Raw genomic sequence first — 91,034 nt, 5'->3', positions numbered from 1 at the left:
GTGCGTAAGAAAAATCTGGGTGTTTGCCAGCGAGACTTCAATGCGTTTGCACCAGGTTAAAGCCTGCACTGGAGGCAGAGCGACAGGTATGGCTTTTTACAATACACGATTGATTGCGCCCTTCGATGCATAGTAGGTTTCTTCGGAACTAATCGCGTTCAGGCAGGCAACGGCACAGCTGGCATCTATTTCACCTGCCCACACCAATACCGCCGATCAACCCACCCTTATTAACAGTAAGCGGGGGACCCCTCATGTTTTTACGTACTGTTTTGTAGAAACTGTTGCATTGTTGTTAGCAGCCTTTCCATTCATCACGGTAAGTAAAGCCATGAGTGAAACGCAATTGCATAATGCGGCTAAACAAAATGATACCTCCCTTGCCATTCGGCTCTTGGCGGAGGGCGCGGAAATAGACGCGCGTGATAGCAGTGGTGCGACAGCGTTGTTAATAGCCTCCCGCGCCAACGCAGTCGAAGCGGCTAGGGTCCTCACCGAGTCTGGGGCTGATGTCAATGCGAAGGACAGCATCCTTGACAGCCCCTATCTCTATGCAGGCGCGCGCGGTCATTTGGAGATACTCAGGATGACGCTGACGCATGGAGCTGACCTGAAAAGCACTAACCGTTACGGTAGGACGGCGCTTATCCCAGCCGCGGAGCGCGGGCATGTTGAGACGGTACGAACTTTGATTGAGGCAGGAGTCGACGTAGATCACGTTAACAATCTTCACTGGACCGCGTTGCTGGAGGCAATCATCTTGGGCGACGGGCACGCCCGCCATCGGCAAATCGTAGAGTTGTTAGTTGAGACAGGCGCTAATGTTAGCCTGGCGGATGGGAACGGCGTGACGCCACTGCAGCATGCAAGCGGTGCTAACTATCAAGATATCGAAACAATCCTTATCGCTTCTGGCGCCCACTAATATATAGCCTAACCGCCACTTTGGACAGCTAGGCATGCAAATGGTCAACGAGCTTGAAAAATAAAGCGACTCAAGGCCTGCTTAAGATCATGGCTAAGAATTATTCATTGCTTTAAGGCTTACAGATAGCAAGCTCTTAAGCTCAGATCCTTCCAGGTTATGATTAGCGTTAAGGCCTGGCAACAAGGGTAAGAAGAGGGCTAGCGCTATGCGGTGCTACTGAGTTTCTGGAATTTCACCTGGTACGCGGTATCTGACGCTTTCTGCTTGCTGCTCTTCATAGCGTTTATTTTCATCGTCCGGCACAACGCCAAGTACGGTTTCTTTTGAGCCATCTGGCCAGGTATACGTCGTGCATCCCGCTAGCGACGCCATTGCTATTAACGCCAGAAAAGCCACTATCCCGGTGGTGAGACGATATTGCAGCATAAAATTATTCCCTGTATTACGTTGGATTAATGAAAAGGATACGGAGTTGTAGCAGTGACTATAGGGCTCATGTCAGCGGGTTGTAAATCGTCTTTTGTGTTGTGCGTACGAATAACCGTTTAAAAATAAATGTCTACACTGATATAGAGCGATAATACTGTATGGGGTGTGGGGGTATTTCGTTGGTTGACGATAGGCTTGGAGGAAAAGCCGGGGGGGCTCTTGAGACAAGTTAGCCCTTATCTAGCTGCTAATATAAGGTAACCATGGATAGATTGGCTTGTATCGAAGAGGTCTTTAATAGCCGATAGGGATACTGCCGACGAAAATGTAAGGATACATGATGCACTCATCGACAGAGCGCCGCTTGGTATGGCTTTCACGCTTAACGTTATTGGGAACGCTGCTGACTATTGTCGTTATCTTGGTCGGTGCCTGGACGCGTTTAGTGGACGCGGGGTTAGGTTGCCCGGATTGGCCCGGCTGCTATGGTCGCTTGCTCGTCCCTGATGGTGAGCATGCTGCTCTACGCCATCCCGATGCACCCCTGGATGTTGCAAAAGCCTGGGTGGAAATGGTGCATCGTTATATAGCGGCTCTTCTCGGAATATTGGTTCTAAGCGTTTTAGTGCTTGGCTGGCCACTTCGCAATACTCGCCATTACCCTTGGTGCATTAGCGTGCTTCTACTTGCCGCTATCATTATACAAGGGGGCTTTGGTGCATTTACCGTGACCCTGAAACTTTGGCCTCAAGTGGTTACTTTGCACTTGCTGGGCGGGCTAAGCGTATTGCTGCTCTTTTTCTGGCTGCATCTTAGGCTAACCAGTGTTTCTGAGAAAAAGGTCGTGGGAGCAAACTGCTTTAATGTTTTTTGGGGCTTAGCCGCCGGGCTATTGATTTTGCAGCTTGGCTTGGGTGGCTGGGTAACAAGTAACTATTCAGGTATGGCTTGCCAAGGGTTCCCCGCTTGTAATGGCCAGTGGTGGCCAACCATGGATCTTAGTGAAGGTTTCCATCTGACTCAAACGGTTGGCCCCAATTACCTGCATGGACAGCTGCATGCAGAAGCTCGGGTCGCGATTCACTATATGCATCGGCTAGGGGCGCTGTTGTTGGGTGTATCACTCTTGGTGCTTTGGTATCGATATCGCCACAACCCAATTGTCGCTCGGGCGCTTGTATTTGTTATTGGGGTCTATGCGCTGCAGGTTGTACTTGGCATAGCCAACGTGTTGATGTGGTTGCCTTTGTGGTTGGCACTTGCGCATACTGCAGGGGCCGTTTTACTCGTGATTGGCATGGTGCGGGCTTGGTGGTGCGTGTGCTTGGGCGAGCGATAGAAAATAAGAGTTCAAATTTAAAATGATGTATAATTCCTGTTTAGTTTTTGATGTACGACGGAGAGCATTATGAATTCGGTCAGCGCACTGATGGCGCTTACATTAGCGCTTGCTGTCATTGCGGCTTTATCCATGTACGCGCTTAAACTGCGCAAAGAGGTAAAACGCCGTGAAGCATTCCGCTTGGATGAAGATTTAAGGGCCCAGCAAAATAGCCTTGAAAATTTGGATTATGTAACAAGTGCATTGGTCCAAGGGCAGGTAGACATTACCGAAGGTTCATGGCGCTGTAAGGTGCTGCTTGAAATTGTTGATGCCAATCTTGCAGAGCATCCTGATTTTCAAGCCTTTTCTGAGGTTTATAACCGGACGCAGCATCTTAAAACGCACTCTGCGCGTGCCAATTTAACGCCCCGTGAGCGCATGAGCGAAGATAAGCAGCGTTTGGAAGTTGAGCGTGATATGAAGCCCGCGGTTCTGGCTGCTGCAGAAGCCGTTATAAAATGGCGTGCACAAGGCGGACCTGAGCTGTATAAAGGCGAAAATAAGAAGTAAGTTTGGTTTATTTTAGTGCGGCAATATGTTTTTTTGGTGCCGGATGTGGCAGTTTTGCTATGCTTGATATGTCGATGTTGGCAAGAAGTTGATATGTCGGCATTGTTGCCTTCAATGGTTAAAGCGTAATAATAGGCAGATTGTTCAATTCAGGCAGGGGAACGCCCGCGTGGTTAAAATTGAACAAGCGAAAAATGGATGCTCTCGCAATAAGAAGCATTGGATAGATTTGGCTATACGGCTAAGTCAGCATTGGATCAAGAAGGAGTCTTGTATGAAAAAGTCAACGACTGGGTTGCTAATCGGTTCCGCCTTGGTAGTGGGCCTTTCAGGCTGTGCCACTTCCGCTAATCAATCTTCTGGCCAAGCTGGTGCTAGCAGCAGTGACCGTAGCTGGTATCAGCACCCTGCTGTTTGCGGTCTGGCGGGAAGTTTGATTGGCGGTAGCATCGGCTATGCCACTAGCAGCTCTTCTGATGAAGATAGCGGTGCGGCAACGGGTGCTGTCGCTGGCGCTGCAATCGGTGGCCTGCTGTGTGCTGATCGTACGCCTGAGCCGGTAGCTCCGCAGTGCCCGACATACGGTGAAGTGCCTGCTGGTGTTGCCGTTGATGCGCAAGGTTGTCCGCTGGACTCCGATAATGACGGCGTGCCGGACTATCGTGACCAGTGTCCGGGTACCCCCGCTGGTGTAGAAGTAGACGCAGTAGGTTGCCCGCTAGACTCCGACGGTGATGGCGTGCCGGATTACCGTGACCAGTGCCCCAATACGCCAGCTGGTACCGAAGTAAACGCACTGGGTTGCCCAGATAGCGTTGTTCTTCAAGACGTTAACTTCGAGTTTGATTCTGCTCAGTTGACCGATAATGCCCGTAACATCCTGAACGGTGTTGCTGAGCGTCTGGTTAATAACCCCGATGTGCGTGTAAGCATCGATGGTTATACCGATTCACGTGGTACAGCTGCTTATAACAAAGGCTTATCTCAGCGTCGTGCTGAATCTGTGACTGCTTATCTTGCTCAGCGTGGCGTAGAAGCTAACCGCATGCGTGCTGTTGGTTACGGTGAAGAGAATCCGATCGCTACGAACGAGACTGATGAAGGTCGCGCACTGAACCGCCGTGTTGAAATTGACGAGTGGAACTAATACGCAGACTGCTTGGGCGCTAAACGTGTAGCGCTTTTGCTGGATGTGCCGCACATTTACTGTGCGTATCGACGGGAGGCGTATGCCTCCCGTTTTTATTTTCTGCGGCGCTCAAGTCTGTTAGGCTACGCGCTTGTATAACGTTGTATCACTTATTAAACGCCACGATCATTGATAGCGAAATGTGATCCTTGGTATGGATCACCACTGCGCTCAAGGAATACTGAATGCCCATTGTGACACTACCTGACGGTAGCCAAAGAACATTTGAAGCACCACTTTCCATTATGCAGCTTGCAGAATCCATTGGCCCTGGTTTGGCTAAGGCCTGCGTTGCAGGGCGGATAGATGGCGTTTTAGTCGATGCCGCAGATGTTATCGAGCACGATGCAAACGTAGCGATTATTACTGCGCGTGACCCTGACGGCGTGGAGATCATTCGTCACTCCTGCGCGCATTTGATTGGTCATGCGGTAAAGCAGCTTTACCCGGACGCTAAAATGGCGATTGGGCCGGTCATTGATAACGGCTTTTATTATGATGTCGACTTTGGTCGTTCAATTACGCCAGAAGATTTAGAGGCGATTGAAAAACGTATGCAAGCGCTAATAGAGCGCGAGTACGATGTTGTCCGTGAATATGTTGATCGCGATAAGGCAATGTCGACGTTTTCTCAGCGTGATGAAACGTATAAACAGGAAATTATTCGCGATATTCCTGACGGTGCGGATATCCGGCTTTATCATCATGAAGAGTACACGGATATGTGCCGTGGCCCTCATGTGCCTAATACCCGCCATCTAAAAGCGTTTAAGTTGACGAAACTTGCCGGCGCCTATTGGCGCGGGGATGCTTCAAACCCCATGCTGACGCGTATTTATGGCACTGCCTGGGGCGATAAAAAGCAGCTGAAAGCGTACTTGAAGCGGCTTGAAGAGGCTGAAAAGCGCGATCACCGTAAGCTTGCACGCCGTCTTGATCTCTTCCATATGCAGGAAGAGGCGCCAGGGATGGTGTTTTGGCATCCGAACGGTTGGGCGTTATGGCAGCAGATCGAACAGTATATGCGAGGCGTTTATAAAGACGGCGGTTACCAGGAAATTCGCTGTCCGCAAATAATGGACGTATCGTTGTGGAAAAAATCAGGGCATTGGGATAATTACGCGGACGGTATGTTCTTTACCGAATCCGAGAAGCGGGAGTATGCTCTCAAGCCCATGAATTGCCCTGGCCATGTGCAGGTGTTTAATTCCGGGTTGCGCAGCTACCGTGAGCTTCCGGTTCGCTTTGGTGAGTTTGGCGGTTGTCATCGTAACGAGCCCTCAGGCGCTTTGCATGGCATTATGCGTGTTCGTGCGTTTACTCAAGATGATGGCCATGTGTTTTGCACCGAAGCCCAGGTTGAGCCCGAGGTCACCAGCTTTCATCGCCAAGCGCTTAAGGTCTATACTGATTTTGGGTTTGAAGATATTGCCATTAAAATTGCGCTTCGCCCTGAGAAAAGAATTGGTAGTGATGATGTTTGGGATGAGGCAGAAGATGCGTTGCGTCGCGCGTTAAAAGCGTGTGATGTCGAATGGCAGGAGCTCCCTGGTGAAGGTGCGTTCTATGGCCCCAAGATTGAATACCATATGAAAGATTGCCTGGGGCGCGAGTGGCAGGTGGGCACCATGCAGGTTGATTTCATGATGCCCGAGCGTTTAGGTGCTCAATATGTGACCGAAGAGGGCGAACGTAAGCCGCCGGTCATGTTGCACCGTGCTATAGTAGGCTCAATGGAGCGCTTCATTGGTATCTTGATTGAACATTATGCGGGCGCTATGCCATTATGGTTGGCACCTCAGCAGGCGGTAGTGATGACAATTACCGATGCGCAGCGTGATTACGCTCTTGAATTAGAGCAACGTCTGCAAAAAAGTGGCTTACGAGCTAAAGCGGACTTGAGGAACGAGAAGATCGGCTTTAAAATCCGTGAGCATACGTTACAGAAAATTCCCTATCTCCTTGTGGTGGGAGATAAGGAAGTCGAAGCTGACTCAGTGGCCGTGCGAACTCGCAGCGGCGAAAACCTCGGCACAATGACAGTCGATGCACTTATCGAGCGTCTTGGTGCGGAGCGAGCAGCCCTGGCGACATCGTCAATTGCCTAAGGAGACGGAACGATCAAGCGAAGCAATCAGCGCGGGCGTCCAGCAGACAAACGCCCACCAATGAACGAGCGAATTACCGAAGAAGAAGTGCGTTTAATCGATGCTGAAGGTGAGCAGTTGGGCGTTGTGCCTACCACCGAAGCGATTGAGCGTGCAGAAGCTGCCGGTTTAGACCTCGTGCAAATTTCGAATGCCGATCCCATTGTCTGTAAGATTATGGATTACGGTAAATTCGTTTTTGAGACGAAGAAGCAGAAAGCGGCTCAAAAGAAAAAGCAAAAGCAAATCCAGGTTAAGGAAGTTAAATTCCGTCCTGGCACCGACGAAGGCGATTATCAGGTAAAATTGAAAAACCTGATGCGCTTTTTGGAAGGTGGTGACAAGGGTAAGGTCACTTTGCGCTTCCGTGGTCGTGAAATGGCGCACCAGGACATCGGCCGCAAGCTGATGGAAAGGATCGCGGCAGACCTGGAAGAGATCGGAACGGTGGAGTCCTTCCCGAAAATGGAAGGCCGCCAGATGATCATGATTCTTGCCCCGAAAAAGAAGTGATCCAACGGCGAAACCAACGGGCTATCGCGTAGGCGATGGTCGGCCCTGGATTTTCTAAAAAATATCGAGCGGAGTTTTCTCATGCCGAAAATCAAAAGCAACAGCGGCGCTGCGAAGCGCTTTAAAAAGACCGCTAATGGCTTCAAGCACAAGCAGTCTCACCGTAGCCACATCCTGACCAAAAAATCGACTAAGCGTAAGCGTCAGCTGCGTGGAATGAAGCAGGTTCACGCTGCTGATAAAGCGCTGATCCAACGCATGCTGCCAAACCTATAAGTCGTTTTTTTTGTCTGAGTGCTTAAAGCCTCAGCTATAAAGTCAGGAGTGTGTTATGACTCGTGTTAAGCGTGGTGTAGTTGCCCGTCGTCGCCATAAAAAAGTATTGAAGCAGGCTAAAGGTTACTACGGTGCCCGTTCGCGTGTTTTCCGTGTAGCTAAACAGGCCGTTATCAAAGCAGGTCAGTATGCTTATCGTGACCGCCGCAACCGTAAGCGTCAGTTCCGTGCGCTGTGGATTCAGCGTATTAACGCTGCTGCACGCATCAACGGTATGTCTTACAGCCGCTTTGTTGGCGGTTTGAAGAAAGCCGGCATCGAAATTGACCGTAAAGTATTGGCTGATCTGGCTGTACACGAAAAAGCCGCATTTGCTGCTATCGTGGAAAAAGCCAAGGCTGCCCAATAACGTCATAGCTGTGCAAATGCCAGCGTGAATTGACGAAGGTCATTTCAGTGTGACCCGCAGGGGAAGAGCAGCCGCTCTTCCCCTGTTTTTTTGTCACCTTCAATGTGCGACACCCTCATAAAAGGGAACCGCTTAATTCGGAGTGAAACGGATGGACCACCTTCCTACTCTGGTGTCTGAAGCACGTGATGCCATTCAGGCTTCGCAAGATGTTGCTTCGCTGGATGAGTTGCGAGTTCGCTATTTAGGCAAAAAAGGCGAAGTAACGGCTTTGCTGAAAGGGTTAGGCAAGCTAACAGCCGAAGAGCGCCCGGCTGCTGGCGAACGCATTAACCAGGCAAAGCAAACATTGGCCAATGAAATTGACGCTAAGCGTCAGCAGCTTGAAAACGTAGCATTGAATGCGCGGTTGGCCGCTGAGCGCATCGATGTTACGTTGCCGGGCCGTGGGCAGGCCAGTGGTGGCTTGCACCCGGTTACGCGTACGCTTGAGCGTATCGAAAGCTTATTTACGCGTATCGGTTATGACGTCGCGGTAGGACCAGAAATTGAAGATGACTATCACAATTTCGAAGCGCTCAATATTCCTGCGCATCACCCGGCACGCGGCATGGCGGATACGTTCTATTTTGATGCAACGCGTCTGCTGAGAACGCACACTTCCCCCGTTCAAGTGCGCACAATGAAAGAGAGCGAGCCGCCCATTCGGATTGTGTGCCCCGGACGCGTTTATCGTAGCGATTCCGACCTGACGCATACGCCTATGTTTCACCAAGTGGAAGGACTGCTGGTGGACGAAGGGGTTAGCTTTGCTGATCTAAAGGGCACGATTGAAGACTTTCTGCAGGCGTTTTTTGAGCGGGACGACCTTTCTGTTCGCTTCCGCCCTTCGTATTTTCCATTTACCGAGCCTTCTGCTGAAGTCGATATCCAATGCGTTATGTGCAGCGGTTCAGGCTGCCGTGTTTGCTCGCATAGTGGTTGGCTGGAAGTAATGGGTTGCGGCATGGTGCATCCTGCAGTTTTCCGCCACTCGGGAATTGATACTGAACGCTATACCGGCTTTGCCTTTGGTATGGGGGCTGAGCGCTTAGCGATGCTGCGTTACGGTGTAAACGACTTGCGCCTGTTCTTTGAAAATGACCTGCGCTTCTTGCGCCAATTCGCTTAAGACCGCTGCCGAACACAGGAACGATCATGAAATTTTCAGAACAGTGGCTGCGCGAATGGGTATCACCGCAGCTGGACACGCAGGCGATTGCTGATCAGATCACAATGGCCGGCTTGGAAGTCGATGCAGTTGAAGCCGTAGCCGCTGCGTTTAGCGGCGTTGTCGTTGCTGAGGTGCTTACCAAAGAGAAGCACCCGGATGCCGACAAATTAAACGTATGTACCGTTAATGATGGCTCGGGTGAACCGGTGCAGGTGGTGTGCGGTGCAGCAAACGTTGATATCGGCCAGAAGATTCCTTTTGCTCAGGTAGGGGGCGTGCTGCCGGGCGATTTCAAAATCAAGAAGGCCAAGCTGCGCGGTGTAGAGTCACGCGGCATGATTTGTTCAGCATCGGAACTTGGGCTTGAGGAAGAAACCTCGCCCGGTATTCTGGTATTGGCTAATTCTGCGCCTATTGGCATCGATTTTCGCGAATATATGCACCTCAACGATATGACCATTGAGGTGGATCTTACGCCTAACCGCGGAGATTGCTTAAGTGTTAAGGGGCTTGCCCGTGAGGTGGGTGTGCTTAACCGGTTAGCCGTAACGCCGCCGGTCATCGAATCTATCCCGGCCGTAATAGATGACACCTTTGCTGTCAGCGTTGAAGCACCTGAGCAGTGTCCTCGCTATGTGGGTCGCCTCATCAAGGGCATTAATGTAAAAGCGGAAACACCGCTTTGGATGGTAGAGCGTCTGCGTCGTAGCGGTATCCGTTCCATTGATCCTGTGGTGGACGTTACTAATTACGTCATGCTGGAGCTTGGCCAGCCGATGCACGCGTTTGATCGCGATAATTTGAACGGTCGCATCGTTGTGCGCATGGCGAAAGAGGGGGAGCGGCTAACCTTGCTGGATGGGCAAGCCGTTGCCCTGCGCCCCGGAACATTAATGATTACCGATGAGGCGGGTCCGCTTGCCATGGCGGGAGTCATGGGCGGAGAGAATTCTGGGGTTAACGAAACTACCCAGACGATTTTCCTGGAGTCGGCATTTTTTACACCACTGGCGATTGCGGGTAAGGCGCGCTCTTACGGTTTGCACACAGATGCGTCACACCGGTTTGAGCGTGGCGTGGACCCTGAGCTTGCTAGAGCGGCCATTGAGCGTGCGACACGCTTACTGTTGGATATTTGTGGCGGCCAGCCTGGCCCTGTCACTGAATGCGTCAGTGAAGAGCATGTGCCTGCTTCTCGCACTATTTTGCTGCGTGAAGCGCGTTTGGAAAGTGCGCTTTCCAAGAAATTGGCCAATGAAGATGTCACCGACATTCTGACGCGTTTGGGTCTTGAGGTGAGTCAGCAGGCTGAAGGCTGGTCGGCTGTTGCGCCTAGCTGGCGTTTCGATGTCGCGATTGAAGAAGACCTGATCGAAGAGATCGCCCGAATTCATGGCTACAATAATCTGCCTGTTCGCCGCCCGGCTGCACGGTTAGCGCTGCGCTCTGCAGATGAAGCAACACTCACCCAAGCGCAGTTGCGTCGCCAAATGGTCGCTCGTGGTTTCCAGGAGGCGATTACTTATAGCTTTGTGGCTCCCGAGCTTCAGGCCGCTATATTGCCTGATGCCGTCTCTCCGGTGCTTGCTAACCCCATTTCAGCGGATCTCTCAGTGATGCGGGCCAGTCTTTTCCCGGGGCTGGTGCGGGCCATGGAGCATAACTTAAACCGTCAGCAACCCCGCGTTCGCCTGTTCGAAACGGGGCTGGTATTTAATGGCGAGCTGGATCGACTGTCCCAAGTTCCCATGATGGGGGCGTTAGTCTGTGGTAGTCGGGAAACGGAAGGCTGGGCAGGTTCTAAAGAGCGTATCGACTTTTACGATCTCAAAGGGGATCTTGAAAGCCTTTTAGCCTTGGGTGGCAATCTTGATGCGTGGCGCTTTGAGCCAGCCGAGCATCCAGCGCTTCACCCCGGCCAGAGTGCTGAAATACAGTACAACGGCGAGCATGCTGGCTGGATTGGAACTTTGCACCCGCAAGTGCGCGCCAAGCTGGGCCTTAAAGTGGATGCGGTACTCTTTGAAGTACGCCTGGATACGTTAAGCCAAGGGCAGATCCCGGCCTTTGAAGCGTTATCACGTTATCCTGAAGTGCGACGCGATCTGGCGTTTATCGTAAAGCAAGCGGTGCCCGTTCAGGCTCTACTGGATTGCGCTAAAGAAAAAGCCGGTGATTACTTAAAAGACATTACGCTATTTGATGTCTATGCTGGTAAAGGCGTGGCGGACGACCATAAGAGTATTGCGTTAGGCTTGACCTGGCAGCATCCTTCACGCACGCTAAACGATGAAGAAATCAACCAGTTGGTAGATTCCATCGTGACACAAGTGCGTGTCCAGTTGGAGGCTGAGCTACGCGGCTGACAATAATATGCCACGACACGGCGCTTATCACGTTCTTGGCAATGCGTTTGCTACAAGGAGGGTCCTATGGGTGCGTTGACCAAAGCAGAGCTGGCAGAGCATTTACATACTGAGCTGGCACTGTCTAAACGAGAAGCAAAAACCATGGTCGAAGCTTTTTTCGAAGAGATTCGAGCCTGCTTACGAGAAAATGAACAGGTTAAGCTGTCTGGGTTTGGTAACTTTGATTTGCGTGATAAGCGTGAACGGCCGGGCCGTAACCCAAAAACCGGTGAAGAAATACCTATTTCTGCCCGCCGTGTTGTGACCTTTCGACCAGGTCAAAAATTAAAGCAGCAAGTCGAGCACTATGTGAAAACCAAGTAGTCCTTGATGTTAATGACCTACCCGTAGCGTCGTTTTCGCTATATAACGGAGTGCCTTTGGGCGCTCCGTTTTTTTATGCGCCACGGTGCATACAGCCTTGTCTGTTCATTTGCGAAATGTGCCGTATAAATGAAGTATGTTAATATTCCTGCAAATTCAACGGCTATTTATCAACGCCGTGACACTTAATAGGGGATAGCAACAATGCCTCAACTGAACATATTGGTTGGCACGATGTATGGCGGTGCGTTAGATGTGGCTGAGCAGGTAAAGCCATTATTCGAGCAAGCGGGCTTTGCCGTTAATATTGTTGAGCAGCCGACGCTTGATGATCTAACGAGCAATGAAGATCTCTCATTATTCGTGCTCTCTACCACTGGCAGTGGTGACTTTCCCGGTAATTTTGTGCCCTTTGTGCGCAGCTTAAAAGATACAAGCCCAGCCCTTACGGCATTACGCTACGGCATGATTGCGTTAGGCGACAGCTCCTACGGTGATACATACTGTGGTGCGGGCAGAGCGCTTGATGCGTTACTTGAAGACCATGGGGCACGCCGTTTGGGTGACCGGTTGGAAATTGATGCCATGGAAACATTTATGGCAGATGATGCCGCAGTACCGTGGGTCGAGACGTGGATTGAAGAGCAGCAGCTAAAGGTAGCCTAAGCAATGCAGCCGATGCCTTTTTCAGCAGAGCGCATTAGTGTTGCGCTCGGTTTATGTGTGGTAATGCTGGCATCTTTGCCGCGTTTTATGGCAGGCGGGCACAGTACCCGTCAAACGCTTATTGTGATGGGTGTCGTACTGGTTGCCGGCGCGGCGGTAGCGCAATGGCGTTTATTATCCCGTGACGCGCGCAAGCAATTGCCTCGTCTTTGCCTACGGTTGGTGCTCATGCTGTTAGCGGGTGCTTTAGTCATGGGGGCTTGGCACGCGCTTTTTACCACATGGATTAGCTGGGAGGTTTTTATCTCTCACGCCGCTACCTGTGGTCTTTTAATGCATGCGGTAAGTTTATGGTGGCGACCTAAACGCCATAAATAACCCGTTTAGGTCCAAAACCCTTGGATAAAATCGATAGCATACTCACCCAGCAGGTCCCATTGCTGCTCCGTTTCAACGCCTTCGGCGACCGCCTTTATACCTGGCTCACGAGTAAGGCTTGCAATCGCCGCAACGATAGCGCGGCTGTTGTGCTCCTGCGGATGCAAGGTCTCAATAAAACGGCGATCTATTTTTAGGCTTTGGGCCGTAATATGATGCAGGTAGCTCAGTGATGAGAAGGGCCTCGCTAAGCAACATTTGATGCGGCGCGGTATGCACGGGTGATGTCATAAATTCCGCGATCGGCCGCATTAGAACCGAGGGCGTGCTGAAATTGATCATCAAGGCGTCATGCTCTGTCCAGATACCTAATGCCTGATGGCTCTCCATAATGACAATAGAGCTGCAGTGGCGCTTCGCCATACGCTTTGCCGCTTGGCAAGGCGTATGGCGGGTGTGCAGTGCATAATGCGTGAAATAGGTAAGTCTTGATGAGTAGTCATGAGTATCGTTACGATAGCCAGTAAAGGTTGCTAAGTGGCAGGTAGCCTATCGTAATGAGCACGTAATTCTGTGTCCGAGGTCTAAAAGTAATAAATTAGTCACTTATTCCCTTGTAATTAACCGCAGCGCCCCCATCTTGCGAGCATGGCGCTTGCCACCGTGCGCTAGGGTTCTTAAAATTGCCCCTTGGAATTTATTTAAACACTGTTAATACAACGCCCAGCCGCTAGAGGACAATTCATGCAAGTTTCCGTCGAGACGACCTCCCAGATCGAACGCCGTATTTCTATCCAAGTACCGGCTGCCGAAATCGACGAGGCTGTCAGTGCTCGCCTGATAGACACCGCGAAAAACGTGCGGCTGAATGGTTTTCGCCAAGGCCGGGTGCCAATGTCTGTTGTCCGCCAACGCTATAGCGACAGCGTTCGCAGTGAAGTAGTGGGCGAGGTAATGCGTGAGCGTTACGTACGTGCCATCACTGAAGAAGGCCTTAACCCGGCTGGCTACCCTCAGATTGAGCCGCAAATTAATGAAGCCGGTAAAGATCTTGAATTCGTAGCGATCATGGAAATTTATCCGCAGATCAAGTTGACCTCTATCGAAGGCACTGACGTTGAGCGCCCGGTGGTTAGCGTAAGCGATGCTGACGTTGATGAAATGATCGAGACGCTGCGTAAACAAAATGCCGATTGGCAAGATGCGGATACACCGGCAGCAGATGGCGATCAGGTAACGATTGATTTTAAAGGTTTCCTGGGCGATGAGCCGTTTGAAGGCGGTAGTGCTGAAGGTCACGCGCTAGTGATTGGCTCCAACAGCTTTATCCCAGGCTTTGAAGAGCAGTTAATCGGTGCCAAGGCTGGCGAAGAGAAAACCATCAAGGTTACTTTCCCGGAAGATTACCAGGCCGAGCATCTGGCAGGTAAGGAAGCCACCTTCAATGTAACGGTGCATAAAGTCAGCACGCAGAAGCTGCCTGAAATTGACGCTGCTTTCATTGAGCGCTTTGGCGTAGACGATGGCGACCAGGATAAATTCCGCGCTGAAATCAAAAAGAACATGACGCGTGAGGCGACTCAGGCCGTTGATAATCGTGTTAAGCAGCAGGTGCTGGACGCGCTTAAAGAAGCCAACGACATTCTGGTGCCAAGCTCGTTAGTTCAGCAAGAAACGGATGCAATGAAGCGTCAGGCTGCTCAACAGTTTGGCCTTGGCGAAGACTTTGATGTTAGCCAGCTGCCCAATGAGCTTTTTGAAGAGCAGGCCAAGGGCCGCGTTCAAGTAGGTCTTTTGCTGGCTGAAGTGATCAAGGTCAATGAGCTTGACGCTGACGATGCTGCGATTAAAGCAAAAGTTGAAGAGCTGGCCGAGCAGTACCAGGACCCTTCTGAGGTTGTTGAGTACTACATGAGCAACGACCAGCTGAAAACGCAGGTTAAGTCTGCCATTCTCGAAGAGAAAGCGGTCGATAAACTGCTTGAGCAAACGAACGTTAAAGACGTTGAAATGTCTTATCAGCAAGCATTAGCTGCCGCTCAGCAGCAGGCTGCACAAGACGAGGGTGCTGAAGAAGGCGAGAAAGCAGACGCCTAAGCAATCCCATCAGCGCGGCGCACTGTTCTCGGTGCGCCTTTCCCTTATCGGACGCAAGGAATCACCCAAATGAGTGGATTTGATATTCAAAACGCCGGCGGTTTAGTGCCCATGGTGGTTGAGCAGAGCGCCAAAGGGGAAAGAGCCTACGATATTTACTCGCGTCTGCTAAAAGAGCGTGTCATTTTCCTGGTAGGCCCTGTTGAAGACTACATGGCTAACCTTGTGGTCGCTCAGATGTTGTTCCTTGAGTCGGAAAACCCCGACAAGGATATCCATCTTTATATCAACTCGCCGGGTGGCTCGGTAACGGCAGGCATGTCGATTTATGACACCATGCAGTTTATCAAGCCCGATGTATCAACCGTATGTATTGGTCAAGCGGCCAGTATGGGCGCGCTGCTTTTAACAGCAGGCGCAGCCGGTAAGCGTTACTGCTTGCCTAATTCACGGGTCATGATTCATCAGCCGCTGGGAGGGTATCAAGGTCAGGCATCTGACATTGAAATCCATACCCGTGAGATTCTGGGAATCCGCGAAAAGTTGAATCAGATTCTTGCGTATCATACCGGTCAGGATCTGGAAGCGGTTGCCCGTGATACCGACCGTGACAACTTCATGAGCGCCAATAAAGCTCAAGAGTATGGCTTGATTGACGCAGTGCTGGATAAGCGGCCTACATCCTGATAGCGTGATGAGGTTTTGCTTTTCTAACGAGCTTTTATGGCGGTGCAAGCCGCCGCAGTGACAGAGGTACGCTAATGGCCGACGGCAAAGGCAAGGATGAAGGTGGTAAATTACTTTACTGCTCGTTCTGTGGAAAAAACCAGAACGAAGTACGTAAACTGATTGCTGGCCCGTCCGTATATATCTGCGATGAGTGTGTCGACTTGTGTAATGACATCATTCGCGAGGAAGTTCTCGAAGCCGATGCCGAGAGCGATGAGGAGCGTTTACCTACGCCTCGCGAAATACGTCATACCCTGGACGATTACGTCATTGGACAAGACCGCGCCAAAATGGTGCTGTCCGTAGCGGTTTATAACCACTACAAGCGTCTGAGACCGGACGTACGTGAAGGCGATGTTGAATTAGGTAAATCCAATATTCTGCTCATCGGCCCCACTGGTAGTGGTAAAACATTGCTAGCGGAGACCATGGCACGTTTATTAAACGTACCTTTCACCATTGCGGATGCAACAACGCTGACCGAAGCGGGTTATGTGGGTGAAGATGTTGAAAACATCATCCAGAAGCTGCTTCAAAAGTGTGACTACGATGTAGAGAAGGCCGAGCGCGGCATTGTATATATCGATGAAATTGACAAAATTTCTCGTAAGTCCGACAACCCGTCTATCACGCGTGATGTATCGGGTGAAGGTGTACAGCAGGCGTTGCTCAAACTAATCGAAGGCACGACGGCTTCTGTGCCGCCTCAGGGTGGCCGCAAGCATCCGCAGCAAGAGTTTGTTCAGGTAAATACCGGTAACATACTGTTTATTGTAGGCGGCGCTTTCGCGGGTCTGGACAAGGTTATACGTGACCGGGCTGAAAAGGGCGGAATCGGTTTTAACGCCAGCGTTAAGAGCAAAGAGTCAGCACGTGGTGTCGGTGAGCTGCTTGCAGACGTTGAGCCGGAAGACCTGGTGAAGTTCGGTTTGATTCCAGAGTTTGTTGGACGTCTACCGGTCATTGCTACGTTAACGGAGCTTACCGAAGACGCGCTGATCCAGATTTTGACAGAGCCCAAAAACTCGCTCATCAAGCAGTATGGAAAGCTCTTCGAAATGGAAGGCGTGACGCTTGAGTTTAGAGACGAAGCGTTACGAGCGGTTGCTGCGAAGGCGATGGAGCGGAAGACAGGTGCACGCGGCCTGCGCTCTATCCTTGAGTCGGTATTGCTTGACACCATGTATGAAATTCCATCACTGGAAAATGTCAGCAAGGTGGTTATCGATGCATCGGTAATCGCAGGTGAAAGCGAGCCGCTCTTGATGTATTCAAAGCAGGAAGATGCTCGCGTTGATGGCACGGATGGCTAGTAATAGGCCAACGGCGTGACTTCAGCCGCTTGCGCTAAACCAAGGGGTCGCCTAGGCGGCCCCTTGTTGTTCATGGGTGTCACTGCGTAGTTTGCTCTACACTGCGTAGTACTTTTCATACAGTGATGTACTTGTCTTGGTGTTCCATCAAGTACTCTTCCGATTTGTTGAGGAACGTCTGCGATGCAGCAGAACGCCGAACAGACTCAATGTCTACCTTTATTGCCGTTGCGGGACGTCGTCGTGTATCCGCAAATGGTTATCCCTCTGTTTGTAGGGCGTGAAAAGTCGATTCAGGCGCTTGAAGCTGCGATGGAAGCTGATAAGCGCGTATTGCTAGTGGCTCAGCGAGAAGCTGCCCAGGATGAGCCGGACAATGCCGACCTCTACGCCATGGGCACTGTGGCGGACATTATGCAGCTGCTCAAGCTTCCCGATGGCACTGTAAAAGTGTTGATTGAAGGCAGCTTTCGCGCGGATGTACTGGACATCGAAGAGAACGAAGCGGGCTATACGCAAGCCCATCTTTCTCCTCGAGAGAGCGAGCCCTTAACCAGCCGCGAGCAGGAAGCGCTGGTACGCGTGCTGCTTAATCAATTCGAGCAGTACGTTAAACTGTCGAAAAAAGTGCCCAATGAGGTGCTTAACTCGCTTTCCGGGATTGAAGATCCAAGCCGGCTAGTGGACACCATCTGTGCTCATTTATCGCTAAAAATTGGCGATAAACAGGAGCTTTTAGAGATGGATCGGGTGCGCGATCGTATTGAGCACCTGATGGCCTTAATCGAATCTGAAATTGATCTGCTTCAAGTAGAAAAGCGCATCCGCTCACGTGTTAAAGAGCAGATGGAAAAGACCCAGCGTGAGTACTACTTAAACGAGCAGATGAAAGCCATTCAGAAAGAGATGGGCGAGCTCGACAACGTACCAAATGAAGCCGAAAAGTACGAGAAAGCGATCAAAGAGTCGGGCATGCCACAAGAGGCTGCCGATAAAGCGACTCAAGAGCTGAACAAGCTGAAAATGATGGCTGCTAACTCTGCAGAATCGACCGTCGTGCGCTCCTACCTGGATTGGCTGATAGCGGTCCCTTGGAAAAAGCGTACGCGCGTGAAGCATGATCTTGTGAAAGCGCAAGAAGTGCTTGATGAGGACCATTACGGCCTCGAAGAGGTAAAAGCACGTATCCTTGAGTACTTGGCTGTACAAAAGCGCGTACGCAAGATGAAAGGCCCTGTGCTGTGCCTGGTAGGCCCACCTGGGGTGGGTAAGACCTCGCTGGGCCAATCTATCGCGCGGGCGACCAATCGCAAGTATGTACGCTTGGCATTGGGCGGAGTGCGGGATGAGTCGGAGATTCGTGGCCATCGACGCACTTATATTGGTTCATTGCCCGGTAAGCTAATGCAGCGCATGAGCCGTGCAGGTGTCAAGAATCCACTGTTCCTGCTGGATGAAGTGGATAAGCTCGGCATGGATCATCGTGGCGACCCAGCCTCAGCACTTTTGGAAGTATTGGATCCTGAGCAAAACAACAGCTTCAGCGATCACTACCTGGAACTGGATTACGATCTTTCAGAGACGCTGTTCATCTGTACGGCTAATTCGATGAATATTCCTGGCCCGCTTTTGGACCGTATGGAAATTATTCGTCTGCCAGGCTATACCGAAGATGAAAAGCTGGCGATCGCCAAGCGTTATCTGTTGCCGAAGCAACTCGCTGCCAATGGACTGAAGACAGATGAGCTGGCACTTCAGGATGATGCGCTGCTAGAGCTTATTCGCTACTACTCGCGTGAAGCGGGGGTGCGTGAACTTGAACGCCAGATTGCTAAAGTCTGCCGTAAAGTGCTTCGCGAGCGCTTGGAGCGTAAAGACCTCGAAGAGACGCAAACCCTTTCTGCTGAGCAAATTGAAGCCTATGCCGGCGTACGACGTTACAGCTACGGGCTGGCTGAGCAGGACGACCAGATTGGCCGTGTAACAGGGCTTGCGTGGACATCAGTCGGTGGAGAGCTTCTCAGCATTGAGTCTGTGGTGACGCCAGGTAAAGGGCGAATTAACAAAACGGGCTCGCTCGGCGATGTAATGAAAGAGTCCGTTAGTGCCGCACAAACCGTTGTGAAGGCGCGTGCTCACGGGTTCGGTATTGACCCTGCGCGTTTTGAGAATGAAGACCTGCATATCCATGTGCCAGAAGGGGCTACGCCTAAAGATGGCCCCAGTGCTGGTGTCGCGATGGTAACGGCTATGGTGTCGGCTTATACGCAGCGTGCAGTGCGCTGTGATGTAGCGATGACCGGTGAAGTTAACCTTCGGGGCGAGGTGTTGCCGATAGGCGGCCTGAAGGAGAAATTGCTGGCAGCCCGTCGCGGTGGTATAAAGACCGTCTTGATTCCTGAAGAAAATCGTCGTGATCTCAAGGAAGTACCGGAAAATATCAAGGGTGCACTTGATATTCGTCCGGTACGCTGGATAGATGATGTATTGGCGGTGGCGCTAGTGAGCGATGAAAACGATGAGGGCACGTCTTTAAAAAGTGCTGAAAAGGGTGCTAAAACATCGTTTACTTCCTCCACCGTAGCCAATACACACTAATATTAAAGCCATTGGTCTTTAATGTTTACTTAAAGAATTTGCCCAAAGCCTTGTGCAGCGGGCATTCCACGGTGTGTTTGCTTGACAGGTGTTTCAAGGCATTGCTATAAAACGCAGCTATGCTTTGAGGTTGTACCTTCTGGTGGCCATGCCGTACAGAGCCATTTTTTTGAAACAGTTAAGGGGTGAAGTGTGAATAAGTCTGAGCTGATTGAAGCCATTGCCGCGTCTGCCGATATTCCTAAAGCAGCGGCAACCCGCGCATTGGATGCCATGGTGGAGTCTGTCACCGATAGCCTCAAAAAAGGTGAAAGCGTTTCACTGGTAGGTTTTGGTACCTTCGCTATTAAAGAGCGTGCTGCACGTACTGGCCGTAACCCGCAGACGGGCCAGCCTATCGAAATTAAAGCGGCGAAAGTACCTGGCTTCAAAGCAGGCAAGGCGCTGAAAGACGCCGTTAATTAATTGTTCTGTGTTTATGTAATCTAATGGGCGCATCGCATCCGCGATGCGCCCATGTTATTTTTTGGCCTGGTATTTAAGGGGTTATCCGAAAACGATTTCGGGCAACGTGAAGGTTTATTTATATGGCTGTGTTTATCTGAGGCTAGCATGCTGCAAAGTATTCGAAATGGCTCCAGAAGCTGGGGCGCCAAAATTATTATCGGTCTCATGGTGGCTGCCATGGCGCTGTTTGGGGTGGAATCACTGTTTAGTGTGTTTGGCAGCGATCCCAATGAAGTCGCAAGTGTCAATGGCCAGCCCATCATGCGTCAGCAGGTTGAGCTGGAGGTGCAGCGAGCGCTTCGGTCAGGCCAGGTTCCGCCGGAACAAGAGCGTGCGTTGCGCAATGATATGCTGGACCAGTTGATCACCCAGCAACTGCTTACTCAGTACGCTGATGACGGCGGGTTCTACGTCTCCGATGCACAGTTAGACCAAATTATTGTAGGCCTCCCCGAGTTTCATGATCAAAATGGTCATTTCTCGGCCGACATTTTCCGTAACCGGCTAGCGGGTGCAGGCTATTCACCTCTCTCGTTTCGTCAGGACTTGCGCGTCGACATTAAGCGTCAGCATTTGCAGCAAGGCTTGGCATTCAGCGATTTTAGCCTGCCCAGCGAACAGGCTCGTTTGGCCGAGTTACAAAATCAGCAGCGCAGTTTTCGTTATGTGCTGATGAACAACGACGACGTAGATGTTGATATCAATGTCACCGACGAGCAGGTACAGGCTTACTATGATGCCCATCAGGAGCGTTTCGAGCGGCCTGAGCAGGTACGCGTTGAGTATGTGCTGATTGATCGCCAAGCCATGGCTGCTGAAAGTGAAATTGATGAAGAGACGCTTCGCCAGGCGTGGCGTGAACAGAATCAAAATGCAGATCGGCGTATTTCACATATCATGGTGACCTTTGGTGATGAACGTTCCCGTGAAGAAGCACGCAGCATTGCTGACACTGCTTATGATGACCTGGAAGATGGCGAATCCTTTGCTGATACGGTACTCCGCTACTCTGATGACACAGCAAGTGCCGAGGAAGGAGGCGATCTAGGTACGATTTCGCGCGGTATTTTCGGCAATGCATTTGATGAGGCTGCATTCTCTCTTGCTGAAGGCGAAACGTCGCAGGTCGTTGAAGTTGATGGTGCCTTCCACATTCTGCGAGTGACCGATGTTGATGCCCCCTCGTTTGAAGAGCAGCGCGACACTCTGCGTCAAAACGTGGCGTTAGGAGAAGTTAACGATACGTTTAACGCTAACGTCCAGCAACTGATTGACCAGAGCTTTGCTGCGGACGATTTGCAAAGCGTCGCTGATGATATTGGTTTAACGTTGACGCAAACCGATTGGCTCGCGCGTGGTGAAGGCGAAGGCGTTCTTTCGGAGCCGGGCGTGCTGGATGAAGCCTTCAGCGAAGAGGTGCTGACGGATGGCTATAACAGTGAAGTGATTGAGCTCGACGATGATCGACGCTTGGTCTTGCGTGTGGCCGAACACCGTGAAGCGACGCTGATAAGCCTGGATGACGTTCGCGATGAGGTAGAGCAGTCCGTTGCCGCCCAACAGCGTCAACAAGCCATGCTTGAGCAGGCTCAAGCAATGACCTCTTCGCTTAATGCGGGTGAGACGCTCGACGTCAATTGGCTTGAAGCCACTAACGTTAGTCGTCAGCAGAATAGTTCTTTACCTCAAGGGTTGGTGTCGGAAGTCTTCCGTATGCCGAACCCGGATGAAGGTGAAAGCCAGTACCGGGCTGTTACGCTGTCGCAAGACGTTGCGGTTATCGCGTTGGATGACGTATCGGCAGGCGAAGATAATGATCAAATAGCGGGTTTTGTCGCGCAAATGGCTGAGCAGTTAAGAGCCCAAGCGGTGATCCAGGGCTTGATTGACACCCTGTATCAGGATGCGGATATCAAGCGCTAACGTTGTCAGGTATGAATAAAAAAGCCGATCATCGATTGATCGGCTTTTTTGTGTTTGCTGAAGGCAGTTACGCCGCGGGCGGCGTGGCCAAGGAGAATTGACGCAGCCTGGGTTCAGGGCGGTCAGACCCCTCGATAATCACGTCCCAGCCGTGCTGGTCATCCCAGTCACCCAGTACAAAGCGTTTAGCAGGTACGTCTTCCACCGTAAGATCATGAACCTTAGGGCGGTGTGTATGGCCATGGATCATGGTGGCAACGCCATAACGCTCCATCAGTTGTACGACTTCAGCATGGGTCACGTCCATAATCGCTTCTGCCTTGTTGGCGTTGGCATCGCCTGATTGCATGCGTAGGCTTTTGGCAAGCTCCAGGCGCTGCTCAAGAGGCAGCGCTAGAATCTGTGCTTGCCATTCAGGATTGCGCGACTGCTGCCTGAACGCCATATAGGCTTCATCCTGGGTGCATAGGCTGTCGCCATGCAACAGTACAAGCGGCACGCCCTCCAACTCCACTTCCTGCACATCGGAGAGTAGTGTTGCCTGGCAGGCATTAACAAACCGTTCGCCCAGCAGAAAGTCACGGTTGCCATGAGACAGATAAATAGCCGTGCCGTCATCGCTCAGCTTGCGTAAGCGTTGGATGACTTCAAGCGCCACGGCGCTAAGGGGATGCTGAGTGTCGAGTAAGTCATCACCCATCCACGCATCAAAAAGATCACCCAAAATATAAAGGGCGCTTGCGCCCTGGGCCGTTTGTTCCAGATAGCGATAAAACCCCTGATTGATCTCAGGGGTGTCGCTGCTTAAGTGCATGTCAGCTACAAGCAGTGTGCGCATGATGCTCCCGAAGAGTTATTCTGCTTCTTTTACATAAGCACGCTCAATGATCACATCTTCCGCAGGCACATCCGCATGCATGCCACGGCGTGTTGTGCTCACACCCTTAATGGCGTTGACCACGTCCATACCATCAACTACTTCACCAAAAACGGCGTAACCCCAACCTTGAAGGCTTTTTCCGCTGTGATCCAAAAAGCCGTTGTCGCCAACATTAATAAAAAACTGGCCAGTCGCCGAATGGGGGTCTTGCGTTCGAGCCATGGCAAGCGTGCCGATAGTGTTCTTTAAGCCATTATCCGCTTCATTCTCGATCGAATCACGTGTCGGCTTCTGGTTGAAATCCTGATCAAAGCCACCGCCTTGCACCATAAACCCGTCAATGACGCGGTGAAACAGTGTGCCATCGTAAAATCCATCACGAACATACTGCTCGAAGTTAGCCGCTGTTACCGGCGCTTTTTCATGATTAAGCGCGATAGTGATGTCACCGTGGTTTGTCTGTAATACGATCATGAATAAATTCCTGTTCAATGAAGACGTTCGCCTTGGCGCTGTGCATCGGCGTCACGCTATAATAGCGGTTTTGCTTGGCACCGCGAAGCGCTAACCTAATAGCGTAGGCAGAGGTTGCCTGGCACGCCATCCACCACGAGGTTTTCAACACCACCATGACCAACGAGACCACCCCAGCGCCGAACTTCATTCGCAACCAAGTACGCGACGAGATCGAGGGCGGCCAGGTCACAAAAATCGTGACGCGTTTTCCCCCAGAGCCGAACGGTTTTCTGCACATCGGCCACGCAAAGTCGATCTGCTTAAATTTCGGATTGGCGGAGCAAATGGGTGGTGAGTGTCATCTGCGTTTTGACGACACCAACCCGGCGAAAGAAGAGCAGGCTTATATTGACGCCATCAAAGAAGACGTCAGTTGGTTAGGTTTTAGCTGGGCGGGCCCGGTTCGCTTTGCTTCTGACTACTTTGACCAGCTTTATGCCTGGGCACAGCATTTAATTCGCGAAGGCAAAGCCTACGTGGATGATCTCTCGCCCGATGAGATCCGTGAGTATCGCGGTACGCTAACCGCTCCTGGCAAGCCAAGCCCTTACCGCGAACGTAGCGTTGAGGAGAACCTGGATTTACTCGAGCGTATGCGTGTTGGCGAATTCGGTGAAAGTGAAAAAGTGCTACGTGCCAAAATCGATATGGCATCGCCTAACATCAACTTGCGCGATCCCATCTTGTATCGCATTCGTCATGCGAATCATCACCAAACCGGCGATAAATGGAAGATTTATCCTTCCTACGACTTCACTCATGGGCAGTCGGATGCGATCGAAGGCATCACTCACTCAATCTGTACGCTGGAATTTGAAGACCACCGTCCGCTATATGAGTGGTTCCTGAATAATCTCCCGGTTCCCGCCAAACCACGTCAGATTGAGTTTGCGCGCTTAAACCTGGATTATACGCTGACCTCTAAACGCAAATTGAAGCTGTTAGTGGACGAGCAGATCGTAGACGGCTGGGATGACCCACGGATGCCGACGATTTCCGGCATGCGCCGCCGTGGTTATACCGCCGCCTCTATTCGTAAATTCTGCGAAATGATCGGCGTGACGCGTGCCGATGGCGGGCTTGTCGATATCGCCATGCTGACCCACGCTATTCGCTCGGACCTTGAAGATAACGCGCCGCGTGCCATGTGCGTGCTGAAACCGCTCAAGGTCGTACTGACTAATGTGGCAGAAGACCACGAGGAAGTGTACGACGTGCCGGGGCACCCCGCGCGTGACGACATGCCGACGCGTAAGGTACCGTTTGGTCGCGAGCTGTACATCGACCAGGATGACTTCATGGAAGATGCACCCAAGAAGTTCTTCCGCTTGGCGCCAGGCAAGGAAGTTCGCTTGCGCAACAGCTACGTCATCCGGTGTGACGAGGTGATCAAGAACGACGCCGGTGAAGTGGTTGAGTTGCGCTGTTCGGTGGACTTCGACACGCTCGGCAAAAATCCGGAAGGGCGCAAGGTGAAAGGCGTGGTTCACTGGGTCAGCGCCACTCACGGTGTGCCCATGGAAGTGCGTCTGTATGACAATCTGTTCATGGTCGAGCAACCGGACCGTGACAAGGATGTCGATTTCCTTGAGCACCTGAACCCAGAATCATTGGTCATCTGCCAGGCAATCGGCGAGCCAAGTCTGGCCAAAGCCGTGCCGGAAGATCGTTTCCAGTTTGAACGCATGGGTTACTTCTGCGCTGACCGTCATCTCTCCAAGCCGGGGCAACTGGTGTTTAACCGTACCGTAGGGTTGAAAGATAGCTGGGCGAAAATCAAACAGAAAGGTTAAGGATCGTCATATGCAAATTTACAATACGCTGACGCGTCGCAAGGAGCCATTTACGCCGCTGGTCGCGGGTAAGGTAAGCATGTATGTCTGCGGCATGACGGTGTATGACTATTGTCACCTTGGCCACGCCCGCGTCATGGTCGCATTTGATGTCATTACTCGCTATTTGCGCCACCGTGGCTATGACGTTACCTACGTGCGTAACATCACCGATATCGACGATAAAATCCTTAAGCGTGCTGAGGAGAATGGTGAAAGCATTACGGCGCTAACCGAGCGCATGATTGATGCCATGCATGAAGACGAAGCGCGGCTGAACGTGCTGCCACCCAGCCAAGAGCCTCGTGCAACGGGGCATATTGGGGATATCGTCGGCATGATCGAAACGTTGATCGGAAAAGGTTTTGCCTATCCTGCCGGAAATGGCGATGTGTATTACCGGGTGCGCAAATTCGCCACGTACGGCAAGCTCAATAACCGTCAGCTAGACGATATGCGTTCAGGTGCGCGGGTTGATGTGGATGTTCATAAAGAAGATCCGCTTGATTTTGTGCTTTGGAAAGCGGCAAAACCGGGTGAGGCGCACTGGTCATCACCCTGGGGCGATGGCCGTCCTGGCTGGCATATCGAGTGCTCGGCCATGTCGACCTGCTGTTTGGGGGATACCTTTGATATTCACGGTGGCGGGCCCGATTTGACCTTCCCGCACCACGAAAACGAAATTGCTCAGTCAGAAGCCGCGACGGGGAAAACTTACGTTAACACCTGGATGCATGCGGGCGCTGTCCGTGTGGATCAGGAAAAAATGTCGAAGTCGCTAGGCAACTTCTTCACCATCCGAGACGTATTGGCCGAGCATGATCCGGAAGTGGTGCGTTACCTGTTGGTCGCCAGCCATTACCGGAGTGCGATTAACTACTCGGTTGATTCCCTCGTAGAGGCGCGTAAATCGTTAACGCGCCTTTATACCGCGCTGGATGGCGTCGACACTGCGGCCCAAATGGATGAAGCCGCTAGTCCTTATCGTGACCGCTTCACCCAGGTCATGGACGATGACTTCAATACCCCGGAGGCGCTCGCTGTACTATTTGAGTTGGCGCGAGAGGTTAATCGTGCCAAAAGCGATACACCTGAAAAGGCCGTGGGGCTGGCTGGTGAATTAAAACAGCTCGCTGGTGTGTTGGGGCTTCTCACGCAAACGCCTGCCGCGTTTTTAAAAGGCTCTCAGTCGCAAGGGGTAGCGCTTAGCGAAACGGCTATCCAGGAAAAAATTGCCCAGCGTCAGGCAGCGAAAGCGAGCAAGGATTTTGCTCAGGCAGATGCCGTTCGTGATGAGTTGGCGGCGCTAGGTATCGTGTTAAAAGACTCACGTGAAGGAACTACGTGGGTCATTGAATCTCCTTAGCAAGAGCCGGTGTGCCAGGCGTCGCTATAGCGGCGTCTGGCAGCCACTCAAATGCCACTTATACTAGTTATGCCTCCCCTCACTAAAAGACGTCTACTAAAGGATTGCCAAGATGCGCTTTACTATCAAATCTCTGCTATCTGTCGCTGCCCTGTCGTTGACAACATTAAGCCAAGCGAATGCCAATGAGCCCGTTGTCGTTGCCTCCAAAATCGACACGGAAGGGGCGGTGCTGGGTGAGTTAATCATTCAGACGCTAGAGCGCAACGGCATACCAACGCAAGACCGCCTTCAACTGGGTGCTACGAATGTGGTGCGTACCGCGCTAACTGCTGGAGAAATTGATCTATATCCTGAATACACCGGAAACGGTGCTTTCTTTTTCGATATGGCGGATAGCGATGTATGGAAAGATGCTGACCAGGCACATCAAACCGTACGTGAATTGGATGCGCAAAATGGGTTGGTATGGCTAACGCCTGCGAGCGCGAATAATACCTGGGCCATGAGTATTCGTCAGGATGTTGCAGATGAGCATAATTTGAAAACACTGGATGATCTTACTGCTTATATTGCCGATGGCGGCGATTTCAAATTTGCGGCTAGTGCAGAGTTCGTTGAATCCGCTCAGGCGTTACCCGCTTTTCAAGAGGCGTACGGATTTGAGTTAACGGATGAACAACTGCTGGTGCTTTCAGGCGGTAATACAGCGGCTACAATGCGTGCCGCGGCTCAACAAACCAGTGGCGTTAACGCAGCGATGACCTATGGAACGGATGGCGGCTTAAGTGCCCTGGGCCTGGTGGTATTGGAAGATTCGAAAGGCGTTCAACCTGTCTATCAGCCCGCACCGGTCGTACGAGAAAGTATTCTTGAAGCCTATCCGGATATCGAGCCGCTGCTTCATGATGTATTTACAACCCTGGACGAGGTAACGCTGCAAGCGCTTAACGCGGATGTAGCCGTTAACGGTTTATCGGCAAGTCAGGTCGCTAACGACTATCTCGACCGTTTGGATAACTAATAAATGTCGCTTTTGGATGCGCTGCCCACGCCTCGTTTGGGGCGTGGTGGTTACCCTAATGCTGTTTTAATCAGTTTAAGTGTGGTGATGCTGGCAGCGGTTTGGGGGGTGGATACCGTCAGCGTTGCACCTAACCGAATTGTGCAAGGAGAGAGTGTTAACGTTCAGGGCGCCTTCGGCTGGCCCGGTGCTGTGCTTGTCTCATTACTGGTCATTGCGTTGGGAAGCCTGGCGTATCAGCCCAGCCGTACCCACTATTGGGCGGCCTTGGGCGTAGTGGTATTACTACTGACGCTGATGCCGTTTGGATTAATGGTCGCCAGCCACTTTTTAATAGACCCAGAGCTTCCTCAAGCGCGATTAGGCATCGGGGGCGGTTATTGGGTTGTCTTGTTTATCTCATTGTTAGGTATCGTTGAACTACGCCTGCGGCTTGGTTTAAAACGTTTATGGCCGGTTCTCATATTGTCAGGCGTTGGACTGATTTGGTGGCTTTGCGCGTGGCTCTGGTTAAGCGACTTGGCTCTGGTTCAGGAATTTAAAGCGCGGGATCATCAATTTATACAGGCGATCAGGCAGCATATTTTCCTGGTGAGCACCGCTGTGAGTATGAGTGTGGTAATGGGCACGCTGCTTGCCCTGTTGATGCGTCGCTTTGCCAGGCTGCAAAAGGTTGCTTTTGCGCTGCTTAATTTCCTCCAAACCATCCCTAGCCTGGCACTCTTTGGCCTTTTGCTGGCGCCGCTGGCGTGGCTTGCCGCCAATGTGCCTTTCCTGGCTAAGGTTGGGGTGAGTGGAATTGGTAATACGCCCGCGCTGATTGCGCTGGTGGCTTATAGCCTGCTGCCCATGGTGCGTAATACCTACACTGCCTTGGAAGAGGTCAGTCCGGATACTCTGGAAGCCGCAAGCGCCATGGGCATGCACCGTATTCAGCGGTTTTGGCAGGTTCGCCTGCCCTTGGCTCTGCCTGTGCTGTTGGAGGGTGTGCGTATTACGACGGTTCAAGCCATTGGGCTCACGGCAGTAGCGGCTTTGATTGGCGCAGGGGGCTTAGGTACCTTCATCTTTCAAGGGCTAGGCCAGGCCGCCATGGACATGGTGCTGCTGGGTGCACTGCCCATTTTGATATTAGCTTTGTTAGTGGATGCGGGCCTGGGTGCCTTGGCAGAAGCACTGCGCCCAGGAGGCGTCCAATGATCAAACTTTCACACGTCTCAAAGCGTTTCGGTGCTGAAACGGCAGTTGATGCCATTAATCTAAAAGTGGAAAAAGGCCAGTTTTGTGCGCTGGTAGGTACCTCTGGCTGTGGCAAATCGACCACGTTGCGCATGATCAATCGCTTAATCGAAAAAAGTGATGGTGAGATTACTCTGGATGGCCAGGCCATTGAAGCGTATGACCCGGTCAAGCTGCGCCGCCGGATCGGATATGTGATTCAAAGCACGGGCCTATTCCCTCACTGGACGGTTGCTCGCAATATTGGGCTGGTACCACGCCTACTGAAATGGCCTGCGAAAGATATTCAGGCGCGGGTTGAGGAGCTAATGGGCTTGCTTGGCTTGCCGGTTGCTGAGTTCGCACATAAATATCCGCATCAGCTTTCTGGTGGGCAGGCTCAGCGCGTAGGTGTTGCTCGCGCCCTGGCGGCTGATCCGGATATTTTATTAATGGATGAGCCTTTTGGCGCGCTGGATCCTATCACGCGCGTCAAGTTGCAGGATGAGCTGGCAGGCCTTCAGGCGCGGTTACATAAAACCGTTGTGTTTGTCACACATGATATGGATGAAGCGCTTAAGTTGGCTAATCATCTTGTCGTTATGCGCGATGGCCATATCGTGCAGCAGGGGACACCGCTTTCACTATTACAGCACCCCAAGGACCCTTTTGTTGAATCGCTTTTGGGTGGGCTTGAGCGTGGTTTAAAGCAAGCGGCCTTAACGCGAGTCAAGGACCACATGTCTTCGATGGGTCCAACATTACCCTCGCAATTTCGTATACCCGCTGACTTTTCGTTGCGCCAAGCGCTTTCCATGATGCTGCGCGACCATACGGATCGTCTTGCTGTAGTCGATCAGCAGGATGTTCCAATTGGCGAGCTTTCTCTGCGCAAGATAGTAAAAGAGGCCCAGTTGGAAAAAGGAAGCATGCGTGAAGCCTGATGTGAAGCGTGTGATGCGTTCGACCCAAGTCACCGCAAAGACGGTCTGGTTGTGGCCATTCTTATGGGGCACGCTGTTGGCTGTCTGTATCGTGGGAATACCGCACGCCCAAGGTATCTTTCAATGGATAGAGCCGGATGTTCGGCAGGTTATCTATCAACGTACACCTTTTTATGTGTTGCTTGAGCGCCATGTGCTGGTCGTTGGAGTTGCCGCGATTGTCACTATTAGCCTGGGGGTTGGCGCAGGTATTGCGGTAACGCGTCGAAAAGGGCAGGATTTTTTGCCGTTAGTGTCGCAACTTGCATCACTTGGACAAACGTTTCCCCCCGTGGCGGTATTGGCATTAGCCGTGCCGGTACTGGGTTTTGGCACCTTGCCCATTATTGTAGCGTTGATGCTTTATGGCCTGCTGCCGATTGTACGCAATACCCTGGCAGGGCTTCAGGATGTTGATAAAGATATTAAAACCGCAGCCCGTGCGGTGGGGCTAACACCCCTCCAGGTGCTTTACCAGGTAGAGCTGCCCTTGGCTGCGCCCGTCATATTGGCGGGTATTCGTACCTCGGTGACTATCAATATTGCGACCGCTGCACTCGGTGCCACGGTGGGCGCCAGTAACCTCGGGGACCCGATCATTGCCGGCATTATTAATAACAATATGGCTTACGTCCTTCAGGGTGCCTTGGTGATTGCGCTTCTGGCGCTTACGGTTGATAGCATGTTTGATGCACTTCAAACCAGGCTGCGCTTACGACTCTCTTCTTCCTAACGCCTTGCTTCTAAACCGCCATCTCCTTGAACCGCTCCAGAATATCTTGTCGTCGTTGGTCTCTTCGTCTTAAGTGGTATGCCTAAAGTCCTTGTGCTGCGTTACTGTCGTAGTCGTTGCGTTGACTGAAACCAGATAAATCCACTGGCATAAACAGTCATCTCCGACAATACTGCCTTCAAAAGAGGCATAACAAGGACAATAATGATGATTCGCTACGTACACCAGCCGACGTTTCTGACGGGCGATGAGCTTTCCATCTCCACCTTCAGCTTGCTCGACCCTGAAGGCGAACTTTATAGCGGTGCCGAAGCGCCTGCGCTAGAGCGTGAACATGCACGCAGGCTCTACCAGGCCATGCTATCCACTCGTATTCTTGACGAACGTATGATGGCCGCACAGCGCCAGGGGCGGCTTAGCTTCTACATGCAGTGCGTAGGAGAAGAAGCGGCGGTGGTGGGCGCCACCGCCGCCCTGGACGATGCGGATATGATCATGGCGCAATACCGTGAGCAGGGTGCGCTGATGTATCGCGGTTTTTCTATTGATGAGTTTATGAACCAGCTATTCGGCAATGAGCTGGATTATGGCAAGGGCCGCCAAATGCCGGTTCACTACGGTTCGCGTAAACTTCACTACATGACGATTTCGTCACCCTTGGCTACCCAAATCCCCCAGGCAACCGGCTATGCCTACGGTCAAAAACTCGCAGGCGATGAGCAGTGTACGTTGACCTTTTTTGGCGAAGGCGCAGCGTCAGAGGGTGACTTTCATGCGGCGCTTAATATGGCCTCAGTCCATAAAGTGCCTGTCATCTTTTTCTGCCGTAATAATGGCTATGCCATTTCCACTCCTGCCGTTGAGCAGTTTGCCGCGGATGGCATTGCACCACGTGCGTTTGGTTATCACATGCACGTTATTCGTGTAGATGGCAACGATGTACTTGCCGTATACGAAGCCACTCGGCAAGCGCGCAAGCTGGCGGTTGAGCATAATCACCCGGTGCTGATTGAGGCGATGACGTATCGCCTTGCCGCCCACTCATCCTCTGATGATCCTTCTGGCTATCGCTTAAAAAGCGAAGAAGAGACATGGCGCCTCAAGGACCCCGTGCTGCGAATGCAAAAATGGATGTTGAAAAAAGGTTGGTGGAGCGAAGAGGAGGAAGCCCAGCAGCAGGAATCACTGCGCCGTGATGTGCTTGAAACCATGAAGCGTGCTGAAAAGCGGCCTCCACCCTCATTGGATAGCCTGGTAAGTGATGTTTATGCCGATGTAACCCCAGCGCTTCAACGTCAATTCGACCAACTTAAAAGCCATATTCGTCGCTACCCTGAGGCGTACCCCCAAGGCGCTCGGTCGTTAGACTTGACCGTGCAGACGCCCACTGACTCTAAAGGGGAGGCGTAACATGCCCACGATGAACATGTTGCAGGCCATTAACAATGCGCTGGATATTGCCATGGCGGAGGATGAAAAGGTCATTTGCTTTGGCGAGGACGTCGGCATTTTCGGTGGTGTGTTTCGCGCCACCAGCCATCTACAGGAAAAATACGGTAAAGCGCGGTGTTTTAATACGCCCCTGGTAGAGCAAGGCATTATTGGCTTTGCCAACGGTTTGGCAGCACAGGGTTCGGTGCCTGTCGCCGAAATCCAGTTTGCCGACTATATCTTTCCCGCGTTTGACCAGATTGTTAACGAAACGGCCAAGTATCGTTATCGTTCAGGCGACTTGTTTAACGTCGGCGGACTAACGATCCGTACCCCGTACGGTGGGGGGATATCCGGTGGGCTTTATCACTCTCAGTCTCCGGAAGCCTACTTTACCCATACGCCTGGGATAAAAGTGGTGGTGCCGCGTAATCCCTACCAGGCAAAAGGCCTGTTGCTGGCTTCCATCCGCGATCCAGATCCGGTGCTTTTTTTAGAACCCAAGCGTCTTTACCGTGCTTCAGTGGGCGAGGTGCCGGAAGAGGATTATCAGCTGCAGATAGGTGAAGCAGACATCATCAAAGAGGGCAGCGATATTACCCTGGTAGGATGGGGCGCCCAGATGGAGGTAATTGAAAAAGCAGTAGAGCTTGCTGAAGCGCAAGGCATTGCCTGCGAAGTGGTTGATCTGCGCTCCCTGCTTCCCTGGGATGCCGATACCGTTGCTGAGTCTGTACTAAAAACAGGTCGGCTCGTCATCAGCCATGAGGCACCGCTAACCGGAGGTTTTGCCGGCGAAATAGCAGCGACCATTCAAGAGCGTTGTTTTCTCTATCTCGAATCGCCGATAAAGCGGGTGACCGGGCTGGATACTCCTTTCCCCTTGGTGCTGGAAAAAGAGTATTTTCCCGATCATTTGAAGATTTTTGAAGCGATTCGTGAAAGCGTTAATTTCTAGCGCCCAAGGAGAAGAGCAATGAGCGATTTTAAATTGCCAGATATTGGCGAAGGCATCGTTGAGTGTGAAGTCGTGGAGTGGCGGGTTGCGGAAGGTGATCATATCGAGGAAGACCAGCCCATCGTTGAGGTAATGACCGACAAGGCGCTGGTGGAAATCACCGCCCCTGAAGCGGGTGTGGTAACACGGCTTTATGTGCCACAAGGGCAAATTGCCAAAGTGCATGCTCCACTCTACGCCTACCAGGGCTTGGATGAGAACGAAGGGGAAGGAGGCCGCTCTGTTTCGCATCATGCATCGTCAATAAGCGAGCTACCGGATGTGCCGGATGACGCTGCTGAGTTACCCGTCGCTACGCCGCCTAGTAACCCGGCTGCACAGGGAGCTTATGGAAAAGTGCCCGCGAGCCCCGCGGTAAGGCGGTTAGCGCGAGAGCATGGGTTAACAATTACCGAGGTGGCTGGCAGCGGCAAAGAGGGCCGAGTGCTTAAAGAAGACGTGCTGGCGCATATTCACCACAACGAGATAGAGCCGTCGATAGCCAAGCCAACGCCTACTATCAACGAGGCGCACAACCCAGAGCAAGACGCGCCACGTATAGAGCCCTTACGGGGCGTGCGTGCTGTGATGGCAAAACGCATGGTTGCCTCTGCAACGACTATTCCGCATTTTCACTATGGCGAAGAGCTTGATGTTACTGAGCTATTGGCGCTACGCGAGCGGCTAAAGCCACAGGCAGATGCTCAAGGGCAGCGCCTTACGCTGATGCCCTTTTTTATGAAGGCGTTAGCACTCGCCTTGGCCGAAACGCCGATACTTAATGCGCAACTCAATGAAGCCGGTGATGAGCTTCACTACTATCCTCAGTGCAATATTGGTATGGCGGTAGATAGCAAAACCGGATTATTAGTGCCCAATGTTAAAGGCGTTGAGCGTTTGACGTTACTTGATATCGCTCGTGAAGTGGGCCGCTTGACCGTTGCTGCACGTGAAGGCCGTGTCGACCAGGCTGATCTAAAGGGAGGGACGATCAGTATTTCCAATATCGGTGCCCTGGGGGGGACTTATGCCACGCCTATTATTAATGCCCCCGAAGCGGCTATTGTTGCGATAGGCAAAATGCAGTGGCTGCCGCGTTTTGATGAGCAAGGCGCCGTTCAGCGCCGCGCCATTATGACAATTACCTGGGCAGGAGATCATCGGTTCATTGATGGCGGTACCATTGCGCGCTTTTGTAATACATGGAAAGGCTTTTTGGAAGCGCCTGAAACCATGCTGCTTTATTTGGGATAAACGCACGCTTAGGACACAAGATGCCGCAGGCGCCGTTACAGCAATTTTATATACCTGAAGAGCAGTCGGTCTATCTGCTGAGCCATAATGATGCGCAAAAGCTTAAAGACTGGGTAGCGCTCTGCCAGGCCCAGCTTAGTCAGCTTGGGTATCAGGGGATTGAGCTGATTGGCAAAGGCGCCTACGGTTTTGTGTTTTCTGGCAGCGTGCCCAGTGGCGATACGCTGGCGCACTACGTGTTCAAATTTTCTCGCATTACGCTGCCTACACACTTACAGGAACGTCTCGAAGAAGAGGCGTTTATGCTGGATCAAGTGTCCCATGCTCGCATTCCCAAGTTAATCACCTACCAGCGCGCAAGAGGTCAGTCGATTTTAGTCATGGAGCGCGCACCCGGTTGGAACCTAGAGCAGATATCCCTCAAAAGAGGACGTTTGTCACCACGCTTGATTATGCGTATAGCGCGTCAGCTTGTTGATATTTTAATCGCGCTTCGCCGCGACGCTGGGCCCCATGGCCGGCCAGTGGTACATGGCGATATCAAACCCTCCAATCTGGTCTTCGACCCTGACACGGAGTCTATTGCACTGATTGATTGGGGGTCATCTGTTTTTGCTCAATTGGATGCTCAACTACAGTTTGTTGGGGCGAATGTGATGGAGCTGATGTCCGATAACCTGCAGCAAACCAACGCACGTTTGGGTGACGTCTATTTTATTGGTGAAGAGCAGCTAAACGGTGCGCTCTCTTCGCCACGTTTTGATGAACAGGGCGTGGCGGGCACGTTGTATGCGCTGGCATCAGCACAGTCGTGCCGGTTTGGCCATCGCGCTATTCCTGCAAGCTCCCTGGGGTTGCCTATGGAATTTGCCCGTACATTGGATGGTATGCTGGACCCCGACCCACAGGTTCGCCTTACCGCCGGCAGCTACTTTATCGATACAATGCCGCGCATGGCAAACGTGGTAATGCTTGATTTTCCCCCCAGCCCCGAGGCGCCTCTTGTGCCCGTATGGGTTCGCCCTGTGCAGCAGGAAATTGATACCGTGGTGTATAGCTCTCGCAAGGCGTTTCTGCGAGAAGCCAGCGTTGAGGAAAGGCTTAACGAGGTTAACGATGTACAGCTGGACCGTTACTATAAACAGTTTATGCAGGGGATGGGGGAGACAGAAAAAGCGTTTTTAGCCTCGGTAAGTCGGCTGGGTAAATATCCGGTAGTAGGAGGGCTGGCCGTACGTTGGGAGCGCGAAGGGGTATATATTGATTCTTCCCTTAACTTGCATGACCCAGACGTGAAGCCCGCCTTTATTGAAGCTGTTAATAATACGGTTCACTTGGCGCGCGCCATTCATCGCCAAGGCGTTTTCAAAAGCTGCTTATTTAATGCGCGCCAAACGCTGCATATAGAGCGGGAAACGGAGCGTGAGCCGTTTTACTGCCAGCCTGATATGGCGATTAACTACGAAATGAGCGCGGTGCCAGAGCTGGAGGATCGGAGCCGCCAGCATAGTTATTTTGAAGATGGGCCCGATCCGGAAGAGCTGTTGATATTGCCCTCCGAGATTATGACGATCCTGCAGCAACTTAACGATATTCATCATACCGGAATGATTATTTTCGAGGCGCTCCCTCAGCATCTTAAAATACACAGTTATTACCGACTGCTTGACCCCGCAAGGGAGCGCGAGTTTCAAACATTGCTTACCCATATTTTAGGCGCGGTTAACCAGATCCAGGGGTTGGGCGTTTCTGGTTTTATGAAGATGCCCTATAAAGACACCCGCTTTTTTACCCATCTGGAGCGGCAGCCCGAGCGCTACTACCCACAAAACCCACGAGAACACGTTAAAAACATAAAAGCCTGCTGATCTCTTACGGATAGACATCAGCAGGCTTAAAGTGGCGTCAAACAGTGGTCTAAAAAGAAGACCTGTTGGCTTGCAGCCATGTGATCAGCTGTTCAACCAGAGTGTCGCTTGCGCGGCCAAAGGCGTCGACCACTGAAGATATATCAACATCGGTTGCCTGACTGGTCGTGGTAAACGTGCGGTAAGCAATAGGCATTCGGTCATGGGTGTTTACAAGCTGGACATCGAGCTGAATAACGGCATTAGGGCGCCCATTTTCATACTCACTTTGAAAACTACGCAGTGAGCTGAGTAGCTGCAGCTGAGAGGGCAGTTGATCGGTCCCGACATTGCCAAAGAGCTGACTTTGCTGCAAACCTTCTATTAACCGTGATTGAACGAGAGCGGGGGTATCTTCATACCAGCGAGCGCCTTCATACACATTAACGATATTTTTTTCCGGATAGACCACTATGCGATTACCGCTCAGCAGGTATCCGGCTTCTGGCGTAGCAATGCCCAATGTTTCAGTCGCTGCATTGGAGGGCATGTTTATGTCAGGCACGTTAGTGGAGGGGAGGCGATAAAGCGTCGCCGGGTCGTTTTTAGGGACGATGGAGCACCCAGCGCTCAACAAGAGTACGGATACAGTGAGTACGGCAAAAACAGGGCGTAAGTTCATGGGCTAAACTCCTTTATCTGGTCCCGGCCCAACAAGAATTCAATTGGGTTTTCATCCAGCTCACGGGCGATACGATCCAATGAGTTAAGCGTTGAACGCAAGGAAGAAAGCGCAGGACCAATATCGCGGGTGCCTTGCAAGGTACTATCAACTGCGTCAGCATTTTGCTCTATCAGTTGCTCCATCCGCTGCGCTGCGCGGGCGATATCCTGGCTGGCATTGGCAGCATTTTGCATAACGTTTTGTCCGTCTTGTTCGAGCAACTGGGTAACTTGCTCACTCAGTACGTTAATACTGGCCATCGTGGTGGTCGCTTGGCGTGATGCAGAGCCTAATAGGGCTAAGTTCTCTTCAAACGCTTCACGCTGTGACGCTATCATTTCGGTAATTTGGTCTATATTCGTCAGGACGTTACTTGCATTCTGACGATTACTATCATCGAAGAGGTTATTAACATTAGCCAAAATTGAGTTAATGTTATCAACCACTTCTTTGCCCTCTTCTAAAAAAGTGGAGAGCGGGGAGGGGTCTGCATGAATAACGGGTATTTCATCACCCGCATGATCAATTAACGCAGGACTATCCGGTGTTCCACCGTAGAGCTGTATCGACATGCTGCCAGTAATACTCGCAAACGCTAGCTGCGCGTGAGTATCTTCTTTGACGGGGGTATCTTTTTCGACACGAATTTTGGCAATAACCTGACGAGGATCTGCAGGGTTGAGATTCAGCGTTGTTACATCGCCTACTCTGATGCCGTTATATTGCACTGCACTTCCTACTGTCAGCCCGCTAACGCTGCGTTCAAACAAGACACGGTACGTTTGATAGTCGCGCTGACCCGCTGCATGGCTGATCCAGAGCGTAAATAGCAGAGCCGCTGCCGCCGTTATTACTGTAAATAAACCAATTAGAACGTGATGAGCGCGTGTTTCCATGTGCTACTCACTCCTTAGCTGACGATCATTTGAGTGGGCGGTCTTGTTGGCGGCTCTGCCACGAGGCCCGTTAAAGTAGTTCTGAACCCATTCATCATCCGTCCGGGCAACATTTTGAATGGTATCCGTTACTAAAACACGTTTCTGAGAAAGTACGGCCACTCTATCGCAAGCGGCATAAAGTGTATCCAAGTCGTGTGTTACCAGGAAAACGCTAAAGCCGAGCGCATTACGCAACGTGACCAGCAATTGGTCAAACGCAGCGGCGCCAATAGGGTCCAAGCCTGCAGTAGGTTCATCAAGAAACAGAATGTCAGGGTCTAATGCCAGTGCGCGAGCCAAGGCGGCACGCTTAATCATGCCCCCAGAGAGCGACTCTGGATACTGCAATGCAGCTTCGGGCTCAAGCCCCACCAGCGAGAGTTTTACCCGCGCCAGATATTCCGCATCTTCTCGTGGTAATTTGGCATGCTCAATAATGGGCAGCGCCACATTCTCTTGTAAGCTAAGCGAGCTAAACAGGGCGCCTTGTTGAAAAAGCACGCCAAAGCGTCGCTCAACCTGGCTGCGCTCCTTACTGCTTAGCTGGTTAAGATCATTACCCAATACATTAATTTTGCCTGCATTGGGGCGTTTTAGCCCCACGATACTGCGCAAAAGAACAGATTTCCCCGTGCCTGATCCGCCCACGATTCCGAGAATCTCGCCGTCGAGTAGATCAAGGTCCAGCGATTCATGAACGACGTGGTTACCAAAGCGGTTTTCCAGGCCGCGAACTTCAATCACCGGTCGTCCAGACGAGTGGCTGGGTGATTGGTTTGAGAAGTCAGTAGATTCGCTCACCAGCCCATCTCCATAAAGAACAGAGCGGCAAGTGCATCAATCAAAATAACCATGAAAATGCATTGCACGACACTGGATGTGGTATGAGAACCTACTGATTGTGCACTACCACTAACCTTGAAGCCTTCCAGACAGCCAATGACGGCAATAACAAAGGCGAATATGGGGGCCTTGCTCATCCCTACCAGGAAATTATTCAACGCAACATCTTTTTGCAGTATGTAAAGAAATTGCCCCGTTGATATATCCAAAGAGAGCACTGCGACAAGCGCGCCTCCCATTAAGCCACACATCATTCCTATAAAGGTAAGTAGAGGCAGACTAACGAGAAGCGCTATGATCCGTGGCAGCACTAATAACTCAACAGGATCTAGCCCCTGCGTCTGTAGCGCGTCAATTTCTTCATTGGATTTCATCGACCCCAACTGAGCCGTAAATGCACTGGCAGTTCGGCCTGCCAATAAAATTGCTGCCAACAAAACGCCAAATTCACGTAGAAATGAAAATGCCACCAGGTCAATGGTGTAAACAGTCGCGCCAAATTGTTCGAGAACAGTGGCGCCCAGAAACGCAACGACCGCACCCACCATGAAGGTTAACAAAGCAACAATGGGAACGGCATTAAGGCCGCTTTGCTGTATTTGGGCGACGGTGGCAGTTATTCGCCAACGTTTTGGTTTAAAAGCGACCTGTACCAGTGTCGCGATGACGAGCCCGATGAAGGCCAGCAACTGGCGTTGCTGCGACCATAACCCCGCCATGTGCTCCCCAATACTTGCCAGCGCATCAGTGAGACGGTTGGAACTATGCTGCACGGCTTCGATCGGGGCGTCCATCGCTTCAGCGATACGCTTTAAAAGCGCTTGTTGTTCCAGAGGGAGCTCGCCTGCCCAATCGCTTATTGCGCGAGACTTTTCAATGCCGATCATGCCAACAATGACAGCGGCTCCTGCGGTATCCAAGCGCTCAATACCGGTAAGGGATATATCGTTTGGCTGGGAATAGTTTTGAGCCGCATTTTTTAGCTGCTTGTAATTAGAAAGCGTCCATTCGCCCTGTAATACTAATTTTTCGTCCCGCTTTATAATCCACTCACTTGGCATTTTTGCTCCTAAACGCCGTTGGCTCGCTAAAATATTCACATTACTTTAATCGAACCATCTAGAGAAGCCCTCTCAAAACAACGTATTACTTACTCCTTCGTAATTATACTGTAGCTTATTAATCGCCGTTTAGAGTAGCCAGTTATACGCATGTTATCCATCTTATTTAGGAAAACTCTCGCCAGGCCGCGTAGGTACTCAAAAAAACCCGACCTGTTAGAGCGTCCAGAAAGTCGCTCTTTTTAAGCTTGTCCATGACAGGACCTTTCACTTCCGACAAATGAAGTTTGACGTTGGAATCTTTGAGTCGCGCATTGATGGCATCAAGGCTTTCCAGCGCAGAGGCGTCAATCAGGTTAACCGCTGAACAAATCAGTACCACATGCTCAAGTTCAGGATGACTGGCCACCAGGTTATAAACAGTATCTTCCAGGTAGCGAGCATTGGCAAAGTAGAGGCTTTCATCGATACGCAGCAGTGCCACATGGCTAATGGTTTCTACATTATGGCGGTGGGTATTACGAAAATGTTCGGTATCCGGTACCCGGCCAACCAGTGCACTGTGTGGGCGACTGGTACGGTAAAGAAATAGCGCTATCGATAATGCAACACCGCTCATAATACCGGCTTCAACCCCCTCGGTCAGCGTCAATAAAATGGTCACGGCCATTGCGGCAAAATCGCTGCGCGAATAACACCAGGTTTGACGCAGCATGGAAATATCCACCAGCGTTAAAATAGCCACCGTAATGGTGGCGGCCAGGGTGGCAATCGGCAGGTAATAAAGCCAGCCGGTAAATGATAAGGTGATAAGTGCAATGCCCAGAGCCGCAAACGCCCCGGCCGCTGGGGTTTGGGCTCCGGCGTCATAGTTGATCACCGTCCTTGAAAGCCCCCCCGTTACCGGCATTCCGCTGGTAACACCCGCTGCCAGATTGGCGGCTCCCAAGCCGATCAGTTCCTGGTTCGGTGAGATGCGCTGGCGCCGTTTTGCCGCCAGCATTTGGCCCATGGACACGGACTCGACAAAACCTACCAGGCTAATCAGCAGCGCCGGAATTAACAATGCTCGCCATAAGGAGGCGTCCTCCCACGGAAAGCTAAGCGCTGGCAAGCCGCTTGGAATAGCGCCTACGACCTTAACGCCTGCCTCTGTGAGTTGCCAATGCCAGGTAATAAACGTAGTTGTAACGACGGCAAAAACAGGCCCCGCCTTGGTGATTAAGTCAGCAAGCGCGGCAGGAAGGCCCAGTGCGCTAAGCGTTTGCTTCCCATAGCGACGCATGGCAATAAGAAATACCAACGTGCCTGCGCCAATCGCAAATGTGTAGGGGTTAAATTGAGGCAGGTTGGGGAGTAGCGTCATCACACGCTCAGTTAGCGTGAAGCCGCTACTGGAGACGCCTAAGAGACTCCCTAACTGGCTTGCTGCAATGAGTATTCCAGAAGCGGTTAAAAAGCCAGAAATGACCGGATGACTTAAAAAGTTACTTAAAAAGCCCATCCGTAGTGCGCCCATCGCGACTAATATAGCGCCAGAAAGTAATGAAAGTACCAAGGCTGCCTGTAAGTAGGCATCAGTGCCTGGCTGCGCTACGGAAGCGAGCGCTGCGCCAGTCATCAGCGCGATAATGGCAACGGGGCCTACGGCGAGCGTACGGCTTGTCCCCATTAGGGTGTATAGAAGCTGCGGCAGGATACTGGCATATAATCCGACAACGGCTGGCAGTCCCGCTAGTAATGCATAAGCAAGCGATTGAGGAATGACCATGATGGTCACAATGATTCCAGCAAGCACATCAGCACCCAGCAGGCGTCTATGATAGTGCGGCAGCCAAGTGAGAATAGGTAAATAACGCTTAAACATGGGCTCCGGGCCATCAGGCATCAATGGTTTTTAAGAACCGTTGGTTCTTTTATTAATCCTTATATTAACGCGTTATGCCAGTAATTACGGCTCGGCTTCTTAAATAAGCCACCTCTCTTCCCCCAAAGTGTTACTTATTTCATCAGCATAACCCGTTAAGCTCGTTAAGAAAATTGGGCGCCTCTTGGCGTTTTGCTTACCGCTGTCCACAAAAACGCCGACAAACGCAGCTCGATAACCTTAATTACAAAAGAGTCCCTCTATGCGTCTACTTCGTGTGCTGACACCATTGATATTGCTCGGATTATCGGTTTGGTTGGTTGCCCAAGCGGGTACCTTTAAATACCTGGCACTTATTTGCGCCGCGTTAGCGGGGGCGGGGCTGGTCGCTAATGCACTGCTCAGTGTTTTTATGGCCGACCAGCAGCGTCTTGCCCAGCCTGTTCGTGGGCCAAAACCGCTCAAGGATTACGCGTCGCTTCGTGCGATGGCGTATCGCTTAATGAAACGGGCAAGCAAAACGGCCATTGCTTCGGCAGAGGTCTCTCACTATGCCGATCTTATGGACCAACGTCTTATCAGGCAGGAGGCGATGGCGCATGAAGCATCCTCAAGCATGAACGAAATCAATACCGCTATTTTGCAAGTAAGTACGAGCGCGACTCACGTGGCCACATTGGCAGAAAAGGCGCGCGATGCCAGCCATCAGAATCATGACGAGCTGACGGATATTGTCAGCGATATGAGCCATGTGGCCGAGCGCTCAGATCAGGCGTTAGAAATGTTGACTGCGCTTAATGACAAAATAGAGAGGGTGCGCAATGTCACCGAAATGATTGAAGGCATTGCCGAGCAAACCCATTTGTTATCACTTAATGCGTCGATTGAAGCGGCCCGGGCGGGTGAGCATGGCAGTGGGTTTGCCGTGGTGGCCGAAGAGGTACGGAGCTTGGCGCTTAAGACCTCAACCGCGACGCAGAACGTAGAAACGCTGGTTAAGGATATGCATCAAAGCGGCCAGGGAGTTGTCTCTACGATGGGCGCGATAATGGTGCGTATTCGAGAGCGCTCCGAAGGGCTGCAACAGGTAGGCAAGCGTCTGGCCACCATTACCCAAGAGTTTGATCAGGTTCAGCATGAGACCACAAGCGTCGCCACCGCCATGGAGAGCACCAAAACCCATAGTCAGACCGTTGCCGAGAGTCTACGTCAATTAGAGAGAGACGTAGATGAAGGTAATCACAATATGCATGATTTGGCTGCGCAGGCGCGTTCGTTAATGGAAGCGGCTGAAGGGGTGGATGGTGAGCTGGCTCAGCAGCGCCTTCAGGGACGGCATCAACAGGTGTTTAAAGCGGCTCGCCAAACGGCTGACCGCATTGGCAAGCTATTGGAAAAGGCCATTTCCCGCGGAGAACTCGTAGAATCAGCCCTTTTTCAGCCAGATTATCAGGCACTTCCGGACACTCGGCCAACGCTCTATCGCACAGGGTTCGACAACTTTACCGATCAATATTTACCAAGCGTGCAAGAGCCTCTGCTGACGGAATATAGCTTGAGCTATGCGATTGCCTGTAATCGTGATGGCTATGTGCCTACTCACAATGAGGCGGTTAGCCGACAGCCCACGGGCGATATGGAGCATGATTTAAAGTACTGCCGCAGCAAGCGTATTTTTGATGACGCGACGGGAAGTCGGTGTGGTGCTCATCAACACCCATTATTGCTTCAAACCTATAAACGCGATACGGGCGAGATCATGCATGACCTATCGGTACCGATTTTTATCCATGGCAAACACTGGGGTGGTTTCCGGGTAGGCTATCAGCCAGAGGGGGTAGAAGAGGCGAGCTCTGCCCTGACATTATCGCATTCAGGGCAAGAAGCGTTAGCGGATAGCGGTCTAGTGCGGGCGTGATTGCCAGGATGACCAGGAATAGAGCGCAAGCCCAAACCAGATCATAATAAAAGTGGCGAGCTGTATGGTACCCAGCGGTTCACCAAAAATGGTTAAGGCGATCAAAAACTGAATTGTAGGGTTGATGTACATCAAAAAGCCCAACGTCGAGAGCCGTAAGCGTCGAGCCGCACCCGCGAAAGCCATCAGCGGTAAAGCGGTTATTACGCCGCTTACCGCCAGTAAAACACTCGTTGGTACATCAATCATGAAGTGTGAATTACCCTGCCAGCTAAGCCATGTCAGGGCGAGCAGTGCCAGCGGGAACAGCAGGAGGGTTTCTACAAACAGTCCCGATAAACCGTCCAGCGGCACCTGCTTTCGAAAAAGCCCGTAGCTACCAAAGCTGAGTGCTAGCATCAGGCTGATCCAGGGCAGTTCACCCAGCAGTGCAAATTGGATGGCAATGGCCAAGCCTGCAAGGCCTAACGCCACTAACTGAAGACGTGCCATCACTTCACGCAGCACCAGCACGCCCAGTGCCACGTTAACGAGTGGCGTTAAAAAATAGCCAAGGCTTGCTTGCAACACCTGATTGCTTTCCACCGCGTAAATATAAAGCCCCCAATTGAAGCCGATTAACACGGCGCAAATCAGTACACGGCCTAAACGGCGAGGCTGGCTCAACGCCGTTATCACGGGGGACCAACGGCTTAACATCGTGATGAGTACAACAAGAAAAACACACGACCACACTATTCGGTGGATAAGAATTTCAAACGCTGGAATACCGTCAAACAGCGCGAAAAAAAGCGGGAAACACCCCCACATTATATAGGCTGCTAACCCAAATGTGACGCCTTTGATGGCCTGTGGATCACGCGCTGGAGGGGAATGCATAGCAGCCTCATTATTTAAAAATGCTAATCTACCACATAATTGCGAAAACATACTGGCAAAGGAGACGTGACATGAGTCAGCTAAGAACGAGCCTGGTACAGTGCGATTTGCGCTGGGAAGACCCACAGGCCAACCATGATCATTTAGTCCGTTTGCTGGGCGATCTGGACAGCCGTGACACCGATCTCATCGTATTACCCGAGATGTTTGCAACGGGTTTTACCATGAACTCGCGCGAAATGGCCCAGCCCATGGCGCAAAGTCAAAGCGTCGCCTGGCTGCAAGCGCAAGCTAAAGCGCGTAACTGTGTCATAACCGGGAGTGTGGCCATCGTTGATGACGGCCAGTATTACAACCGTATGATATGGGCCACGCCCGAGGGTGATATCCGCCATTACGATAAACGCCACTTGTTTCGTATGGCGGGCGAGCATGAACGCTATGGTATGGGCAGCCAGCGTGAAATAGTCGAGCTCAAGGGGTTTAAGCTACTGTTAAGCGTTTGCTACGACCTGCGTTTTCCTGTTTGGTTGCGTCAACAGCCAGCAGCGCAAGAGCACTTCGAGTATGATGCGCTACTGTGTGTTGCCAACTGGCCAGCACCGCGTCGGCAGCCTTGGCGAACGCTGCTCCAGGCTCGGGCGGTGGAAAACCTTGCGTATGTCGTGGGGGTTAACCGCGTTGGTGAAGATGCCAAGGGCCTTGCTTACAGCGGCGACTCCATGCTGGTCGATTTCAAGGGCGAACCGCTCATCGACCACTCTGAAAATACGCCGTTTATTGAAACGGGGACGCTTGATAAAACGGAGTTAAATGCTTTTCGTGAAAAATTTCCTGCCTGGCAAGATGCCGACCATTTTTCGTTACTGCCAGGAGTGGGCCAATAATGCGCCTTGATCGATTTTTAAGTGAAACCACACCGCTAACGCGTAGTTTGGCAAAACGAGCGCTTAAAAATGGCGAAGTAACGCTTAATGGTGAGCCTATTAAGCAGTCGGCCACCCAGATTGATACCGAGCAGGATGAGGTGAAATTCAACGGCGAAACGCTTTCGCTGGTCGGGCTTCGCTATGTAATCATGCACAAGCCAACGGATGTTGAGTGCACTGCCAGGCGCGGGCTGTATCCACGGGTAATTGATTTGATTGATTTGCCCAAAGTAGAGCGTCTTCAACCAGTAGGGCGGCTGGATGTTGATACCACTGGCCTTTTACTGATGACTGATGATGGCCAGTGGTCTCATCGTGTTACCTCACCGCGTCATCGTTGCGCCAAGGTCTATATCGCCGACTTGGCTGAGCCTATGGAAGGCAACGATGCGGAGTGGGCAATCAATCAGGTAGCCCAGGGCATTCTGCTGGATGATGAAGAGACACCAACGCAGCCTGCGTTACTCCGGTTTATAACGCCTCTACAAGCGGAGCTTACCCTGACCGAAGGGCGCTATCACCAGGTTAAGCGTATGTTTGCCGCGCTGGGCAACCATGTTAATGCGCTGCACCGTCAATCTATCGGTGATGTTGTATTAACGGATGATTTGCGCCCCGGGGAGTGGCGCGAGTTAACGCAGGAAGAAATCGACAGCTTCTAAATTCAGCCGCTAAGCGCACTTGGCCAAACGGCAGTAGGTCAAGTGCGTATTCAATACTCAATTTATACCGTTATCTTGCTTCTTTAAGCAACGCCTACTATCAGAGTTACCTGCTTACATTTTTCAAAGAAACGTTAAGCAAAAAAACGTGGCAAATGGGCGGCGGCAATCAGCGATTGAGTATATGCATGCTGAGGCGAGGACAGCACGTCAAGGCAGGGGCCCTGTTCGACCACTTCACCATCCTTTAGCACCATAATACGGTGCGCCATGGCACGTACTACGGCTAAGTCGTGGCTGATAAATAGATAGCTAAGCTGACGACGTTCCTGTAACTGACGAAGTAGCGTCACAAGCTGCTTTTGCACGGTACGGTCCAGCGCTGAGGTAGGCTCGTCCAACACTAGAAGTTCAGGCTCTAAAATAATGGCTCGGGCCACGGCTATTCGCTGGCGCTGCCCGCCGGAGAACTCATGGGGATAGCGTGCCGCACAGCCTTCAGGTAACCCCACCTCAAGCAGCGTTTGTTGCACACGGCGGGTAACTTCATCGAGTGAAAGCGCAGGATAGTGAAAACGTAGCCCCTCACTCACGATATCAAACACCGGCATACGCGGTGAAAGCGCACCGTATGGGTCCTGAAATACCATTTGTAATCGATGACGCTGGTGCCGTAGCGCATTACCCGTAAGCTGGCTCAAGGTAGCATCACCCAAGATAACGTCTCCCTGACTTTGCACCAGGCGCATAATCGCGGATGCCAGCGTCGTTTTCCCTGAGCCTGATTCGCCGACAATGCCCAGCGTTTCACCGGGCGAAATACTCAAGTCGGTTGCTTTAAGCGCTTCAAAGGGGGGAGGCTGGCGTTTGAATAGCCCTGTTTTGGGTCGCTTAAAACTAACGCTTAGCTGGCGAGCGGTTAATAAGGGCGCCGTATTGGCAGGCGCTGCCGGGCGGCCTTCAGGCTCCGCTGCTAACAGTGCTTTGGTGTAATCACTTTGTGGGTTTTGAAAAACCTCTTCAACTGGCCCCATTTCCTGAATCTTACCGCGATACATCACACAAACCCGCTCGGCATAGCGGCTTACAAGATTCAAGTCGTGGCTGATAAACAACATGCCCATGCCATGCTGATCGCGAAGCTCTTTTAAAAGGCCGAGTATGTCTTGCTGGACGGTGACATCCAGCGCTGTCGTCGGCTCATCGGCGATTAGCAGTGATGGGTTATTGGCAATGGCCATGGCAATCATGACGCGCTGACGCTGACCACCGGAGAGTTGATGAGGCCAGGCATCCAACAGCTCATCAACGCGGGGCAGTTTCACTTGTTCAAGCAGTTCTCTGGCCCGCGCTCGCGCTCGCGCCGCTTGCCCACTTAACCCTTGGTGCAGGCGTAGAGTTTCACCAATTTGCTTACTGATACGGTGCAAAGGGTTGAGTGATGTCATGGGTTCTTGAAATACAAACCCTACGCGGTTGCCACGCACGCTGTTCCAATCGCGCTTACCAAGTTGATTGAGGTCAGTCTCCTCTAGCCAGCGCTCGCCGCTTATCCTGGCATTGCGGGGTAAAAGGTTAATTGCCCCTAGTGCTGAAACGGACTTGCCCGAGCCGGATTCACCCACAATCGCCAGCGTTTCGCCTGCATTGACCGTTAATGAAAGCGCATCTACCACTACATTATCATCAAAGGCAATCGTGAAATCCGTTAGCCGAAGTAGTGGTTTAGGCATGTTGGGTGTCCTGCGCAGGCGTTTGGCGCTGATTAATGTGGCGTGGGTCGAAGGCATCGCGCAGCCCTTCACCAATAAAGACAAGCAAGGAGAGCATCACGGCAAGCGTCATGAAGGCGGTAATACCCAGCCATGGCGCGTGCAGATTATTTTTACCCTGGGCGGCAAGCTCACCTAACGATGGAGAGCCCGGTGGTAAGCCAAAGCCCAAAAAGTCGAGCGCTGTTAGCGTACCAATCGCCCCGGTAAACAGAAAGGGGATAAACGTTAGGGTAGCCACCATGGCATTCGGCAGGACATGGCGCCACATAATCAGCCGAGACGGCAATCCCATGGCTTTTGCTGCGCGTACGTATTCCAAATTGCGTGCTCGTAAAAACTCGGCCCGCACAATATCGACCAGACCTAGCCATGAAAACAGCAGCATAATGCCCAGCAGCCACCAAAAACCGGGTTGCACGAAGCTTGCTAAAATAATCAGCAAAAACAGTACCGGTAGCCCCGACCATATTTCAGTGACCCGTTGGCCTATAAGGTCCACCTTGCCGCCAAAATACCCCTGCACACCGCCCGCTAGAACGCCTAACGCCAGCGACCCTGTCGTAAGCACTAACGCAAAAAAGACAGAGAGCCGAAAACCGTAGATAACGCGGGCCAGCACATCGCGCCCTTGGTCATCCGTGCCCAGCCAGTGGCGGCTATCCGGGGGGGCTGGTGAGGGTTGTTGCATCTGCATGTCCAGCGTTTGATAGGAGAACGGAATAAGCGGCCATATGGCCCAGCCGTTGTCGCTAATTTGCTGTTGAATAAACGGGTCCAAATAGTCAGTACGGGTGGGAAGAAAGCCCCCGAAATCTGTTTCCGGATAATCCACCAGTAAAGGTGTATACCACTGCCCGTCGTAGTTCAGGATAAGCGGCTTGTCATTGGCAATCAGCTCGGCAAACAGGCTGATAATGAACAGCACGCCAAACAACCAAAGTGATATCCGCGCGCGACGATTTGCTTTAAAGGCGGCTAAACGGCGCTGCGTAATGGGGGATAGCCGTGATGTAAAACCGCTCATTTTCACGACTCCCTCGTTGCAAAGTCGATGCGTGGATCCACCCACACGTAGGTCAAATCGGATATCAGCTTTAGCACAAGCCCGATGACCGTGTACAAAAACAGGGTGCCGAAGATGACCGGATAATCCCGCTGCATAACGGCTTCAAACCCTAGAAGGCCCAGCCCATCAAGCGAGAAAATCACCTCAATCAGCAGGGCGCCGGTAAAGAAAATTCCAATCATCGCGGCCGGCAACCCCGCAATAATGATGAGCATAGCGTTACGAAAAACATGACCGTACAAAATGCGCTGTTCGTTAGCCCCTTTGGCGCGAGCGGTGAGCACGTACTGTTTATGAATTTCGTCTAAAAAGCTGTTCTTGGTCAGCATGGTAAGCGTGGCAAAGCTGCCGATAGCGGCCGCTGTGACGGGCAACGTGATATGCCAGAAGTAGTCTTTTATTTTGCCGCCTAGCGAAAGGTCCGCAAAATCTGGAGAGGTTAGCCCTCTGAGGGGAAACCAGTCCCAATAGGTGCCGCCCGCAAACAGCACAATCAACAGGATGGCGAATAGAAAGCCCGGTATCGCATAGCCGACAACCACCAGCCCTGAGGTCCACACATCAAAACGTGAGCCGTGGCGCAAGGCTTTACGAATACCTAGTGGAATGGAAATCACATAGACCAGCAGGGTGGTCCACAAGCCCAGAGAAATGGATACCGGCAGGCGCTCAATTATCAGCTCGACCACCGGGCGGTCGCGGAAAAAGCTGGTCCCGAAGTCGAGCGTAAGATAATCGGTCATCATGCCGATAAAGCGTTCATGGGCTGGCTTGTCGAACCCAAACTGCTGTTCCAGCTGTTCGATAAAGCGGGGATCAATACCCCGTGCGCCCCGCGAATCATCGCTTACTTGAACATCTGCTCCGCCCATGTCTAAACGTGTGCTGGCCATAGCGTTGGCGCCTTCAAAACGCGCTAGCATCTGATCAATGGGGCCGCCGGGCGCGGCTTGAACAATCATGAAGTTAAGCAGCATGATGCCGAGTAGCGTCGGTATCATCAGTAGCAGTCGGCGTAGGGTGTAACGTGCCACAGAGTGCACTCCAGTCGTTATTATTTAGCCCTTCAGCGACGCCGGTGGCGGCGCTGTAATTCTGCTTCACGGTCGGTATCGACCCACCAGGCGTCTAAATCCATCGCGTATTCCGGGAAAGGCTCTTGATAGCCGAACTTGTCCCATACTGCAATACGCGTTTCGCCGGAGTGATAGTGGGGGATGGTGTAAAAACCCCAGCGCAGCACCCGGTCGAGTGCGCGCGTCGCCGTATCCAGTTTCTCCCGGCTCTCTGCGCTAATAATGTCCTCGATTAATGCATCCACTGCCGGGTGAGCGAGCGCCATTCGGTTACGGCTTTGCGGCGCTTTGGCGGCCTCACTACTCCAGAAGTCGCGCTGTTCGTTACCGGGGTTATTGGATTGGGGGAAATGGCTGATCACAATATCGTAATCGTAACTACGCTGGCGATTAAGATATTGGTTAATGTCCACGATCCGCATGGTGGTCTGTACACCGAGACGCGCCATATTGCGCAGCATAGGCTGTACCACACGCTCAAGACTTGCATCGTAAAGCAGCACTTCTAACTGTAAGGGCTTGCCTGTTTCAGTATGAACCAGTACGCCGTCTTCCACTTGGTAGCCCGCTTCGTTCAGCAAGTCGAGCGCCCGGCGTAAGCGTTCGCGCAGGTCCGTCGGCTGGTCGATAGGGAGTGCATCGGTAAATATTCGCTCAGAGCGATGAGAGGCTAAAAGCTCCTCTCGATAAGGCTCAAGCAGGGCGAGTTCTTCCTCTGACGGCAGGCCATCAGCTTGCATCTCTGAGTTCTGGAAATAACTTTCGGTACGCTGATAGGCGTTATAAAAAATATTGGTATTCAGCCAGGGAAAGTCGAATGCCAGGCTGAGCGCTTCGCGTACGCGCGGGTCCTGGAACTTCTCCTTACGAAGATTGAATACGAATGCCTGCATGAGTGAAGGATTTACATCAGGCACCGTGATGCGTTTCACCAACCCTTCGCGATACGCCGGGAAATCGTAGCCAATGGCCCAGATCGCCGCACGGGCATCGGTCCTGAAGTCGGTTAAGCCCGCCTTGAATGCCTCCCAGGCAATATCCCTGTCTCGGTAATAGTCGTAAACCACACGATCAATATTGTAGCGGCCGACATTAACAGGCAGGTCTTTACCCCAGTAGTCGTCGTCCCGCTGATATACGATGCGCCGGCCTGGGTCGACGTCACTGATGCGATAAGGGCCGGAGCCTGGGTGTGCTGTCAGTGTCGGGGCGGCAAAGTCACGGGGTTCCCAGTAGTGGCGGGGGAGGATCGGTAACTGCGTGATGATTAATGGTAATTCACGAGACTCAGTACTGCTAAATTCGAAGCGAACCTGGTGTTCATTTAGCGCAATGGCGTTATCAACATCGGCATAGTAACTAGCGTAAAAAGGATTACCCTCTTCACGCAGCAGGTTAAAGGAGAACACCACATCGTACGCGGTTACCGGCTCGCCATCTTGAAAACGTGCTTCGGGGCGGAGGTCAAACTCAATCCACTCCCGGTCAGGGTCCAAGCGGACGCCTTCCGCCAGTAATCCATACACGCTGAAGGGTTCGCCTGGATTGCTGGTCATTAACGTATCGTATATCTGGCCTACGCCGGTGGCCGGCGTGCCACGAATGATAAAGGGGTTGGTGGAATCAAAGCTGCTGCCCACGGCGGTGTGGGTGATGGTGCCGCCCTTGGGAGCCAGTGGATTAACATGGGGGAAATAGGCAAAGTCGGCAGGTAACTCAGGGCTATCGTAAAGTGACAGCCCATGCACCGTTTGAATCGATGTATTATTGCTTGCGACGCTATCTGCAGGCGTTAGGCTATTGCCAGCCATGATCTGCGGTTGAGGTTCAGCCTCTGTCGGTTCTGCAGAGGCTGACATACTCATGATGAAGCAGCTAACGATTAGCAGCGTCTTTACAAACACACCACGTGGCATTGGTTACGTCCCATGTGAGCAGATCTTGTCAACTCATTGCCCTGAAAGTGTCAGGAGTTGGCCTGGTTGTAAAGCATTAGGTCGATCAAGCGCATTCCAGCGTATCAAGTCATTTTGATTAACCTGGTAGCGGCTGGCAATGGCGGATAGGTTGTCTCCACGTTCAACACGATGAACGTTGGGCGCTTGTGTCGAGGCAAGCTCACTAGATGTGGTTTGCGAAAGCTGAGCTAATACCTGTGTATCCGCTTCCTCAGGTACTAAAAGCGTTTGTACATTGCGGGGGTCGATGCTGCCATTAAGTAGCCCTGGGTTTAGCTCGGCTAGCGCTGATTGGCTTACATCTAAAAGCTGTGAGGCTTGAGCGATACTTAAGGGTTGCTCCAGTTTTACTTTGGCAAAGGCCGGGTCCATGTGAATGTCTGGCAGGTTAATATCAAAGCGTTCCGGATCATTAATGATGGTCGCGATCGCCTTTAGTTTGGGAATGTACTGCATGGTTTCATGCGGTAACGATAGATCCCAATAGTCACCCGCCAGCCCCTGATTTTGTGCCTTGCGTAGAGCGCGATTAACGGTGCCCGCTCCGGCGTTGTAAGCCGCCAACGAAAGCATGATGCCGCCCTCGTACCACTGATCCGCCTGCATCTCGAGGTAATCAAGCGCCGCTGCGGTGGAAGTGAGTACGTCCAGGCGTCCGTCATAATTGCCGTTACGAACCAGACCCAACGCATCACCTGTGTTGGGCATGAATTGCCAGAGGCCCGCTGCCCCACGATGGCTGCGCGCGCTGGGGTCGAAGGAGCTTTCGACAAACGGAATCAAGGCGATTTCGCCGGGTAGGCCGCGATCACTCACTTGTTGAGTGATCCAGGCAAGCCAAGGCGTGGCGCGCTCAGTAATTGTGGCTATGTTTTCGGGACTGGCGCGATAATATTCGATCCACTCATCAACGCGGGCCTGAGCGCTGGGGGGTAGTGTTAGCTCCTGCCACTGAAACGTTTGACGCAGCGCTGTCCAGGCATCCTGATGCTGAAGCTCCAGGTCTTCCCAAAAACTGGTGTGAAAAGAGGTTGGAGCCGCCTGCGCTGAAGACGTGTGCTCTGTGTAGGAAGTAGCGCTATTAGAAGGGCTATATGAGAGTGCTGAGGCTTGTGAGTTAGCGGCAGCGGCCAATAACAAGCCCATAATTACCGTACTGCCAGCGCTTAATACCAAGCGCTGTCGCATCGTTCGATAGGTCATAGTTTAATTCATTTGGTTTCTGGAGCGTTCTTAAAATCGGTTCTTCCACTCACGTAGAGTGGCGAACGTCGCGAGGTCGTTGTCATTAGCTCCCTGTTCTCCTGCCGCTTGGCGTACGCTTTGGGTACCGACGCGCAGGTAGGGATTAATTTTCAGCTCGCGTCCTATTGTGCTGGGTAAGGTGGGGCGATTTAATGCCCGAGCCTTTTCACACTCACTTAAGGCATAAGTCACATCGTCATTCTCTGGGTCAGCTGCGTGGGCAAATACAAGATTCGCCTGTGTGTATTCATGAGCAGCAAAGACCAGTGTATCGGCAGGTAGTTCCGCGAGTTTGTTCAATGACGTGTGCATTTGTTCGGGTGTGCCTTCAAATAAACGGCCACAGCCTGCACAAAACAGCGTATCTCCACAAAACAGTAGTGCCGGAATACCCGGCGTATAAAAGCTAATGTGATCAAGCGTGTGCCCGGGGGTTGCCATGACATCAAATTGGCGTCCCATCACACGCACGGTGTCGCCGTCACCGACACGCTGATTAATACCCTGAATATCCGGATTCGCTGGACCAATGACATGGGGGGAGTAGCGCTTGATGAGCGTTGCCAAGCCCCCCGTATGATCATGGTGATGATGCGTAATCAGAATGGTGTCCAGCGTCAGCGATTCACGCTCTAACAGCTTGATGACAGGATCGGCCTCACCGGGGTCCACCACACAAACGCTTTGACTGGTATCTTGTCTCAATAGCCAAATATAGTTGTCGCTAAGGGCGGGAATCGGTGTCACGCTCATCATGGGCGAGATCCTTTTAAGGGTTGCAAACCTGCTGTCATTACGCTGATAAGTACGTTGAAAAGACACATAGAAAGCGTTAAAAAGCCGTTACTTTGGAGGGAAGCGCTGTCCATGTCAAATTCGACAACGGCCGATAAGGCGATGACCAGCCGCTTGGTAAATAGCCAGGCCTACTGGAAAACGGATGCTGGTCGATCACTTTGGGACGTGCAACGTGCTTGCCTAGGGCCCGTGGTTGAAAGCCGGGCGGGCAGGCATAGCCTGGAGATAAGCATGGGGCCTTCTTTGATGACCATGTCGTCGATACCGCACGCGGTCCGCTGGGTTCCAACGCTTGAGTTCGCCACCAGCCCATCAACGCTGGTTTGCCCACCTGACCGTTTGGCGTTGCCTGATCGTTGTATGGATGTGGTCATCATCCACCACTGGCTAGAGCAATTGGAAAACCCTCACCACACCCTACAAGAAGCGGCACGAGTGACGGCGGACAACGGAATGCTGGTGCTCTTTGGTTTTAATCCTCTGAGCGTTAAAGGCCTGGCACATCAGTGGCGTAAACGCCGGCCCGAATTCCCTTGGAACGGGCAGTGGCACAAGCTTGGGCGACTGCGTGACTGGCTAGCATTTGTCGATTTTGAGGTCGAACGCGTAGACTATTGCTGTTTTAGAGGCTTGCTGAATGCGTCTTGCCCCGAAGGGCGAGAGGCGCTGGGGCGTCGGCATAATTTGCCTTGGGGGGAAAGTTACATGATCCAGGCACATCGCCGCCAGCAGTCGGCTTACGTCAAACGCATTAAGTTTGCGCTACAACGCCCTGTTTCCTCTTCATCGCTCGGTGCTACACGCAGAGGTAAACCGGCGCATAACCAGTCTCATCAGGATACGTAGCGCCAATACCTGTTAATAAAGGATGGAAAGATTGAGTAATCAAGCGGCCGAGCAGCTACCGCAGGTCACGGTATATACCGATGGTGCATGTCGGGGAAATCCTGGCCCTGGCGGTTGGGGGGTGGTGCTGTCTAGCGGCGAGCATGAAAAGACCTTAAAAGGTTATGAAGCTGACACCACTAATAACCGGATGGAATTAATGGCTGCCATTATGGCGCTGCGCACGCTCAATAAGCCGTGTGAGATCGCGCTATGGACCGACTCTCAGTATGTTCGCCAAGGCATTACTCAGTGGATTCACAACTGGGTTAAACGCGGCTGGAAAACCGCCGCCAAGCAGCCAGTCAAGAACGCCGAGCTGTGGAAAGCGCTGCACGAAGAGACCCATCGACACAAGGTAGAGTGGCACTGGGTAAAAGGGCATAGCGGGCATCCAGGTAATGAGCGCGCTGATGCGCTCGCCAATGAAGCCATTGATGAGCACCAGCAGAGGAGAGCGTGATGCGCCAAATTATCATGGATACCGAAACGACCGGTATCGACCCCAAGGATGGCCATCGCATTGTAGAGATTGGCGCCGTTGAAATGGTGAATCGCCGTTTTACTGGGCGTACCTATCATCAATATATCAACCCTGAGCGGCATATCGACGCAGAAGTCGTGGCAATTCACGGCATTGACGATGAAAAGGTCGCAAACGAGCCAGTGTTTGCTCAAATAGCGGACGAATTCTGGGCTTTTATCGAAGGCGCAGAGCTGGTTATTCATAATGCCCCCTTCGATGTGGGCTTTATGGATCATGAGTTTGGCCGGTTAAATAAGCAGCGCAGTGGAGCGCCATTAGGTCCGGTGCGTGAGCACTGCCGCGTTCTGGATACGCTCACAATGGCCCGGGAGCTGCATCCAGGTCAGCGTAATAGCCTGGATGCCCTGTGTAAGCGTTATGACATTGATAACGGACACCGTGTGCTCCACGGGGCGTTGCTCGACTCCGAGATTCTGGCCGACGTTTACCTGGCCATGACGGGAGGGCAAACGGCATTGACGCTGGATGCTGCCACGTCTTCAGAAGAGCAGCAGGCCGATTCGTCAAATGAAGGCCTATCGGTTCAGCGGCTAACGCTTACACCCGGTCAGTTGCGTGTCATCCGTCCAAGCGCACAAGAGCACGCCGCTCATCAGGCAAAATGCCAGGCACATAAGCTGAATTGGTTTGAGGAACGTGATCACAATGCTTAGGCGTGAGATTCCCCACCATGTACGTGAAGGGCGCGTTGTTCGTCTATCGCGCAGCCAACTGGCGCCAGCCCCTCTATCGGGCGACCAGGAGCTGACGCCGCTTCAGCCTTATCAACCTTGGACTGAACAAATGCAGCCGTTGTGTTACTGGAATGACGAGCCAGTAGCGCTATGGGTTGATAAAGAGCCGGGTGATGACTGGATTGATGGGCGCCAATGGATGGCGGATCTTCCCAGCGGGTGGTTTAGCTTGATTTCTACCGCGCTTCAGGTTGGCGCATGGCTTGAGAATCACCGTTTTTGCGGACGTTGTGGCGCTGCGGCCACGAGGCTTGAAGCTGAATTCGCCATGCACTGTAATGCGTGTGGGCATCGCAACTACCCACGTATTTCACCGTGTATTATCACTCTGGTCACCAGCGGTGAAGCGATGCTGTTAGCACGAAGCCCACGTTTCCCGCCAGGACGTTACTCGACCCTGGCAGGCTTTATTGAACCGGGTGAGTCAGCCGAAGAGGCTGTCCATCGTGAAGTGTTCGAGGAAGTGGGTGTACATGTTGATAAGCTGCGCTACCACCAAAGTCAGGCATGGCCATTCCCCCATTCACTGATGTTTGGTTTTTTTGCTGAAGCGACCACGCGGCGTATTAATATCGATGGGGTAGAGATTAGCGATGCGGCCTGGTTTTCGCCGCGGCAACTACCTTCGTTGCCGCCGCCGTACTCCATTTCACGTGAACTGATTGAAACGCATTTGGCTAAATGGCGTGAGTAAGCCACTAACACCCTGGCTTAAAAAGTTCACGGCGAGCGTTTAGTTGGGAAACAGGCTGGTGAGTTTGGTGGCCAGCATTACGTTGCCGGTTGCTTTTAACTTGCCAGTCATAAAGGCGGTCATGCCATTGATATCACCTGTCATAATACCCTTGAGGGTATCTGTGCCCATGCTCAAGCTGACCGAAGGATCATCATGTTCGCCTTCCTGAACATCCAGAGCGCGATCCTTGATAACAAGGTAGTGATCACCCGCATCTTCAAAGTGAAATTGAAATACTTCGTCCATACCCTCAGCCGCATCCGGATTAAAGCGTGCTTTCAACTTATCAAGCGTGCTGTTTGACATAACTATCTCTCCAAAGGCGGTAAAATATATAAATGGGTCATCAATGACCCGATGAATGTGAATGAGAGTATTTTAAACAATCGTTTAGTTCAAGCCGTGCGAACGGATATTGAACGATAGTGCTAAACCTTGGCAGGAGCGTATACGTGAGTGAATGGATAGCAGGAATGGGCACCTTTCTGGTGCAAGCGACGATGGTTGTTGGATTGCTGGGAGGCGTCGCCTTGCTGATCTTGCGCAGCAAAGCAACTCAAGAAAGTGATCTTCGGTTGCATATTGAGCCACTCAATGAGCAGCGTCAGTCGCGTAATCGCCGTCTTGGCATGGCTGCCACTGAGCAGGGCGCGCGTAAAAAGCTGCTTAAGGGGTTTCGCCAGGAAGACAAGAGTCGTCAAAAAACAGCGAAAAGCAAAGAGGCTACTCGATCAAAGAACAGAGTATGGGTGCTGGATTTTCACGGTGATATCAAAGCTTCTCAAACGGAGCTTTTCGCTCAGGAAGTATCGGCCATTATTGATGTCGCTGAGCCCAATGACGAAGTAGTGGTACGTTTGGAGTCTGCTGGGGGGCTTGTGCATGCCTATGGATTGGCTGCCGCACAACTGGATAGGCTGCAAAGCGCGGGCCTTACTACCACCGTGTGTGTCGATAAGGTGGCGGCCAGCGGCGGATATATGATGGCCTGTACGGCTCAGCATATTAAAGCTGCGCCGTTTGCGGTAATTGGCTCAATTGGTGTGGTCGCTCAGGTGCCGAACATTCACCGCCTTCTTAAACGTCATGATATTGACGTTGAGCTACTTACGGCGGGTAAGTACAAGCGCACGCTAACGGTGATTGGTGAGAATACCCAGGAAGGCCGTGAAAAATTTGTAGAAAACCTGGAAAATACTCATCGCCTGTTTAAGGACTACGTGAGTAGCCACCGCCCTGAAATGGATATCGATACTCTGGCAACAGGGGAAATTTGGTACGGCAGCGAAGCCGTTGCCAATCAGTTGGTCGATAGTCTGGGCACCAGTGAGGCGTATCTGGTTGAACGAATGGCCGACGCCAATGTATACCATGTGCGCCTTGAAGCGCCGAAAACTATCAGCCGCAAAATAGGCTTGGCGGTCTCGGCGGGTGTGGAAAACGCTGCGCTAAAGGCTCTCAGCATGCTGGAGGCCTCCGGCTGGCAGCGTCGGTAGTCCCTAAAAACAGTGCGTTTTTTACGTTGTATAGTGCTGCGCCAGGGTGTCTAAAATTGCCTTGGCGCTGTCGCTACGCAAGGAGTAATAAATGGTTTGTGACTCACGTCGTGTATTGACCAGCTCATCCCTGCGTAAAATAGCCAGATGTTGCGAAAGCGCCGATTGGCTCAGTGAAAGCTGCTGATTAATTTGCGTGACCGAAAGCTCCTCCTCGGCCAGTAAGCAGAGTATTTGTAGGCGTTTTTCATTCGCCAAGGCTTTTAATAAATTCGTAGCTGATACAAGGTTTTGGCAGTTATTTTCGAGCAGACATGCAGCGGCGCTTGAGGACGCAGACATCATAATCTCCTTGCCTACACTGGACGGGAAGCGGTCATTTGTAGTGTTTATACATGCATTTTTATCAATTGTTATGCCATCGCCGCAGTGCAACGATGATTAATTTAATAATCGGTAATTTAGTGAGTTTTGTCCAAATCTTCATTTAACGGTTAATCAATGATAACGCTGGCTCTTTAACGTCTTCCCTGGCCCATTGTCCGTCTTTAGCCGATAGTATGAGGGTGAGTACGGCAATTACTTTATAGAGTAGAAGCTATTCAATGCTACTTCGATAATACAATAAAGACAGGGTCATTATGAGCCGCTACCAAGAATCCTACCTGCAAGCGAACAGTCAGCCCGAACACTTCTGGGCTGAGCAGGCCAAACGCCTGCCCTGGTTTACGCCACCTACACGGATTCTTACCTATGATGACCAGCAGCATGCTCGCTGGTTTAGCGATGGTGAGATCAACATCTGCTATGCCGCGCTCGACCACCATGTTGAGCAGGGCCGAGCGGAACAGCCTGCTATTTACTGGGATTCACCCGTAACGGATGCCAAGGCAACGCTAACCTACCGGCAACTGCGTGATCAGGTAGCCTGCTTTGCCGGTGCGCTTTCCGAACTTGGCGTAAAAAAAGGGGATCGCGTGGTGATTTATATGCCCATGATTCCTGAAGCCTTGGTCGCGATGTATGCCTGTGCGCGGCTTGGGGCCGTCCATTCCGTCGTTTTTGGCGGTTTTGCGCCTCATGAGCTTGCGGCAAGAATCGAGGATGCTGAACCCAGCGTGGTGGTTGCTGCCTCCTGTGGTGTTGAGGTAGATAAGGTCATTCCCTATAAGCCAATCATTGACCAGGCGCTGGCATTAAGTACTCACCAGCCGAATGCCTGTGTGATTTATCAGCGTGACATAGCACCGGCTACCTTGGGCGAGCGTGATTATGACTGGAAGGATTTAGTGGCCAGCGCCGCCTTTGCCGAATGTGTTCCCGTAAAAGGGACCGATCCCCTGTATATCTTGTACACCTCAGGCACGACGGGAAAACCCAAAGGTGTGGTACGGGATACTGGCGGTTATGCGGTGGCGCTTGAGTACTCGATGGAGGCAATTTACGCCCTGGAGCCTGGCGACGTATTTTTTACTGCCTCAGATGTGGGGTGGGTGGTAGGCCACTCCTATATTGTTTACGCCCCGCTACTGCGAGGCTGTACCAGCGTTGTTTATGAAGGCAAACCGGTCAATACACCCGATGCGGGTAGCTTCTGGCGCATTATTGAGGAATACAACGTCAAAAGCTTCTTTACCGCGCCCACGGCTTTTCGGGCAATTAAAAAAGCGGATCCGGATGCCGCGCTGTTTTCCCGGTACGATATCAGTAGCTTGAAGTACGTGTTTGTAGCGGGTGAGCGACTTGACCCGCCTACATTTCATTGGCTGGATGATCTGCTGGATGTGCCGGTGATTGATCACTGGTGGCAAACCGAGACAGGCTGGCCGATTGCTGCTAACCAACCAGGCCTGGCAACTATGCCTATTAAAGCGGGGTCGGCGACCTTGCCGGTGCCTGGATTTAATGTACAGGTGTTAGGCCGCGACGGCGAACCCGCAGCACCCATGGAGCAGGGGAGTGTGGTTATCAAGCAACCGATGCCGCCTGGGTGCCTGGTGGGCATTTGGCATGACCCCCAGCGTTTTCACAGCGCTTATATGGCGGCGTTTCCGGGTTACTACTTAACTGGCGACGGCGGCTACTTCGATGAAGAGGGTTATCTGTTCATTATGGGGCGCACCGATGACGTGATCAATGTGGCAGGGCATCGGCTCTCCACCGGAGAAATGGAGGAGGTGGTGGGGGCGCACCCTGCGGTGGCTGAATGTGCGGTGATTGGCATCCACGATATGCTGAAAGGACAAATCCCCCTTGGCCTGGTGATTCCCAAGGATGGATTTAACGGCGATGAAATAGCGCTTGAAAATGAGCTGATCGCGCGTGTCCGTGAGTATATTGGTCCTATCGCATGTTTTAAGCAGGTGCTGGTGGTCAACCGTTTGCCGAAAACCCGCTCTGGAAAAATATTGCGAAAGCTATTGCGCACGATTGCAGATGGGAAGGCGTTTGGGATCCCCTCCACCATTGATGACCCGGCAAGCCTGGAGGATGTGCGTATCGCCATGTGTGAACGCGCTATCGGCGATGCCGATAAAGCAACGCCGAGTGATTGAGTCAATTAAGTGCTGACAGGCAGGGTGGCGACTTTTAATGCAGTTAAGAACGCGTATAATGCGCGGCCAGCAGCGCTATGCGCTTTCTTATGAGGGTTCCCTAACCCCTCTTGGCTTGTAAAAAAAGGTCATTTTGCATGTTTGCACTAAGTGATACGCAGTACCGCCGTTGCCTCGTGGTAATGGTCGCCTTCCATATCGGCATTATTGCTGCCAGTAACTACCTTGTTCAGCTGCCGTTTACGCTCTTTGGGTTCCATACCACTTGGGGAGCGTTTAGTTTTCCGTTTATCTTTCTGGCCACTGACTTAACGGTCCGCCTTTTCGGCAAAAATGCTGCACGCGCCATTATCTTGCGCGTGATGTTGCCCGCTCTGGTCGTGTCGTATGTTGTGTCGGTCGTATTTCCGCGGGGCAGTTTTGCCGGGTTTGAAGCACTTGGCGAGTGGAATGTGTTTGTGGCGCGCATTGCGCTGGCAAGCTTTCTTGCGTATGTCATAGGGCAGTTACTGGACGTGCAGGTATTTGATCGCTTGCGCCAATTGGCCTGGTGGGTAGCGCCGGTATGCTCGACGGTGCTTGGCAATCTTGCTGACACTTACGCGTTCTTCTCCACCGCATTCTATAACAGCCCTGACGCCTTTATGGCCGCAAACTGGCTAGAAATTGCTGCGGTGGACTATGCCATAAAGCTCGCCATCAGCCTGCTGTTCTTTTTACCCTTGTACGGCTTGCTGCTTGCCTGGTTGACGCGCCGCTTGGTGGTTTGGACGGGGCATACCGACCTCTCTCCACGTACGGTTTAATAATGTACGGCTAATCATTGTTGCTTAACAATGAAGGCCTTGTTGACAATCACCTGATTAATCAACGCTTAGGGAGTTTACATGACTGATGCTGCCACGGTGGACCTTCACTATCTGGACATGGAGAGTGAAGGAACTCCCGATGCGACACCGCTTGTGGTGATTCATGGCTTAATGGGTAGTGCCGACAACTGGCGCTCCCATTTGAAAGTCTGGCAGCGTTCGCGCCGCGTCATTGCCGTGGATTTACGTAACCATGGTCGTTCACCGCATAGCGATGATATGCGCTATGCCACGATGGCCCAGGACGTCATTGCACTGCTCGATAGTCTCTCTATTACTCAGGCGCATGTGCTTGGCCACTCCATGGGCGGTAAAGTTGCTATCAGCCTTGCAAGGCTGGCGCCCCAGCGCGTAGTGACGTTGACAATAGGCGATATCGCCCCGGTCGTTTATCAGCATGGCCATGATGATATTTTTGCGGCCCTTAAGCGTGTTAGAGAAGGCCGGCCAAAAAATCGTCGTGAAGCCGATGAGCTGCTGGCTGAACACGTTGATTCGCGATCTACACGGCTATTTCTGGCGACCAACTTAGCGCGTACCGAAGAAGGCGAGTTGGGGCTGCGTATAGGGCTGGATGAGATTCAGCGAGGGTATGACGATATTATTGACTTGCCTGCGGGAGAAGCCCCTTACGAAGGCCCGACGCTCGTGCTTCGCGGCGCCCAGTCGCACTATGTGACGGACGATATGCTGCCTGCCTTGCGTGAGATGATGCCCCAGGCGCGCGTTGTAACGCTTAAAAACGCAGGTCACTGGCTTCACGCAGAGCAGCCTGAGGCGTTTCAGCAAGCCGTTGAGGCCTTTTTGGAACACCATGAGCGCTAGGCTGCTTGAAAACAGTGCCTGCACTTAACAGGTCTTAATGATAAGCCCCCGCTACGAGTTTCTCCTGAGCAATCAGCGCTCCCGGATTAAAGAGTGTAAGGGTCAATGGCCAAACGTGATGTGGGCAGTTCAGCGTCTATTAGCCCTTGCTGTAAAAGATACGTTTCAAACGTTGCATAACGGCGTGCGTTCAAGGTAGCAGGGCTTAATGCGATCCGGCGCAGAATATCCGGCCAAGCGTTGGCATTGGTTGCGTTATCAAGAATGGGGTGAGCACCAATCAGCGTTTCCCAAGCGGACTCCGGATTTTCCACCATCCAGTTGCTGGCTTCTTCTAACGCCACCAAAAAACGCGACCACGTATCGGCTTTTTTGGCTAATGAGTTGCTATTAGCCGCTACAATTAGCCCATCATGGCGAGGAATACCCAGCTCGCTATAGCGCACGGTATGTGTGGCAATGCCGTTTGAGGCTAATTGCTCGGGCAGAAAATGATAAAAGCCGTCAGCAATGGCCTCTACGCTCTCTTCAGTAAACGCATTGACCACATTAAAATGAACGCTTTGAGGTTCTAAAAATGCATCGGTTTGGCGTACGGAGCGCGGCACGAGCTTGGGAACCAGCAAGTTGGCACCTTCTCGCGTGTTGTAGCCATAATGAAGCCCGGCCAGGTGCGTCGCATTTTCCGGTTGAGCGTCGCCAGTGACAATGACGGCGTTAAGCGGCGTTTCAATCAGTGTCGCAATGCGCGTGATGGGAGCATCTTCGTGGGCAAGTAGATGAAGCAATGGCTGGCGCGTTAACGCTAAATCCACTTCTCCCGCCGTCAGCAGTTTTATGGCGATCGCAGGGTCCGCCGGTGTTTGAAGCTCCACTTCCAGCCCCTGTGCGCTAAATAGGTCTCTCGTTTGCGCAATGACCAAGGCCGCATGCTGAGGACTAAGATACCAGTCCAGCATTAAACGCACGCTTTTCAATGGCGGCGGCTCAAGCGGAGCTGGAGGTGTCAGTGCCGTAGTGGGGACTTCATCAACAACATCACTGTCAATGGATGGCCAAAGCATGTCAGGAATCATAATGTCACTTTCAAGAGAAAGCGGTGTCTGATCCTCCTTCGGCGTGTCTTGTTCTGCATAAGCTAATGAATATGCGAAAAATAAACAAAAAATCACCATCAAAAAACGTAAGTGCCTATAACCAGAAAGGCAGCATGACATAATCATAACTCCTGATATCGAGATGGCGGAGTTTATCCCTGACAAACGGTGCGTGACTAGCCTTGAACGTGTTGGTCTGCTGAGTTCGCACAGTAAATTTACCGGTAGCATGCAATAATAGTGTGGCATTGATGTAGAGACGGAGAGACATGGACGGAATTTACACCTTCTTTTTAATTGGTGGTTCTCTAATGGCACTGAGCATTTTGGCGAGCCGACTCTCGTCAATGGTTGGTGTGCCACTTCTGCTCATCTTCCTGGGGCTAGGTATGCTGGCAGGAGAGGAAGGCGTTCTTGGCGTTGCCTTTGACGACTACTCAATGGCGTTCACAATTGGCCACCTCGCGCTTGCCATGATTCTGCTTGATGGCGGTTTACGTACGCGCCTTAAAACGTTCCGGGTAGGTTTTAAGCCGGCACTTTCGCTGGCGACTTTCGGGGTTTTTATCACCAGTGCGGTCGTGGGCATGATCGCTATGTGGGTGTTTGATTTAACGCTGGTGCAAGGGTTATTGGTGGGCGCTATTGTGGGTTCCACCGATGCTGCCGCCGTTTTCTCAATGCTTAGTGGTCGTGGTGTGAACCTCAACGAGCGGGTAGGGGCAACGCTTGAGATCGAATCGGGTACCAACGACCCAATGGCGATTTTTCTGACCTTAATGCTAGTAGAGCTTTTGGTCGGTGATATGGGCGGGGCATTTGAAACCCTGACCTTCTTTGTTTCTCAGTTTGGTATTGGCTTGATTGTCGGCATTGGCGGTGGCTGGCTAAGCGCCAAGCTGCTCCGCTGGCTGGATTTAGCGCCTGGCCTTTATGCCATGCTGGCATTAGCGCTGGGCTTTAGCGTTTTCGGGCTTACCAGTGTGCTGGGAGGCAGTGGCTTTCTGGCGATTTACCTGGCAGGCCTGATGATCGGCAATCAGCCTGGCCGACACCTCAACTTTATTCTTCCCGTGCACGATGGCCTGGCGTGGTTAAGCCAGATTGGCCTTTTCCTGGTGCTGGGGCTTCTGGTAACCCCTAGCCAGCTATGGGATGTCGCGTTGCCCGCAAGCCTGGTTGCGCTGGCGCTTATCTTTATTGCGCGCCCTTTGGCGGTATTAATTACCATTAAGCCATTTTTTAAATTTCGCTGGCGTGAAACCTTTTTTATCGCGTGGGTAGGCTTAAGGGGAGCAGTGCCCATTGTACTGGCCATTTTCCCCGTCATTGGTGGGGTAGAAAATGCGTCGCTCTACTTTAACGTCGCCTTTGCGGTTGTGTTGTTGTCTCTATTGATACAAGGCGGCTCGCTCACGTTGGCAGCCCGATTATTAAAAGTAGAAGTTCCGGTAGGCACAACGCCTAACCGCCGTGGGCCGCTGGGGATTTTGCCAGATAACGATTTTGAGATGTTTGTTTACGTGGTCGAAAACCAGGACCTTGAAGATGTGCCCATCCGGCTGCTGCGCTTCCCATCGGGTGCGTTGATTTCAGCGCTGTTTCGTAATCACACCATGCTGCATCCCAAGGGCAGTACTCGATTGAAATTAGACGATGTCATCTGTGTGATAGGACGCACAGAAGATCTTTCTGCGCTAAACCGCTTATTCAATGGCGACGCTGGCCTCAAGCATGAGCGTGCGTTCTTCGGTACCTTCACGCTAGAGGGCGACGCACTTATGCAGGACGTTGCTCAAGCGTATGGCTTAACGCTAAGCCCGGGTGAGCATAGTATGACCCTCGCCGAGTTCGTCGCACTGCGCGTGGGCGGGCATCCTGTAGTGGGTGATGATGTGGATTGGCATGGTATTCACTGGGTCGTCAGCGAAATGGAAAAAGGCACGATTACCCGTGTAGGCCTGCGATTGTATTAATTGGGCTAGAAGGTGTTGACTTCCAAGGGAATACTGCTATTATACGCACCCATAAGCCGGAGGGATGGCAGAGCGGTTGAATGCACCGGTCTTGAAAACCGGCATAGGTTAATAGCCTATCCAGGGTTCGAATCCCTGTCCCTCCGCCATAACATTGGGGAATCAGCTACTTAGCTGGTTCCCTTTTTTGTTTTCCGATATAAAATCCCCTGAAAATATAACGAGGGGAACGCCTGCCGTTATACTATCCCCGCTAGACCTGCAAGCAATAGACTAAAGGCTAATGCCTAATCATCCTTGAGTGAACAACTATTCGCGCTATGCTAGCCATGGCAGGCTTGATTGAGAGGAGAAGGTGATGACGCGAACAATAGCCGTCAAAGATTCTGACGGGAATGATGATTACGTGGTCATTGAAGAGGCTTCTACTACAGAGTTTTACCTTTCCACTGGCGAAGCGCTAATACTAGAATCGGCTGAGCGATTTACAGACCCGGCCACCAGCCTTTCTTACCATGCAGTAGATGACAAGGATATAGAGTGGCTTCTAAGTTTATAACTGCGCTGACCGTATTGCTCATTGCTCCCTCAATAGCCCTTGCCGACTACGGTAGCGTCACGGTAGACGAAGTGACCAGCGTGATCGACGGCGACACTTTCCGAGCGCAAATTAACGAATGGCCACCGGTCATAGGCGAGCGTATCCCCATTCGTATTGCTGATATTAACGCACCAGAAAGGCGCAGCCGGTGCGATACCGAAGAAGAGAAAGAGCGGGAGAGGGCGCTTGCGGCAGATGCACGCATCTATCTAGTCGAGCGCTTGCGCGGTGCCGATGTGATCGAGCTGCGCAATATTCAGCGGGGCTCATTTTTCCGCGTGATTGCGGAGGTTTGGGTAGACGGGGAGAGTGCAGGGCAGGACATGCTCGAAGCCGGACATGCTGTTCCTTACGTGAAGGGAACCGGCGGGAAAGGTTGGTGTGGACTATAAAGCGACGCTCTGGCGAAAGTCGCTGGAGCGGCGGGGCTGGCGGCGCTTCGGCAACTACACGCTGCCGCGCTGCATGATTGAGTACCACGTCATACATCGGGGAAAACTGTACAGCGGTCGATGTTATACAACGTCATTGCCAGGAGACCGGAGCCAGCCCGGCACTGCTGCTTACGTGATCCAGCGGCGCGATATGATGACGGAAGGGGTGTGGCGGCGCACACGTGATGATGCGCCAGTAGGCCAGATTGTTAGGCCGTTGCCGTATTGAAGTGTGCCGTCCTTGGCAAAAGTGATGCTCCATTCCCCGAAGTCAACATAGCATTATCAGGGAATTAGGCGTGTACGATAATTGCTACAGCTTTGTAAGCCATCTCTTACACAGGAAAAAAAGCGCCCCATCTCTGGAGCGCTTCACTATCTTGTGCCTTCCTGGCTTGTGTCGCTCATCCTGAGCGCGACTTCCGTTTCTTGCAGAGGCCTTCCTGCCACTGACACCTCCCACTGTAGTTGCCATTGAGGCGATATGCGACTTTTGGCTAAACGATATAGAAATATACTTAAATACATGCGGAATAGAGGCACAAAAAACCGCTTACGCGGCGTCGTTGGGGTCGGTCTGTCCCGGCTCGGGTTCCGGTTCATCCGGCTGCTCAGGCTCAGGCATACTCAATCGCAGGTCAATCCAGCGATCATCGGGTATGTCCATCGGTTCGCCAGCTACAAATGTTAGCGTCTCCAAATCAGGCTTGGGTTTAAACGTCCGCACTGTGATCGTGCCGTCGTCTGCTTGCTCAGTCTCAACGAACACCATGCGGTTGCCGTTGATGCATTGCGGGACCTCGACAGTCCAGCCCTCTGTCGCAAAACCTAGCGAGCCGTGAATCGTGTAGACTCCTACGCCGTCATGTGTTGCTGTGACGTCGGGAGCCTCGCTATTTGCTGCGCCCGCGCCTGCGGCGGTGAACTGAGATTCGTCTGCGAGGGCCGGGGTAGCAGTGTTCGCGAGGCGGAAAATGGGCGATGCCGCTTTGATGAAGCCGTTGCTGTCGACGGTGGTATTGCTTGAATCCAAAGCACTGAACCAATTACTCCATGTCACGTTTTTGAATCGAACATGCATAGAACCACTACGTCCGCCGCCTATCACCATCCCATAGCTTGACGATGCCATTGACGCAATGATGGTATCTCCAGAGATCTTACCGGGGAACGCGTTACTGTCAGCCGACCCCAGTCTGTAAAATCCAGATGTCACAATTTGATCAGCGTCGCCGCCGGGCAATAAAACGCCGATGCCACCCAGACCAGACGCCCCCTCCGCCATCAGTGCCCCCGCCCCCGTGACGGCGCGATTCACCACATTAGCAATCTGCAACGCCTGCTGTAATGCACTGAGGTTCCCAATCGGCGCTTCTGACAGGCTTTCAATAAACGCCAGCGCTCCCAATTCTCCGCTTTCAGCTACGTCAACAAGGCCGCGATAAGTGAGCGCCAAGTCCTGCGCCTGTTGCTGCCATTGGCGCATATCTTCGTTGAACTGTTCCCAATTGTCTGGTGTTGCCATTAGATAGCCCTCAGTTGCTGGTAGATGATGTGCATTTGTGAAGCGGTTTCAGCGGCGCGAATGTCTGCCTTGGCTTTCACGCGCTTGATCTCAATCACTTGCCATTCGCGTTCTGTTTCCGCTTCAGCGGCTTTAACGCGCTCGCATAGCTCTGCTTCGGTGACACAAAGCGTTTCGGCTTCCGCACTTAACCACGGGCCACCACCTGCGCTTGCTTCCTGCGCTTTGCGTTGGTGTATCGCGGTTTGCACGGGGTCTACGCGCCGCTTTTCCGATGCCCAGAAATCACAAAGGCCCAAATAATGGGCCTCTGCGTCTTCACGGGATTGAAATGTGTGAGCGTTAAGTGTCGTCAACGGTGACCTCCAGCGTTTCGTTCAAGTATTCGACAAGGCCGGAAAGTTCAATGCGGTACGTGCCGGGCACATCGAACGTAATAACAAGCGGCTCGCTATCTGTAATGGCGCGCTGTCCGTTAGCCTCGACAGCGAGCCCACTAGGCAGGTCGGTTAGCGTTACTGTTAATCCAGAATTGTCCACTTCGTAAGCAAGAGGCTGCTTGTCTTTTATCTCGCGCGTTTCGACATCGACGTAATGCGTCACGTCGATAACATCGGCACCGTCTTCGATCTCGATATAAAGGTTTACTCCTGTTATGACGCTCAGGATTGCGCCGTCCCGGCGAGCAAAAGCGTACGTGTACTGATGCTGAGCATTTCCTTTCATAATCACCTCTTGGTGCTTTGCACCATAAAATAGCGGTTTGATATGTAGAGGCCTCCAAATCCGTGAACAGAGAAGTGGGCCACCCCATTGACGCGCCCTCCGGGTGCTAGCAGCGTGAACGCACCCTCACTCCTCACGTCTGATCTTGCGATAACAGATCCATTGCGGCGGATCTCGCAGCGCGAATTTAACTCGCTGGTAACGTTACAGCAGAACGTGACGACACAGTCGCCTCCCTCCGGGTCGAAATGCACGGAAAGAGCTTCGGCACCGTTTGTCACCTGTATCACGCCAGAAGCGGTCACTGTTGCCGCAACAGTGACGGCGCGGCCTCGGATTTTTAATGTGTCGACGGCCAGGTCTTGTATTTTCCCTGTACTGACTGAGAGGTCGCGAATTTTTGATGTGTCCACGGCCTCGTTTTCTATCTGTGCATTGGTGATCAAAACGTTTTCTATCTGGCCCCACTGAACACGCAGCTGCTCAACGGCAATGAAAGCAGCCTGCAAGCGATCATCTTCGAAAACGAGGCTGCCAGTTGAGCTACGCAACTTCGACATTGTCAGCGTGTCGATAAACGCTTCCGGCATGATCACGCGGCCATCGGACACAACAAACGCCGTCACAAGCTCGCCGCTAATCTCGTTGAAGATCGCAAACTTGTCAGCCACGCCAATGATCTGCGCCTCTTCACCCTGCACTTGAATGCCGAGAACGCCGCGCACGCCGTTGACGTTGATAGTTGTTACCGCCTGAGCGACAGCGCCTGTTTCAGGGTCATAAACTGCCGAGACTTCCTGCTGTACCTCTGCAAATTCGCCTTCAACCTCTGCTCGGAAGGTGCTCAATTCGCCCGCCGTTGCGCTCTGATCATCAGCGAGGGCGATGAGGCGGTTGTCGACAGATGCTGCGCTGTCGTCAAAGTCGCTGCGTAACGATTCGAGCGATTGCGTGATCGACTGCGTAGTGGTGACCAGCGCCGTTAACTGCTGCTCTACTGCGGCAGAGTTATCGTCAAAGTCGCTACGTAGCGTTGATAGCTGCTCGGTTAATGCCTGCGTCGCGTCAGACAGCGACGTGATACGCTCTTCGAACGACGAGCTGGCGTCATTAAACGTTGTCTCCAGCGTTGTAATGAGCGTTGCAAGCGCACGGTCTTCATCGACACGCACAGTGCGCTCGACATCAATAGCTGCTGCGCCTAACGTGTTGCGAACCTGTAGAGCTGCGTTGATAGTGGCCTGCGCCAACTGATTAATTACCAGCGTTTGCTGCGTCTCTTCGATCTGTGCTGACATATCGCCGAGCTGCGACGTAAGCGACTCGACTGTTTGCACAATAGATTCAGTTTGAGATGCCAGCGCCGATATTTGCTGTTCAAACGCTGCCGTTGCATCGTCAAACTCAGCGCGTAGCCCGGTATATAGCTCTGACAGGGCGTCAGTCGTTGTGGCGAGCGCGGTCAGTCGTTGCGTTAGCGTCGCGACGGACTCACCCAGCTCCGCTTGCAGTGTGATGATTTGCTGTGCGAGCGCTTGGTCTTCTGCAATGCGCACAGTGCGCTCAACATCGACTGAGGCGTTAGCGCCGCTGATGCGAGCTGACAGCGCCGCACGCTGCACCTGCTCTTCTAAAATAACCAGATCAATACTGTTCAGCGCGTTTTGTGCACGCTGCAAAGCATCATCTGCCTGCTGCTGGGCGGCCTCCGATTTTGCGTCTGCACCATTTGCGGCATCTAACGCTTCCTGCGCTTCTTGCAGGGCGGTAGAAGCATCCGCTAGTGCGCTGTTGGCTGCATCCGTTGCCGCATCAACATCAGTGCGAACGCCCTCGATAGCGGTGTCTAGATTGCCGATGTCATTTTCAAATTGATCGACGATCCCGCCGGGTTTGCGCAGGCCTTCTTCGACGCGCTCGATTTCTTCCTGAAAGTCGTTGGTCGTCTCGACGTCAACGCGCAAGAACCCGCTTGAGCCGTAGGCGTTCACGCTCTGCACGTAATAGTAGTAGCGCGTAGCAGGGGATAGGCCGGTGTGCGTAAACGTCAGGCCTTCGCCAAGATACGTGGACTGCGGCTGCGTTGCACCTTCGCTTTGCGTGACGTAGTAGCGGTAGTAGCCGCCGCTAAGAGAGGCGCCGGGTGGTAGCTGGGGAATCAGCGTCACTTCACGGTTGCCGCGTGTGAATATCACGCGCTCGGGCGTAGCAGGGGCCAGCACAGTAAAGTTGATCGATGCTGGGCCGCTCAAGCCCAAACGACCACGCGCACGCACTTCGGCTGTGTATTGGCCAGCTTCAAGGCCGCCGATTTCACAGCGTTCCACGCCTGCGGGCACTTGGGCAGACTGAACCGCGAGCCCATCGCGCTTGATGACCACGTTGTAGTGCAGGGCGGCGTCTACGGGATTCCAGAGCAAGACGCCTTGGATCACTTCACCAACCGTCTGGATGACGTATTGAAGGCCCGTTGGGGAGCCGATGCCGCCTGTCGGTAGATTGATAAAAGAACCGGGGTCGAACGCCTGACCAGCGGCGTCGTCATAGATGTCGGCATGCTCTTGAGAGAGCGTGACCACGCAACCGTTTTCACCGTTAAAATCCCAGTCATCTACGCGGAACTCGCCAACTATATTGAGCGTAGGAAGATTGACCTGAACGACACGGCCGGGACGGCATGCGTAGCCACGAAAGTTAAGCGGCAGCTCAAGAACGCCGCCTGCGCGCTTACGGCGCAGAGCGATATTGGCGAGCCGCTGCGCCTGGTAGGGGCTGCTGACATAACGCAGGTCGAGCGATTCTTCTATCTGCTCGCCATCCTCCTCGACCCACTCGGCAATACTGACGGCAGGGTAGTCAGTTTCTGTCCAGCGCTGCTCAGGCGATATGAATTTTCCGCGCATGGTATTGACGGCGTTTGCACGCGACACCTCGGTTTGGCCCTTAACAGTGCCAACCACCATATCTTCGTCAATAACCAGCTCATAAGGACCATAATAGGCGCCAACCTGTAGGCCAAACTTTCCGCCTACGCGAATTAGCGAGCCAGCGCATGCCGCCTCTAAGTCGGCTAAAATACGGTCTTTTCGCTCATCCGCCTTAAAGCCACCACTGACCGTATAACGGCGCTCAGTGCTGCCGTCAGGGTTAGTAATGATCTCGTCGCAAACGTTGGCCGCATCAATAAATGAATCCCACAGGATTTCATCATCAGGCACGCCCAAGCGGTTGCGCACATACCACAATATGATCAGTGCCGCGTTATCGGTATAGCCATAGGCTTCGCTGCGCGGATCGTAAATATCGTTACGCGCACGGTACTCAAACAGCAGGTTAGGGATGCCAGCGGCGAAATATTCGGGGTCGTATTTCAGCGTAACGCGCACCCACGTCAGGCCGCGACCTATCTGGGTCTCCTGCCAGTCTGGCGAATGCTCCAGCATGTAGCCATTGGGCTCCGTAGCGCCGCTAATCACCTCGTACTCAATCCGGTCTCCAGCGCTATCGATGGTCTCTTGATCCACATAAATCTGATCAATGCCCTCGATAGTGCCTTCGGTGAGCACGTACGCCAGATAGAGGCGTTCTCCCTCATCCTGCTCGCCGGGCTCCTCTTGGGCCCATGCGAGCAAAGCACCCGTTCCGGCACGGCCAAATACATAATGCGCGGGCTCTTTTGAGCTGCGCACAATCTGCTTTAATTCGGATTGCTCCAGCTGTCCTGCATCGGGTGTTTTGACAAAGCTCTGGGCGAGCATGCCCGCGCCGATGGCGACAAGCCAAGGCTGCCCAAAATATGCCCCGACGGCAATCGCCGCGACGCCTGCAACCTGTTTGACGGCCTTACTCATTAGTGACGCTCCAGCAGATCAGCGGCTCAGCGCGCACGCGGTGCACGCCGCTTTCAGTGACAGCCCAAATCGCATTGGCCCAAACAACACCGACACAGCGCCCAAAATCGCTATCGAACAGCACCACATCGCCACGCTGGGCCATTTTTACGGGAACGCGCTCAAAGCAGGCGTCCCACGCAGCCTCAAGCGAGCCGTGCGTATTGCTCAGCACTCGTTTAGCGCCCATCTCGGAGGTGTAGCGGCCGCGATACTCTGCTGCCGGGTCGATGCCACAGATAGCAACGCAGCAGTCGGCAGCAAACAGGCAGCAGTCAAATTCGCCCCATGAAAAAGGCCGCTCGGAGGCGGCCTTGATGGTGGCGTGCAGCTGGGTAGTCCAATCTCGATAGCGCATTGAGTTACCTGTACGTGAAATTTGGCGCGTCTCGTTTTGCGCCCCAGTAAATAGGCCAATCGGATATCTGGGCCACGGCATAAAAGAACCTGTCATCGTCGTGGCGGGAACGCTGGTTTTCATCCGTCCAGCGCTCTGTGCCGGGACGCTGCCAGTCCACCATTCGGTCAGTCAGTACTACGCTGATAGTGTTATCGCCCGCATTGCCCGCATATCCCATTACCGGCGCATCCATGGTACCGCTAAACAAAATATCGGCTGCGTAGTTACCAACATCATCGTAGGCGACTAGCATCAATCGGCCCGCGCGACCGCGACACCTATCCTGTAGCGTGTCGCGAACGGTCTCGGGATCAAGCCCTGAGAGGGTTAACGTAACCGACATGGGTGAAGAGCTGTTTAGCTGCTCAGCCACGCTCTCTACGTTGCCGAAGTTTCCGACGCCGTCGTATGTTTGGCCGTTTATTACTAGCGGCCCGGTGCCAGAATGGAATCGTGCCATGCCGTTCTTAAAGTCCAGCTCACCCGCGTACGCAATACGCACAGTCGGCTTGGACAAAAGGTCGACAACGGAATCTGAAAAAGGAAACACGTTCATTAAAACGCCTCCCGGCATGAGAGCGACGCGCTCGCAATAACGCCCTGGTAGTCAGAGTTTGCGCCATTCTCGGTTAGCCGCATGACGGCGTAGGGGTTGCGGTAGTTGATGGCAGCCCCGTCAGCAGGAGGGACGCGCAGCCAGGGGGCCAAGAGGATGGTTGCGCGGCCCTGAGTGTTGCTAACAACGTTATCAAGCACCTCAAGCAGCTGGTCACCTACAGTGATGTAGTCGCCACGGCGCAACACTGTCGTGCCTGCGCTCCAGCCTCGCGTTACCAGCTGCCCGCCCGCTTGATTAGGGCCATCTACGACCCCGTTGCCCGCCGCTGGAGCAGGGCGCCGATTCCACGGATAGAGCCGAAACGTGCCCATCATGCCGTGCAGAGAATGGATGAACGAGGACATAAGCCGCGCCTGCTGCTGGTCGAGGAGGGGTAAGTCAATACTGCACTCCCAGTACCCGCCGGGGTGACCTACGACCTGCTGAGAGTTGGTGAAGGGCGATGTGAACGCAAAGTTATTGGAAATGATATTCCAGCTCATTGAGTTGGGTGTCACCTCGTTAGGCCATTCAGACATTTAGCGTTCTCCGTAGTGGGCCGTTGCGCTCAAAGTCGCGCTGCGTTTGTCGCAAGGCCTCCTCAGCCCCCAGCCGCGCTTGGCGCCTCGTTTCAGCAGGGTCAGACGATCCTCGGGCATCAACGTTGACATGGTAGGTGTTGGTGGTTGAATTGCCGCCGCGCCCCTGTCGATCCGTGCGATCCAGATATTTATCAAGGCGGTCAGCCTGCGGATTACTTAAAACACGCTCCCCTTTATCAAGCAGCCAGGTGCCTTCTTTGGGGATAGCTCCAATACCGTCGTGCGCCATGCCCGTTAAAGCGGATGCAGATACCGCCGCGGCTAACGGTTCGGTAGCGGCCATTGCAGCCATCATTGCAGCGGGCGCCGCAGCTGGGCCTACAATCGGGATTGCGGCAGTGGAGGAGTAGGCGTTAATTCCCGCCTGGAACACTCCCGCTTGTGCATTTGCCGTCAGCGCCGTCGCCGCGCCCGCTTGCGTGGTTTTTCCTACGGCTAACTGCACCGCTTGATACGCCAGCCATTGACCGGCCATCTGACCAAGCGCGTTCACGGTGGAGCGCGCGATACCCTCTGTCATGCCTCTTAGCGCATCACCTGCGCTCTCGCTGTCAAACACCATTGACTCGAACGCATTGCCAAAACTGCGCTGGAAATTCTCGGCAACGTTCGCAGAAAGCTGATCAAAGTCAGTGAGGGCGACTTCGGCACTTTCGAGCCACTTGGCCCAGTAGTCGTCCTCGCCCTGACTGGCAAGTGGATCAGTAGGCGAGCCCACATCACCCCGCGCACCAATCTCTGAGCCAAAGCCTTGCCCGTAAGCGGCGCTAGCTGTCTGCGTGCTTCGCTGTGCCGCCTCAAGCTTGCCTAGCGCATCGAGATAGCGCATGACGCCGATTTCGCCCTTGGCTAAAGCCAGCGTTAGAAGCTCCTGCTCTTCGCGATAGGTGCGCTGCGAAGCCTCTAGGGGATATAGGCGGTCGGTGAGGGATTGCAGGCGGTCGGTGAAGCGTTTGGCTTCGTTCTCCGCTTCCCTTAAGGCGGTAGCCGCATCGCGGTTAGCCGCGGTATTGGTCTGCGTGATAGTGGTGGTGCGCTGAATGGCAGCAGCACGCTCGTTGATCGCCCTGAGAGCGTTTGCCACATATGCCGCACCAGCACCGCCCGCATCAGCAACGGTCAGCGCAGACGTTAGCGCCACGGCGGACAGCTCTGTTTGTACGCCTTTCAGTAGGTTGGTCAGCGTCTCCATGTTGAGAAGCTGGGCCTGAACCATGGCTTCGGCCTCGGCAAAGCGGCGTGCGCGATCAAGATGCGCTTGGGCCTCAACGCTATTGCCTTGCTCGACTGCCTGTCGGTAATCCTCCAAAGCATTCGTTTGCCCCGCTACTGCGCCTGCCATTTCAGCATATATGCCCGTAAAACCCTGCTGCTGGGCGGCGTACGACGCTGCTTGTGCCGCAGTCATGCCCAGTACATCACGAGCGCCGCGTAGCTTGCTGATGTAGTCGTCCCAGCCTTCGCCGCCAGTTCCTAGCGTGTAGTTGAGGGCGTCAAATTCTCGGTTTGTGCCGCCTGCCGCTTTCCCGGTATCAAACAGCCATTGTGTGAGAGGGCGGAAGATGCTGGCACCAGTGATTTGAGACTTCTGAAAGTCTTCCCACGCCTGCTTGTATCTATTAACCCCTTCCTCTGCCGCTTCGAGAACGCGAAGCTGTTCTTGAAGCTCAGCTTGTAGGCGCACTATCTGGCTGGAAGCAGCGCCTCCGCGACCTTGGTACATGACGCTTTCTCGGCTGGCCTGATCCTGCAAATCCTCAATTTGATTCTGGAGTCTTTCGGCCTCCGCTCTTGCGTCTGCCATGTTGTTGTAAAGTTCGCGCCATTGATTCTCGTACTGCGCCCGCGTAAGTCCTTCGATGCTCCCCGTGAGTTGGTCAACTTCTTCTCTGGTTTCGCGAGCGGCGGCGGATGCAAACCCCAAGGAGTCGCGGAAATAGTAGGCGGCGGCACCGGCCATGACGATGACACCGGCAGGGCCGCCAGCCAAGGCGAGCGCGCTTCCCAGCAGCCCCGCAGCAGCCGCTCCGCGAGACATTGCTGCTGCCTCGGCATTTACTGACGTCGTATGCGCACCTGCCGCCGTAGCAGCTTGTCCGCGCGCGCGACTCAAGTTGTCCAGCGCGAATGCGTGCGCTGCCGTTCCTCGTGTGGCCTGCTCTTCTAGGCGGGCAGTGCTCAGGAACGCCATGGCGGCCTGCTTTTCGGCGCCAGTACGGCGCACGGTTGCTTGTGCTGAAGCGATTTCTGCTTTCGCGCTTGCTCTACTGGCTGCCGTACGCTTCGCCATGTCGGCCGCGCTACTGGCGAGAGCGCCGGAATAACGTCCAGCCAAGACCACAGCAGTGGCCGTTAGCACATCCTGCATCTCATCAATGATGCGTGATGCGCCGCCTATTTCGTTTACCCATTCACTGGTAGATTGCAGGCCGGAAGTTATCGACGGCACAAATTCAGCGGTTAGCTGGCGGGCGACGCCTGTACTTACCTGTCGCAGCCGCTCCATTTCGTCGTTGTATTCCGCCATTGAATTGGCGGTTTCTTGGCTGATGGTCAGGCCGAGCCGGTCGGCCTCATCGCGCATTTGGCGGATGGCGTCTGTGCCCTGGCTGGTGATTTGAAGCAGGGATACGCCCTCGGTATCCCAAATCTTCATTGCCATCGCCGTTCTATCAGCGGCATTCTCGACGCCGTTCATAGCCTCTGCGATAAGCTCGAACTGTTCCTCTGGGGCTAGGTTATTCAGCTCTTGAGCGCTCAGATTAAGTGCCTGCAAGGCATCCTTGGCGGCTCCCGTTCCTTGGGCAGCCTCTGATATGCGTCGTGTTTGGCGCTGCCACGCTGTCGTCAGCTGATTGAATTGAACGCCTGACAAGCTCGCAACGTGGTTGTATTGGCTAAGAGCCTCAACGCTCGCGCCAATGCGCAGGTTGGTTTTTTGAAGCTGGTCAGCGTAGTCAATTTGCGACTTGAGAGTACGCCCAGCAAACATGCCAGCCAGAACTCCGGCAATAGGAGCAGCCGCTGCGCGAAGGAGCTTTAGCTCCCCTGAAAATCCCGCCATTCGCCTTGTAGCTTGATCTCCGCGCCTATCAACGCCATCTAATCGGCTCTCTAGTTCGCGCAGTCGTCGCTCACCTGTGGCGGAATCGATAATAATTTCCAGCCGACTGGATGCCGCGTAAGCCATGTCTTTTCTCCAGGCAAAAACCGCTTATTAGCGGGCATAAAAAAACCGCCTCAAGGGCGGTTAGCTTTCTTCTAACTTGATGGCTGCGAGCAAACTACCCGCGCAACATGTTCATGGTTTCTTTACATATCGTATCGAAGTTCTTTTTATGGCGGTGATTGCCAGCAAGATTTCCTCCTACTTTAAGGCTGGACTCCATAAACATCCTGCTAGACCCATCCTTATCATCCTCTATCCGAAGAGCCATATTTTCACCCCAAGAGAAAAGAGACATACCTGTGGATAGAGTGATTCTAAGTAAGTCTTTGTCTGCATCTTTAACATTCCAGCCTGCTTGATTAGATGCTTTAACTGCTGCTTCAAAGACTTCCTCAGCGGGGTATTTAAAAACCTGTTGTGCTGCTTCTGACATATCACTTTCCCCCTAATCCTTGATCTTAGCTTGAGCTTTTGGCAGGCGGGCATATAAACGCTTCGATACCAGCCTCTTGGTGACGTTGCACGTCATCTCACTTTCAAATAAATCCTAGTATGGAATTTCATCATCAAAGTCGTATTGAGGATTATTTGGGTTGGTGATTTTTCGGCTCTTTATCTCTTCTTCTGATAGGCCTTGCTCAACAAGACTAAACGCCTTTATGGAAGGGGCGTGGCGATGCTTTTGAACATGATCTAGAAGTTGCTCCCAATATTCCTGAAGCATAGGACAATCAATAAATTCTTTTTTCAGACTAACGGGTTGCCCCATGCTTGGCAAAAGCCATAAGTCTGGAGAGGCCTTGATCGTTTCCCATATCCGCATCTCTTCATAATCAAGCAGCGATGCCTTGTTCAATGCCAGTGAAATAAGCCTCATCGCCTCGTCTGTTGACCATAGCACATCAATCATATCGCGGAACGATGGGCCATCGTAGCCGCCCGATAGATCAAACTTCTCTTGTTCCGCCGCCCGCTCAAGCGCCCACTCAACCACTCCTGTGATCGTGCGCTTCTGCTCCCTGGCTAGCAGGTCGATCAGGTACTTGGTTTTGGGGTCCAGCCTCAACGAGACATTAACGCTGCTCGAAGCTCTGGGCTTGGGCTTTTTGTCGACCATGTGAGGCTCCAAAAAAAACGAGTCTCATCAAGTTTTTATCATTAATGCTATGGCGTCAATACGGCGCACATAACTTGCTGTGCCGCAAGTTGCTTGCAACGCGTCAATATACGTCATAGACTGAACTTGCATTCGCCAACAGGAGGCACTTATGAGCACTACTAGTCGAAAGAAATATTTCAACGTCCGCATAGAGTCAGGCAGAGGTGAGCGTATTGATGAATGGGCTAAATCTTCGCGACGCAGCTTTTCTCAAGAGGTCTTGCTTCTGATTGACCAGGGGATCGCGTGGAGGAATGAGCACGGAAACAAAATACCCACCCCAAAATGAAGAAACCCCAGCGATGTAGGGTCGCCAGGGCTTCGAATGTAGATCCAACCACCAGAAGGAAAGACCACATGAGCAATTCTATGGTAATCAGCGGCAACAACCAAGCCACTATGAGCAGTCGTGAAATTTCCGAACTCTCCGGTAAGCGACATGATGCAGTGCTGCGGGACATTCGCCGGATGTTCGATAAGCTGGAAGAAGATGCCCACACTTTTGTGGGGACTTACATCGACTCTCTTGGGCGCGAGCAATCCGAGTACCTTTTGCCGCGCCGAGAGTGTGAAATCCTTGTTACCGGTTATGACGTTAAGCGCCGCGCCGCTGTTATTGATCGTTGGTTCGACCTAGAGAGCGGAAATAAGGCTCCGGTTCGCACTGTCGCCGCTAACGACCCACTCGACCAAGCCGAGAAGCTATGCGGCATGCTCAACCTGACCGGATCAAGCAAGCTGGTGGCAGTGGGCCGTTTCGTTCGATCCAGTATGCCTCACCTCGTTCCGCTGCTTCCAGATTACGCGATAGATGCGCCCGCCGTAGCAGGCAGCGCAGCATCCAGCCTAGCCACTGAATCAGCTACAGCGTTACTTAGTAAGTGTGATGCTGGCATGTGCGCTGCACGATTCAACCGCTTGTGCGAAGCCGCAGGCATCCTTGAGAAGAAGTCCCGCAAGAAGAAAACCGGAGGTATGAAGTCTTTCTGGTGCGTTACCGAGAAAGGCTTGGATTACGGCAAGAACGTGACCTCTGAACACTCACCACTGGAAACTCAACCGCATTGGTACTGCGATCATTTCGACGCACTGTTAGCTCTGGTTGAGCAGGAGAAAGCAGCATGATTCACATTAACCGTGAAACGGCCATGATTGCAGATTGGATTAACCAAGATACCCCATGGGCCAGCCGTATCGACGACGCTAGCAGCGCTAATGGTGACTTGGCAGCGCTGGGCAACACCATCAAGGGTGAGTTTATAGATTCGCTAAAAGGCGTTAAGCCGACATTCTACCGCGACTACATTCTCGCCTCTCTTGATCGAGTGGACTGGGCGGCGGTTGCTGCAACCCATGTTGCTCAAGGTAATGATGAGCAACCCTAAACTCTAAGCATTAAAAAGCCCTCTCGGTGCACTAACACCTTGAGGGCTCCAGATACCTTCCGTCACAAGGAAAGATCAATGATTCATTCTAACACCAATTCGCCGGTTGACAACCGCTTAGCGTGCGCCCTCATAGATCAAGCCGAAGCCCTCGATGCCATTTCCCAGCTAATTAGCTCGGGTCTATAGCAGGGTGATATCAAGCTAAGCGCATCGGCCACCCTGTGCCAGCGGGATATAACGCTTTACGCTGCCGCGATTCGAGCTGTGGCGTCTAACATTGACCGGCCCAATTGCAGTCTTAGCGAGATATCCCTTAGCAAGCCCGTTCGCCAAGCGCTTTTCATCCAATTAAGAAGGCCTGTAAGGCAGCTGGATGTTGGTGAGCTGCTAGAGGACTTCGTCTCTTGTGGCATTGATCTGCTAGCGACCTGTATTGACTGCATGAGCGGGACTGATGACGGCAGCCGATGCCTAATGCAAGCCTGCCTCTGGATGCGGGAGACGCTAGCCAGCTTCAATGAGGTGTTCGACGAGGCGATTGCGTACTGGCAAGGGATTGATTGCAAGGAGTTAGCCGCATGAAGTTCATCACCCTAGAGCTTAAATTCCTCAGCAACCTCTACTTCAAGCCCCGCTTCGGCGGGGTTTTTCATCTGTTCGCATGACACGAACGGTTGCGCTTGGTTAAAGGCCTATAATGCAAAGCCCCGCCTCATCCTTCCCCCTTGTTGTCATAAATTATCCTAATCATCTTTGTTGGATAATTTTTTTAGAAATTCTGATTTTCTTTTTCGGTCGGTTTCTCTGTTGCTAATGTCGGCTATGAAAGAAGAGACCTTATGCGAATCAGAGAAAAACATCCCCATTAAAAACAAACTAATACCAAATAGAGCGCCGATAATGGAGAACGCTATTCTGAAGACCTCGATATCTGAGGAGAAAAATGCCAGCACCTGTATTGAAAAAATAGCTGATAATACATTGAAAATCATAGCGAACCAGGCATTCCTCACTTTTCGAGAAACCCTGATACTGATACGGCGCTTCTCATTATTGCTGAGCCCCTCCAGCGTCTTCATTTCATAGTATTTATTTTTAACGGCATAGATATACACCAAAGGAGCCAAGAAGACGCTTGCCATTATCCAAGGAGTGCCGAACTCGGCATCATTGGGAACCAAGGAAATAGACATTTTAAAAGCTATATAACCCATTCCCGCACAGAGAACTAACCCGAGTGGTCCAAAAAAAGTAACCTTTCGGTCATGCTTGCTCATATCCGAACGCCCTCAAGCAAACTCTCAAATAAGAGGATCGTTGCCATCAGAGAGGTCAATTTCCCCATCTGAAACCTTGTCTCTCAGCCACTTAAACATGTTGTCATAAAGGAGGTTCTCATCGAGAACCCCGTCATAATAAATAAAGTCAACATTCCCTGAAAGGCGAAGCTCACCCCCTTTTATATCTCCTCCTCCATTGAGCATTATAGTTACATCTGCTGAGTCGGTGTGCCTTAAAGATGTAGCTATGCTGTCAAGGACTTTTTGCCCTTCTTTGCTTGTTTTTCTTGAGTAAGTGACCTCTAGTTTTACTTTTAGGTTTGCGTCGTCAAGCTCTTCGCTAAACTCTTGCTGATCCAGCCATTTCTCCCCCATTAACCCCTTCAGCACATCAAACCCCATTCCTTTCGGAGTGAATTTTACGCTTCTAGCCATGGACCCGCCTGAGCTATCTATATCCAAAGGCACTCCCTCCCCAGTAAGAACCGGTGCGCCAAGTAAAATCTTTTTAGCAGATCGAGACTCGAGCTTTTTTATAGTCTTCTCTAGGGGCTTGTCACTCAAAATAACTGCCGAATCCTTGCCTATAACTTGCGCTTTATCAGATAGGAACCATTGCAGGTGAGCTTCTAGCTCTCTGGAGGTAAGAGATCTGGATTGAACCACTGCTAGGTGGTTGCCTATAACCGAAAAATATAAGAAAGAATCAACAAATTCTCTTATCTTCTTGTCTTCACTGCCATGACTTTGACCGCCTTCGGACTCAAGCCGAATCTTATCGGTCGTCAGAGCGTCTATTGAGTAGTGCTCGACTGAATCATCTAGCGTTAATAGCCCTTGAGGCTTGCCGGGCTCGAACATAAGCATCTGGCCATAAAACATTCTTTCTCGGTCTTTAATTTCATTAATGAGCCTTCTAACATTGCTGCTTTCGCTCAGAGCTTCCATTCTTGCCTTGGCAAAATGAGTTGATGAGCCCTTGTCAAAAACTTTTTGCAAAAGTGTCTGTAAATCGTGTTTTTCTCCGTGTATGGAGACGTGCTTATAATAAATCGTTTTGCGCTGCTGCTTCTTCTGCATTCCCATTCCCCTTGTAAACAATTATGGTCGCACACCTCTACGGGCGCTCTAACCGATCTTAGCTTTAAAGGGGAGGGCGGCGCTAGCTTGGTGGCGGATTATCCGTGCCTGTCTAGCATTGGCAGAGACATTTGAAGCTGGTCTCGCCAATATTCGGCCCGCGCCTCCAGCGCTGGCTTCTGCCAACGATGCGCGGCAAGTTCGCGTCCGGCCATGCTGCCTTTGGCAATCTGGTCGTCTAACTGCTGACAGGCTTGTTCATACCGCTGGAGAGCGCTGATGTCGCCGCGAAGCAGTGCGTCTATTTGCAGATCGCACCATACGGCAAACTCTGCATCTATCCAGCGTGCAAATACTACCGCCAGTTTTGGATGCAACCAGGTGCCGCCTGAACGTCCGCGAGAGGTCTTTATTAAATTGCGGGATTCTCCCGCATTTAAAGCTTTGGTCAGAGCATCCATGTAACGTTTTGTCTCGGGCAATCGCAGCCATTCATTGGGTAGCTTGCCGTTCTTTTTGGCAATGTCAGTTGCATTGATCCAGCCATCAACATTGAAGCGAACGACCTGATCTTGATAAGGGAAGGGGATTACGTTTTTCATGGGGTGGCACCTCAATAGAAACGAGCCTCGGTTGCCCAGAAACAACGGCCCCAGAGATAGCCGCAGCTCTCCCGAAGCACGTTTCTGTTGAGACTCTGGATTGATTGCGCCGGGCATGGCGCATAAAAAAGCCGCCTCAGTGGGCGGCCGGGTTCTTGCTGCTTTTCTGTCCGTCTTTCCATTTGATCCAGCAGTCATCCATCGCGCATACCACGGCTACCGCCTCCTCGGGGTCGGCGGGAAGTTCTAGGGCGTCAATAAGCGCGATGATTTTCAGTGGGTCTAGCTGGAGAGGGATGCCGTGGGTGTGCGGTCTGCTGCGAGTGGCGAGGTGAAAGGTGTTGATCCAGAACTGGGTTCGCTCGTCGGCTTCCGGGCGCTTAACCTGGCTGCCGAAGCGCGCATTCAGGGCAGTGGCCGCCGCCGTTTTTCCTGACCACTTCAGGTCGTGATCAAGAACGGCTACGGCTTTTTTTTCTGCTTCTCGGTATATTCATTTTCAAAGCGCGTCATCTGCCGCGCCTTTCTGCGCACTGCCTCGAATAAGGGGTCGTCGTTTAGAAGTAGTACCGTAGCGTTCTCAATTGAGTAGGGGATTGCTTGCTCATCCAGCTCCATTCCCTCCCAGTCCCGAAGCACACCTTCAGCCCACTCTTGCGCCGTGCCTCGCAGGCGCTCCATGATCGGGATATCGCCATCGGGGTATTTCTCCTGCTGCTCTTTGGCAATGCGCTCACTGGCCTGTAGGTGGGCCGGGTTCCCGCTCTTAGCGATTTTGAAGCGACCCCCTTTGATATCCTCCCATTTGCCATCAGTCATCTTGGATTCGTCAAAACGTTTGAATTGATAAGCCATTTTCTAATCCTCTCCGCTCCGCAATAAAAAGGGCGACTCAGGCGCGGATATTCCCTGAGTCGCCTAAAGGGTTAAGCTGCGCTTTCTTCGTCTTCCTGTGGCTCTGGAATCACGAGCGACGATGTTGAGGCTTGCGCCTCCGCATCTACTGGCGTCCGCGTGAAGCGAACCGAGTAGCCTGCCTCAATGCTCTTGCGATACTGGGCGTCGAGCGTGGCTGTTACTGGATCACTGCCGGATGGCGTGGGTAGCTCGCCATTCAAGAACGTTTTGGACGTTTCGATGCGGTAGGTGGTTGTGCCATCACTCATCGAGAAGTCGGTGGTAATCGGCACGCGGGTTAGCGTGTGCTGCCAGAGGTCGAAGCCATCAGCAGTGAACGCAAACTCGATGTTGCCGGTGGCGTTTAGGTCGCCAATGACCTGACGGCCTGCGGTCACTCGACCGATACACATCTGAGCGGAGTAGCTGTTATCCAAGCTGATGGAGTAGGTGGAAATGCAGGTACCATCGAGCACGGCGCCATCAATCAGCACGTCACCACCGTTAACCGCTGCTGTCATTACCGGGGTAGTGGTCGGGTCGTTGAACGTATCGCCGCTCGGGTCGTAAGTGCCTTCGTAGCCGGTGCCCACAAAATCAATAGATCCGGTGATGCGAGCGCCTGCTTCAACCGTTAGGCCCAGCACGGACACGCGCATGCCTTTCATTAGCACGTGCTTGTTGATTCGCTGATAACTGACCAAAACCTCAAAGGCCTTGTCTTGCAGGCCGCCAGCGACGACTTGGCCGGTTTCTGCATCCCAATCGTTGGCACAAGCGGCAGCGATGAAGTCATCGAAGGTCTGAGCCGAGAAGTTGAAGCTTATGGTCCCGCCAACCTCAGCCGAAAGCAGCACTTCATCGGTCTCTTCGCGCTGCCCTAGCTGCTCGCCAGCGCCTTCTGTGCTTGGCGTAATAGTTGGGCCGCCGTCGGTGCGGCGGAAGATGTTCCACGGGCCGCCTGAGCCGTCCTCACGGTAGGCAATACGAATAGTTGAACCTGAATCTTGCATGGGTCACCTCTGGGCAATAAAAAACCCACTCAGAGGTGGGTTGTGTGGGGTTTCGGTTGTGGCTAGCAGCCTGCGTCAAAGTCGGTTATCACGTTTCTTCGATACCAGTTTTCCTCGGGTTGCACCCGAACGTTTGAAGTTGCGTGCGTGGTTAGGTGGCCTTGCTGCCAGAACTCGAAATGCGCTGCTAACTGGTCGGCTAGCTGCGAGCATTCATAGGCAGGGTTGGTCGGCGTCCCTCCATCGGCTTCCGTTGGTTTTCTGGGGTAGTAAATCTCAATGGAAATGGTACCCGGAACCAGGCGGCCCGGCTTGTCCGCTATTTCTCCTGCGCGTGCCGGGCCTTCTGTAATGACGAACCGCGCCCATGGTGAGCGCCGCTCCCCATCGCGTGCTCGCCTTACGCTAGGCGGGATAATCGTCCCATCAAACCAGATTGGCAGGCTGCCGGGCCACTCAGCCATTCGGCTCTCAAGCGCGCTCTGAATATCTACATAATCCATCATCGACCACCGTATTTGGAGCGAATGGCAGAGGCTGCCGTGCGATAGACGCCATCACCTGCTTGATCCGAGTGCCCATCTTCGATGCGGACCGCATACGGGAGGTTGTTCTGCAAATAGACAATTGTGAAGGGTGCGTTTTCAGTCAGCAGCTTGCGTATTTCTCGGTCGTAGGCTTGCTGGTCAAGATTGCCCTTGGGCGCCGTTGATCCCGCGACAAGCTCGAACGTCATATCGCGGTCACCGATAGATATTCGATGGTTATGACGGTAAGTGCCTTGGTCAACTGGCGAGCCGAACTGTAGGATCTGCAGCGCTTCGGCAACAATCTGGTTGCGTAGCTTCACGAGCTCATTTTCAACCTGCGGGATAAAGGCCGATAGCGGGGTAGACCACCCGCCACGCCGAGCCATTATGTCCGCCTCAGGGCTAGAGTCCATGTAGCATCTGCCGGATCTTGCCCAACGCTCTTAACCGTCATGCCGCTGATCACGTCGTCGACCTGCGGTATAGCCAGATTGCCTGTGGGCTCTCCATCGACCACTTCGACTGTCTCGATTTTAAGCGCTCCCGACAGCTTGGTATCCGTCGCCAATATTCGGGCGCCGTCGATTTCGTGCTGCTTGAAGCTGCCAAGCACGCCACGCCCCCGGTAATAGCTCGTCTCTGTTTCGTACTGCCCGGTTTCTGGGTTATAGCCACCTGTAGAGACGGTGCGAGAGCCTTCAAAGGGCTTGATGGCATCCTTTAACTTGCCGTCGTAGGCCTTTGCCAGCTTGGTGTTTAGCTTGTCAGTGATGCCCATCACAACCTCCGAAGTATTCGCACGCCTGCACCGAAGGGCGTTAACCAAGGCGATAGCAGCGTTTTAACGTACTCCATATCGCCATTGACTGGCCGGGAGCCGTCGGCAAAGGTTTCGTCCACTTCGACGCCTTCGGCTTTAACACGACTGCTCTTGACCACGCCTTCGCTATTGGCGAACAGCTCGCCCCGGGCAGCCATGCGCGCCAGATAAGCCCCGGCGCGAATAATGCGCTCGTCGTCAACGTCGGCTGGGATTCCTTTAGCCGTGAGCCAGTCATTGGCCATTTGCACAGCGAGCGGCTTTGCCGCTTCCTCGGCCCAGTCACTGCCGAGAATTTCATCTACCTGGTTGGCAGTGACGTAGGGCATGGGTTATTCCTTATCGGCTTGATTTTCGGAGGTTGCGGATGTTGGCTTGTCAGTCTTGGCGGTTGCTTTTGACTTTTTGGGCGCGGCCACGGTCTTAACCGGCACATTGGCGTCTTCGTAGGCCTTAGCGATGTGCGGATAATCACCCTCGATAACCACGCTTTTTGCCGAGCGCTCAATCTCGCGAAACAGCTTGGGGTTGCGATAGCGCTTGCCCTTTTCAAAGCCGGTTTTGCGAGCTGAATAAATTAATTCCATGACTCTCTCCAATTAAGAGGGCGGCACTAGACCGCCCATGCTCATCAAGGGGTTTCAGGCAAGGTGTCGATCAGGAAGCCTGCGGTGTTCTTGTTGCTGGTGGCATACTTCGTCCAGCTCGCGCCGGTGCCAATGGCTGCGAGGTTCGGGTTTTCCGCACCGGCCCAGCTATAGCCCATCAAGCCAACATTGAACGTACCTTCAGCGCGGAAGCCCATCGCAAGGTTTTCAAGGTCGTCGATCAGGTACGAGCGGAAGCCGGGCGCCTGTGATTCAGTGATGCGCACAGACCCTGCTTGCAGGCCAAAGATTTGTCCGGCAGGGCACATGTCAGTGACGAGAACAGGTTTGCCCATGGTGCCGGGTTGGCCGCCATAGATAACCACTTCTGTTTCGCCGTAAATCTTATCAGCGATAGATTGGTCAACTAGGTCGAAGTAGGTGCCGGAGTCCATGACCCACAGCGCCACACGGCCAAAGCGGTCGCCCAGGGTTCGCAGGCCGCGCGTTAGCACCTTCTTGCCATCGGTAGCGAAGTCGCCGGTCACCGCCATATCGGCATTGCCACCAATAGCAGCCTCAAGGGCAGACATGGCGAACTCGACGCGGCCCACCATCACAGCATCGGCGTAGTCCTGGCCCACCAGCATCGAGAACTCTTCAGGAGAGCGAGCACGGCGCTTAAACGCTTCTTCGGTGGTCTGGTAGGGGCCGTATTTAAAAGGCACCTTCACGTCTACCATTTCGTCAGCGTCGATCTTGGCCGCTGTTACCGCAGCGTCAGAGTTGACATCACGGTGCGCGATAGCGCCGCCGATCTTGTAGAAGGCGCGTTTACGTAGATCGCCTTCAATCATTTCGGAGTCGAGCACAATCGCGCCTTGTGATGCGCCATTGAATACCTCGAATACTTCTTGGATGCGCTCCAAGTAAGCGGTCTGCGCCAGGTCGTTGTAGATGATCAGGTCAGAATTGACAGTTGTTGCCATGTTTATTTACCTCAAGAAGGGAGTCGTAGATAGGATTGCTGGCCGTGCTTCTGGATGTAGGCATGCTTCTGCTCGGCAGACATGGCAGAACGTTTCTGCCCACTACCTTTGCCGTCATTACCAGGGGCACCGCCACCTTTAGGAGTTGGGAACCAGTGAGATGCATTGTCACGCATCGATTCCAGCCAGGTTTCAGGGGTCAGCGGCTTACCATTGGCATCAAGCCCAGCCGCCTCGGTCGGCACGACATTGCCTTCATCATCGACTTCAAATAGCTCTTTAGCGCGATACACAGCGTCGGTAACGGCAGTATCCACAATGCCGATCTTTGATGCGGCACTGCGGATCTCGTCACTCAGTACGCGGGAACGGAACTTGCCAGCAAACGTCTTAGCGGCCTCAGCCTCTTGCTGTGCCTGGGTGAGCTTGCTTTCAAAGTCCGAACGCATGCGCTCAGTGCGCTGATTCATGACTTCTTCCATCTTCCCTTCAGCGACCAACTTAGCCTCTTCGTCTTGCTCTTGGCGTGAGTGCATTTCGCGAGTCTTTTCGGGATCAATACCGTCGTATCGCTTTTGCATCTCGCGTAGCTGGCGGTCTAAATCCTTTTTCTCGCTGCGCTCCTTTTCCAGAGCAGACTTCAAGCCAGTCGGGGGTTCGTAGCCATCCAGGTCTAAACGGAACTTACCGCCTTCGGCCTCAACGTACTGGTCACGCACTGTTTCAGGGATGTTGTCTAATGTGTCGACTTCAAAGGGTAATGCCATGAGATCAAACCTCTCGTTTGATTCGCCCATCTCGGGCTGGTGGAAGCTGCCCGGCGTCTCACCGGAAAGCGGAAACAAAAAAGGCCGCCCGCAGGCAGCCAGATAAAGAAAGCCCCGCTCGATGGCGGGGCAGTGGTGTTTGCTGGGCTACTCTATTTCGCCCATCTTGATTTGGATCATCAGGCTAACCTCCCAGCCGATTTTGGCTTGGATTAGGTCGCCCGGGGTGGCGATGCCTGCCCATCGTTTCAGGGAGACACGCCACCACTTTTGAAAATGCACATCGCATGTAGTCATTAGGCCAGTTTAGCCGAATAATTCAGCGAATGTCGCAGCGTCTCGCTGGCGAAGCTGATCAAGCGTTAGCTCGCCTTTGATCGGGTCAACAAAACGCTCAATGGTGTAGCCACCATCCTTGTAGAGCTTGTACCGCGAAGGCCCAAGCCATTCCTTTTGATACGAGGCTGGCTGATCAGCGAACCATTTGGGATAGGTGGTCTTGGCCGATACTTGCCCTACAGTTAAACCGGCTTCTTTCCGCTGCTTTTGCGTCATCTCGCCAATAGAGCGAAAGCGCGCAGTATCCTCTCTGCCTTTAACCTTCAAGGCGCGAACGAACGGACGCCGCCCCATAATCTGGCCGTCAAAAGAGGGCGCTTGCGTTGTCCTGCAAAACGGGTGATACGGCGGCCTAGGGTGATTGGTGCCTACTTTATGTCGGCGGCCATCTATCGAAGCGCAATATTTACTGACCCTTCCGTCCAGGGTGGCCACATCAACCACTTCCTCGACGCCCAATGCCTCGTAAGTGTCGTTATAGGAGGACGTGCTTACGTGGTTTCTAGCCGTGCGAACTACCCGCTCAATATCATTGCGAGTGGTCTGTAGTACACCATCTTTGTAATTCAGCCCCTTGGTGCCTCGTAGCGCCCGAACGATCTGGTGGTTCGTCTCGCCCTGACTGATTCCTTGGCGAACGCGGCTATACACCAGCTTGCGCGCCTTGTCGGGTATCTCTGCCAGCATATCTTCGACTAGCTCGCCAAGTACCGGCTTAGCAACGGCAGAAGCATAGGCAGCGGCAGCGGTAGGGGCGGCGGGCAGAGCGCCTTCAATGCTCTCGCTAAGCAGCGTGCGCGCAAACTCTGCCTCATGCCCGGCCAGTTCCTCGAAACCGCCTAAGGCCATACCATTGAGCGTTTCGCCCATCTTCACGGCCCAGCCGTCTATAACGTTGCGTAAGCCCTTAAGGCGGTCAGTGGTGTAACGCCCTCGGCTAAAGGCCGAAAGCTCAGCAGGCGTGAGGTTATCAAGCCTCTCGCCTAACTCCCGCGTCATGTTGAGGCTAAGCGACTCGATAGCCTTGGTAATGGCGTTAACCTGGGCAGTCGAGGCGCGGTGCAGATAGGAGGTATGTCGAGCCAAAGCGGTTACGACCTGCTCTTGAGCAATGCGCCGTGATTCGCGGTCGTTTGGCATTATGCATCCTCAAGATTTGGCAGGCCATCGCCACCCTCACGCAGCGAATCAAGCTCAATGTCAGTTAGCTCGGTGAGACCAATCTTACGCAGAGCGTCATACAGCACAGCGCGCGGCGCTTCCCCAGACATGACGATATTCGAAACGACTTGCAACATCGCGGAATCAATGTTGTCAGGGGTGAACTGCGGCTCAACTTTGAACGTCACTAAGTCAGGTTTAATCCCCATCCAGTAAGCTATGTACTTGAGCGCTTGCTCCACAGCCTCGGCGCCGGTGACGCATACAGAGTAGAGGGCAGAGTGTTGATCATTCTGTCTCGCCTTACGCGCCTCGCCTGACTCCGTACCACCTGCGTCGATTACCTTGGCACCTGACTCAGCAGCTGCATTGCGTTGGTCCTGCATGGCTTCATGAAGCTTTTCAATGCCAGCGCCTTGGAACTCCAGATAACCGGCCTGCGAGTCTTTCGGCAGCATCCACGCCGCCATCGGCCCAGTCACGCGAATGTCATCGTCTTGGCCCATGCCGCTGATCCACGGCTGCGGGTGCGCGGTATAATGCATCGAAGTGAAGTAGTCAGCGCTCAGCTGGTAATACTTAAGCGCTGCCTTAGCCATCGTTTGCAGCGGTATCTCGTCAACGTCGGCGTTGTTGTCTGTGCTGCCTGCGAACACCACCGGTATGAATTTGAGCGAGGTTGTTTGACTGCCGCCAACAAGACCTGGGTAATCCTCGCCTTCGACGTCCGCGCCTGCTTCGTTCAGTACGCGCACTCGATAACGCCCTTCGACTAAATCCAATACGCGATAAACGTCCTCGTATTTCGGGTCGAACTCGTCGCTGGTTTCCTTTAGCCGCTGCTCTTTGAATACGACCAGTGTTAAATCCTGGCGCCCGCCAGTGTCGCGAGTCATCCAGTTAATAGCCGTCTCAGCGGTGTACGTCGCGATGTAGGGATTGCCTTCATCATCGAACTCAACGAGTAAGGGTTTGCGACCCTTGGTAAGCAAGGCA

Annotated in this window: 90 protein-coding genes and 1 tRNA gene (1 of these 91 only partly in view); 48 read left to right on the top strand and 43 right to left on the bottom strand. The window is 52.7% G+C overall.

Going from position 1 to position 91,034, the window contains the following annotated elements:
* Positions 1 to 289: 289 nt before the first annotated feature.
* Positions 290 to 925 carry an ankyrin repeat domain-containing protein gene (locus ACT3T7_RS02780; RefSeq protein ID WP_444630010.1) on the top strand — a complete coding sequence of 212 codons (636 nt, stop codon included), beginning with the start codon at positions 290 to 292 and terminating at the stop codon, positions 923 to 925.
* A gap of 216 nt (positions 926 to 1,141) precedes the next feature.
* On the opposite strand, the gene ACT3T7_RS02775 is transcribed toward ACT3T7_RS02780, so the two are convergent.
* The gene (locus ACT3T7_RS02775; protein WP_172118812.1) at positions 1,142 to 1,354 is read right to left on the bottom strand and encodes a hypothetical protein; all 213 of its coding nucleotides are present in this window, start codon (positions 1,352 to 1,354) and stop codon (positions 1,142 to 1,144) included.
* A gap of 343 nt (positions 1,355 to 1,697) precedes the next feature.
* On the opposite strand from ACT3T7_RS02775, the gene ACT3T7_RS02770 reads away from it, so the two are divergent.
* From ACT3T7_RS02770 to ACT3T7_RS02715, 12 genes are all read left to right on the top strand, one after another.
* Complete coding sequence (locus ACT3T7_RS02770) at positions 1,698 to 2,696, top strand: COX15/CtaA family protein (protein WP_444630009.1); 999 nt, start codon at positions 1,698 to 1,700, stop codon at positions 2,694 to 2,696.
* A 69-nt stretch (positions 2,697 to 2,765) separates the two neighbouring features.
* On the top strand, positions 2,766 to 3,251 hold the full coding sequence (locus ACT3T7_RS02765) for a DUF2489 domain-containing protein (RefSeq protein ID WP_444622708.1): 486 nt from the start codon (positions 2,766 to 2,768) through the stop codon (positions 3,249 to 3,251).
* A gap of 274 nt (positions 3,252 to 3,525) precedes the next feature.
* Entirely contained in the window at positions 3,526 to 4,398 is an 873-nt protein-coding gene (locus ACT3T7_RS02760; RefSeq protein ID WP_172118809.1) for an OmpA family protein, read from the top strand.
* Positions 4,399 to 4,625: 227 nt separating this feature from the next.
* Complete coding sequence (gene thrS / locus ACT3T7_RS02755) at positions 4,626 to 6,548, top strand: threonine--tRNA ligase (protein ID WP_442353388.1); 1,923 nt, start codon at positions 4,626 to 4,628, stop codon at positions 6,546 to 6,548.
* A gap of 60 nt (positions 6,549 to 6,608) precedes the next feature.
* Positions 6,609 to 7,100, top strand: coding sequence for a translation initiation factor IF-3 (gene infC, locus ACT3T7_RS02750; protein ID WP_172118807.1), 492 nt, complete (start codon positions 6,609 to 6,611; stop codon positions 7,098 to 7,100).
* Positions 7,101 to 7,181: 81 nt separating this feature from the next.
* Positions 7,182 to 7,376, top strand: coding sequence for a 50S ribosomal protein L35 (gene rpmI, locus ACT3T7_RS02745; protein ID WP_087111489.1), 195 nt, complete (start codon positions 7,182 to 7,184; stop codon positions 7,374 to 7,376).
* A 55-nt stretch (positions 7,377 to 7,431) separates the two neighbouring features.
* Positions 7,432 to 7,785 carry a 50S ribosomal protein L20 gene (gene rplT / locus ACT3T7_RS02740; RefSeq protein ID WP_018916261.1) on the top strand — a complete coding sequence of 118 codons (354 nt, stop codon included), beginning with the start codon at positions 7,432 to 7,434 and terminating at the stop codon, positions 7,783 to 7,785.
* A gap of 151 nt (positions 7,786 to 7,936) precedes the next feature.
* Positions 7,937 to 8,956, top strand: a complete 1,020-nt coding sequence (pheS, locus tag ACT3T7_RS02735; protein ID WP_444630008.1) for a phenylalanine--tRNA ligase subunit alpha — start codon at positions 7,937 to 7,939, stop codon at positions 8,954 to 8,956.
* A 26-nt stretch (positions 8,957 to 8,982) separates the two neighbouring features.
* The gene (gene pheT / locus ACT3T7_RS02730) at positions 8,983 to 11,364 is read left to right on the top strand and encodes a phenylalanine--tRNA ligase subunit beta (protein WP_444630007.1); all 2,382 of its coding nucleotides are present in this window, start codon (positions 8,983 to 8,985) and stop codon (positions 11,362 to 11,364) included.
* 66 nt (positions 11,365 to 11,430) lie between these two features.
* A complete protein-coding gene (locus ACT3T7_RS02725; protein ID WP_087111483.1) occupies positions 11,431 to 11,730 on the top strand; it encodes an integration host factor subunit alpha in 300 nt (99 codons plus the stop codon).
* Between the two features lie 204 nt (positions 11,731 to 11,934).
* On the top strand, positions 11,935 to 12,396 hold the full coding sequence (locus tag ACT3T7_RS02720) for a flavodoxin (protein WP_444630006.1): 462 nt from the start codon (positions 11,935 to 11,937) through the stop codon (positions 12,394 to 12,396).
* Between the two features lie 3 nt (positions 12,397 to 12,399).
* Complete coding sequence (locus ACT3T7_RS02715; protein ID WP_172118803.1) at positions 12,400 to 12,774, top strand: hypothetical protein; 375 nt, start codon at positions 12,400 to 12,402, stop codon at positions 12,772 to 12,774.
* Positions 12,775 to 12,779: 5 nt separating this feature from the next.
* On the opposite strand, the gene ACT3T7_RS02710 is transcribed toward ACT3T7_RS02715, so the two are convergent.
* Positions 12,780 to 13,004, bottom strand: a complete 225-nt coding sequence (locus ACT3T7_RS02710) for an EAL domain-containing protein (RefSeq protein WP_444630019.1) — start codon at positions 13,002 to 13,004, stop codon at positions 12,780 to 12,782.
* A 514-nt stretch (positions 13,005 to 13,518) separates the two neighbouring features.
* On the opposite strand from ACT3T7_RS02710, the gene tig reads away from it, so the two are divergent.
* The 6 genes from tig to ACT3T7_RS02680 all read left to right on the top strand — a co-directional run bounded on the left by tig (position 13,519) and on the right by ACT3T7_RS02680 (position 21,941).
* A complete protein-coding gene (gene tig, locus ACT3T7_RS02705) occupies positions 13,519 to 14,871 on the top strand; it encodes a trigger factor (protein WP_444630005.1) in 1,353 nt (450 codons plus the stop codon).
* A gap of 69 nt (positions 14,872 to 14,940) precedes the next feature.
* Complete coding sequence (gene clpP / locus ACT3T7_RS02700; protein WP_172118800.1) at positions 14,941 to 15,558, top strand: ATP-dependent Clp endopeptidase proteolytic subunit ClpP; 618 nt, start codon at positions 14,941 to 14,943, stop codon at positions 15,556 to 15,558.
* 74 nt (positions 15,559 to 15,632) lie between these two features.
* Entirely contained in the window at positions 15,633 to 16,913 is a 1,281-nt protein-coding gene (gene clpX / locus ACT3T7_RS02695) for an ATP-dependent Clp protease ATP-binding subunit ClpX (RefSeq protein WP_172118799.1), read from the top strand.
* A 183-nt stretch (positions 16,914 to 17,096) separates the two neighbouring features.
* Positions 17,097 to 19,511: an endopeptidase La gene (lon, locus tag ACT3T7_RS02690; protein ID WP_172118798.1), complete on the top strand. Its 2,415-nt coding sequence runs from the start codon at positions 17,097 to 17,099 to the stop codon at positions 19,509 to 19,511.
* 192 nt (positions 19,512 to 19,703) lie between these two features.
* On the top strand, positions 19,704 to 19,976 hold the full coding sequence (locus tag ACT3T7_RS02685) for an HU family DNA-binding protein (RefSeq protein WP_087111465.1): 273 nt from the start codon (positions 19,704 to 19,706) through the stop codon (positions 19,974 to 19,976).
* A gap of 147 nt (positions 19,977 to 20,123) precedes the next feature.
* A complete protein-coding gene (locus ACT3T7_RS02680; protein ID WP_444630004.1) occupies positions 20,124 to 21,941 on the top strand; it encodes a SurA N-terminal domain-containing protein in 1,818 nt (605 codons plus the stop codon).
* A 67-nt stretch (positions 21,942 to 22,008) separates the two neighbouring features.
* Here ACT3T7_RS02680 and ACT3T7_RS02675 read toward each other — a convergent pair whose 3' ends face one another.
* Both ACT3T7_RS02675 and ACT3T7_RS02670 read right to left on the bottom strand, forming a co-directional pair.
* Positions 22,009 to 22,779 (bottom strand): UDP-2,3-diacylglucosamine diphosphatase, encoded by a 771-nt coding sequence (locus ACT3T7_RS02675; RefSeq protein WP_444630003.1) that lies wholly within the window; start codon positions 22,777 to 22,779, stop codon positions 22,009 to 22,011.
* Positions 22,780 to 22,794: 15 nt separating this feature from the next.
* Entirely contained in the window at positions 22,795 to 23,295 is a 501-nt protein-coding gene (locus tag ACT3T7_RS02670) for a peptidylprolyl isomerase (RefSeq protein WP_087111461.1), read from the bottom strand.
* A 155-nt stretch (positions 23,296 to 23,450) separates the two neighbouring features.
* Between ACT3T7_RS02670 and ACT3T7_RS02665 the strand changes: the two genes are divergently transcribed.
* The 10 genes from ACT3T7_RS02665 to ACT3T7_RS02620 all read left to right on the top strand — a co-directional run bounded on the left by ACT3T7_RS02665 (position 23,451) and on the right by ACT3T7_RS02620 (position 36,043).
* The gene (locus ACT3T7_RS02665) at positions 23,451 to 25,130 is read left to right on the top strand and encodes a glutamine--tRNA ligase/YqeY domain fusion protein (protein ID WP_193054608.1); all 1,680 of its coding nucleotides are present in this window, start codon (positions 23,451 to 23,453) and stop codon (positions 25,128 to 25,130) included.
* A 10-nt stretch (positions 25,131 to 25,140) separates the two neighbouring features.
* The gene (cysS, locus tag ACT3T7_RS02660; RefSeq protein ID WP_193057201.1) at positions 25,141 to 26,535 is read left to right on the top strand and encodes a cysteine--tRNA ligase; all 1,395 of its coding nucleotides are present in this window, start codon (positions 25,141 to 25,143) and stop codon (positions 26,533 to 26,535) included.
* Positions 26,536 to 26,647: 112 nt separating this feature from the next.
* Positions 26,648 to 27,559: a glycine betaine ABC transporter substrate-binding protein OsmF gene (gene osmF, locus ACT3T7_RS02655; RefSeq protein ID WP_193054606.1), complete on the top strand. Its 912-nt coding sequence runs from the start codon at positions 26,648 to 26,650 to the stop codon at positions 27,557 to 27,559.
* Positions 27,560 to 27,562: 3 nt separating this feature from the next.
* A complete protein-coding gene (locus ACT3T7_RS02650; RefSeq protein ID WP_172118791.1) occupies positions 27,563 to 28,759 on the top strand; it encodes an ABC transporter permease in 1,197 nt (398 codons plus the stop codon).
* Entirely contained in the window at positions 28,756 to 29,721 is a 966-nt protein-coding gene (locus tag ACT3T7_RS02645; protein ID WP_172118790.1) for an ABC transporter ATP-binding protein, read from the top strand. Before ACT3T7_RS02650 ends, ACT3T7_RS02645 begins: the two co-directional genes overlap by 4 nt.
* Positions 29,722 to 29,734: 13 nt before the next feature.
* Positions 29,735 to 30,493, top strand: a complete 759-nt coding sequence (locus tag ACT3T7_RS02640) for an ABC transporter permease (protein WP_193054613.1) — start codon at positions 29,735 to 29,737, stop codon at positions 30,491 to 30,493.
* A gap of 207 nt (positions 30,494 to 30,700) precedes the next feature.
* The gene (locus ACT3T7_RS02635) at positions 30,701 to 31,903 is read left to right on the top strand and encodes a thiamine pyrophosphate-dependent dehydrogenase E1 component subunit alpha (RefSeq protein WP_444630018.1); all 1,203 of its coding nucleotides are present in this window, start codon (positions 30,701 to 30,703) and stop codon (positions 31,901 to 31,903) included.
* 1 nt (position 31,904) lies between these two features.
* Complete coding sequence (locus tag ACT3T7_RS02630; RefSeq protein ID WP_444630002.1) at positions 31,905 to 32,882, top strand: alpha-ketoacid dehydrogenase subunit beta; 978 nt, start codon at positions 31,905 to 31,907, stop codon at positions 32,880 to 32,882.
* An 18-nt stretch (positions 32,883 to 32,900) separates the two neighbouring features.
* A complete protein-coding gene (locus ACT3T7_RS02625; protein WP_444630001.1) occupies positions 32,901 to 34,175 on the top strand; it encodes a 2-oxo acid dehydrogenase subunit E2 in 1,275 nt (424 codons plus the stop codon).
* A 20-nt stretch (positions 34,176 to 34,195) separates the two neighbouring features.
* On the top strand, positions 34,196 to 36,043 hold the full coding sequence (locus ACT3T7_RS02620) for a protein kinase domain-containing protein (RefSeq protein ID WP_444630000.1): 1,848 nt from the start codon (positions 34,196 to 34,198) through the stop codon (positions 36,041 to 36,043).
* Between the two features lie 49 nt (positions 36,044 to 36,092).
* Here the strand turns inward: ACT3T7_RS02620 and ACT3T7_RS02615 are convergent, their stop codons facing one another.
* The 5 genes from ACT3T7_RS02615 to ACT3T7_RS02595 form a co-directional block, all read right to left on the bottom strand.
* A complete protein-coding gene (locus ACT3T7_RS02615; RefSeq protein ID WP_193054603.1) occupies positions 36,093 to 36,704 on the bottom strand; it encodes an ABC-type transport auxiliary lipoprotein family protein in 612 nt (203 codons plus the stop codon).
* Positions 36,701 to 37,642, bottom strand: a complete 942-nt coding sequence (locus tag ACT3T7_RS02610) for an MlaD family protein (protein ID WP_444629999.1) — start codon at positions 37,640 to 37,642, stop codon at positions 36,701 to 36,703. Before ACT3T7_RS02610 ends, ACT3T7_RS02615 begins: the two co-directional genes overlap by 4 nt.
* Positions 37,643 to 37,645: 3 nt before the next feature.
* Positions 37,646 to 38,485, bottom strand: coding sequence for an ABC transporter ATP-binding protein (locus tag ACT3T7_RS02605; protein WP_444629998.1), 840 nt, complete (start codon positions 38,483 to 38,485; stop codon positions 37,646 to 37,648).
* Entirely contained in the window at positions 38,482 to 39,588 is a 1,107-nt protein-coding gene (locus ACT3T7_RS02600; RefSeq protein WP_444629997.1) for an MlaE family ABC transporter permease, read from the bottom strand. Before ACT3T7_RS02600 ends, ACT3T7_RS02605 begins: the two co-directional genes overlap by 4 nt.
* A gap of 166 nt (positions 39,589 to 39,754) precedes the next feature.
* On the bottom strand, positions 39,755 to 41,455 hold the full coding sequence (locus tag ACT3T7_RS02595) for a SulP family inorganic anion transporter (protein ID WP_444629996.1): 1,701 nt from the start codon (positions 41,453 to 41,455) through the stop codon (positions 39,755 to 39,757).
* A 262-nt stretch (positions 41,456 to 41,717) separates the two neighbouring features.
* Here ACT3T7_RS02595 and ACT3T7_RS02590 point away from each other — a divergent pair, with 262 nt between their 5' ends.
* On the top strand, positions 41,718 to 43,373 hold the full coding sequence (locus ACT3T7_RS02590) for a methyl-accepting chemotaxis protein (protein ID WP_172118780.1): 1,656 nt from the start codon (positions 41,718 to 41,720) through the stop codon (positions 43,371 to 43,373).
* Here the strand turns inward: ACT3T7_RS02590 and rarD are convergent.
* Complete coding sequence (gene rarD, locus ACT3T7_RS02585; protein WP_172118779.1) at positions 43,359 to 44,252, bottom strand: EamA family transporter RarD; 894 nt, start codon at positions 44,250 to 44,252, stop codon at positions 43,359 to 43,361. The genes ACT3T7_RS02590 and rarD overlap by 15 nt on opposite strands.
* Before the next feature lie 71 nt (positions 44,253 to 44,323).
* Between rarD and ACT3T7_RS02580 the strand changes: the two genes are divergently transcribed.
* Both ACT3T7_RS02580 and ACT3T7_RS02575 read left to right on the top strand, forming a co-directional pair.
* Positions 44,324 to 45,139 carry an amidohydrolase gene (locus tag ACT3T7_RS02580; RefSeq protein ID WP_172118778.1) on the top strand — a complete coding sequence of 272 codons (816 nt, stop codon included), beginning with the start codon at positions 44,324 to 44,326 and terminating at the stop codon, positions 45,137 to 45,139.
* Positions 45,139 to 45,843 carry a pseudouridine synthase gene (locus ACT3T7_RS02575; protein ID WP_172118777.1) on the top strand — a complete coding sequence of 235 codons (705 nt, stop codon included), beginning with the start codon at positions 45,139 to 45,141 and terminating at the stop codon, positions 45,841 to 45,843. Before ACT3T7_RS02580 ends, ACT3T7_RS02575 begins: the two co-directional genes overlap by 1 nt.
* A gap of 134 nt (positions 45,844 to 45,977) precedes the next feature.
* On the opposite strand, the gene ACT3T7_RS02570 is transcribed toward ACT3T7_RS02575, so the two are convergent.
* The 6 genes from ACT3T7_RS02570 to gloB form a co-directional block, all read right to left on the bottom strand.
* Positions 45,978 to 47,576 (bottom strand): ABC transporter ATP-binding protein, encoded by a 1,599-nt coding sequence (locus ACT3T7_RS02570; protein ID WP_253927067.1) that lies wholly within the window; start codon positions 47,574 to 47,576, stop codon positions 45,978 to 45,980.
* On the bottom strand, positions 47,569 to 48,642 hold the full coding sequence (locus tag ACT3T7_RS02565; RefSeq protein ID WP_172118775.1) for an ABC transporter permease: 1,074 nt from the start codon (positions 48,640 to 48,642) through the stop codon (positions 47,569 to 47,571). The genes ACT3T7_RS02570 and ACT3T7_RS02565 overlap by 8 nt, the downstream gene beginning before the upstream one ends.
* A 2-nt stretch (positions 48,643 to 48,644) precedes the next feature.
* Positions 48,645 to 49,718 carry a microcin C ABC transporter permease YejB gene (locus ACT3T7_RS02560; protein WP_172118774.1) on the bottom strand — a complete coding sequence of 358 codons (1,074 nt, stop codon included), beginning with the start codon at positions 49,716 to 49,718 and terminating at the stop codon, positions 48,645 to 48,647.
* Between the two features lie 32 nt (positions 49,719 to 49,750).
* The gene (locus ACT3T7_RS02555) at positions 49,751 to 51,571 is read right to left on the bottom strand and encodes an extracellular solute-binding protein (protein ID WP_444630017.1); all 1,821 of its coding nucleotides are present in this window, start codon (positions 51,569 to 51,571) and stop codon (positions 49,751 to 49,753) included.
* 138 nt (positions 51,572 to 51,709) lie between these two features.
* The gene (locus ACT3T7_RS02550) at positions 51,710 to 52,921 is read right to left on the bottom strand and encodes a transglycosylase SLT domain-containing protein (protein WP_444629995.1); all 1,212 of its coding nucleotides are present in this window, start codon (positions 52,919 to 52,921) and stop codon (positions 51,710 to 51,712) included.
* 30 nt (positions 52,922 to 52,951) lie between these two features.
* Positions 52,952 to 53,719, bottom strand: a complete 768-nt coding sequence (gloB, locus tag ACT3T7_RS02545) for a hydroxyacylglutathione hydrolase (protein ID WP_444629994.1) — start codon at positions 53,717 to 53,719, stop codon at positions 52,952 to 52,954.
* 111 nt (positions 53,720 to 53,830) lie between these two features.
* Between gloB and ACT3T7_RS02540 the strand changes: the two genes are divergently transcribed.
* Genes ACT3T7_RS02540 through nudC form a run of 4 tightly spaced genes read left to right on the top strand, consistent with a single transcriptional unit; the run spans position 53,831 to position 56,621 of the window.
* Positions 53,831 to 54,607, top strand: a complete 777-nt coding sequence (locus ACT3T7_RS02540; RefSeq protein WP_444622348.1) for a class I SAM-dependent methyltransferase — start codon at positions 53,831 to 53,833, stop codon at positions 54,605 to 54,607.
* Between the two features lie 22 nt (positions 54,608 to 54,629).
* On the top strand, positions 54,630 to 55,109 hold the full coding sequence (rnhA, locus tag ACT3T7_RS02535) for a ribonuclease HI (protein WP_406565437.1): 480 nt from the start codon (positions 54,630 to 54,632) through the stop codon (positions 55,107 to 55,109).
* Complete coding sequence (gene dnaQ, locus ACT3T7_RS02530; protein ID WP_172118769.1) at positions 55,109 to 55,846, top strand: DNA polymerase III subunit epsilon; 738 nt, start codon at positions 55,109 to 55,111, stop codon at positions 55,844 to 55,846. The genes rnhA and dnaQ overlap by 1 nt, the downstream gene beginning before the upstream one ends.
* Positions 55,839 to 56,621, top strand: a complete 783-nt coding sequence (nudC, locus tag ACT3T7_RS02525; protein ID WP_172118768.1) for an NAD(+) diphosphatase — start codon at positions 55,839 to 55,841, stop codon at positions 56,619 to 56,621. The genes dnaQ and nudC overlap by 8 nt, the downstream gene beginning before the upstream one ends.
* Positions 56,622 to 56,660: 39 nt before the next feature.
* On the opposite strand, the gene ACT3T7_RS02520 is transcribed toward nudC, so the two are convergent.
* On the bottom strand, positions 56,661 to 56,969 hold the full coding sequence (locus ACT3T7_RS02520) for an SCP2 sterol-binding domain-containing protein (protein WP_172118767.1): 309 nt from the start codon (positions 56,967 to 56,969) through the stop codon (positions 56,661 to 56,663).
* A gap of 146 nt (positions 56,970 to 57,115) precedes the next feature.
* On the opposite strand from ACT3T7_RS02520, the gene sohB reads away from it, so the two are divergent.
* Entirely contained in the window at positions 57,116 to 58,159 is a 1,044-nt protein-coding gene (gene sohB, locus ACT3T7_RS02515) for a protease SohB (protein WP_444629993.1), read from the top strand.
* A 21-nt stretch (positions 58,160 to 58,180) separates the two neighbouring features.
* Here sohB and ACT3T7_RS02510 read toward each other — a convergent pair whose 3' ends face one another.
* Positions 58,181 to 58,501, bottom strand: a complete 321-nt coding sequence (locus ACT3T7_RS02510) for an ArsR/SmtB family transcription factor (RefSeq protein WP_087111368.1) — start codon at positions 58,499 to 58,501, stop codon at positions 58,181 to 58,183.
* A gap of 299 nt (positions 58,502 to 58,800) precedes the next feature.
* Between ACT3T7_RS02510 and ACT3T7_RS02505 the strand changes: the two genes are divergently transcribed.
* From ACT3T7_RS02505 to ACT3T7_RS02495, 3 genes are all read left to right on the top strand, one after another.
* A complete protein-coding gene (locus tag ACT3T7_RS02505) occupies positions 58,801 to 60,714 on the top strand; it encodes a propionyl-CoA synthetase (protein ID WP_444629992.1) in 1,914 nt (637 codons plus the stop codon).
* Positions 60,715 to 60,851: 137 nt separating this feature from the next.
* Entirely contained in the window at positions 60,852 to 61,520 is a 669-nt protein-coding gene (locus ACT3T7_RS02500) for a 7-cyano-7-deazaguanine/7-aminomethyl-7-deazaguanine transporter (protein WP_172118764.1), read from the top strand.
* Positions 61,521 to 61,601: 81 nt separating this feature from the next.
* Complete coding sequence (locus ACT3T7_RS02495; protein ID WP_444629990.1) at positions 61,602 to 62,408, top strand: alpha/beta fold hydrolase; 807 nt, start codon at positions 61,602 to 61,604, stop codon at positions 62,406 to 62,408.
* 86 nt (positions 62,409 to 62,494) lie between these two features.
* Here ACT3T7_RS02495 and ACT3T7_RS02490 read toward each other — a convergent pair whose 3' ends face one another.
* A complete protein-coding gene (locus ACT3T7_RS02490; RefSeq protein ID WP_444629989.1) occupies positions 62,495 to 63,484 on the bottom strand; it encodes an ABC transporter substrate-binding protein in 990 nt (329 codons plus the stop codon).
* A 290-nt stretch (positions 63,485 to 63,774) separates the two neighbouring features.
* Here ACT3T7_RS02490 and ACT3T7_RS02485 point away from each other — a divergent pair, with 290 nt between their 5' ends.
* The 5 genes from ACT3T7_RS02485 to ACT3T7_RS02465 all read left to right on the top strand — a co-directional run bounded on the left by ACT3T7_RS02485 (position 63,775) and on the right by ACT3T7_RS02465 (position 66,745).
* Complete coding sequence (locus ACT3T7_RS02485; RefSeq protein WP_444629988.1) at positions 63,775 to 65,481, top strand: potassium/proton antiporter; 1,707 nt, start codon at positions 63,775 to 63,777, stop codon at positions 65,479 to 65,481.
* A 58-nt stretch (positions 65,482 to 65,539) separates the two neighbouring features.
* Positions 65,540 to 65,630: transfer RNA gene (locus ACT3T7_RS02480), tRNA-Ser, on the top strand.
* A 209-nt stretch (positions 65,631 to 65,839) separates the two neighbouring features.
* On the top strand, positions 65,840 to 66,040 hold the full coding sequence (locus tag ACT3T7_RS02475) for a hypothetical protein (RefSeq protein WP_444629987.1): 201 nt from the start codon (positions 65,840 to 65,842) through the stop codon (positions 66,038 to 66,040).
* Positions 66,022 to 66,474, top strand: coding sequence for a thermonuclease family protein (locus tag ACT3T7_RS02470; RefSeq protein WP_444629986.1), 453 nt, complete (start codon positions 66,022 to 66,024; stop codon positions 66,472 to 66,474). The genes ACT3T7_RS02475 and ACT3T7_RS02470 overlap by 19 nt, the downstream gene beginning before the upstream one ends.
* On the top strand, positions 66,464 to 66,745 hold the full coding sequence (locus tag ACT3T7_RS02465) for a hypothetical protein (protein ID WP_444629985.1): 282 nt from the start codon (positions 66,464 to 66,466) through the stop codon (positions 66,743 to 66,745). Before ACT3T7_RS02470 ends, ACT3T7_RS02465 begins: the two co-directional genes overlap by 11 nt.
* Positions 66,746 to 67,069: 324 nt before the next feature.
* On the opposite strand, the gene ACT3T7_RS02460 is transcribed toward ACT3T7_RS02465, so the two are convergent.
* From ACT3T7_RS02460 to ACT3T7_RS02415, 10 genes are all read right to left on the bottom strand, one after another.
* On the bottom strand, positions 67,070 to 68,041 hold the full coding sequence (locus ACT3T7_RS02460; RefSeq protein ID WP_444629984.1) for a phage tail fiber protein: 972 nt from the start codon (positions 68,039 to 68,041) through the stop codon (positions 67,070 to 67,072).
* Positions 68,041 to 68,397 (bottom strand): hypothetical protein, encoded by a 357-nt coding sequence (locus ACT3T7_RS02455; protein ID WP_444629983.1) that lies wholly within the window; start codon positions 68,395 to 68,397, stop codon positions 68,041 to 68,043. Before ACT3T7_RS02455 ends, ACT3T7_RS02460 begins: the two co-directional genes overlap by 1 nt.
* The gene (locus ACT3T7_RS02450; protein WP_444629982.1) at positions 68,384 to 68,767 is read right to left on the bottom strand and encodes a hypothetical protein; all 384 of its coding nucleotides are present in this window, start codon (positions 68,765 to 68,767) and stop codon (positions 68,384 to 68,386) included. Before ACT3T7_RS02450 ends, ACT3T7_RS02455 begins: the two co-directional genes overlap by 14 nt.
* A 2-nt stretch (positions 68,768 to 68,769) precedes the next feature.
* A complete protein-coding gene (locus ACT3T7_RS02445) occupies positions 68,770 to 72,618 on the bottom strand; it encodes a phage tail tip protein J-related protein (RefSeq protein ID WP_444629981.1) in 3,849 nt (1,282 codons plus the stop codon).
* Positions 72,611 to 73,015: a DUF6950 family protein gene (locus ACT3T7_RS02440; RefSeq protein WP_444629980.1), complete on the bottom strand. Its 405-nt coding sequence runs from the start codon at positions 73,013 to 73,015 to the stop codon at positions 72,611 to 72,613. Before ACT3T7_RS02440 ends, ACT3T7_RS02445 begins: the two co-directional genes overlap by 8 nt.
* Positions 73,016 to 73,019: 4 nt before the next feature.
* A complete protein-coding gene (locus ACT3T7_RS02435; RefSeq protein ID WP_444629979.1) occupies positions 73,020 to 73,613 on the bottom strand; it encodes a hypothetical protein in 594 nt (197 codons plus the stop codon).
* On the bottom strand, positions 73,613 to 74,194 hold the full coding sequence (locus tag ACT3T7_RS02430) for a hypothetical protein (protein WP_444629978.1): 582 nt from the start codon (positions 74,192 to 74,194) through the stop codon (positions 73,613 to 73,615). Before ACT3T7_RS02430 ends, ACT3T7_RS02435 begins: the two co-directional genes overlap by 1 nt.
* Positions 74,187 to 77,447 (bottom strand): hypothetical protein, encoded by a 3,261-nt coding sequence (locus ACT3T7_RS02425; RefSeq protein WP_444629977.1) that lies wholly within the window; start codon positions 77,445 to 77,447, stop codon positions 74,187 to 74,189. The genes ACT3T7_RS02430 and ACT3T7_RS02425 overlap by 8 nt, the downstream gene beginning before the upstream one ends.
* Before the next feature lie 94 nt (positions 77,448 to 77,541).
* Entirely contained in the window at positions 77,542 to 77,859 is a 318-nt protein-coding gene (locus ACT3T7_RS02420; RefSeq protein ID WP_444629976.1) for a hypothetical protein, read from the bottom strand.
* A 114-nt stretch (positions 77,860 to 77,973) separates the two neighbouring features.
* Complete coding sequence (locus ACT3T7_RS02415; RefSeq protein WP_444629975.1) at positions 77,974 to 78,543, bottom strand: hypothetical protein; 570 nt, start codon at positions 78,541 to 78,543, stop codon at positions 77,974 to 77,976.
* Positions 78,544 to 78,942: 399 nt separating this feature from the next.
* On the opposite strand from ACT3T7_RS02415, the gene ACT3T7_RS02410 reads away from it, so the two are divergent.
* Complete coding sequence (locus ACT3T7_RS02410; protein ID WP_444629974.1) at positions 78,943 to 79,710, top strand: Rha family transcriptional regulator; 768 nt, start codon at positions 78,943 to 78,945, stop codon at positions 79,708 to 79,710.
* Entirely contained in the window at positions 79,707 to 79,970 is a 264-nt protein-coding gene (locus ACT3T7_RS02405; RefSeq protein WP_444629973.1) for a hypothetical protein, read from the top strand. Before ACT3T7_RS02410 ends, ACT3T7_RS02405 begins: the two co-directional genes overlap by 4 nt.
* Before the next feature lie 746 nt (positions 79,971 to 80,716).
* Here ACT3T7_RS02405 and ACT3T7_RS02400 read toward each other — a convergent pair.
* The 3 genes from ACT3T7_RS02400 to ACT3T7_RS02390 form a co-directional block, all read right to left on the bottom strand.
* Entirely contained in the window at positions 80,717 to 81,250 is a 534-nt protein-coding gene (locus ACT3T7_RS02400; RefSeq protein WP_444629972.1) for a hypothetical protein, read from the bottom strand.
* A 24-nt stretch (positions 81,251 to 81,274) separates the two neighbouring features.
* Positions 81,275 to 82,333 carry a hypothetical protein gene (locus ACT3T7_RS02395; protein WP_444629971.1) on the bottom strand — a complete coding sequence of 353 codons (1,059 nt, stop codon included), beginning with the start codon at positions 82,331 to 82,333 and terminating at the stop codon, positions 81,275 to 81,277.
* A 98-nt stretch (positions 82,334 to 82,431) separates the two neighbouring features.
* Positions 82,432 to 82,935 (bottom strand): KilA-N domain-containing protein, encoded by a 504-nt coding sequence (locus ACT3T7_RS02390; protein ID WP_444629970.1) that lies wholly within the window; start codon positions 82,933 to 82,935, stop codon positions 82,432 to 82,434.
* A gap of 307 nt (positions 82,936 to 83,242) precedes the next feature.
* On the opposite strand from ACT3T7_RS02390, the gene ACT3T7_RS02385 reads away from it, so the two are divergent.
* Positions 83,243 to 83,371 carry a hypothetical protein gene (locus ACT3T7_RS02385; protein WP_444629969.1) on the top strand — a complete coding sequence of 43 codons (129 nt, stop codon included), beginning with the start codon at positions 83,243 to 83,245 and terminating at the stop codon, positions 83,369 to 83,371.
* 26 nt (positions 83,372 to 83,397) lie between these two features.
* Here ACT3T7_RS02385 and ACT3T7_RS02380 read toward each other — a convergent pair whose 3' ends face one another.
* The 11 genes from ACT3T7_RS02380 to ACT3T7_RS02330 form a co-directional block, all read right to left on the bottom strand.
* The gene (locus ACT3T7_RS02380) at positions 83,398 to 83,790 is read right to left on the bottom strand and encodes a hypothetical protein (RefSeq protein WP_444629968.1); all 393 of its coding nucleotides are present in this window, start codon (positions 83,788 to 83,790) and stop codon (positions 83,398 to 83,400) included.
* Between the two features lie 71 nt (positions 83,791 to 83,861).
* Entirely contained in the window at positions 83,862 to 84,845 is a 984-nt protein-coding gene (locus tag ACT3T7_RS02375) for a phage tail tube protein (RefSeq protein ID WP_444629967.1), read from the bottom strand.
* A 62-nt stretch (positions 84,846 to 84,907) separates the two neighbouring features.
* A complete protein-coding gene (locus tag ACT3T7_RS02370; RefSeq protein ID WP_444629966.1) occupies positions 84,908 to 85,351 on the bottom strand; it encodes a hypothetical protein in 444 nt (147 codons plus the stop codon).
* Complete coding sequence (locus ACT3T7_RS02365) at positions 85,348 to 85,761, bottom strand: hypothetical protein (RefSeq protein ID WP_444629965.1); 414 nt, start codon at positions 85,759 to 85,761, stop codon at positions 85,348 to 85,350. The genes ACT3T7_RS02370 and ACT3T7_RS02365 overlap by 4 nt, the downstream gene beginning before the upstream one ends.
* Entirely contained in the window at positions 85,761 to 86,153 is a 393-nt protein-coding gene (locus ACT3T7_RS02360; protein WP_444629964.1) for a hypothetical protein, read from the bottom strand. The genes ACT3T7_RS02365 and ACT3T7_RS02360 overlap by 1 nt, the downstream gene beginning before the upstream one ends.
* Complete coding sequence (locus ACT3T7_RS02355) at positions 86,153 to 86,524, bottom strand: hypothetical protein (RefSeq protein WP_444629963.1); 372 nt, start codon at positions 86,522 to 86,524, stop codon at positions 86,153 to 86,155. The genes ACT3T7_RS02360 and ACT3T7_RS02355 overlap by 1 nt, the downstream gene beginning before the upstream one ends.
* 3 nt (positions 86,525 to 86,527) lie before the next feature.
* Positions 86,528 to 86,782: a hypothetical protein gene (locus ACT3T7_RS02350; RefSeq protein ID WP_444629962.1), complete on the bottom strand. Its 255-nt coding sequence runs from the start codon at positions 86,780 to 86,782 to the stop codon at positions 86,528 to 86,530.
* 44 nt (positions 86,783 to 86,826) lie between these two features.
* On the bottom strand, positions 86,827 to 87,771 hold the full coding sequence (locus ACT3T7_RS02345; RefSeq protein WP_444629961.1) for a major capsid protein: 945 nt from the start codon (positions 87,769 to 87,771) through the stop codon (positions 86,827 to 86,829).
* Between the two features lie 11 nt (positions 87,772 to 87,782).
* The gene (locus ACT3T7_RS02340; protein ID WP_444629960.1) at positions 87,783 to 88,538 is read right to left on the bottom strand and encodes a hypothetical protein; all 756 of its coding nucleotides are present in this window, start codon (positions 88,536 to 88,538) and stop codon (positions 87,783 to 87,785) included.
* Between the two features lie 306 nt (positions 88,539 to 88,844).
* The gene (locus ACT3T7_RS02335; RefSeq protein ID WP_444629959.1) at positions 88,845 to 90,017 is read right to left on the bottom strand and encodes a minor capsid protein; all 1,173 of its coding nucleotides are present in this window, start codon (positions 90,015 to 90,017) and stop codon (positions 88,845 to 88,847) included.
* Positions 90,017 to 91,034: the 3' portion of a DUF4055 domain-containing protein gene (locus ACT3T7_RS02330; RefSeq protein ID WP_444629958.1), read on the bottom strand. Its footprint extends 380 nt past the window's final position; the window shows 1,018 of its 1,398 coding nt (coding positions 381-1,398); its start codon lies off the right edge, out of view; the stop codon is at positions 90,017 to 90,019. Before ACT3T7_RS02330 ends, ACT3T7_RS02335 begins: the two co-directional genes overlap by 1 nt.

This window comes from Halomonas sp. 111, from assembly GCF_052379685.1.
GTDB classification, from domain to species: domain Bacteria; phylum Pseudomonadota; class Gammaproteobacteria; order Pseudomonadales; family Halomonadaceae; genus Vreelandella; species Vreelandella citrativorans.
The sequence above is the reverse complement of the archived record's forward strand: the minus strand, read 5'-3'. Positions and strand labels throughout refer to the sequence as shown.

What these genes read in the sequence shown, in the direction of transcription:
- ACT3T7_RS02775 (WP_172118812.1), bottom strand. Translation starts at nt 1,354, where the DNA reads ATGCTGCAATATCGTCTCACCACCGGGATAGTGGCTTTTCTGGCGTTA.
- ACT3T7_RS02770 (WP_444630009.1), top strand. Translation starts at nt 1,698, where the DNA reads ATGCACTCATCGACAGAGCGCCGCTTGGTATGGCTTTCACGCTTAACG.
- ACT3T7_RS02765 (WP_444622708.1), top strand. Translation starts at nt 2,766, where the DNA reads ATGAATTCGGTCAGCGCACTGATGGCGCTTACATTAGCGCTTGCTGTC.
- ACT3T7_RS02760 (WP_172118809.1), top strand. Translation starts at nt 3,526, where the DNA reads ATGAAAAAGTCAACGACTGGGTTGCTAATCGGTTCCGCCTTGGTAGTG.
- thrS (WP_442353388.1), top strand. Translation starts at nt 4,626, where the DNA reads ATGCCCATTGTGACACTACCTGACGGTAGCCAAAGAACATTTGAAGCA.
- infC (WP_172118807.1), top strand. Translation starts at nt 6,609, where the DNA reads ATGAACGAGCGAATTACCGAAGAAGAAGTGCGTTTAATCGATGCTGAA.
- rpmI (WP_087111489.1), top strand. Translation starts at nt 7,182, where the DNA reads ATGCCGAAAATCAAAAGCAACAGCGGCGCTGCGAAGCGCTTTAAAAAG.
- rplT (WP_018916261.1), top strand. Translation starts at nt 7,432, where the DNA reads ATGACTCGTGTTAAGCGTGGTGTAGTTGCCCGTCGTCGCCATAAAAAA.
- pheS (WP_444630008.1), top strand. Translation starts at nt 7,937, where the DNA reads ATGGACCACCTTCCTACTCTGGTGTCTGAAGCACGTGATGCCATTCAG.
- pheT (WP_444630007.1), top strand. Translation starts at nt 8,983, where the DNA reads ATGAAATTTTCAGAACAGTGGCTGCGCGAATGGGTATCACCGCAGCTG.
- ACT3T7_RS02725 (WP_087111483.1), top strand. Translation starts at nt 11,431, where the DNA reads ATGGGTGCGTTGACCAAAGCAGAGCTGGCAGAGCATTTACATACTGAG.
- ACT3T7_RS02720 (WP_444630006.1), top strand. Translation starts at nt 11,935, where the DNA reads ATGCCTCAACTGAACATATTGGTTGGCACGATGTATGGCGGTGCGTTA.
- ACT3T7_RS02715 (WP_172118803.1), top strand. Translation starts at nt 12,400, where the DNA reads ATGCAGCCGATGCCTTTTTCAGCAGAGCGCATTAGTGTTGCGCTCGGT.
- tig (WP_444630005.1), top strand. Translation starts at nt 13,519, where the DNA reads ATGCAAGTTTCCGTCGAGACGACCTCCCAGATCGAACGCCGTATTTCT.
- clpP (WP_172118800.1), top strand. Translation starts at nt 14,941, where the DNA reads ATGAGTGGATTTGATATTCAAAACGCCGGCGGTTTAGTGCCCATGGTG.
- clpX (WP_172118799.1), top strand. Translation starts at nt 15,633, where the DNA reads ATGGCCGACGGCAAAGGCAAGGATGAAGGTGGTAAATTACTTTACTGC.
- lon (WP_172118798.1), top strand. Translation starts at nt 17,097, where the DNA reads ATGCAGCAGAACGCCGAACAGACTCAATGTCTACCTTTATTGCCGTTG.
- ACT3T7_RS02680 (WP_444630004.1), top strand. Translation starts at nt 20,124, where the DNA reads ATGCTGCAAAGTATTCGAAATGGCTCCAGAAGCTGGGGCGCCAAAATT.
- ACT3T7_RS02675 (WP_444630003.1), bottom strand. Translation starts at nt 22,779, where the DNA reads ATGCGCACACTGCTTGTAGCTGACATGCACTTAAGCAGCGACACCCCT.
- ACT3T7_RS02670 (WP_087111461.1), bottom strand. Translation starts at nt 23,295, where the DNA reads ATGATCGTATTACAGACAAACCACGGTGACATCACTATCGCGCTTAAT.
- ACT3T7_RS02665 (WP_193054608.1), top strand. Translation starts at nt 23,451, where the DNA reads ATGACCAACGAGACCACCCCAGCGCCGAACTTCATTCGCAACCAAGTA.
- cysS (WP_193057201.1), top strand. Translation starts at nt 25,141, where the DNA reads ATGCAAATTTACAATACGCTGACGCGTCGCAAGGAGCCATTTACGCCG.
- osmF (WP_193054606.1), top strand. Translation starts at nt 26,648, where the DNA reads ATGCGCTTTACTATCAAATCTCTGCTATCTGTCGCTGCCCTGTCGTTG.
- ACT3T7_RS02650 (WP_172118791.1), top strand. Translation starts at nt 27,563, where the DNA reads ATGTCGCTTTTGGATGCGCTGCCCACGCCTCGTTTGGGGCGTGGTGGT.
- ACT3T7_RS02645 (WP_172118790.1), top strand. Translation starts at nt 28,756, where the DNA reads ATGATCAAACTTTCACACGTCTCAAAGCGTTTCGGTGCTGAAACGGCA.
- ACT3T7_RS02640 (WP_193054613.1), top strand. Translation starts at nt 29,735, where the DNA reads ATGCGTTCGACCCAAGTCACCGCAAAGACGGTCTGGTTGTGGCCATTC.
- ACT3T7_RS02635 (WP_444630018.1), top strand. Translation starts at nt 30,701, where the DNA reads ATGATTCGCTACGTACACCAGCCGACGTTTCTGACGGGCGATGAGCTT.
- ACT3T7_RS02630 (WP_444630002.1), top strand. Translation starts at nt 31,905, where the DNA reads ATGCCCACGATGAACATGTTGCAGGCCATTAACAATGCGCTGGATATT.
- ACT3T7_RS02625 (WP_444630001.1), top strand. Translation starts at nt 32,901, where the DNA reads ATGAGCGATTTTAAATTGCCAGATATTGGCGAAGGCATCGTTGAGTGT.
- ACT3T7_RS02620 (WP_444630000.1), top strand. Translation starts at nt 34,196, where the DNA reads ATGCCGCAGGCGCCGTTACAGCAATTTTATATACCTGAAGAGCAGTCG.
- ACT3T7_RS02615 (WP_193054603.1), bottom strand. Translation starts at nt 36,704, where the DNA reads ATGAACTTACGCCCTGTTTTTGCCGTACTCACTGTATCCGTACTCTTG.
- ACT3T7_RS02610 (WP_444629999.1), bottom strand. Translation starts at nt 37,642, where the DNA reads ATGGAAACACGCGCTCATCACGTTCTAATTGGTTTATTTACAGTAATA.
- ACT3T7_RS02600 (WP_444629997.1), bottom strand. Translation starts at nt 39,588, where the DNA reads ATGCCAAGTGAGTGGATTATAAAGCGGGACGAAAAATTAGTATTACAG.
- ACT3T7_RS02595 (WP_444629996.1), bottom strand. Translation starts at nt 41,455, where the DNA reads ATGTTTAAGCGTTATTTACCTATTCTCACTTGGCTGCCGCACTATCAT.
- ACT3T7_RS02590 (WP_172118780.1), top strand. Translation starts at nt 41,718, where the DNA reads ATGCGTCTACTTCGTGTGCTGACACCATTGATATTGCTCGGATTATCG.
- rarD (WP_172118779.1), bottom strand. Translation starts at nt 44,252, where the DNA reads ATGCATTCCCCTCCAGCGCGTGATCCACAGGCCATCAAAGGCGTCACA.
- ACT3T7_RS02580 (WP_172118778.1), top strand. Translation starts at nt 44,324, where the DNA reads ATGAGTCAGCTAAGAACGAGCCTGGTACAGTGCGATTTGCGCTGGGAA.
- ACT3T7_RS02575 (WP_172118777.1), top strand. Translation starts at nt 45,139, where the DNA reads ATGCGCCTTGATCGATTTTTAAGTGAAACCACACCGCTAACGCGTAGT.
- ACT3T7_RS02570 (WP_253927067.1), bottom strand. Translation starts at nt 47,576, where the DNA reads ATGCCTAAACCACTACTTCGGCTAACGGATTTCACGATTGCCTTTGAT.
- ACT3T7_RS02565 (WP_172118775.1), bottom strand. Translation starts at nt 48,642, where the DNA reads ATGAGCGGTTTTACATCACGGCTATCCCCCATTACGCAGCGCCGTTTA.
- ACT3T7_RS02555 (WP_444630017.1), bottom strand. Translation starts at nt 51,571, where the DNA reads ATGGCTGGCAATAGCCTAACGCCTGCAGATAGCGTCGCAAGCAATAAT.
- ACT3T7_RS02550 (WP_444629995.1), bottom strand. Translation starts at nt 52,921, where the DNA reads ATGACCTATCGAACGATGCGACAGCGCTTGGTATTAAGCGCTGGCAGT.
- gloB (WP_444629994.1), bottom strand. Translation starts at nt 53,719, where the DNA reads ATGATGAGCGTGACACCGATTCCCGCCCTTAGCGACAACTATATTTGG.
- ACT3T7_RS02540 (WP_444622348.1), top strand. Translation starts at nt 53,831, where the DNA reads ATGTCAAATTCGACAACGGCCGATAAGGCGATGACCAGCCGCTTGGTA.
- rnhA (WP_406565437.1), top strand. Translation starts at nt 54,630, where the DNA reads ATGGAAAGATTGAGTAATCAAGCGGCCGAGCAGCTACCGCAGGTCACG.
- dnaQ (WP_172118769.1), top strand. Translation starts at nt 55,109, where the DNA reads ATGCGCCAAATTATCATGGATACCGAAACGACCGGTATCGACCCCAAG.
- nudC (WP_172118768.1), top strand. Translation starts at nt 55,839, where the DNA reads ATGCTTAGGCGTGAGATTCCCCACCATGTACGTGAAGGGCGCGTTGTT.
- ACT3T7_RS02520 (WP_172118767.1), bottom strand. Translation starts at nt 56,969, where the DNA reads ATGTCAAACAGCACGCTTGATAAGTTGAAAGCACGCTTTAATCCGGAT.
- ACT3T7_RS02510 (WP_087111368.1), bottom strand. Translation starts at nt 58,501, where the DNA reads ATGTCTGCGTCCTCAAGCGCCGCTGCATGTCTGCTCGAAAATAACTGC.
- ACT3T7_RS02505 (WP_444629992.1), top strand. Translation starts at nt 58,801, where the DNA reads ATGAGCCGCTACCAAGAATCCTACCTGCAAGCGAACAGTCAGCCCGAA.
- ACT3T7_RS02500 (WP_172118764.1), top strand. Translation starts at nt 60,852, where the DNA reads ATGTTTGCACTAAGTGATACGCAGTACCGCCGTTGCCTCGTGGTAATG.
- ACT3T7_RS02495 (WP_444629990.1), top strand. Translation starts at nt 61,602, where the DNA reads ATGACTGATGCTGCCACGGTGGACCTTCACTATCTGGACATGGAGAGT.
- ACT3T7_RS02490 (WP_444629989.1), bottom strand. Translation starts at nt 63,484, where the DNA reads ATGATTCCTGACATGCTTTGGCCATCCATTGACAGTGATGTTGTTGAT.
- ACT3T7_RS02485 (WP_444629988.1), top strand. Translation starts at nt 63,775, where the DNA reads ATGGACGGAATTTACACCTTCTTTTTAATTGGTGGTTCTCTAATGGCA.
- ACT3T7_RS02475 (WP_444629987.1), top strand. Translation starts at nt 65,840, where the DNA reads ATGACGCGAACAATAGCCGTCAAAGATTCTGACGGGAATGATGATTAC.
- ACT3T7_RS02460 (WP_444629984.1), bottom strand. Translation starts at nt 68,041, where the DNA reads ATGGCAACACCAGACAATTGGGAACAGTTCAACGAAGATATGCGCCAA.
- ACT3T7_RS02450 (WP_444629982.1), bottom strand. Translation starts at nt 68,767, where the DNA reads ATGAAAGGAAATGCTCAGCATCAGTACACGTACGCTTTTGCTCGCCGG.
- ACT3T7_RS02445 (WP_444629981.1), bottom strand. Translation starts at nt 72,618, where the DNA reads ATGAGTAAGGCCGTCAAACAGGTTGCAGGCGTCGCGGCGATTGCCGTC.
- ACT3T7_RS02440 (WP_444629980.1), bottom strand. Translation starts at nt 73,015, where the DNA reads ATGCGCTATCGAGATTGGACTACCCAGCTGCACGCCACCATCAAGGCC.
- ACT3T7_RS02435 (WP_444629979.1), bottom strand. Translation starts at nt 73,613, where the DNA reads ATGAACGTGTTTCCTTTTTCAGATTCCGTTGTCGACCTTTTGTCCAAG.
- ACT3T7_RS02430 (WP_444629978.1), bottom strand. Translation starts at nt 74,194, where the DNA reads ATGTCTGAATGGCCTAACGAGGTGACACCCAACTCAATGAGCTGGAAT.
- ACT3T7_RS02425 (WP_444629977.1), bottom strand. Translation starts at nt 77,447, where the DNA reads ATGGCTTACGCGGCATCCAGTCGGCTGGAAATTATTATCGATTCCGCC.
- ACT3T7_RS02420 (WP_444629976.1), bottom strand. Translation starts at nt 77,859, where the DNA reads ATGTCAGAAGCAGCACAACAGGTTTTTAAATACCCCGCTGAGGAAGTC.
- ACT3T7_RS02415 (WP_444629975.1), bottom strand. Translation starts at nt 78,543, where the DNA reads ATGGTCGACAAAAAGCCCAAGCCCAGAGCTTCGAGCAGCGTTAATGTC.
- ACT3T7_RS02410 (WP_444629974.1), top strand. Translation starts at nt 78,943, where the DNA reads ATGAGCAATTCTATGGTAATCAGCGGCAACAACCAAGCCACTATGAGC.
- ACT3T7_RS02405 (WP_444629973.1), top strand. Translation starts at nt 79,707, where the DNA reads ATGATTCACATTAACCGTGAAACGGCCATGATTGCAGATTGGATTAAC.
- ACT3T7_RS02400 (WP_444629972.1), bottom strand. Translation starts at nt 81,250, where the DNA reads ATGAGCAAGCATGACCGAAAGGTTACTTTTTTTGGACCACTCGGGTTA.
- ACT3T7_RS02395 (WP_444629971.1), bottom strand. Translation starts at nt 82,333, where the DNA reads ATGCAGAAGAAGCAGCAGCGCAAAACGATTTATTATAAGCACGTCTCC.
- ACT3T7_RS02390 (WP_444629970.1), bottom strand. Translation starts at nt 82,935, where the DNA reads ATGAAAAACGTAATCCCCTTCCCTTATCAAGATCAGGTCGTTCGCTTC.
- ACT3T7_RS02380 (WP_444629968.1), bottom strand. Translation starts at nt 83,790, where the DNA reads ATGGCTTATCAATTCAAACGTTTTGACGAATCCAAGATGACTGATGGC.
- ACT3T7_RS02375 (WP_444629967.1), bottom strand. Translation starts at nt 84,845, where the DNA reads ATGCAAGATTCAGGTTCAACTATTCGTATTGCCTACCGTGAGGACGGC.
- ACT3T7_RS02370 (WP_444629966.1), bottom strand. Translation starts at nt 85,351, where the DNA reads ATGATGGATTATGTAGATATTCAGAGCGCGCTTGAGAGCCGAATGGCT.
- ACT3T7_RS02365 (WP_444629965.1), bottom strand. Translation starts at nt 85,761, where the DNA reads ATGGCTCGGCGTGGCGGGTGGTCTACCCCGCTATCGGCCTTTATCCCG.
- ACT3T7_RS02360 (WP_444629964.1), bottom strand. Translation starts at nt 86,153, where the DNA reads ATGGGCATCACTGACAAGCTAAACACCAAGCTGGCAAAGGCCTACGAC.
- ACT3T7_RS02355 (WP_444629963.1), bottom strand. Translation starts at nt 86,524, where the DNA reads ATGCCCTACGTCACTGCCAACCAGGTAGATGAAATTCTCGGCAGTGAC.
- ACT3T7_RS02350 (WP_444629962.1), bottom strand. Translation starts at nt 86,782, where the DNA reads ATGGAATTAATTTATTCAGCTCGCAAAACCGGCTTTGAAAAGGGCAAG.
- ACT3T7_RS02345 (WP_444629961.1), bottom strand. Translation starts at nt 87,771, where the DNA reads ATGGCAACAACTGTCAATTCTGACCTGATCATCTACAACGACCTGGCG.
- ACT3T7_RS02340 (WP_444629960.1), bottom strand. Translation starts at nt 88,538, where the DNA reads ATGGCATTACCCTTTGAAGTCGACACATTAGACAACATCCCTGAAACA.
- ACT3T7_RS02335 (WP_444629959.1), bottom strand. Translation starts at nt 90,017, where the DNA reads ATGCCAAACGACCGCGAATCACGGCGCATTGCTCAAGAGCAGGTCGTA.